The sequence below is a fragment of the Acinetobacter sp. 148 genome (genome assembly GCF_031196675.1).
Lineage (GTDB): Bacteria > Pseudomonadota > Gammaproteobacteria > Pseudomonadales > Moraxellaceae > Acinetobacter > Acinetobacter baumannii.
On sequence record NZ_JAVIMT010000065.1, the window covers coordinates 1 to 88637 of the forward strand.

Genomic DNA, 88637 nt, shown 5'->3' on the forward strand with positions numbered 1-88637 from the left:
TCAATCAATAGAGAATTATTTGAAGAATTATTAAAACTAAAATAATGGAATAAAGAATAATTTCATAATATTCCAATATTTGCTTAATCTATAAATAGTTCAAATTGAGTTTTCATCTATGCAGTTCAAAATTATCGCAGCCCAAGATCTAGATAGAAATCAACGTCATCAGATTGCTGAGTTATGTTTTTCTGCTTTTGATGAAGATCCTTGGACTCAATATGCTTTTATGCAAAAAGCTATTCATGTCGTCGGTATATTAAACAATCAAATTGTCTCACATGCCTTATGGACGGATAGAGCTTTTACCATAAATGGTAGTTCCGATGTGAAAACTGCTTATGTAGAGTATGTGACCACTGATTACACGATGAGAGGTAAGGGGATTGCATCACAATTATTAAAATATTTAGTAGAGACATTAACTCATCTGGAATATGAGCTTGCTGCATTACAACCAGAAGATGAAGCATTTTATGAAAAATTAGGATGGACTGTTTGGAAAGGAAATTTATCTATTAAACAAAACACTTGTAGTTATCTAACGGATGAGTATGAAATTATGCTATATCCTTTAAATATTCAGATGAAAGACCAGCTATCAAATAGTTCAGAAGAGGACACTATTTGTGCAGATTGGCGAGAAGGTGAACTTTGGTAGTAATTATGCCTGGGCTTTAATGCTGCAGCGAAAGTTTACTTTAGATTGGATACTATATATTTTTAAGTATTTGATTTTAATATTTTTATATCTTTTTATTTTTAATGTAAATTCCATTTTTTATTTTACTTCACTTTTTCTACTTTCCTGTTTAACTGACAAGCCTATAATGATTCAGAATCATTCCAAATCTAATAAGGATATAACATGTCTACTGATCCACAATTCCCAACACCCAATAATTTAGGTATCGCAGTTTATTCAAATAATGCAGAAGCTATTGGTAATACTCCTTTAGTACGTATTAATCGTTTGATTAAAACTGATGCAACTGTATTAGCCAAAGTAGAAAGTCGTAACCCAGCTTTTTCTGTGAAATGCCGTATTGGAGCGGCACTTATTGCAGATGCGGAAAAACGTGGTGTGCTAAAAGAAGGCATGCATATTGTTGAACCAACCAGTGGTAATACTGGTATTGCATTGGCGTTCGTAGCGGCGGCAAAAGGTTATTCCATTACTTTAACTATGCCTGCAAGTATGAGCCTTGAACGTAGAAAAGTGTTAAAAGCACTCGGTGCCAATTTAGTCCTAACAGAACCAGCGAAGGGAATGAAAGGTGCAGTTGATGAAGCTGTGCGATTAGCAACTGAACAGCCAGAAATTTATTTCTTGCCACAACAGTTTGAAAACCCAGCTAATCCACAAATTCATGTTGATACGACGGGACCAGAAATCTGGCAAGCAACAGGTGGGCAAGTTGATATCTTGGTAGCTGGTGTAGGTACAGGAGGTACGATTACGGGTATCTCTCGTTATTTTGAACAAGTTCAGAATAAGCCATTGTACTCAGTAGCAGTTGAACCAGCTGAGTCTCCAATTATTACTCAAACAAAAAATGGTGAGAACATTACACCCGCACCGCATAAAATTCAGGGAATTGGAGCAAACTTTATTCCAAAGAATCTTGATTTAGATCTGGTTGATGAAGTCATACCAGTGAGTAGTGAAGAAGCAATTCAATGGGCGAGAAATTGTGCCACCCAAGAAGGTATTTTAGTGGGTATTTCAAGTGGTGCTGCATTGGCAGCAGCGGCTAAAATTGCAGAACGTCCTGAAAATGCAGGTAAAACAATTGTTGTTATTCTTCCAGACAGTGGGGAACGCTATTTATCTTCTGTTTTATTTGAAGGTTTATTTGACGAATAAAATTAACCATATAAAAAAGCCCATGAATAAATGGGCTTTTTTATTTAATCTTAATTTATAAAGCACTTTTTAAAGTTTTCTGATGACGTTTCACAGATCGAGCATATTTTTTTGCTTTGTGACGTGTCCAGAAACTTCGTTCATATCCTGTTGGACCAACATTATAATATGCTGTCGCTTTGAACCAACTATCTGCTGTCTGATAGTAATGATTTAAAATATAAGCACCACATTGGATGTTGGTAGATTCATCATACAAGTTACCAGCACAAGTTTGTTGCCAATAACTGGGAATAATTTGTGTTAACCCAATAGCCCCGGTGGGAGAGCGAGCATTACTATTATAGCTAGACTCTTGCCTGATCACGGCTGCCAATAAAAGCGGTGGAACATTATATCTATCAGCGCTTTGAATAATCATTGGAGATAGGCGATTTGCTGTACTTGGCGGAACGGAATAAGCTTTTTGTAAGCCAGACGAAAGCTTACTTGAGCGCCAAGAAAATGAACCGCTATTAGGGCCTAAACTTGTACATCCCGTCATTATTGTCATCAACGCAATAATAAAAAATTTGAGACTAAGGCGCTGTAATTGTGATGGTGCAAAATGATCTTGAGCTAAAGATGAGATAAGCAAAATACAAAACCAATAATCAAATTTCAAATGAAATGATGGTATTCAGCCGTATTTATCGGATCAATATAAGTTCTGTTGCTCAGCCCAACCAGAAAGTAAGATTTTTGTATTATTGAAATGAAAAAACCCCGAAATCCTGTCGAGGTTTCTTCGTATTCAGCTTTATGTAGCTAACTCCTGTCAACTACCGCTTCCTGCGTTCTTATTCTTCTTCAATGAGACTTCCTGTCTCTCTATGATTTATATGTTATGAAAAAATACTCAAGTTGAATATCCGTTAATGACCCCAAATTTTGTACGTTTTAACTTACAGACGTTCTTTTTCAACTATGGAGTTAAGTCCCTTGATAAGCATTTAAGGTCAATGCAAAATTTTCACCAAATTGTTGAGCAGTTTTAATATCTCCTTCATCAAAACCATCTGCATTACTAGCATGTTTAGCCTGAGCCATTAAACCTGACCATGAACCGAGTCGGTTAGCTGCTTGTGTATAGGCAACACCTTGATGCTGTTCTGGTAGAATTGGGTTACCTACCCATAACATGCCGTGTTGCATGCAAAAAGTAAAAATTGAAATTAGTGTGGATTGTTTATCACCAGCAGGAAGAGATGAAACGGTAAACCCAGCTGCTAATTTCCCTTTAAAACTTTGTTTTTTCCATAATGGTCCAGTTGCATCCATGAGCTGTTTTAACTTGGAAGATACACCACCTAAATAAGTAGGAGATCCCCAAATTAATCCATCATATTGGATAAGAATTTCTGGACGCTCGATAAGATCCTCGGCATTGAGTAAATCTGCTTTAATATTGTGATGGCTCAAGACGCCAATTTGAATTTGCTGAGCAATAAATTGGGTGTGGCCTTGGCGACTATGGTAAATAATGGCAACAGTTTTCATGGAAATTTCCCTTTATTTAAATTTGAAATAGTTTTGCAGTGAGATATAAACCACAGCCAAAAACACTATGGTTCAGCAAACTTTTCAGACAGTTCAAAAAAGGGTGAGGTGTTTTTGATGAGGCAAAACCACTACCCATAGCTGGTTGCATAATAAAAAAAGGAATGAGAACGGTGACCAAACCAAACAGTAGTGCTGAGTAAAACTGAGGGTGGTCGAGCCAAGTCGAACCTACGATTAAAAGAAAGTTCAATGCAAAGATAATTCCGACACTATAGTGAGCAATCCAGCCTAATAAATATTCCCCCTTCATTGGAGGACTTTTAGCAATAGAATGATGGACAAGTTTTCCTTGAAATATCCAGCCCACCCAACGTCCAAGAAAGGCAAAGTTTAAAGTCGGGATCTTAAATATTTTTAGTATTAACAGCCATATATCCATAACGATGGTTGCACCAATACCAAGACATAAAGCTTGAAAGAACAGAGTGGATGTATTCATTTTTACACCTTGCTTTTATACATATGAAACGTGATAAATTTATTGTGCAAGTTAAAGTTCACTTGAAGTCAAGAGGGTATTATGGATATTGGTGAAGTCGCTAAGAAGGCAAAAGTCACAACGGCTACCCTACGTTTTTATGAAGAGAAAGGGCTAATTAAATCGATAGGGCGGCAAGGCTTACGTCGACAATATGGCAAACAAGTAATTGATCAACTGGCATTAATTGCTTTAGGTCGTGCTGCAGGATTTTCTTTAAATGAAATTGCCACAATGTTTAGGCAAGATGGTAAGCCTGATCTTGACCGTCAAAAACTAAAAGATAAAGCTGAACAATTAGAGCAAATGGCAAAGCGATTGCATTTTATCAGCCAAGGATTAGAACACGCTGCTGTATGTCCTGCTGAAAATCATATGGAATGTCCAACTTTCCAAAAATTTTTAAAAGCAGCAATTGCTGGAGAATATCAGCCAACAAAACTTTAATTAGCTTTACTAACAAGTTCAGTTTTCTATTGGGTGCTAAACAATAGGCTTGTCATATTTTCGCCATAAAGATTTCATATTTTTGAAGCAAAAACTTCATACAAGCTTGATTAAATTTGCTTAATTTTTTACCAACTGTATAAAATCATGAGCAAAAAAACTTTAATCGCATTATTATGCTGTGCCAGTTTAGGATTGACGGCATGTAACGATGATAACGATCAAGATCAAACTTCACCTACTGAAAACGTTACCGAACCAACTCTAATTTCTTTTGCTAAGTTACCTGTAGAAACTTATGCTGCTGGACCAGACTCAGGGGCATATGTGAAAGGTGCAAATGGAATTTATCCTCCGTTTAAAGGTCAACCTGTACAGGGATTTTCTGCTGCATTAAAAAATGAAGATGGCAGTTATATGGCAATGGCCGATAACGGTTTTGGGACTAAAGATAATTCATCAGACTTTTTACTTCGTATTTATAAAATAAAGCCTGATTTCAAAACTAAAACTAAAGGCACCGGTCAAGTTACTGTACAAAGTTTTATCCAACTGCGTGATCCGAATAAATTAATTCCATTTAATATCATCAATGGTAATACGCCTGAGCGTTTATTAACGGGTGCTGATTTTGACCCAGAGTCGATGCAGCGTACTAGTGATGGGACTTACTGGATTGGAGATGAATTTGGTCCATATTTACTCCATTTCTCAGCAGATGGTGTACTTTTAGACGCTCCGATTCCTTTACCAAATCCATTAAATCCAACTCAAGAATTACGTTCACCACAAAATCAATTTAATAAAGCGCAAATTAATTTTGTGGAACCTCTTGTTCAACAAAGTGGCGGTTTTGAAGGAATGGCGATTTCACCAGATGGACAATATCTCTATCCGCTTATAGAAAAGCCAATTAAATTAATTCGGGAAACAGAAAGACAACTGTTGATTTCCCAATTCGATATTAAGAAAAAAGCGTATACAGGAAAATATTATTGGTTCCAGTTAGACAGTAAAGCTACCAATATTGGTGATTTCCAACTCTTTAATGATAAAGAAGGGATCATTATTGAACGTGATGCCACGCAGAATAATTTAGGCGGCTATAAAAAATTAATCCGTATTAAATTAAATGAGTCAGGCCAGTTGGTCAGCCGCGAAGACTTAGTCGATTTAATTAAAATTGCTAACCCGAATATGTTGTATGGCACAGCTAGAGCAGGGGATATTGGTACGGGACAGGTTTTTGCCTTCCCATTTGAAACCATTGAAGATGTAATTATTGAAAATGGTACAACACTGACGGTTTTCAATGATAATAACTTCCCTGGGTCGACAGGACGTAATGCAAAGTTGGCCGATGATAACGAGATTATTCAGATTCGTTTACCAAAAGCTCTCTTCTAATTCATATAAATAAATGAGTTCGATCTGCGGCGGATTTTATTCCGCCGTATTTAATCTAAGAATAAAATATTGAGTAAACTTTAATCAAATTAATTTCTATATTGTTGTTTTCGCGTGTTTTATAAACAAGGAAAATGAATGAAATTCATGTTAAAATGATCGGCTTTCATCTTTAGATGTCTCTCCTCCATCTGCTAGCCGAGATTCGCAAGCCATGTCTACCGCTTATACTATGCAAACTGCGCCAAAAGCGTTGTTTGATTACGACAAATATTGGGCGTCGTGTTTTGAACCAGCGCCATTTTTGCCGATGTCACGAGAAGAAATGGACCAACTCGGCTGGGATGCGTGTGACTTTATTTTAGTCTGTGGCGATGCTTATATTGATCATCCATCATTTGTATCGGGTGTGATTGGACGGGTATTGGAAGCGCAAGGTTTCCGTGTCGGTATTATTGCACAGCCAGACTGGACCAATGTTGAAAGTTTCCGTGTATTGGGTAAGCCAACGATTGCTTGGGGAGTGACTGCGGGCAATATGGATTCGATGATCAACCGCTATACGGCAGATCGTAAAATCCGTTCGGATGATGCATATTCTCCTAATAACGAACCAAATAAACGTCCTGACCGTGCGGCAACGGTTTATTGCCAACGTTGTCGTGAAGCATTCCCAGATGTACCTGTACTATTAGGTGGTATTGAGGGTAGTTTACGTCGTATTGCGCACTATGATTATTGGTCAGACAAAGTCCGTCGTTCAATTTTGATGGATTCAAAAGCCGATATGCTTATGTATGGTAATGGTGAACGTGCCATTATTGATGTGATGCACCGTTTGGCAAAAGGTGAAAAAATCCACGAAATTACAGATGTTCGTGGTACAGCATTTATTATTAATAAACATAACAAAGCGGCTAAAGCAAAATTTGTTGAAATTGCCAGTAATGATGTAGATACGATTGGGCGTGTTGACCCAATTATTAACCCATATGTCATGACTGAAGATATTGATGGTTGTGAAATTGAGAAAGATAAAGGCAACACACTAGCTCAGTATCAAGGTTTTCAAAAAGAAATTGTTGCAAATCCGATTGTACGTGAAGGCGACCAACTTGATGAAAATACTCAGATTGTTCAGCTAAAGCCTGCTCAGTCAAAAGCAATTAAACACAAGTTACCTCCGCGAGAATTGGCTGTAATTCGTTTACCTTCTTTTGAAGAAGTGGCAAATGATCAAGTGCTTTATGCACATGCAAACCGTATTTTGCACCTTGAAACCAACCCGGGTAATGCACGTGCTTTGGTTCAACGTCATGGTGAGCGTGATGTCTGGATCAATCCACCTCCAATTCCTCTAACTACAGAGGAAATGGATTATGTATTTGATTTGCCATATGCACGTTTGCCGCATCCTGCATATGGAGATGCGCGTTTCCCTGCATTTGATATGATCAAATTCTCGGTCAATATTATGCGTGGCTGTTTTGGTGGTTGTACATTCTGTTCGATTACAGAACATGAAGGCCGTATTATCCAAAACCGTTCGGAAGATTCGATCTTACGTGAGATCGAGAAAATTCGTGATACAGCGCCGAACTTCACCGGTATTATTTCAGACTTAGGTGGTCCAACAGCAAACATGTACCGTTTGCATTGTAAAGACCCTGAAATTGAGAAGAACTGTCGTAAACCTTCTTGTGTATATCCGGGTGTTTGTCAAAACTTGCATACCGATCATGCACCTTTAGTACAGCTTTATCGTAAAGCACGTGCGATTAAAGGGGTGAAGAAGATTCTGATTGGATCGGGATTACGTTATGACCTTGCAGTATTGAACCCTGAATATGTCAAAGAGCTAGTACAACATCACGTTGGCGGTTATTTAAAAATTGCACCAGAGCATACTGAACAAGGCCCGTTATCTAAGATGATGAAACCGGGTATTGGTACGTATGACCGTTTCAAACAAATGTTTGATCGCTTTAGTAAAGAAGCAGGAAAAGAGCAATATTTAATTCCTTACTTTATTGCTGCACACCCAGGTACTTCTGATTATGACATGATGCATCTTGCGATCTGGCTGAAGAAGAATGGTTTCCGTGCCGATCAGGTACAGACGTTCTACCCATCACCGATGGCAACTGCGACAACCATGTATTATTCAGGGAAAAACCCACTCGCAAAAGTGGCGCGTTACACTGAAAATGTAGACATTGTAAAAGGTGAAAAACGCCGTCGTCTGCACAAAGCATTCTTACGTTACCATGATCCAAATAACTGGCCATTACTTCGTGAAGCGCTTAAAGAAATGGGCCGTGCTGATTTAATTGGTAATTCAAAGCAACATTTAATTCCAACTTATCAACCGAAAGGGGCGGAAGGAGAATATAAATCTGCACGTAAGAAGAACTCGTCTGTTGCGGGCGATTCAGTGAAGCGTTCAGGTCAAACAGTTCAAAATAAAAATCAGCATAAACGACCGCAAAAAGGGCAGGTACTGACTCAACATACGGGTCTACCACCTCGTGAGACAGGTGAAAAGAGACCATTTGGTGGTAAAAGTAAACCAAAATCAAAAGCTCGTGGATAACGATAAAAAAGGCTCTGTTTAAGAGCCTTTTTTATTTTTAAAGTGAGTAGATAAATCATATGGTGAGATTTCTGAACATTTTTTATGTAAAAAGTGTAATGAAAAATGATAAATCCTAAAAATCTGACGAGCTGCACTTGATTGTTGCTGAGTCTGTGTTTATAAATAATGTGAGGGTGGCTAAATTTAAGCCAAGCTTGATAACTACAAGTGAAATTACTAAGTGAACCTTTTAAAGAACGGCTGTGTCGTTATCAATTAAAACAAAGCGTGATCTAGCAAAATCATTATAAAAAACTTAAAGGATGGACCCATGTACTATTTAATTACAATCTTATTACTATTTTTGACCGTTGTTATGGCGGCGAAAAGCCTCTCAAGAAAGCATCAACAAGACAGTGCTTTAAAGCGCCGTGCCGTGTTAAGTAGTCATGAACAAATGACATTAACTCGTTTACAGACAGTATTGCCTAAATTTACTGTGTTAGCTCATGTTTCATTTGATGCATTATTAACAACGAAATATGCTCACACTCGTCGCAAATATCAAAATATGACAGCTGACTTTGTTGTGCTTGATCAAAATTATCAGGTTGTTGTAGTGGTTATGCTTGAAGAAAGTGGTTTACGCCGAGCACATCAACAATATGAGCGCCGTTTATTACAGCTTGCGGGCTATCGTGTATTAAGTTACAGCACTGTGCCAGATTATCATGAGTTAAGAAGAGACTTATTGACCCCTGAATCAGAGATGGCAACTTTACATGTAACGCCTCAGCTAGAAAGAATTTCAAATGCTTTTGTAAAGTCTTAAAAATTAGGTCTTACAGTGATTTAATTTTAAGCCTCATTAAATAAGATTTTAAAAAATGCTGATATTATCAACTTTAAAAGTATAAAAAATGAGCAATATCGATCATGATCTTGCTCAGTTTTTTTATTAATTAAAATTAATAAGAATTAAGGAAGTACCGCAACAACGGTCATTTCTACAAGTACATCAGGTGCATAAAGTTTAGATTCAACACAAGTACGAGCAGGTGGATGCTCTTTGCTAATCCATGCATCCCATACTGTATTCATGGCTGCATAGTCCTTATCAATATCCTTTAGAAAAATCATGACAGACAGGATATGACTTTTGTCAGTTCCGGCTTCAGCAAGTAAGCGATCAATATTGTCCAAAGTTTGTTGAGTTTGCGCCGTAATATCCACGCTGGTGTCATCAGCGAGCTGCCCTGCTAAATGGACTAAATTACCCGAAATCGCCACTTCACAATATCTTGAAGTCACGTGTAAGCGTTTTACCGTCATAAAAATGCTCTAAAGTGTCTTTATTGAATAGTTCGATTTTATGAAGAGTTCGTAGGCAGGTGCAAGCAAGTGCAAAAGAATTTCAGTAGATTATTGTTGTGATTTATAAGAACGGGCAAGCTCCATGTACTTTAAGTGCCCTGTAATATTCGGATTTGGTCGTCACGCCAATCACAGGACGATATGCCGAAAGTAAAGGTTGCTTTGGCATGTTGCAAATACATGGGTAATGAATATGCGCTGATTAGATTACTTCAAACTTTAAGCAAAAGGGAACTGTTTTTGTTTAAAACTTGTTCTTTTGTATAAAAAAACAACACTTACCATAAGGACAACTGAAAGTCGTCAGCTTTAGTTTGTAATTGATAAACTCCAATACCAATGAGCCGAAATTGGAAGTTTTCGGGAATATGCATCTCATTTAAAAGTAAGAATAATACTTGAATCAGGTCTTGTTGAGAATGAATTGGGTTTTTAAAACTTTTACTGTGTTGCAAAGTCTGGAAATTCTTAAGTTTGAGCTTAATATTTACGCCTCGGGCATTCAGTTGCTTTTTCTCTAAACTTTGCCAGACTTTTTCGGCTAGACCATGCCAGTAGGGTTGGCACTGAGCTAAAGTAAAGTCACTATCAAATGTGGTTTCTTTTGAAATTTGCTGTCGGGCACGTTCAGCTTGAACGGGCCGGTTGTCGATACCTTGAGCGTATAAATAAAGCTGTTGGCCATATTTACCAAAGTGGTGAACTAAAACAGCTTCTTCAATTTTTTGTAAGTCACCTAGCGTATGCAACTCAAGCTGTTGGAGCTTTTCTTGGGTAACTTTGCCTACTCCTGGAATTTTTTTTAAGGGTAAGTCCTGAATAAAACTGGCTACTTGAGAAGGTTTTATAACAAACAGGCCATTCGGTTTATTCCAGTCGGACGCAACTTTTGCCAAGAATTTATTAGGTGCTACACCAGCCGAGGCTGTCAGTCCGGTTTGCCTGAAAATATCTTCCCGAATATGCATGGCCACTTCGGTCGCACTCGCGATTTGTTTTAAATTTTCAGTGACATCAAGATAGGCTTCATCTAAAGATAAAGGCTCAATAAGAGTAGTGTATTGTTGAAAAATACTATGAATTTGAGCCGAGATGGCACGATATTTTTCGAAATTCGGCTCAATAATAACAACTTGAGGGCATAGTTTTCTTGCTTGGCTCATGGACATGGCAGAGCGTAAACCAAACTCACGAGCAGGATAAGAAGCAGCTGCAATTACGGCGCGTGGGTGATGCGATGAAATAACTACTGGGAGATGCCTTAGATCAGGACGCTCTCGCAATTCGACCGATGCATAAAAGGCATCCATATCGATATGAATGATTTTGCGCATATTATTGTGCTTTCACGATGCCTTGCTGCTGTAAAAATTGATGCCATTCTTTGACTGAACCCTCGTAAACATTTAAGTCTACTGGCTTTGTCATGCCTTCAATTTTACCTTGATTACTATGCTGCCAAAAGAGCCATTTTCTTTTGTCTTTCAGCTCAGGTTTCCCTTCGTAATCTCTGACCCAAAGTGGTGTATTAGGGAAACTACCTATTAATACAATGTGGTAAAAAGTTTTGGAAATATAAAAGATAGGCTGTTTACCATAATGATGCTTTAAGCTGTCATGCATGATGCCTATTTCTTTAAGTAATTGTTCTTTGGTATGGGAATTAATACAGTTGTTGTCATATTCCAGATCAATAACGGGAGGAAGGGCATCAGCTTTGTTAGGTACAGTTGCAATAAAATTTTCAGCTTGTGTTTTACCATCACGACATAAACGATAAAAATGATAAGCCCCGACATGAAAGCCATGTTCGCGTGCTTTTAACCAGTTTTCTTGAAATTTTGGATCTTTATAATCACCGCCTTCAGTCGCTTTTAAATAGACGAACTGGAATTTTTGGGGTGATATTTTTTTCCAGTTGATATTTTCTTGATGGTGAGAGACATCAAAGCCTTGAACTGGGTAATCTTGAGCAATAGCTTTTTGTTGGTAGAACAGACCGAAGTAAGTGAGAACCCCCATAACACAAGCTAAAACAATCCCAATGAGGGTATTGTAGCGTGGTGCAGAAAAGGTTTTTGCCAGCTTGGTCATGCAAAACTCAGTATTAATATGAAGTTCACATCATAGCGTGATTCGCGAGCGAGAAACCACGCTAAAAATGCAACTGCTTACACAGGCGTATTTTTGGGAATTTGCCAAAAGATCAGTGCGGTAATGATATTAATACAACCTAAACAAATCAGGGTGACATGGAAGGCAGTTGTCACATGTGCTGTACCATAGTAATCGGTAAATATATTAATGAGTGTACCTGCCAGTGCAACACCAATACTCATTGAAAGCATCATAATCATTGATAAGAAACTATTACCGCTACTTGCATCTTGTTGAGGCAAATCTTTTAAGGTGAGCGTATTCATTCCCACAAATTGTAATGAGTTTAATGTGCCAAATAAGAAGAAGTGTACGGCTCTAAACCAAGTTGGAGTGTCGACTGTCATGATTGCAAAAGAGGCAATACATAGCCCAACTAAAGTTGTGTTAATTAACAGAAAGCGGCGATAACCCATTTTCTGAATAATCGGTCTAACAATCGGTTTGGAGAAAAGCGACCCTAACACTAGCGGAATCATCATTAATCCCGCAATGAATGGCTCAAAGCCAAAAGCGACCTGTAGCATGAGCGGTAAAACAAAAGGTAAGGCATTACCACCAAAGCGGGCAAAGAAATTACCTAAAATACCAATCGCGTAAATCTTGTTTCTAAAGAGTCGGCTGCGGAACAATGCATTTTGATGGGTATGTGAATGGTAGGCATACCAAAGGGTTGCGACTACCCCGACCACTAATAAAGAAATACTAAACCATTTGGAATATTCAGGTGAGGCAAGATGTTCAATACCCAAAGACCAGCCAATCATTGCGACGACTAAGAGCACAAACCCAATAAGGTCAAATGTTTTAACGGTAGGCTCTTTTACATTTGGCATGACCTTTAATGTCATTAATATGCCCAATACTCCCATTGGAATATTAATAAGAAAGATCCAATGCCACGTTGCAACTTCAACGAGCCAACCACCGAGTGTTGGACCTGCCAAAGGACCAAGTAAACCTGCCAGACTCATAAGGCTCATGGCAGCTAAAAACTGAGTTCGGGGAATAATTTTTAAAAGTGATAAACGACCAACAGGGAGTAATAACGCCCCCCCAATACCCTGAATGACACGGAAAAATAAAAGCTGATTTAGGCTTTGAGAAAGGCCACAGCCTAAGGAAGCAAGTGTGAAAATAATGATTGCTGATAAAAACGTATTTCTAACACCAAAGCGGTCGGCCAACCATCCACTTAAAGGAATACAGGCCGCTACAGATAAAACATAAGCCACCACTACGCTATGCATACGTAATGGATCTTCATTTAAATGATGTGCCATTGCAGGAATGGCAGTATTTACAATTGTTGTATCTAATGCCTGCATAAAAAAGCCAATGGAAACCAAAAGAACCAATAGGCGATATTCGGGTTGCAAGGCTTGATGGGTTGGCGTGGCATTCATAACATTTGAAAATTAACGTTTTCGCCTAGTGTAAAACAAATTGAATTTAAAAAAAGTAAGTCAATGTTGAATAAACGCTTTGTAAGTTTAACTTCTATTATTTAGAGCAACTATATAACCGGACTTTCAAGTGAATGATTATAAAATGAGTATAGATAGATAAAATGAAAAAAAGCGGAAGAATCCGCCTTTTTTTTTGAAGTAGAGAGCTTAAACAACAAATCTCTTTGGCATTTTTAAGTTTTTAATGACGTTATAAATTTGGTCGATTTCTTCACATACAATTAATTTAGCTCGATGCTGAAGAGGAAGGAAGCCTTCTTGTACAGCATGGTCTAATTGAGCAATTAATGCATTATAAAAACCATTTACGTTATATAAAATCATAGGTTTTTGATGCTGATTGAGTTGACCCCAAGTCGCAATTTCCAAAATTTCTTCGAATGTACCTAAACCGCCAGGTAGCGCAATAAAAGCACTCGCGCGCTCTGCCATCATGGCTTTACGCTCATGCATGGTTTCTACTACATGCAACTCGGTCAGTCCTGCATGCGCCACTTCATAATCAAGCATAAATTCAGGAATGACCCCTACAGCTTCTCCACCATGTGCAAGTACACTTTCTGCGACTTGTCCCATTAAACCAATACTGGCACCGCCGTAGACCAAACCAAAACCTTGTTCAGCAATTCCGCTGGCTAACTCAATTGCCTTTTCGCGATAAATCGGGTTATTTCCTGCTCGTGAGCCACAATATAATGCAATAAGAGGTTGTGTTGTTTTTACAGATGTTATTGGTGAATCATTTACTGCCATTGTTAATACGCTATTCATTGCTTTATTTTCACCTTATCACGTTCATATTTCTTGTCTACACTAAGCAAAAAATATGACAACTTTATAAGCAGTTTTATAGGAAAGATTCATGTTTTGTATGGGTTTGGTGAATACATATAATGATCAAATAAAAATGATGAATTTATGTTAAATCTTGCCTATACTGAAAATTCGTTTAACAACATATGAACAAATATGGGTAGTGGTTGTAGTCGCTCCGTTTTTATTTCTTGTCCTAAAAAAACATTATTCCCCCTTTGTCTAGGCATGCCTTTTGCGTTGCCCAATAAAGATAAAATCCACCCAGCACAGGAGCAGGATCAATGATCTTTGAATGGATGTCTGATCCGTCTGCTTGGGTAGGCCTAGCGACATTAATTGTTCTTGAAATCGTACTAGGGATCGATAACCTCGTCTTTATTGCCATTTTGGCTGAAAAGTTGCCACCAGAACAACGTACTAAGGCACGTATAGTGGGTTTAATACTCGCTTTGGGAATGCGTCTTATCCTCTTAGCTTCAATTGCTTGGGTCGTGACACTCACCCAACCACTTTTCCATATTTTTAGCCATCCATTCTCTGGCCGCGATTTGATTTTATTGTTCGGTGGTGTGTTCTTGCTCTTTAAAGGCACTATGGAATTGCATGAGCGGATGGAAGGTAAACAACTTCATAAAGAAGATAATCCTGTTCATGCTGCGTTCTGGATGGTCATCGTTCAGATTGTTGTGCTTGATGCCGTATTCTCATTAGACAGCGTAATTACTGCTGTAGGTATGGTGAAAGAGCTGTCAGTCATGATGGTTGCTGTTGTGATTGCTGTGGGTATTATGCTGTGGGCTTCAAGACCCCTCATGGACTTTGTCAATAAACACCCAACAGTGGTTATTCTATGTCTTGGCTTCTTGATGATGATTGGTTTCTCTTTGGTGGTGGAAGGTTTTGGTTTCCATATTCCGAAGGGTTATTTATATGCTGCGATTGGTTTCTCGATTTTAGTCGAAATGATCAACCAAACCATGCGTCGCAACCAAGAGAAGCTAGTGACTACTACAGATTTACGTTATCGCACAGCTTCTGCGGTTTTACGTATGTTAGGCAGTAAAAATAGCGGTTCTACTTCAGACGCTCAAACGGCTGATAAAGAAGATGTATTGGCAACTCAAGCTTTTGCTGATGAAGTCTTTGATGAAGAAAATGGCGCTTACCATAGTGTGCTTGTACAAGGTGTACTTGGTTTATCTGAACGTCCAGTAAAGTCAGTGATGACACCAAGACCTGAGCTTGAATGGATTGATTTAGACGAAGAACCAGAAGTTTTAAAAGAACGTTTAATGTCGATGACACATTCACGTTTAATTGTTGCTCGTGGTGAACTTGATAATATTGAAGGTATTGCGCTTACACATAAAGTTTTAAATGGCTTTATTGAAACAGGCGTTATTGATTTTCAAAAGCACTTACGTGAGCCAGTTATTGTGCATGAAAATGCTCAAGTGCTTATGGTGATGGAGCAATTACGTCAGGCTCCTTTACAAATGGCGATTGTTCTAAATGAATATGGTTCAATTGAAGGTATTGCCACACCAATTGATATTTTAGAAGCAATTGCGGGTGAGTTCCCTGATGAAGACGAACTAGATGCAGCAGCAGAAAGTTTAGAAGACGGTTCGTTAATACTTGAGGGTTCAACCGATATTCGCCATGTATCGCTTTTACTTGGTCGTGACTTAGTTGATGAAAGTGAACAATATTCTACTTTATCGGGTTATTTGTTATTCCATTTAGGCCGTTTACCTGAAAATGGTGAAACTGTTGAAGCGGATGGTTATCGTTTTGAAGTTGTAACCATGGAAGGCCATAAAATCGAGAAAGTTCATATTGTTTCTATCGAACAGGATGAATCGAAAGATTAAATTGCGTGTCAGATTTAGAAACATCATAAAATAGCTCAACTTTGAGCTATTTTTTATTTGAGAAGTACCAAATGACCCAACAAACTTGTCCATGCGGAAAAGGCAGCTATGCAGAATGTTGTGAACCTTTACATTTAGGCACAGCAAAAGCACTCACGGCAGAGCAGCTTATGCGTTCACGTTATAGTGCATTTGCATTGCAGCAAATTGATTATATTGTGCAAACGACGGCTTTAGGACAGCAAACTGCTCTTGATAAAGAGGCTATTGCGGAATGGAGCAAACAAAATCAATGGTTGGGTTTAGAGGTGGTTAACGCCAACGAAAAATTAGATAAAACCCATGCACAGGTGGAGTTCAAGGCCCATTATCATGATGGTAAAAGCGCTCAAATTCATCATGAAGTTTCACATTTTGTATTTCATCAGCAACAATGGTTTTTCCTTGATCCGACGGTCGATATGCAGGTCACCATGAAACAGCCTTGTATATGTGGTTCAGGAAAAAAATTTAAGCAATGCTGTGCACAATTCCTATAACTTTATCTTAAAATACGCCCACCGTTTGGCCTGAGGGAAAGGGCAATGTTACTCACCGTTATTTATATTATTGCGATTACTGCCGAAGCCATGACTGGTGCATTGTCTGCTGGGCGACGGAGTATGGACTGGTTCGGTGTTGTACTAATTGCCTGTGTGACGGCCTTGGGGGGTGGCTCTGTACGTGATGTACTACTTGGACACTATCCTTTAACGTGGGTAAAACATCCTGAATATTTAGTTTTAACGTGTTGTGCTGCATTTGTTACCATCGTTATTGCTAAATGGATGCGTCATTTACATAACATCTTTTTGGTGCTCGATGCTTTAGGCCTAATTGGGTTTACGATCATTGGTTGTCAGATTGCCTTACAGATGGGACATGGCTTTGTTGTGTCGGCGGTAGCAGGCGTTTTAACAGGAGTTTCGGGTGGTATTTTACGTGACATCTTATGTAACGACGTCCCGTTTGTCTTCCGCCGTGAGCTATATGCGAGTATTTCTTTTGTTGCAGTCATTTGCTATTGGGTCTGTCTAGACTTAGGTTTGAGTTTAGAACTTACCGTTATTTCAACCTTAGTATTCGGTTTTACGCTTCGTTTAATTGCCATTTATTTTGGTTTGGAAATGCCTAAATTTATTTATAAAGATGATGATGCGGAGTCGGCTTCTTCAACCGACGAACATTAATCATGCAGAATTTCATGTGGGCATGATATAACAATTCTATATATGGTCTTGTCCACTTATTCTTTCCAGTAGAGTTAATCCTATGGATCTGGTTTCACGTATACAAAATCTTCCAATTGGCAAATTTCACTACACGCTTTTATGGGTAGTGGGTTTAGGCTGGATGTTTGATGCGATGGATACCGGCATTATCGCTTTTATTATGACAACCCTTGTTAAAGATTGGTCATTAACACCTGCTGAAAGTGGTTGGATTGTCAGTATTGGCTTTGTAGGCATGGCTATAGGTGCAGTTTGTTCTGGTGCCTTGGCAGATCGTTTTGGCCGTAAAACTGTATTTGCGATGACAATGGCAATTTATAGTATTGCGACTGCGTTATGTGCTTTTGCCCCTGATCTAAAGTGGCTATTAATTTTTCGGTTTATTGTTGGGTTGGGGCTAGGTGGTCAATTACCTGTAGCAGTCACGCTGGTCAGTGAATATGTGCCTGCTCATGTTCGTGGAAGATTTATCGTTCTACTTGAAAGTTTTTGGGGATTAGGCTGGCTAGTTGCTGCGCTCATTTCTTATTTTATTATTCCTAAATTTGGTTGGCATATTGCCTTTCTTATAGGCGGTCTTCCACTTATTTATATTTTAGTGATTTGGAAAAAAGTTCCTGAGTCGATACCGTATTTGATTAACCGTGGTCGTATTGAAGAAGCGCATGCACTGGTACAAAAACTAGAAGCCGAAGCATGTGTGCAAATTGTTCACCATATTGAAGTCGTGCCTGTGGCGATGCGACAAAAAGTTTCATTTAAACAGCTCTGGAGTGGTCAATTTGCTCGTAGAAGTTTAATGCTCTGGCTAATCTGGTTTGGCATTGTGTATTCCTATTACGGCATCTTTACGTGGTTGCCGAGTTTATTGGTGAAACAAGGCTATGACATTGTCAAATCATTTGAATATGTATTGCTTATGATTTTGGCGCAGTTACCGGGCTACTTGGCGGCTGCTTGGTTTGTCGAGCGTTTAGGTCGAAAAATTACACTTGCCGCATTTATCGGTTTTTGTGCTTTGTCGGCATATTTCTTTGGACAAGCCGACAGTGTAAATAGCATTATGTTCTGGGGCTGTCTCATGTCATTCTTTAATTTGGGTGCATGGGGAGTGTTATATACCTATACACCAGAACAATATCCGGCCAATATTCGGGCTTTCGGGTCAGGCTGGGCATCGGCAATGGGGCGTATCGGTGGAATTGTCGCGCCAATGGTCGTGACACATATGATGGTTGCTAAAAACGGCTTTAATCACGTTTTTATGATGTTTACTGTGGTTTTACTTGCCGTAGCTTTAGTGATTTTGATATTAGGTGAAGAGACTCAAGGTAAAAGACTAGAGTCGATTGGGCTATAGTTTTTGCCTAACTTTATAGCAAGTAACTAAAAATATAGAGAGATAAGACACAATTTGACGCTCAGGTGACAGAGTCCCCCTTGTGTCTGTAACATAGCCCACTTAGCATAATACACACTTAAAATAACGACTGATTTGGAAGATAAGCTGACTATGACCAGCCTTGCGCATCATGCGACAGAAAACCGCTCTGTAGCCGAATTTACTGAACAGGCTTACTTGAATTATGCCATGTACGTCATTATGGACCGTGCATTGCCGCATATCAGTGATGGCTTAAAGCCCGTACAGCGCCGTATTGTCTATGCTATGAGCGAGCTAGGCTTAAAAAGCAGTGGCAAGCCAAAAAAATCAGCGCGTACAGTGGGTGATGTACTTGGTAAATACCACCCACATGGTGACTCGGCATGTTATGAAGCCATGGTACTCATGGCTCAGCCATTTAGTTACCGCTATCCTTTAATCGAAGGTCAGGGGAACTGGGGTTCACCAGATGACCCTAAATCTTTTGCTGCGATGCGTTATACCGAAGCCAAACTCTCGGCTTATAGTGAATTATTGCTGAGCGAATTAGGTCAGGGCACTAGCGAATGGCAAGATAACTTTGATGGTTCTTTAAAAGAACCGATCACTTTACCTGCACGTGTACCTAATATTCTTCTTAATGGTACGACAGGTATTGCTGTCGGGATGGCAACTGATATCCCGCCACATAATTTGCGTGAAGTTGTAAAAGGCACAATTGCTTTAATCCGTAATCCGCAAACCTCGGACGAAAAATTAGCTGAATATATTCCAGCTCCGGATTTACCAACCAAAGCTGAAATTATTACCCCGCCTGAAGAATTACTCAAAATCCAGACCACTGGTCGTGGTAGTTACCGTATGCGAGCGGTATATACCATTGAGAAAAATGAAATCGTAATTACTGAGCTGCCATATCAAGTCTCTGGTTCTAAGGTAATTACTCAAATTGCTGACCAGATGCAGGCTAAAAAGCTACCATTAGTTGTCGACGTGCGTGATGAATCGGATCATGAAAACCCGACACGACTCGTGATTGTACTGCGCTCTAACCGTATTGATGCGGAAGCAGTGATGAGCCACTTATTTGCGACCACTGATTTAGAATCAAGCTATCGTGTCAATTTAAACATGATTGGCGAAGATGGCCGTCCTCAGGTGAAATCAATTCGTCGTATTTTGCTTGAATGGATCGAGATCCGTAAAAAAACGGTAACTCGTCGTTTACAGTACCATTTAAACCGTATTGAAAAGCGCCTGCATATTTTGGCAGGTCTTTTAATTGCTTATCTCGATATTGATACAGTCATTCGTATTATTCGTGAAGAAGACCAGCCTAAGCCAGTCTTGATGGAACACTTCAATATTGATGAGATACAGGCCGAAGCGATTTTAGAGCTTAAATTACGTCATTTGGCCAAGCTTGAAGAGATGGAAATTCGTCATGAACAAGATGAGCTTTCCGCGAAAGCTGCCATTATTCGTGAACAACTCGAAAATCCTGAATCTTTAAAAAATTTGATTATTGGCGAATTAAAAGAAGACGCGAAGAAGTTCGGTGATGAGCGCCGGTCTCCAATTGTTGCACGTGCTGAAGCGGTTCAAATTAAAGAACAGGATTTAATGCCTGCTGAAACGGTAACAGTCGTTTTGTCTGAAGCAGGCTGGGTTCGTGCGGCAAAAGGTGCGGATGTGGATGCTGAAAATCTGAACTACCGTGCTGGGGACCAATATTTAAGTCATGCTGTCGGGAAAACCAATCAGCGAGTTTACTTCCTTGATGAAACAGGGCGCAGCTATGCCTTGCCAATTAGTAACTTACCTTCAGCGAGAGGCTTGGGGGATCCATTAAGTTCTAAATTATCACCAGCAAGTGGCGTATCGTTTATTCAGGTTTATTTAGATGATGATGAGTCTGAATTGATTGCTGCAAGTTCGGCAGGTTATGGTTTTAAAACGCAAACCAAGCAATTAGATACCAATGCGAAAGCCGGTAAGACATTCTTAACGGTTCCGGATAAGGCAAAGGCTTTACCACTCATTTCTGCCCAAAACATGACGCATTTGGCTGTACTGAGCTCAGCAGGGCGTTTGTTAATTTTAGATTTGGCAGAACTACCAAATTTAAATAAAGGTAAAGGTAATAAGTTGATACAACTTGAAGGCAAAGAGCAAATTTTATCCATGACAACCCTGAACTTAGATGAAATAATTCAGGTGGTTGCAGGTCAACAACATCTCAAATTAAAAGGTGATGATCTACAAAAATACATGGGTAAACGTGCTTCGAAAGGTCAGCTCTTACCACGTGGATATCAAAAAGCAAATAAACTGTTGATTCAGAGATAAAGCTAGCGTCTGGCAACATAAATACGCTATATATGGCAACATGTTCAAGCAATGAACTGAACTTGTTGGTATTGAATAATGATTAAAAGGGCAGCAATTTGGAGTACGTAATTTGTACTCCATGCAAAAAATTTGGCAGGCTTAAATTGTCAAAACTTCTGTCTCATAATCTTGTTCGAAAGTGTCATGAATGTGCCAATAAGTTTTAAATATGTTCTGGCACCAAGAAGCTAAAGAATAGCTGGGGCATTGAATAACAGTTATTACTAAGGATTACGAATCGGAGATAATGGCATTATGGAAAAGATTTGGTTTGCAGAATACCAAAAGACAGGGATTCCAGAAACAGTAGCATTGCCTGCAGAAAATACCTCACTTGTTGATATTTTTGAGCGTAATTTCCAAAAATTTGGTTCTCGTGATGCCTTTATCTTTATGGATAAAGCCATGTCATTTAACGAGTTGGAGCTTGCAAGCCGTAAGTTCGCGACCTATTTGCAAAATTTGGGGTTAGCAAAAGGTACGCGTGTGGCAGTAATGATGCCAAACGTGCTGCAGTATCCTGTAGTGGCATTGGCAGTCTTACGTGCAGGCTTGGTTTTAGTGAATGTTAACCCACTATATACTGCGCGTGAACTTGAGCATCAGTTGAATGACTCAGGTGCAGAAGTGCTCGTTATTATCGAGAACTTTGCAAGTGTTTACCAAAGCATTTTGGGTAAAACTCCAGTGAAGCATGTAGTTGTTGCTTCTGTCGGAGATATGCTAGGTACACTGAAAGGTACTTTGGTGAACTTTGTTTTACGTAAAGTCCGTAAACAAATTCCAGCTTGGAATATTCCTGGGCATGTTAAATTTAACAGTGCATTAAATAAAGAAAATCCAAGCAATTATAAACGTCCGACTTTAACTTTAAGTGATACTGCCGTGCTTCAATATACCGGTGGTACAACGGGTGTTTCAAAAGGTGCTGAGCTGACTCACCGCAATTTGGTTGCCAACCTTTTACAGTGTGATGGTATTTTCCAAAGCAAATTCGGTGCAAATGATGGTGCTAAAGGTGATCGTATTGTTTGTGCATTACCGCTTTACCATATTTTTGCGTTCATGGTTTGTGCGATGTACGGTATGTACAAAGGACAGGCAAATATCTTAATTCCGAACCCGCGTGACTTACCGGCTGTGATTAAGGAATTACGTAAATATCAACCTTCTTTCTTCCCTGCAGTAAATACATTATTTAATGCCTTGGTGAATAATGAAGAGTTCAAGCAACTTGACCATAGCAACTTAAAAATGGCGATGGGCGGTGGTATGGCAGTTCTGCCATCTACAGCAGAAGCTTGGAAGAAAATTACTGGTACAACCATTATTGAAGGTTATGGCTTATCAGAAACTTCACCAGTTGCAACTGCGAATCCACCTGCATCTACTGAATTTAGTGGCACCATTGGTATTCCATTACCGTTAACTGAGGTTGCAATTTTAGATGATGACGGAAAAGAAGTACCTTTGGGTGAACAAGGGGAAATCTCAATTCGTGGTCCTCAAGTAATGAAAGGCTATTGGAATCGTCCAGATGAGACTGCTAAAGTCATGACAGCAGATGGTTTCTTCCGTACCGGTGATATTGGTGTAATGGACAGCCGTGGATACGTCAAAATTGTAGACCGTAAAAAAGATATGATTTTGGTTTCTGGCTTTAACGTTTACCCAAGTGAAATTGAAGAAGTGATTGCTAAACATCCAAAAGTATTAGAAGTTGCTGCAATTGGTGTTCCAGATGAAAAATCAGGTGAAGTGCCAAAACTCTTTATTGTGAAGAAAGATCCAAGCTTAACCACAGAAGAGGTTTTGAACTTTGCTAAAGAAAACTTAACAGGCTATAAACGCCCTCGTTATGTTGAGTTTATGGATGAATTACCAAAATCAAATGTAGGCAAAATTTTACGTAAAGATTTACGTAAGCCTGCGTAATGATGAATAAAAAAGCGCCGTAAGGCGCTTTTTTTATTTTAATGGTTTTTCATAAACCAACGATCTACATAAGGGCGACCAATTCCGACCATACCGACAAAAACTAACATGGTACCGAGTTGTAGACGTAAGTGAGTTACATCAAGTTGACCATAACTGAGGTAATTATCTACAAGACAATATATGGTAATCACAATGAGCCAGTGCCACAAAGGAAGTCTTTTTACACCCACAGCAATAAAGGTCACTGTTAAGATCACGAAGGTACCTAGTGTAGATTGCCAATTAAAATTCGCACAAATTACACTCAATAAAAAAGCGACGATCGGTAATACAATTTTGAATATACGATCTACCTGAAGCTGGTTCTTCTTTTGCTTTTCTAAGACCTCGAACAATTCTTTTTGATCAGGTTGTTGCATACATAGCCCTATAAATCAGTGATGACATGCGGTTGCATAAAATTTCAGGTAAAAACGATGAGTTATGATAGCATGATCAACAGTATTTTCAGTGATGGATGGCACTATGCACGGCATCAGCAGCATTATCTATATTATTTTAGTGGCATGTTTGCTGCCATACGCATTTACCGTGATTGCAAAATTTACCGGTGGTTTTCAGCCCGTCGATAATCAGAACCCAAGAGACTTTCTTGCTAATACAAAGGGTATCGCTGCTCGGGCAAATGCAGTACAACAAAACAGTTTTGAAAGTTTACCTTTATTTTTAACAGCTATTTTGATGGCTGAATATATGGTGGTTCCTGAATACTTTATTTTAAGATTGGGCTGGGCCTATATTATTTTACGCGTGATTTATGGCATTTGTTACTTAAGTAATTGGGCTACTTTACGCTCTATCGTCTGGTTTTTATCATTGTTATGCCCAATATTCTTGTTGATCGTAACAATTAAGTTGACTTGAGTGTCATTCTGTCGCCATTCATATCAACTTTCGCGTGTGCGCATTGTATAATCGGCATCATTTTGATGATATCCACGTTATAATCGAGTGGATTTTACATCTGACTTCATAACGAAAGAGTATTGATATGAGTTACAGCAATATCCCAGCAGGTAAAGATGCACCAAATGACATCTATGTCATCATTGAAATTCCTGCAAATGCAGCGCCAATTAAATATGAAATTGACAAAGATTCTGATGCATTGTTTGTAGACCGTTTTATGGGTACAGCAATGTTCTATCCAGCAAACTACGGTTATGTACCAAATACTTTGTCTGAAGACGGTGACCCATTAGACGTACTTGTTGTAACTCCACATCCTGTTGCTGCCGGTTCTGTAATTCGTTGCCGCCCAGTTGGTAAATTAAACATGGAAGATGACGGTGGTATCGACGCGAAATTAATCGCTGTTCCACACGAAAAATTATCTCCGCTTTACAAAGACGTTCAGGAATATACAGATCTTCCTCCATTGTTGATTAGCCAAGTTGAGCATTTCTTCAGCCACTACAAAGATTTAGAACCTGGAAAATGGGTTAAAATCAGTGGTTGGGAAGGTGCTGATGTTGCTAAAGCGGAAGTATTGAAAGCAATCGAAGCTGCTAAAAAATAATATTTGATGATATGAGCCTAGAGTGTCGCAATTGATATTCTGGGCTTAATAAAAAACCTACATGTGTGACCAGAGGTAGGTTTTTTATACTTGATAGATTTGTGAATTAGAATAATTTCACAGGAATATCTAAGAAAATACGCCATTCATTGGTATCACCGATGTAGGCATTCGTTTGATAAGCATTGCTTGCACGGTAGTATGAGTTACGAATACGAAGGCTTGCATCTTTAGCGAAACCACTTTGAACTGTGTATTTCACTTGGTTAAAGAATTCGCGTTCTTCAGCATCATCAGTTAAACCTTTAACTTTGATGTCCCAACCGTATACAAATGCAGTTGTCCAGTTTAAGCCAGGTAATACGCCTAACTTACCAAAATCGAGGCTATATTGGATTTGTGCTGATTTTTCATCATTACCGATGAAATCAGACAAATAAGAATTTGGCAGATAAATACTTTGACCGCCGTCAGCATTTTCACCATAGTCATAACCGACATTACCACTGTTTTGTTGGTAAGCCACCATGATGTTATGTGGACCAGTATTATAGGCTGTAGAAATTGCCCAAATATTGTTTTTACGGTTAGATAGGTCATCAGTAGTTTGTGAATAAGTAGAAGCACCTTCATCAAACTTAGTGTGATAACCACTGAAATCGTAAGTTAATGAGCTGTCATTCGCCAATGGTTGTTTATAGTTTACATTGAGGTAATGACGTTTAAGTTTATCTTTACTATCTAAACCATAGTAAGATGCATTTAAATTATCATCAAACTTGTATTTAGCACCCCACACAATTGCACGGTCAAGATGACGGCCATCGGTGTTCACTTGGTCAGAATATTGATCTTTAGTGAATTTACCCGCAATCACTTCTAAATCTTTAATTTCATGGCTGGTTAATAAAGTACCCGTGAAATATTCAGGCACTAAACGTGCTGTATTACTTGCAAGAACTGGTAAGTCGAGTACTTGAGTACCGTAACGTACAGTCGTATTCGAGAAACGTGCTTTTACGCTACCGCCACCACGAGCCCAGTGATCATAAGCATCACCAGAGTTTTCTTTACCGTTTAATGTTTCACGTGGAATCATGTTATTGCCAGCGTTTTTATTTGCGCCGATTTTAAATGAACCGTCACCAACAACACCCACACCGAAACCGACAATACCAGGGGTAAAGCCAGATTCAATATTTACGATTGCTGTTTGAGCAAATGAACTGGTGTCATCTACGCCATTTTTTTTGTCACGGCTGATGTAACCTGTACGGAAGAGAATAGAACCGTTCGCATCTTCAACAAATCCTTTTGCCTCACTTTGCTCGCTTGCCTGAGCTGAGGAAATTATTGCCGCAGAAATGAGAACTGCTAATGTAAGTTTTTGTGCTTTTAGCATATTTAAAGAACCTCATAAAAACGATAAATCCTGTGCCTTGTTATTGTTCAGGGCCTAGGATTTCCATCAATTGTATAAGTAATCTATAAAAAAGATATATTTTTGTTCATTTTATTTTATATATGCTATGCAGGATTTGATTAATGTGGTAGGGGATTTTAACTGAATTTATTTTTAAATTTTTATAGTTAATTTATTGTTTAAAATGAAAAAAGTAATTTATTTTTTAGTTGAATTTTACCATTTTTTCTTATGTGAAAATTTTAAAAATACTTGATTTTTGTGTTCAATTTTTACTCTTTTTTGTTTGATATGTTTACTTTTTAATCTCTTCTTAAGCAATTTTCTTGAGCAATTTTTAGTAATCTCACTCTATATTGATACTTTATAACATTTTTGTATCAAAAAATTGTTTAAAACAGAGAAGAAAGCAACGCCAGAAAACCCTTAGACTCTATCGATCAAATTTAGTGCGATAATTTGCATGAAATTTGTGCAATTTATTTTTCATTTATATTTTCGTGCGGAAAAAGCCCAAAATGGTTCATAAATAAAAATAAGGGTTAAATAAAGAGGCTCTGTACTAATAAATTTATGGAGTTTTTATCTCTTTATATAGAAATGAAATAGAGACTTTACGCCCTACCATTCAATACTACCGGTCTCGGCTTGTTTATTTCCGATAAGGTGTTTTCTCATGTTTTCTTTATATTTTACGCAAACAAAATGTTCATACTTTATTGTTATATATAAAAATAATTATTTAGAAGATTTTTATTTTTCGCGTTGTATAAGTTTTTTAGTCTCTAAATTAATGAAGTGTAGCGATACCAAATATGAACTTGGCACAGCAATTGCTAAAGCTTAAGTAACAAAATTTGTTTAAGTCATATAAATCGTGCGTTCATTGTGGGGGAGATCAAAATGATGAAGTTTGCACTTAAAGCAGTAACATTCGGCGTACTCACGGCAGGTTCAACCATGGTTATGGCTGAAGATGCTCCATCTTTTTACGGAATCACCGCAACTGGTAGTGTGGCTGCTACTACAGATTATCGCTTCCGTGGTATTACGCAGTCTTCAAATAATCCAGCTATTCAAGGTGGCTTCACTTTCTCTCATAAGTCAGGTGCTTATGTTGCGCTTTGGGGGTCAAGCGTAGACTTTAATACACCTGGTGTTTCAACTGAAACTGATATCTCGTTAGGTTATACCAACACCTTAAAACTGTCAGACACACTTGCATCGACTTATGATGTTGGTGTGATCCGTTATGGTTATATTGGCTCTGATTCAAAATTCACTAATCCATACAATGGTGACACTGGTTTTGACTTTACCGAGTTTTACGGAAAATTAACGTTTGCAGATTCTTTATTTAAAGGTGATGCCCTTAGTGTCGGCGTGAATTATTCTAACGATTACTGGGGCCACTCTGACGAGTTCTGGTATTTTAACGTGGGTTATTCGGCACCAATTGCAGACACCGGATTTACTGGACTTGCTTCAGTTGGTTATAACAAGCTTAAAAACAAAGATTCTTTACTGGTAGTTGCAGGTGGACCAGGTGAAGATGATAGCTATATTGATTATAAAGTCGGCGTAAACTATAACATCTTGGGTATTGTTGCTGAGCTAGATGTTGTCGGTACAGATATTAGTACTTCTGGCATGACTGATGCTCAGAAAAAACCTTATGACACAGGTTTAGTGTTTAGTTTAACTAAAACATTCTAAGTTGTGGTTTTAAAAAAGCGGGTCAATAAACCCGCTTTTTTATTAGTTTTCTATTTCAGAAAGTAGTTGTTTTAACTGGTTAAGCTCAATATCCGTGGCTTTGGTCAACGGCTTGCGTGGTGCACCCGCAGCGACACCTTTTAGTTGTAAACCAGCTTTAATCGTTTTAGGCAGACCACCATTTACAATAAAGCGTAGTAGAGGAAGTTGCTGATAAAATGACTTCTGGGCCTGTTCCAGTTCACCATTTTTTACATGTTCAATGAGCTGTTGAGGTCCTTGACCTAACAGATTGGGTGCTGCTGTACACCAACCGCTTGCTCCTGCGCATAAAGCTTCTAAAGCTAGAGGGTTACAGCCGTTATAAAACGGAAGTTCACCTTTTGATAGCTCATAAATTTTATGCATGCGCTGAATATCGCCGCTGCTTTCTTTTACCATCATAATATTTGCAATGTTATTAAACATGCGCACGATTAATTCAGGAGACATATCAACACCACTGGTTGCAGGGTTGTTATACACCATAATAGGTAGAGTAGTTTCTTGGGCAATTGCTTGATAATATTCAAAAATCTCTTGGTCTGTTAGCTTCCAATAAGATACAGGGATCACCATAAGTGCATCTGCACCATAGCTTTGCGCGACTTGGGCTTTTTTGATGGCTTGATTAGTCGTGAGTTCTGAAATCCCAATAATGACAGGTACGCGCTTATTAATGCTTTCAATTGAAGTTTTCGCGACTAAGCACCATTCATCCCATTCAAGATAAGCGCTTTCACCTGTACTGCCTAAAGGTGCAATCGCGTCGCAGCCATTTTCAATAAGCAAATCCAGCATTTGTTTTAGAACAGGAAGATTGATGTTATTGTCATCAGAAAAGGGAGTAACAGGGTAGCCAATAATGCCGTTTAATTTCATGGTCGAGGTCTCTTTTTAAATACAGTCAGAATGTTTTTTCAAAGCTTTACGTGCGTAGTAAGCAAAGTTCACTTTGTTGCGTTTATCAGTAGACACCCAATCATGGGCTTCTGCTGCCAAAGCGTGGGGGATAGGCTGGATTTGTCCAGCAGACATGGCTAAAAGTTGCAGTTGAGCTGCGCGTTCAATTAAAAGAGCCAAGTTACAGGCTTCTTCGATAGTTTTTCCTGTGACCAGTTGACCGTGGTGAGACAACAAAACAGCGCGGTTTTTACCCAGAGCAGAAGAAATCAAAATACCTTCTTCGTTGCCTACAGGAACACCCGGCCAATGGCCTACAAATGAGCAATCTTCGTAAAGTGCGCAGACGTCCATTTGGGAAATCATAAGTGGAATCTGTAGCATCGACAGGGCCGCTACATAGGTAGGATGCGTATGGATAATACAGTTCACCTCTGGGTGTTCTTTATAAATCCATGTGTGGAAACGGTTGGCTGGGTTTGCCATGCCTTCTTGATTGATGGGTTCTAAGTCCTGATTCACCTCAAGCAAGTTTGAAGCAGTAATTTCATCAAAACCTAAACCGAAACGTTGAGTAATAAAGGTTTCTTTATTTTCACTACGGCATGTAATTTGACCCGCTAAACCAGCGTCATGCCCATGATCAAATAAAATACGGCAACTCAGTGCAAGCTTTTGACGGTCTGTTAAATCTAAGTCGCTAATCCACTTTTGCATGTCTTGCTGTGCGTGTTGCATCAAGTCGTGTTTGTTTACAGAAGCAGTCTTCATCTCTTCTCCAGTCCAGTTGACCAAATTAAGTAGGTGAAGGCAGAATAAAAAACAACTGGATGGATCAATACATCCAGTTTTTATAAGTTATATGGTCCAGATGGGGCGAATATGCTAAGACCTTGGCAAATACATTTCCGCATTGATGAAAGAGAAGAAAAAACGGTTTTTCTAAAACTAACTAACTTGATTAGTCAGGAAATTTTGAGTGGCCGTTTAGTACAGGGCACTATGCTGCCGGGGTCTCGCAGCCTGTCAAAAGAATTGGGAATTAATCGAAAAACGGTACAAGCAGTTTATGAAGAATTGGAGGCACAAGGTTGGCTTGTGACTCGGCCTCGAAAAGGCACATTTGTGGCAGATGTTTTACCGGAAAAAAAGCCTCATATAGAGCCAAGAGCTGATCGAAAAGTTAGTAATAAACCAATAATTCAACAAGTTGCTCAGCGGCCCCATAACGATGGTGTGCCAGATCCGAGGCTTATTCCCTATGAATTGTTTTCGAGGGCCTATCGGCACGCACTCATTAAAATTACTCAAAACCAGTATATGGGATATGGTGACCCACGCGGTATGGCTGAACTAAGGCAGGCTTTAAAACAAATGTTATCGATGGAACGTTTCATGAATGTTGCCGAAGATGAGATTTGTATTGTACGTGGTAGCCAGATGGGAATTTTTCTTGCCTCTCGAGCATTACCCAATCGGCAGGGTGTCATCGTCGTTGAGGAATTATATTACCCATCTGCTTTTAAAGCATTCCAGTCAAATGGCTTTCAAGTGGTTTCTGTCAAATTAGATGATCAAGGTATTGTTATTGAAGATCTCGAACGGATTTTAAAAGAACACTCGGTTGCAGCAATTTATACAACCCCACATCATCAGTACCCTACAACCGTTACCATGACAATGAGCCGCCGTCTTCAACTCTTAGAACTTTCAAAAAAATGGGGGTTTTACATTATTGAAGATGACTATGACCACGAATTCCACTATGACAGCCGGCCTATGCCACCCTTAGCAAGTTTGCCTCATTCTGAGTTGGTTATTCATGTAGGTTCATTGTCTAAAGTTTTTGCACCCGGTATTCGGTTAGGTTACATCGTGGCAGCTCCAACTATCATTCAAACCATTACTGAAGATATTTTATTGATTGATCGGCAGGGCAATAATATTACGGAACTCGCTTTAGCCGATTTAATGCAACGAGGGGAAATCAAGCGACACATCCGTAAAATGAAAAAGATTTATCAGTTACGTCGAGACCATGCGTTAGCTGAGTTTCAAAGAGTTTTTGCTGAGAGTATTCAGATACAACCGCCCGCGGGTGGAATGGCTTTGTGGGTAAAATTTCAGAAATCATTTACTCAAAATCAGCTCATAAAGCTAAAAGAACTCAACATTGATACAGAGCAGAAGTTTAAACAGAAAGAATATCCTAATTGTAGTATCCGCTTTGGTTTTGCAGCTTTATCAGAGAAAGAAATCACCTCTCTAATTGAGACCTTAAATGAAGCTCTTAATAAAAGAACAGCGGACTTATAATCCGCTGTTTTATTTTAAGAGTGATTACCTCGATAAGAGAGTGCTTCTGTAAGATGAGGACTTTGAATGACCTCACTTTGGGCCAAATCGGCAATAGTACGAGCAACCCGTAAAACACGATGATAAGCACGAGCAGATAAATTTAAACGTTGCTGAGCCATTTCAATCATTCGCTGTGAAGTACTATCGAGAACGGCATGTTGTTCCAGTTGTTTTGGTGAGAGCGCCTGATTCAAACAATCCTGTCTTTGCATTTGTTGTTCATAAGCATAAATCACACGTTGTCGTACAGTGGTAGAATCTTCTGCAGGTGTTGGGTCTTGCAGTTCTTGAGCTTTTAATGGCGGTACATCAATATGTAAATCGATACGATCGAGTAACGGTCCCGATATACGGTTTTGATAGCGCTTAATGCTTTCTGGAGAACACTGACAACGGCTATCTTGATTAAATGCATACCCACATGGACAAGGATTCATTGCTGCAATGAGCTGAAAGTTCGCAGGATAAGTAATTTGCCGAGCCGCACGTGAAATAATGATTTCTTTTGACTCAAGCGGTTGGCGTAAGACTTCTAGAACCTTTCTGTCAAACTCGGGAAGTTCATCTAAAAATAGAACACCTAAATGAGATAAAGTAATTTCACCTGGTTTAGGGTGTGAACCGCCCCCAACCAGTGCAATTGCTGATGCTGTATGGTGGGGCGCGCGAAATGGACGCTGCCCAAAAGTATGTGGTGTATTTGAAATAGAATAAATACTTGCAACTTCAAGAGTTTCTTGAGTAGAAAGTGGCGGTAAAATGGAAGGCAGGCGTGAGGCCAATAAAGTTTTACCTGTGCCTGGTGGTCCTTTAAAGAGCAGGGAATGTCCCCCAGCGGCAGCAATTTCTAGTGCACGCCGTGGGCGTAGCTGACCTTTAACATCTGCAAGATCAAATTTATAGGGCATTTCATTTGAATGGGCACTTGGCTGTGCGTGAGCTAGCTTTTGTGTGCCTAAAAAGTGCTCGCACACCTCTTTTAAATGATTAACCGGATAACACTCAAGATTAGGTAAATGGCTAATATCTTGGCTATTATCGACTGGTAAAACGATTTTATGCTGAGCTTGCTGGCATGCCATTGCTAAAGTTAAGGCGCCTGACACAGGTCTTACATGACCGTCTAGAGCCAACTCTCCAATAAATTCAAAGTCTTCTGTGCAGTTTTCCGGAAGTTGACCAGAGGCAATTAAGATGCCTAAAGCAATTGGTAAATCTAGCCGTGAACCATCTTTGGGCAAATCTGCAGGAGCAAGGTTAATGGTCAGCCGCTTAGTTGGAAATTGAAATCCACTGTTAATAATAGCTGAGCGAACCCTATCCTTACTTTCCCTAACCGCTGCTTCCGCTAAGCCTACAATAGTTAGAGAGGGTAATCCTTGACTCACATGCACCTCAACCTCAATGAGAGGAGCATGTAATCCTAAAAGTCCCCGAGTATAAATTTTAGAAAAAGACATCTTATTGTTCCATTATGGTGCTTCATTTTTAATCGTTGTAAAGTATAAGTGCGCTACGTTGGTGCTTATTTTTTATTCTTTAAAGCTTCTTCTAATAGACTGACTTGTTTTTGTAGCGCTTCTAAACGTTGATTGGCTAAATGAAGGGCTGTTTTTTGTCTTTCGATTTCTTGTTTAGAGACAAGATCTAATTTCTCGACAGTTTCATTTAATAATGCACGTAAGTTTTTTTCTAAATCTTTTTTAGGCTCGTTAATTTGTTCCAAGATGGCCTGTAATAGAGTTTCTAGCATGAGATATCCAAACTGTTGTATTACCTTATGCTCGCCAGTTTAACACTGCTTGAATCTAGGATATAGGCTTCTTGGCTTTTAGCCATGTCATAACGATAAATTGAAATAAAAACAGGACTGAAAATTCATTTTATTTTTAGTTGCTCATCTACATCTTGATAACTAAATAGGTTATAAAGAAAGCTCATGCAAAAGATTCATATCCTCCAACCTTTGAAATATTGGCATGAAAATTGAACATAAAACCTTACTGGTGAAAAGAAGCCGAAGGAAACAAACATGAAGCTTGTAACTGCAATTGTAAAACCGTTTAAATTGGATGATGTGCGTGAAGCACTCTCTGACATTGGTGTACAAGGGATTACCGTAACTGAAGTTAAAGGTTTTGGTCGTCAAAAAGGACATACAGAACTTTACCGCGGCGCTGAGTATGTGGTTGATTTCTTACCTAAAGTAAAAATCGAAATTGCGATTAGTGATGAAATGGTCGACGCGGTAATTGAGTCAATTACACGTGTGGCAAGCACTGGAAAAATCGGCGACGGTAAGATTTTTGTGACTAATCTGGAACAAGTCATCCGTATCCGTACAGGTGAAACAGGACCAGATGCTGTCTAAATTGGCACAAAGCTTGCTGAGCAATAAATAGCTCGCAAATGAGGTTGGGGGACACGAATGAAAAAAATGCTTATGGCGCTGAGTTTAACCGGCGCACTTTTGGGTGGTACTGCCGCTTGGGCAGAAGAGACTGTAACAACACCAACATCTGAGGTTACAGCAACATCAACGTCTGAAGCTCCTGCAACAATTGCAGCGGCACCAGCAGCTGAGGAAACTCCGGCCGCTCCGACACCGACTGCAAAACTCGATACCGGTGATACATCTTGGATTTTAATTTCAACAGCTTTGGTTCTGTTGATGACAATTCCAGGCTTGGCGTTATTTTACGGTGGTATGGTCCGTAAGAAAAATGTCTTAAGCACTATGATGTTTAGCCTTTCTGCTGCAATTTTAGTAAGTTTGCTCTGGGTGATTGCAGGTTATTCAATCGCGTTCTCTGGCACAGGTGCATACTTTGGTGATTTGTCTAAAGCAATGCTCAATGGTGTCGCTTTTGATGCACTAAGTGGAACAATTCCTGAAAGCCTCTTTGTTATTTTCCAAATGACTTTCGCCATCATTACTGTCGCAATTTTGAGTGGCTCGATTGCTGACCGTATGAAATATTCAGCTTTCATGGCATTCATTGCAATTTGGGTACTTGTGGTTTATGCGCCAATTACTCACTGGGTGTGGGCGGCAGATGGCTGGTTATTTAAAGCAGGTGCATTAGATTTCGCTGGCGGTACGGTTGTACATATTAACTCCGGTGTTGCAGGCCTAGTTGCTGCTTATATGCTTGGTAAACGTATTGGTCTTGGCCGTGAATCTATGGCGCCACATAACTTAACTTTAACTGTAATCGGTGCAAGTTTACTTTGGGTGGGTTGGTTCGGCTTTAACGGTGGTAGTGCTTTAGGTGCTGGTGCCCGTGCAAGTATGGCAATTTTAGTGACTCAAGTTGCTGCCGCTGCTGCTGCGTTCTCTTGGTTGGTAGTAGAACGTATGATCCGTGGTAAAGCTTCTGTATTGGGCGGTGCGTCTGGAGCTGTTGCTGGTTTAGTTGTGATTACACCTGCAGCTGGTTTTGTTGGTGTAGGCGGAGCTTTAGTAATGGGCCTTATTGGTGGCGTAGTCTGCTTCTGGGGTATTACGGCACTTAAACGTTTACTTAAAGCCGATGATGCTTTGGATGCATTTGGCTTACACGCTGTAGGTGGTATTGTCGGTGCGATTTTAACTGGCGTATTTTATAGTGATGAAATCATTAAGGCAGCCAACGTAGCATTAGCACCAACATTCGCTGGTCAGTTGTGGGTACAAGTCGAAGGTGTGCTTGCGACAATGGTTTACAGTGGTATCGCAACTTTCATTATTCTTAAAGTGATTGACCTTATCATTGGACTTCGTGTTAATTCCGATGATGAACGTATGGGTCTGGATTTAAGCCAACATGGCGAACGTATTGAATAATCACTAATAATTCTTATATCAAAAACAGTCTTGTGCTGTGATCAAAGCGATGCTTTGATCTCGGACAGGACTGTTTTTTTGTCTCATAGAATGTTGGTTCTGTAAGTGTAGAAATTTTGCTACACTAGGTCAAAGTAATTGACCCTATTAAGTCCGCTATGCATTGTCCATTTTGCAACGCCGCAGATAGTAAAGTCATCGATTCGCGTCTAGCCGCAGAAGGCTGTCAGATTCGTCGACGTCGTGAGTGTGTAAGTTGCGGTGAACGTTTTACCACTTTTGAAAGCTATGAAGTGGTGATGCCCCGTGTGATCAAATCGAATGGAAAAAATGAACCGTTCGATGAGGCGAAGCTACGTCGTTCGCTTATGCATGCCTTACAAAAACGTCCAGTGACACAAGAGCAGATCGAGACGGTTCTAAGCGATATTCAGTTGCAAATTCGCCGTTTGGGTGAGCGTGATGTGAAATCCAGAACGATTGGTGAGATTGTCATGCAATCTTTATTTGCACTTGACCACGTTGCCTATGTTCGTTTTGCTTCGGTTTATCAAGACTTTCAGGATGTTGAAGCGTTTCGCCGCCAAATTGAGCAAATGCAACAACGTGAACACTAATCATTTGAGATTTTTATGTCTGAGTTAAAACAAGATCAATACTGGATGCAGCAAGCCATTGAACTTGCCAAACGAGGACTCTATTCGACAAAACCTAATCCGAATGTGGGTTGTGTGATTGTCAAAGATGATCAGGTGATTGGTGAAGGTTTTCACCCTAAAGCTGGTCAGCCCCATGCGGAAGTTTTTGCATTACGTCAGGCAGGCGAACAGGCACAAGGCGCAACTGCTTATGTGACGCTTGAGCCGTGTGCTCATTATGGACGAACCCCTCCGTGTGCTGAGGCGCTGGTTAAGGCGCAAGTTAAAAAAGTGGTAGTGGCATGTCCCGACCCAAACCCGCTTGTTGCGGGGAAGGGTGTTCAGATTTTGGAAAATGCCGGTATTGAAGTAGAAATCGGTATTTGTGAAGATTTGGCAGCTCAACTTAATCAAGGCTTTTTAAAAGCGATGTCTACCGGCATGCCATATGTACGATTAAAAGTTGCTTCTAGTCTTGATGGACGTACTGCGATGGCATCTGGTGAGTCGAAGTGGATTACAGGTTCTGCGGCCCGTCAAGACGTACAACATTGGCGTGCGATTTCAGGCGCTGTGATTACAGGTATTGAAACTGTAATTGCCGATGACTGCCAACTTAATGTACGTTCACTTCATAATATTGATATCGAAACGGTTGCTCAGCCAAAACGAGTAATTCTAGATCGGAGAGGACGTTTACCGCTCACCGCTAAAATATTAGAAAATCCTGAAACTGTCATGGTGATGGGGCCATATCGTCAGGAACTCGCTGACTTAGGCGTGATACAATTAGAAATTCAGCCTTTAAAAACGTTATTACAGACCTTATCTAAGCAATACCAAATTTATGATGTGCTGATCGAGGCTGGCGCGACATTATCAAGTGCCTTTTTGCAAGAAGGCTTGATTGATGAAATGATCAGTTATGTGGCTCCAACTTTATTGGGGCAAAGTGCTAGAGCCATGTTCAATGCAGATTTTGAATATATGGCACAGCAACTTCGTTTTAAACTTCTTGATGTAACACAACTTGATCAAGATATACGCTTAAGGTTAATCCCTACGCAAGAGAAAGTATGAATTCAGAGCCTTCGGTATACCACAAACGTCGTCATGCAGCCCGCACGACAGACGAATATCTTTTCCATCAGCTTGTCCCGTATTTGGGCAACAAGCGCCGATTGCTCCACTTGATTTTAGAAGCTCTGGAAATCACAGGGACGCTGAATAGCAAGAAAAAGAACCCCCCGATTTTTGCTGACTTTTTTGCAGGCAGTGGAGTGGTTTCTCGTTTAGCACGTCAAAATGGTTACCGTGTGATTGCAAATGACTGGGAACCTTATAGTCATGCTTTAAATCATGCAATTTTAGCGTGTGTCGATGCACCTGCTTTTAAAGAGTTGGGTGGCTATCAGAAAGCGATTGATTATTTAAACCGCTTACCCGAGGTTAAAGGCTGGGTAACACATAACCTTTGCCCTCGTAATGATGATGTCTATGATCCATCTCGTGATCGTTTATTCTTTAAACGTCGCAATGGTATGCGTATCGATGCGATTCGCCAGCAAATTGCAACATGGCAAGCGCAGGGTGCAATTAATGATGTAGAAATGAGTGCTTTGCTTGCGCCATTACTCTATTCAGCAAGTTTTGTGAGTAATACCAGTGGTGTATTTAAAAGCTTCCACCAAGGGTGGGGCGGACGTACACAAACAGCATTAGAGCGTATCGAATCACTACTTTGGTTAACTCCTAGCCGTTTCTGTGAGATTGGCGACCGTAAACGCCCCGCTGCTGAAATGTGGTGTGTAGATGCTCAGCATCTAGCAAATCAGATGAGCGGTTTTGAAGTAGATGTAGCCTATCTTGACCCACCTTATAATCAGCATGCTTACAGTAGTAACTATCACGTTTTAAATGCGTTGACGTTATGGGATCAAGTCGATTTACCACCGCCAGATACGAAAGGCTATAAGAGTGGTATTGACCGTGCATGGCGTAAAGAACGTCCAAGCCCATACAACTCTTCTAAACATGCAAAAGATGCGTATGAAAAATTACTTTCAACTATCAACGCACGTTATATTCTGACCAGTTATTCGACCGATGGTAACATTGAGCCGAAAGATTTACTGATGGCCAATCTGGAACGTGGAAAAGTGACTTTACTTACTCAAGATGTTCCACGTTATCGCGTAAGTAAACAACGTCAGTCAGAGCGTGCACGTGTGCTTGAGTTTATTGTAATTACCGATACTCATGCCAAACCAGGGCCACCGTTACGTCAATTGTTAGGCCAGCTTTACCACTTTGCCGAGCTAGGTGGTGTAGATACATCAGGCAATAGTACACAGCTCGCACTTTGGTAAGCGCTGCAATTTAAGCAGTGTAAAAGATTTGGAGATTGAGCCATGTTTACAGGCATTATTGAAAGTTTAGGTAAAGTAGAAAGCCTGCAAAGTGTAGGTGGGGATGTGCGTTTACGTATTCAAACCGATTTGGATATGTCTGACGTACATTTGGGTGACTCAATTGCAACTAACGGGATTTGCCTCACTGTGATTGAGTGGGGTGATAACTGGTATGCGGCTGATGTATCTCGTGAAAGTTTAAACCGTACGACTTTGGGTAACTGGAAAGTTGGTCAACGTGTCAATGTGGAAAAGGCAATGTTACCGACCACACGCTTTGGTGGGCACATTGTAAGTGGTCACGTTGATGGTGTAGGTGAAATTACCCTAGTACGTGAAGATGCTCGCTCAATTTATTTTGAAGTGACTGCGCCTGTAGAACTTGCTAAATATCTGGCAGAGAAGGGTTCAGTAACTGTAGATGGTATTAGCTTAACGATTAATCATTTACGCGGTAATATTTTAAGTTTAAACCTAATCCCACACACAGCAGAGCGTACTAATATTGGAACGTGGCAAGTGGGTAGCAAGGTCAACCTTGAAGTTGATGTTTTAGCACGTTATATCGAACGCTTATTACTAGGTGATAAAGCTGCTGAACAGAAAACCGAATCAAATATTAGTATGGCTTTCTTAGCTGAAAATGGTTTTTTAAAATAAACTTTTAAATTGCCAAAATGAAAAACCGGACATACGTTCCGGTTTTTTTTATTTTAAAAATTAATGCTTGGTGAGAGTAACTGAGTGTGTGCCGACCCAAGGTTTATTATGCTGAGTGCGAGTAATTGAAAATTCGCCTTTTTCCGATGCTCGTGTGAGTAAGATTGAAAGCGAATTAAAGTCGTTATGACTCATATAAAGTTCTTGTGCTGAGAAGGTCCATTGCTCGCCTTGATTAAGTTGCTCAATTTGCGTTGAAATCTGATGCGGAATGTCCATTTCTTACCCTCATTAATTTTCATAAATAATCATGACTTATTCTTATAATTGCTTGAACCATAAGAATATTATGCATGACCATTTTGTGACAATTAAATGTCATTTTTATGACAGGAAGAATATTAAAACTTTACTTTTCTATTTTTTCATCAGAAAAGTTAGAATTCTTTAAAATATATTCAATTTCTTCTTGAGCCGCAGCATGCAGTTTGGCGCGGAAAACTGTTACTGCCTGTTCAATTAAGCTTTCAGCTTCAAGTTCTAGGCGAACGCGTACACTTTCAAGCTCAGATAAGATCTGATCGTCAGTAATGCTAAGTTTTGCACCAGAAGAATAATCAATCGCTGGCGTTTCAGGGTTTTTCTGATAACGTGCAGTATGTTCAGCAACTTCTTGTTCTAAATGACTGCGTAAAGCCTGCAAAGCTTCCGTTTGTTCACTAAATTTACGAACTTCATCAGCTTGTAATTCAGCAGCATAAGCTGCTTCCTTTGCGCGCTTATCTGCAAGAGCTTTTTCTAAAGCAAGTTGGCGACGAATTCGCGCTTGCTCGATTAACTCTGCCTTTAAGTCAGCATATGCCTTTTCAATATTTTGTTGTGATTCTAATTGCGCTTTTTCGTCATTTAAAACCCACAGTTGAATAGGGGTCTGAGGCTCTAATAAATCACAAATACGAGCCAAATCCTGTTGATAAGCATGACGGACAGCTTCAGGCGCATTTAACCATCTTTTTTTAAAATCTTGCCCGACATTTAATGCCACCACAGTTCTCCTTTGCTCAACAGTATTTACATTTTAGCGCGTTATAATTTAAAGGTTCGAGGTTCTATACCTAAACGACGATACATTTTAAATTTTTCTCGGCCAATTTGCTTGGCTGCTTCATTATTTTCAACAATTTCTATAATGTGGCTAAAATGATTCACTTGTTCAAGTGCATGATTGTTAAAATTAAATACCAGCCAACCTTGTTCAGAAGGTTGTTTAGCCGAAATACATACTGCTGCATCTACCTGATCAACGCCATGGGCAATAAAGCTGGTCGGATCAAAGCTCCACAATTTTTCATCAAGTGTTTGTTGTAACTGCACATCTGGGCAATACCACCAGATTTGTGAATGCTTCAGTAAAATTTTTCGACATAAACGGCAAGCACTATCGACTTGCCGTTCTTCACTGGTCTCAAACAGATAAAAGCTAACTTTAGCCATTCGTACTTACACGGTTAGCCAAGAATTGCATAAGTAGCGGTACTGGACGACCAGTTGCGCCTTTTGCTGAGCCTGATAACCATGCTGTTCCGGCAACATCCAAATGAGCCCAGCGATAGTCACGAGTAAAACGCCCAAGGAAGCAGGCTGCTGTAATTGCGCCGCCATGTGGTCCACCAATGTTAGCGATGTCTGCAAAAGGAGAGTCCAATAGTTCTTGATAATCATCAATCACTGGCATGCGCCATACACGGTCAAATGACTGCTCACCAGCTTGTTGGAGTTCAGCTGCCAAAGTATCGTCCGGAGAGAATAAACCACTCAGTACTTTACCTAACGCAACTACGCAAGCACCAGTTAATGTTGCGATATCAATCACAACTGCCGGATTGAAACGTTTGATATACGTTAAGGTGTCGCAAAGGACCAAACGGCCTTCAGCGTCAGTGTTTAAAATTTCAACGGTCTGCCCACTCATGGTTGTTACAATGTCGCCTGGGCGAGTTGCTTTACCTGAAGGCATATTTTCCGCAGCTGCAATCGCACCCACAACATGGATTGGAAGACGTGCCTCACATAAAGCACGGATTGTGCCGAGTACAGAAGCTGCACCACACATATCAAACTTCATTTCATCCATGCCAAGCCCTGGTTTTAAAGAAATACCGCCTGTATCAAAAGTTACGCCTTTACCGACAAGTACGACAGGAGCTTGTTCAAGCTGTGCTTGGTATTCAAGAGTCACAATACGGCCCGGACGCTCAGACCCTTTGCTGACTGCAAGAAATGCATACATGCCTAAATCAGCCATTTGTTGCTCATTTAAGACAGTGACTTTAAGTAAGTCTGGGAATTCTGCAGCTAAAGCTAACGCCTGTTCTGCCAGATATTCAGGGAAACAGATATTACCTGGTCGGTTTCCTAAGTCACGAGCATAAGACTGACCAGATTGTACGGCATGTACTAAAGCGAGTTGATTTTCATCAAGGCTGGTTTGTGAGCTAATTAAATCAACTTGTTGTAACACAAATTCATTTTTTTTCGATTTAAACTCATCATAACCATAAGCTGCTTGAGTTAAGCTTAATGCAAATAAATAATGGTATTCGACAGGTAACGCAGCAATATCAATTGCGATATGCTTAAATTTATTTTGTGCTGACTTGATAATGGTTTGCGCCAATTTTGCTAACTTAGCTGCTTGAAGTTCAGCTGCTTTTCCTAAACCAAGTAATTGGCTATGGGGCTGAGTGCTAAGTTGACCAAATAATGGCAACGTTTCATTGAAGTTGGCTTTAAATTGAGTTGCTGTAAGAATACTTTCTAGATTATTGATTTGATATGTATTGAGATTGCTTTGTAGCTGTTCTGAATCAACTAAAATCCACAAAGATTCATTAGATGTTTGTTCAGGAAAAGTTGTATAAGTTGTAAATTTCATGGCTGCCGTGATTGCCTATAGAAAGTTATGTTGGATTAAAACATTGAAACACTTTCAAGCATAGCGTTGCAATGTGCGGTTTTATATTTTTAACATTCGGGTAAACTAGCGTTCGTCCCGATTAGCCTTTTGGAAGTATTAATTTGATTATTCGGCGTTATCTCGTCAAGCAAGTTGTCTCTACCTCATTGGTGGTCATTGCATTATTGACCTTAATCATGATGGGTGGTCGTCTGATCAAATACTTTGGTGTGGCGGCACAGGGGCGGCTAGATGCCAGTATCTTGTTTAGCATCATTGGATATCGTTTACCTGAATTTCTAACCCTCATTTTACCACTTGGGTTTTTTATTGGTTTAATGTTGGTGTTTGGTCGTTTATATGTTGACCATGAAATGGCCGTATTGAATGGTAGTGGGGTAAGTCGTCATCAGTTAGCGCGCTTACTTATTCCAATGACACTGGTTTACATGGTGTGTCAGTCCGTACTTATGCTTTGGATGACGCCATGGGGACTTCGTGAATTCGAAAAATTAACTACAACCCAAGCAGTGCGTACAGGGTTTGACTTGGTGCGACCAAGAGAGTTTATTTCTTCTGGACCTTATACGATTTATGCAGGTTCATTGTCAGAAGACCGAAAGAATTTGAAGGATATTTTCTTTTATCAGCGCGCTGCTAAAGAAGATAAGCCAGATGTTATGATTTTGGCAAAAGAAGCGACTCGTGTAGAAGTTGCAAATGACACCGCCAATGTCGTTGATCTAGTACAAGGTCGTCGCTATGAAATCTTCCCGGGACAACCAAAATATACACAAGCAGAGTTTCAGTCTTATCGTCTACGTTTAGAAAATGACAAAGATGTTAAGTTTGAGAGTGGCGATGTAGAAGCACTATCAACAACAAAACTATTTTCTAAAGCAAATGATCCGGTCGTAAGAAGTGAGTTGGGCTGGCGCTTATTTGGTCCGTTTACCATTATTATTGCCTTGATGCTATCTGTGGCATTGTCGGAAGTAAGCCCACGACAAGGTCGTTATTATCGTCTTATTCCATCTATCTTTATTTTCGCGAGTTTGATCGTACTCATGATTGCAATTAAAACTCGTATAAGTAAAGGAGAACTGGATATTTGGGCTTATCCAGTGGCTTTATTGGTTTATGCAATCGCAGCTGCCTTATTTTCACGTAAGCAGAAATTAGGGCCGAAAATCAAGAAACAGATTAAGCGAGTGAAATTATAATGTTAGCACGTCGAATAGTCGCCAAATATGTGACGAAAACCACTGCGCTCGCAATGTTTGGTACCACCATTGTTTTGTCTGTTTTGCAAATCCTGTTTACTTATCTGGGTGAATTAGGTGAGCTAAAACCTGACTATAATGCATGGCAAGCTTTTATCTATGTGTTATGGGGTGCCCCTCGCTATCTATATGAAATTTTACCTATCTCGGCCTTAATTGGCGCTGTGATTGGGTTAGGCGCTTTAGCATCCAATAGTGAGCTGATCGTGATGCGTTCGGTCGGGATTAGCTTATGGCGTATTGTAGGTTGGGTTATGCGCTCAGCTTTGCTACTTATTGTTTTGTCTTTTGCTCTAAGTGAGTGGGTTGTTCCCTATACAAATGAGAAAGCCCAAAGTGTTAAAAGCCATCGATCAGTTGCTGCTTTAGGTGAAGTGAAAGGCTATTGGTCACGAGAAGGGCAACGTTTTATTTATATTGATTATGCGAACTCACAAGGAAATTTAAGAGATATTCAGGTCGTAGACTTTAACAAAGACTACCATTTACAGTCTTTAATTAATGCAGAGCAAGGAAAGTTTATCCAGGATGGTCAATGGACTTTACAAAAAGCCAGCCAGATGGACATTCTTACAGATGGTAATTCGATACTAAATAATCATGATCAGCAGTCTTTAGGTTTGGCTCTACAGCCTAAATATGTACACATGGTGACTTTAGACCCTGAGGACTTGTCTCCAAGTCAGCTGATTAGTTTTATGCGCTATATGGACGAATATAGCCAAGTACCGAAAACTTACCAATTAGCTTTTTGGCAAAAAGTCGCTTCTCCATTTTCACTCATTACTCTTGTATTAGTGGCTTGTTCTTTTATTTTTGGTCCACTACGTCAACAGTCGATGGGTTTCCGTTTGGTGATCGCACTCTTCATTGGTTTAGGCTTTTATTATTTACAAGACTTCTTGGGCTACGCAAGTTTGGTATACGCGCCTTCACCAGCTTGGTTTGTACTCATGCCTATTATTTTAATGTTTGGTGCCGGAAGTTATTTGCTTTATCGGGCCCGTTAAATTGAAAGTATATGAATGGCTTTCTCAATGAGGAGCATTGGGGAAAGCCATAGGAAAAAATAGAGTCTTCACCGAAAATTCGGTAAGATATTGCGATGAAATTGTAGACAAAAGAGAAATTGATTATGACGGATGCAACTGCTGGCAAGATCCCTCACGTTCTGGTCATTATGGATGGTGTTGGACACCGTGAAGCGATTGAAGATAATGCTTTTCTTGCAGCAAAAACCCCGAATTTAACTGCAATGAAAGCAAAGCATCCAAATAGTCTCATTTCTGGTTCTGGTGAAGATGTTGGTTTACCTGATGGACAAATGGGTAACTCTGAAGTTGGTCACATGAACCTTGGCGCTGGCCGAGTGTTATACCAAGACTTCACACGTATTACTAAAGATATTCGTACTGGTGCTTTTTTTGAGCACGAAGTATTGGTTGATGCCGTAGAAAAAGCAAAAGCAGCGGGTGGCTCAGTTCATATTATGGGCCTACTCTCTGAAGGCGGTGTTCACTCACATGAAGATCATATTGTGGCGATGTGTGAACTTGCCTTAAAAGGCGGTGCGAAAGTTTACTTACATGCATTCCTTGATGGTCGTGATACTCCTCCACGTAGTGCTCAATCTTCATTAGAAAAATTAGACGCCTTATTCGCTCAATATGAAGGCAAGGGCCGTATTGCAACCATGATTGGTCGCTATTTTGCAATGGATCGTGATAACCGTTGGGATCGTGTTGAGCAGGCTTACCGTTTATTAACGGAAGGTGAAGCTGTTCGTACTGCAACTACTGCGGTTGAAGGCTTAGAGCTTGCATATGCTGCAAATGAAAATGATGAGTTTGTAAAAGCAACCCGTATTGGTGAGATCGCTAAAGTTCAAGATGGCGATAGCGTTGTATTTATGAATTTCCGTGCTGACCGTGCCCGTGAAATTACGCGTGCGTTTGTTGAAAAAGATTTTGCAGGTTTTGAGCGTAAAGTTGTACCGAACCTTTCTAAATTTGTCATGTTGACGCGTTATCAGGCAAGTATTGATGCACCTGTGGCATATATGCCTGAAGAGTTAAAGAACTCGCTTGGTGAATATTTATCTTCTTTAGGTAAAACGCAATTACGTATTGCTGAAACTGAGAAATATGCCCATGTGACTTTCTTCTTTAGTGGTGGTCGTGAAGACGAATATCCAGGTGAAAAGCGTATTTTAATTCCATCACCAAACGTTGCGACATATGACTTAAAGCCTGAAATGAGTGCTTATGAAGTAACTGATGAGCTAGTCAAAGCAATTAACTCGGGTGAGTACGACTTACTTGTTGTGAACTATGCCAATGGTGATATGGTCGGTCATACAGGCGTATTTGATGCTGCAGTTAAAGCCGTTGAAGCAGTTGATACATGTTTAGGTCGTGTATACGAAGCTGTAATGGCGAAAAAAGGCCATATGCTTATTACGGCTGACCACGGTAATGTTGAACAAATGCAAGATTATGAAAGTGGTCAGGTTCATACTCAGCATACAACAGAGCTTGTGCCTTTTATTTATGTGGGGCCAACCCAAGCAACGATTGCAGAAGGTGGCGTGCTTGCTGATGTTGCACCGACCATTCTGAACTTAATGCAGATTCCTGTGCCTGCTGAAATGCAAGGCCGTAATCTCATTACATTGTCTGCTTAAGCGATAGGTGACTAAATGCTGCAACACAATATATATAAAGCTTTTTTTGTTAGCGTATTGATGTGTTGCAGCCAGCTTGCTCTTGCAGCCCCTGTTGTAAAAGAAAAATTATCGCCTCTGCATGCTGATGCCCCAGAGTCAGAAGAAAGTTATGCAGAAGTACCTATTGAGTCTATTCAACAGTTTGTACAAATATATGGAATCGTCCGTGATAACTATGTCGATGAAAAATCGGACGATGCTTTATTTTTACAGGCAATTAAAGGTTTAGTCAGTGGTCTAGACCGTTACTCCCGCTATTTGTCAGCTGAAGAATACCGTCAACTCATTCAATATACTGAAGGGGATCTTGCTTCAGTTGATTTTGTACTAAGCCCCGAATCACATGTTCATAAATGGATGATTCGTGACCTTAAGACGGGTTCTGACTCATATAAACTAGGCTTAAGAAATGGCCAAACTATTTTAAAGATTGATAATCAGGAACTTAAAAATCTGACACATGATCAGGTGCTAGGTTTGCTTTATGGATCGATAGGCTCGACGCTTCAAGTACAAACAGAAGAGTCAAATAGTCCAATTAGTTTAGTCCGTAATAAAAAGATTGAAACCGATATTGAGCCTGTGATGTTGCACAATCAGGTGTTGGTATTAAAAATTAGAGTATTTCAACAAGATACCGCCAATGAGATTAAGCGTTTAATTGAAGAAAATAGTTCTTCGCGTTTAAAAGCGGTGTTAATTGATTTAAGAAATAACCCAGGCGGCTTGTTATCTGCTGCTGTTGAGTCAGCCGATTTATTTTTAAATCATGGCATTATTGTCTCTACAAAAAGTCGTTCAGAAGGCAACCAGCAATTTCAGGCTTTACCGGGTAACGATTTCCAAAATATAAAAGTTGGTATTTTAATTAATCACCGATCTGCCTCGGCAGCAGAAGTTTTTACTGCTGCAATGAAAGAGCATCAGCGTGCTTGGGTCATGGGTGAAAAAAGTTATGGAAAGGGTGTTGTGCAAAAGCTTTTCCCTCTACCAAGTGGGGCAGCGCTACAAATGACAGTCTCACATTACTACACACCAAATGGTAATATGATTGAGGGGCAAGGTATTCAGCCTAACCAGACTTATCCCTTACCCCCAGAAATGAAAGAAGAAGTTTATCTAGATCGTGTTGCCGATCTCCTTTTAAAAAGAAAGTAAATTTTATACTTCCTGTTCTGTCTCCGTATCTAAGCCAAATTTTTTCAGACGATAGCGTAAAGAGCGGAAAGTCATTCCTAATTTTTTAGCTGCTAAGGTACGATTCCAATGAGTCATATTGAGTGCATTGAGTAAAATATCTTTTTCAATATTTTCTAAATAACGTTCTAAGCCTTCACTTGGTAATTTTTTTACGACTTGAGGAGCTGCCACAGTGGTTTGTATGCTTTGAGCAGCCGAAGCAAAAGGATTAGAAATATTTGCTCTTAGTGGAGCAGGATGTAAATGAGATACATCTATAGTGGTATCTTCACTTAAGGTAATTGCGCGCTCAATCATATTTCTTAATTCACGAACATTACCCGGAAAGTGTTGCTGTAGCAGATAAGTTTTGGCCGCTTCTGTTAATTGTTTAGGTGGTGTTTCCCACTCTATACAAATTTTCTGAATAAAGTGATTGGCCAGTAAAAGGACATCTTCGCCACGTTCACGTAGAGGTGGCAATATGAGGTCCATAACGTGAATACGGAAGAATAAATCTTGACGGAATTTACCTTGTCTAACCAATAAATCTAAGTCTTGATGACTTGCACTAATCACACGGAAATCAACATCGATTTCCTGATCTGAACCGACGGGTCGGATCTTTTTTTCCTGTACTGCACGGAGCAGTTTGACCTGCATACTTAAAGGTAATTCGGCAATTTCATCTAAAAATAAACTGCCACCGTGTGCCGATAAAATGAGACCTTGCTTATCTTGAGTTGCTCCGGTAAAGCTCCCTTTTTTATGCCCAAACAACTCACTTTCCATCAGTTCGGTTGGAATAGCACCGCAATTAATCGCAATAAAAGGGCCTTCACTACGGTTACTCAGCCGATGAACCAGATTGGCAACTACTTCTTTACCTGTTCCAGACTCACCGGTAACAAATACCGGTGCTTGTGAGCGCGCAATTTTTTTAATTGCAATACGTAGCTGCTGGATGGGTAGAGAACGGCCGATTAATAATTTATTTTCTAACGCATTCTCGGCAGCATCATGCTCTACTTTTTGCCGATTCAAGGCTTTTTGTAATAATTGATCTAGATGTACTTGGTTGACCGGTTTGCTTACAAAATCAAAAGCGCCTGCTTTTAATGCTGCAATTGCAATATCCATATTGCCGTAGGCAGTTAAAACGGCAATGGGAGTATTAGTATAATTTTGAGAGACATGTTTAACTAAATCTATCCCGCTCCCATCGGGTAGGTTTAAGTCGGTTAAACATGCGTCGTAATGAAACTGAGTGAAGAGTTGTTTGGCCTGTTCAACCCGATAAGCAAGATGTGTTTTAATCCCCATTCGTGCAAGTGTCATTTGCATTAAAAGGCACAAATCTTCTTCATCGTCTACAAGCAAAACCAGTGGTTGCTGTTCTGCCATTTCCCCAAAAACCTAATAAAAAAATCAATATATTATTGGGCATTCTATTCTGAAGCATGCCCCTTGTTTTTGCTCTACATAGGTGAGCTTTGCATGGTTCGCCTCACAAAAACTATGAGACAAATATAATCCTAAACCAGTTCCATTAATTTCGGTACTAAAAAATGGTTTAAATAATTGAGATATATCACGTTTTGAAACACCTTCACCGTAATCGATCACATCAATATAAATTTTATTTGTCTGTGAATGGATGTTGACCGTAATGTACGGTGAGTCGGGGGCATTATGCCGTAAAGCATTTCTCACCAGATTAATCATGACTTGTCTTAATTGTTTTTCATCAAATAAAAATTTTAAAGAACTATCCGAAATTTTAAGTTGAATTGAATGTTTAACGTCAAATAAATCTTCTTCGAGCAATGTATCTATGAAGTGTTTTACATCGATCTGGATAGGATGTGTTCTTTCGCTACGAGCAAGCCCTAAAGTATCTTGAACAATACTATCAATGCGTTTGGTTTGTTTGCCAATCATATGACGCAAAGTATTTTGTTGTTCTGGATCGCTATCTTTCAGTAACTCATTTGCTTGTACGATTGCAGCGAGAGGATTGCGGATCTCATGTGCAATACTTGCTGAGAGTTGCCCTAGCGCAGCAAGCTTAAGCTGTTGTGCTTGCTGATTAATTTGTTGGGCATCTTGTAAAATGAGCAGGGTTAGCGTTTGTTGTGGGACCAAAAGGTGTTGCACTTTAATATTGATGGAGTACGCCGATAGCCGAGACTCAAAAATGAATCGGTCACCTTCTTTTAAGTCGCCAAACTTTAAAATTTCAAATAAATCGGTATGCCACTTTGCTAAAGGATATTTTTCATTGGCAAATTGAGGGGGAATACCCAAGAGTGAACAGGCCGCAGGATTACTGACAACGATGTCGTAATTCTCATCCAAAACTAAATAGCCTTCTTCAATTTGTTCTAAGATATAACGGTTAATATTTTGGAGTTGATAAAGTTCAATTGACTGATGAAAGGTGAGTGCTTCAAGTAATTTAAAGCGCTGCACAGCAATTTGGCCAATACCATGAACCACAAAAAATAAAAAAGCTAAGAGAGCGCTATTACCAATAGTATTTAGATTGTTATAGTCAAATAGACTACCTACAAATCGTTGGTAAATAACAGCGATAACCGCAAGCAATGTAATCAGCAAAGACATTCTTGCGCTGAGTAAAATCGCCGAGGTAAAGATGGCAATTACATAGAGTAAGCTGAGTTGTAAATTTGGTTCACCCACAGAAAAAGTCAGTAAACTCAAACAAATAATATCAACAATAAAAAATAAAATAAGCTGTCGCGTGGCTTGAGTGGCAATAAATTTAAAGCATAACAGCTGAACAAGACTTAAGAGGGAATACCCGAGTAGTGTGTAGGAATATAAGGCAGGTTGCTGCAAACTGTTATCAGTTTGCGCATCGGTTAAAACCAAAATAATATTCAGGCTAACCGCAATAATAAGACGGTATAAGCCATACCAAGTGCCCAAACGAAAAATCGTATGGGACAAGGATGAATTTAAGGGAAATTGCATGTAAGTTTGGTTATGGCTTGATCAAACCGTAACGAATCGCAAGATGTGTTAGTTTTACATCGCTATCAATTCCTAACTTTTCAAAAATACGATAACGGTAAGTATTTACAGTTTTCACACTTACAAAAAGTTTATCGGCAATTTCTTGGGCGCTAATACAGTTGACGACCATCATTGCAACTTGCATTTCCCGTTCCGATAACGAATCAAAAGGGGATTGTTGAGTGTCGGATAAATATGAGCTCGCGAGTTGTTCGGCAATATCTGCACTAAAATATTTACCGCCTTGCATGACCTTATTAATTGCACGAACCATTTCGGCAATTGGCGCGCCTTTAGTGATATAGCCTTTTGCACCGGCTTTTAATAATAAAGATGGGTAAGGCTCTTCGGCGAGGCCGCTTACAGCAATGACTTTTGTCTCTGGAGCCGTCTGTAATAAACGACGGGTTGTTTCTACGCCACCGATGCCCGGCATGTTGACATCCAGCAGTACGACTTGCGGATGTTGTTGGCGAACGATAGCAATTGCTTCTTCGCCCGATTCGGCTTGTCCAATTACCTCAACATCGGCATGATCTTCTAACATACGGCAAATACCCGTACGTACCAGTTCATGGTCATCGACAACTAAAACTGTAATCAAGAAGACCTCCTTTCTTTCAAAAAACAAGTTTTTTGTTACATAAAGCAAAATAAGCTTGCAATGGAATGACAAAATTAGCAATCCTATTCTTCTATAGTGAGCGAATAGTTGTGCACAATTGTGTCGGTAAAAGCTTTATACCTTATATCTCAAATGTAAGGCATAATGATAGTAAGCGCAAATGTGTGTCACCCTGAGTCGAGTATTGTGCCGTGAAAAATTCTAAAAAGTCTTTAATGCATGTGCTAAGCATGTCTATTTTGCTTAGTTTGAGTTCAACAAGCTTTGCAGAACTCGTCAATAACCCGTCTTCAGGGAGTACTGGTACTGCAAGTTTAAATTGGTCTGCAGCGGATGCTAGTCAACTTTTAAATGATGAAGATGATGAACCGACTCCGCAAGGTTCAACTTCTGTAACCACAACTTTGCGTGGCAGTAATGCGCCAAGAGTTATTACTTCTGCCCCTAAAGTTGCTCCAATCCGTGATACTGTGGGTTATAACGCCCAGCCAAGTGTCAGTGCACGTGCTGCACTTGTAATGGATGCACAAACAGGTGAGGTACTTTATAGTAAAAATACCAACGCATCAGTGCCGATCGCTTCTATTACCAAATTGATGACAGCAGTTGTAACGGCAGATGCCCGTTTAAACATGTCTGAAGAAATTACACTTGAGCAAATTGATTTTGCTGGGGCTGGCGGGAAAAACTCAAGCTCAACACTTCGTGTTGGCGATAAAATGAACCGCGCAGAAGTTCTTCTGTTTGCTCTGATGAAGTCAGAAAATCCGGCAGCAGCAGCTCTAGCGCGTACTTATCCGGGTGGCCGTGCTGCATTCGTGGCGGCAATGAATGCTAAAGCGCGTGCTTTAGGTATGAATGCAACTCATTATTATGAGTCAACTGGTTTAGATCCGCGTAATGTATCTTCTGCACGTGACTTGGGAATTTTGGCGAGTACAGCATCTCAATATGGTTTGATTCGTCAGTTCTCAACCACACCGACCTATGACTTTAATTTAGGTTATCGTGTTCTTAAATCAAATAATACAAATGCTTTAGTCCGTAATGGTGGTTGGAATATCAACTTATCTAAGACTGGTTATATTAATGAAGCAGGCCGTTGTGTAGTTATGCATACTACTGTGAACTCACGTCCAGCAGTGATTGTATTATTGGGTGAGCCAAGTACTCAGGCACGTAATAACGATGCAACTAACTTGCTCGGTTGGTTAAGTAATTTGCCAAAACGTATTTAATTTAATTATTTTTAAAAACGCTTCTTTAGAAGCGTTTTTTATGCCATTTAAAAAGCATAAAAAAACGGCTGTATTAAACAGCCGCTTTTTATAAAAACTCAGATTTTACATATTAGATAAAATCGAATCTTTTACTTGGTCCATTGTTGCATCAATTGACAACATCACTGCATCAGCACATTGTTTGATTGCTGTATCAGGGTCTTTCAAGCCATTACCCGTTACAGTACATACAATGACAGAACCTTCAGCAATTTTACCCGCTTTAATATCACGGATTGCACCGCCAATAGAAGCAGCAGATGCTGGCTCAACAAATACACCTTCATACATAGAAAGTAAGCGTTGAGCTTCTAAAATTTCGCTGTCTTGAAGTTCATCGAACCAACCTTTAGAGTCACGTACTACAGCTTTTGCATGGTTCCAGCTTTGTGGGTTACCAATACGAATCGCAGTTGCAACTGTTTCCGGTTTTTCTACTGGAGCACCACGTAAGAAAGGAGCTGCGCCAGAAGCTTGATAACCTACCATTGTTGGTAAGCCTTCTGGTTTTGGACCGGTGAATTGATCAGTCGCAGCGTCATAAACAACTTGTTCAAATTGGTCAGCAGGCTGGTTAGCTACTGCTTCGGTATAACCCATCCAGTGAGCTGTAATGTTACCTGCGTTACCAACTGGTAAGCAGTGGTAATCAGGTGCACGGCCTAAAGCTTCAACGATTTCATAAGCAATAGTTTTTTGACCTTGCAAACGGTAAGGGTTGATTGAGTTTACAATCGTTACAGGTGCTTGATCAGCCACTTCTTTTACAAGACGCATACCATCATCGAAGTTACCACGGATTTGCATAGTGATCGCACCATACATCATGGCTTGCGCCATTTTACCCATCGCAATTTTGCCTTCTGGAATCAAAACAAACGCTTTGATACCTGCACGTGCAGCATAGGCAGCAGCAGCAGCAGAAGTGTTACCTGTAGATGCACAGATAATTGCTTTAGAGCCTTCTTCAACTGCTTTGGTTACAGCCATGGTCATACCACGGTCTTTAAATGAACCAGTCGGGTTTAAGCCCTCGTATTTCACATAAATTTCAACGTCTTTGCCAATAATACGTGGAATATTCTCAAGTTTAATGAGAGGGGTGTTGCCTTCACCCAAAGAGATAGCACGAGTAGTTGCCGAAACTGGCAAACGGTCACGATAACGATCTACAAGACCAGTATAACGATTGGCATTAGACATGATGGTGTTCCAATTATGAGGTGAAGCGGGAGAGGGAATCTTTCCCTCAACCTGATTAACTATCGAGCGATTCTAAACGAATTCTTACGATTTCGCCACGAATTGCAGGTAATGCTTGAATTTGCGCAAGAGCGTCATCCATTTTGGATTCAACGATTGGATCGGTCAAAATCACAATTGGAATGAGGTCTTTTAAGCGAGATTGTTGCATGATGGCATCAATACTGATTCCGGCACGGCTTAAGATGGTCGTCACATCTGCAAGTACACCAGTCTGATCTTCAGCATTTAAGCGGATGTAATAACCTGTGGTCATTTCTTCACGGCTTAAAATTGGCATATTTGTTAATGCTTCAAAAGCCAGTTGAGGAATTGTGCCTGCGCCATCTTCTGTATAAGAAATATCACGAACGATATCAATTACATCGGCAACAACCGCAGAAGCTGTTGGGCCTGCACCAGCACCAGCACCGTAATAAAGCGTTGGGCCTACTGCGTTGGCTTGAACTAAAACAGCATTTTTAACGCCGTTTACGTTCGCAATAAGCTGCTCATCTGGAATAAGTGTTGGGTGAACACGTAGCTCAATACCCTTTTCAGCACGGCGGGCAATGCCTAGATGTTTAATACGGAAACCCAGCTCCTCAGCATACTTCACATCTTGTGCAGTAATTTTGCTGATACCTTCGGTATAGACTTTATCGAACTGCAAAGGAATACCAAACGCACAAGACGCTAAAATTGTAAGCTTGTGTGCAGCGTCAATACCTTCAACGTCAAAAGTTGGGTCCGCTTCTGCATAACCGAGTTCTTGAGCTTCTTTTAATACATCATCAAATGCGCGGCCTTTTTCACGCATTTCAGTCAAAATAAAGTTACCTGTGCCATTAATAATGCCTGCAAGCCATTCGATATGGTTTGCCGCAAGGCCTTCACGAATCACTTTAATAATTGGAATACCGCCAGCAACAGCTGCTTCATAAGCAATTTGTACAGCATTATCTTCTGCTGCTTTAAATAGTTCATTACCATGTTCAGCGAGTAATGCTTTGTTTGCAGTCACGACTTGTTTGCCGTGCTTGATCGCTTCCATAATGATTTCGTAAGCAGGATGAATACCACCCATAACTTCTACAACCACATCCACATCGGGTTGACGAACGATATCAAGTAAGTCTGCGCTTTGTTTAATCCCTTCCAATTCGAGATCTGGACGAGGACGACGTGTTCCAACGTGGGTAATTTGAATTTCTCGACCGGTGCGACGTTTAATTTCAGCGGCATTTTCTTGTAGTAGTTTAAGGGCTCCTCCACCTACGGTACCTAGACCGAGTATTGCCAGGCGAACTGGTTTCACGTCACACTCCATATCATCATTGAATCATTTAATTGAAGCTAGATCATAGCTAAAAAAAACGCCAGACTCTAGCGCTTTTAGCGCCTGTTCAGTGATTTAGAGTGCGATGTTTGGAAAAGAAGAGTAGATCACTCTTTAAACACTGGTATGAAAAGAAGTATTTATTGAAAAAACAAAGCGCTGCAATAAGATCAGCGCTTTATTTGTAAGATGGATGATGAATTGTTCATCAACTTGGAGAGGGTTATTTATCCAATCGTTTAATCAATTCATCTGGTGTTAAGTAGCCACCCAAGTACTCACCATCAACATTATAAATAGCTGGTGTACCATTTACGCCCATGTTTAGACCAAGTTGGTATTGTTCGCGAACAGGGTTTTTACATTGAGCAGGTGGAATACTAATGCCCTGTACAGCTTGGTCAAATGCAGCTTTACGGTCTGCACTACACCAAACCGCTTCCATAGTTGGCATAAACTGTTCGCCGCGTGGCCATGCAATGTAACGAACTTCAATACCTTTCTCATTAATCTCAGCTAAATGCTCATGTAATTTATGGCAGTAAGGACAGCTTGCATCGGTAAACACATAAATCACATGTTTAGCTTTACCGCCTTTAGCTGGATAAACAATTAAGTCTTCATTTTTTAAAGCAGCAAGATGCTTTTTGTTTTCTGAGGCTTGAAGGCTATCGCCGATATTATGAAGTTCTTTACCGCCTAAACGGATGACATCGCCTTGAATCAGGTATTTACCATCACTTGTTGTATAAACCGACGTCATTCCTTCAAGGTTAACCCAATATAAATTAGGAACTTCGGTAGGCTTAATATCTAAAATTTTGACGTTGATGTTTGCATTCTTAAATTGTTTTTGCAAAGTTTCAATTAAACGCTGTTTAGCATTGCGTTCAATAATGGTTGAAGCTTCCCCTGTAGCAGGTGCGGTCGCTGTGAGCGCATCTTCTTTTTGTGGTTTGTTTTCTTTAGAACAAGCACTGAACAACAGGCTAGAAGCCAAAGCACAGGCAAGAAAAATTTGAGATCGGGTAAAGGACATAGATAACCCTTATTTCATCAGTATTTATAGTCAGAAGCTGCTAAGCATAACAAAAAATCTAGTGTGTATTGTTAAAACTTTCTTAACCTTTGTGAACGAAATCAAGTGATTGTTTGGTATATTTCAAAATATTCTTTTAAAAAATTTTAACCCCTAGGGTGATGTTTTTCATGCAATTGTTGCATTCTGACTTGTGCTACATGCGTATAGATTTGCGTGGTTGATAAATCACTATGACCCAGTAACATTTGTACTACGCGTAAGTCCGCCCCGTGATTAAGTAGATGCGTGGCAAAAGCATGACGTAAGGTATGAGGTGAAAGTTCAGCCTGAATATTGGCCTGTAGCGCATAACGCTTAATGGCATACCAAAAGTTCTGACGGCTCATAATTCCACCGTGCTGGGTTAAAAATAAATAGTCAGTTGAACTTTTATAAAGTTGTGGACGTGCCTCGTTTAAATAGCGTTCCACCCAATCGCAGGCATATTGGCCTAAAGGCACTAAACGTTCTTTGTTACCTTTACCCGTAATACGCAGGTAACCTTGTTTTAAATTAATAAGTTCGAGGCGTAAATTCAGTAATTCAGAGACACGTAAACCACAAGCGTAAAGGACTTCAAACATTGCTCGGTCACGTAAGCCCAACGCCGTTGTAATGTCTGGCGCCTGAATGAGCGCTTCTACATCTTCTTCAGACAAGTCTTTAGGTAAGGCTCGGCCAATTTTTGGTGAATGGTGAGTAGCTACAGGATTATCACTTCGTAATTTCTGTTCACGTAGAAATTTATAAAACTGACGTAGAGCAGATAAGCAACGGGCAATTGAGCGTGGGCTTTTCCCTACTTTGGTAAGTTCAATGAGGACATCAGAAATGTCATCGCTCGTCCAATCTGGCAATCTATTTTTTTTATGAAGTTCACTACATTGAATCAGGTCAGATAAATAGGCATTGCGCGTATGCGGACTGACTGTTTGTGCAACCAGATAGTCGCGAAAACCTTGTAAAAAGCTTAAATGTTCAGGAATTTGAACAGGGCTCGGAATACGCGGTTTTTTATTTATCATAAACAACTTCCTCTAAACCACTGTACTGTAAAAGAAACTTTAAGGTTTGTCGATTAAACTCCATAAGAATTGAAATCTAACCTTATTTGGTAATTATTCTCATTTATATGTATACTAGTAAAAAAGGTTTAGGATCGGATGCGGTGCGTTTATCAGCGTTGAAAGTGAAGCAAGCGGCGACCATCACCAAAGTGAATCGGATAGAAGTAGAGTCCGAGCAGCAAGATTTGGTCGCAATTCGTTTGGAAAGTCTGGGTTTTGTACCAGGCACGCGAGTGGAAGTGATTACCAAGGGTGTTTTTGGTGGTGATCCGATCTTAATCCAAATTGGCTTTACTCGTTTCGCTTTACGTAAAGCAGAAGCGGAAAAAATCGAAATTCAAGTAGAAGAAGGAGTACCCGCATGAGTGATGCGTTACGTATTGCCCTTGTGGGAAACCCTAACTGTGGTAAAACCTCTCTTTTTAACCATTTAACTGGAACTCGACAAAAAGTCGCCAACTATGCTGGTGTAACGGTCGAGCGTAAAGTTGGTCATTTTCAGTTACCTTCAGGCCGTTCGGTTCGAGTGCTCGATTTGCCGGGTACATACAGTCTTAATGCGACCAGTCCGGATGAAGCAATTACTCGTGATGTCTGTTTAGGAAAAATAGCGGAAGAGGGGCAACAAGACGCTTTTTTATGTGTGGTTGATGCGACCAACTTAAAATTGCATTTAGGCCTTGTACTCGAAATGATCGAGTTAGGTCGTCCGATTTTACTAGTACTGAATATGATGGATGAAGCGCGTCGTCGTGGCATCCAGATTAATACTCAAAAGTTATCTCAACGTTTGGGTGTACCAGTCGTTGAAACAGTAGCTGTCCGTAATGCGGGTATTGAAAATTTATTACATGCCCTTGATCAAGAAAAATACAGTGTGCCACAAACTGAACTGAGTGGCTTAACTGGGACTCATCATCAAAAAATCGATATGATTTTTAAAGATGTTGTTCATTATGTTGATCAGGAAGACAAGCGTACTGATTTTCTCGATCGAATTTTCTTACATCCAGTCTTAGGTCTACTTAGTCTTGCCATCATGATGTTTATTGTGTTCCAAGCAGTTTTTGCATGGGCAGCACCTTTTATGGATGGTATTGAAGGCTTCTTCGGCTGGCTGGGTGAAGTAGTCGGTTCTGTGATTACACAGCCACTACTGCATAGTCTGGTGGTTGACGGAATTATCGCGGGTGCAGGTGGCGTAGTTGTTTTCTTGCCACAAATTCTAATTTTGTTCTTCTTCATTTTAGTATTAGAAGAATCGGGCTATTTACCGCGTGCAGCATTTTTACTTGATAAATTAATGTTTCAAGCCGGTTTAAGTGGTCGTGCTTTCATTCCGTTACTTTCAAGCTTTGCTTGTGCAGTACCGGGAATTATGGCAACGCGTAGTATTAGTGACCCTCGTGACCGTTTTACAACGATTATGGTTGCGCCACTAATGACTTGTTCGGCACGTTTACCCGTATATGCCTTGCTAATTGCTGCATTTATTCCAGAGAAAATGCTCTGGGGTATTTTCAACCTACAAGGACTGGTACTGTTCGGTCTGTATATGGCTGGGATTGTGAGTGCACTGTGTGTTTCATTCTTAATGAAATTTTTCCAAAAAGATAAGTCTCAACACGCTTTACTGCTAGAGCTGCCGAGTTATCGTTTCCCTGATTTAAAAAGTGTGGGAATCGGTTTGTTAGATCGTGCGAAGATCTTTTTGAAGCGTGTCGGCGGCATTATTTTTGCGCTTTCTATTTTGCTCTGGTTCTTGTGTACTTTCCCACAACCACCAGAAGGGGCGACATTGCCTGCTATAGATTACAGCTTCGCAGGTATGCTTGGACACCTTATCCAGCCTTTATTCGCTCCAGTTGGTTTTAACTGGCAAATCTGTATTGCCTTAATCCCGGCTATGGCAGCTCGTGAAGTTGTGGTCGCTGCATTAGGTACCGTATATGCCTTGTCAGCAACCGATGAAGATGCGGTAGCACAAGGTTTGTCTCATTTAATTAGTGCAGATGGTACAGGGTGGTCGTTGGCAACAGGTTTATCGCTTTTAGTGTGGTTCATTTATGCGCCGCATTGTTTGGCAACATTGGCAACAGTACGTCGTGAAACAGGTTCATGGAAACATGTTGCAGCTATGACTGCATATCTGTTTGGTTTAGCTTATTTTGCATCGTTTGTTACCTATCAAATTGCTTCCCACTATTGGGGTTAAAGCAATAAAGGAGGTTGTAATGCTTCAATATCTGATTATCGCGGTTTTAGTGATTTGGAGTGCTGTTGTTGTTTTTAAGAAAGTATTTCCAAAAACAGCAAACTCGGCCTTTTCAGCACTATCCGTTTTTTGTGAAAAGCATGGTTGGGCAACTTTAGCAAAATGGCTGAAACCAAAAATGACTTTTGGTTGTGCAGGTGGCTGTGGCTGCTCAAGTGAAGATAAACCAACTAATACAGTTCAAGAAATTAAACCAGTTAAATGGCAATAAATTCAGCCATTCCTGTTTCGTATAAAAAGCCATCATATTGATGGCTTTTTTACGCACTGACACAAAAAAAGATGAATAAAGTTCAAACTGAAAAAGCATTCAAAACAGCAAAGTGCTAACATTTTTGCCATTCTGTCGATTGATAAATTGTGGGGCAAAAATGTTAATACAACGTGGTGGATTAAAAGTTGTAGCAGGCTTGGGAATATCAGGTGTTTCTGCTGTAAATTTCCTGCATGAACAAGGCTACCAAGTTGCTGTAACGGATTCCCGCCCCACACCTCCCGGACACGATCAGATTCCGGCTGGCGTTAAAACCAGTTTTGGTCAGCTTGATCAAGAATTATTATTACAAGCAGAAGAGATTATTTTAAGCCCAGGCCTTGCACCACAATTACCGGAAATTCAGGCAGCTATTGCTAAAGGTATTTCTGTGGTGGGCGATATCCAGTTATTGCGCCGTGCCACTGATGTGCCGATTGTGGCGATTACAGGTTCCAATGCAAAAAGTACTGTAACCACTTTAATTGGCTTAATGGCTAAGGATGCAGGTAAGAAAGTTGCAGTAGGCGGCAACCTTGGTCGACCAGCGTTAGATTTACTTAAAGATCAACCAGAGTTACTGGTCCTTGAGTTATCAAGCTTTCAGTTAGAAACCACCTCTCACTTAAACGCTGAGGTAGCAGTGGTTCTCAATATGAGTGAAGACCATTTAGACCGTCATGGAAATATGCTGGGGTATCACCAAGCAAAACATCGTATTTTCCAAGGCGCTAAAAAAGTTGTATTTAACCGAGATGATGCGTTAAGCCGCCCACTTGTTCCTGATATGACACCAATGCAAAGCTTTGGTTTAAACGCACCGGATTTAAATCAATATGGCGTTTTAAGAGATGCCGACGGTACGCTTTGGCTTGCTCGTGGTTTACAGCGTTTAATTAAAAGCTCAGATTTATATATTCAAGGTATGCACAACGTAGCCAATGCTTTAGCGTGTTTAGCATTGGGGGAGGCAATTGGTTTACCTATGGAGTCAATGCTTGAAACTTTAAAACAATTTAAAGGATTAGAGCACCGCTGTGAGTACGTTAAAACTGTGCATGATGTCCGTTATTATAATGACTCTAAAGGTACCAATGTTGGTGCTACACTTGCAGCAATTGATGGCTTAGGTGCTGCCATTGAAGTGAAAAAAGGCAAGGTTGCACTTATTTTAGGTGGACAGGGCAAAGGGCAAGATTTTTCTCCTTTACGTTCTTCTATCGAAAAATATGCCAAAGTTGTGGTATTGATTGGTGAAGATGCGCCTGTCATCGAACAAGCCATTCAAGGCGCAACTAAAATTTTACATGCAGCAACGCTTAAAGAAGCTGTCGAGCTGTGTCAACGTGAAACACAAGCTGAAGATGTGGTACTGCTATCACCAGCATGTGCAAGTTTTGATATGTTTAAAAGTTATAATGACCGTGGTCAGCAGTTTGTTGCCTGCGTCAATTCGTTGGTTTAAAGAAAATATGATTAGGAATGTAGTATGGCAGGCTTAGCTCAGACCACAATCCAGAAAATCAATCATTGGTATGAACGGATATTGCCGAAATGGCCAGCGGAAGTGACGCCACGTAATGTCTTGATTTTCTGTGTGGTTGCATTGTTATGTATCGGTTCAGTGATGGTCGCATCTGCTTCCATGCCTTATGCTGAATATATGCATGAAAACCCATTTCACTATGTGATTCGTCATGGGATCTCAATCGTTGCTGCTGGGGTGGTGGCTTATTTAACCTATCGAATATCACTCAATACATGGTTTAAAAATACCTTTCCATTGTGGTTATTAACCATGGTTCTGTTACTTGCGGCTTTGGCTGTAGGTTCGGAAGTTAACGGTTCCACACGTTGGATTAAAATTGGTGGTTTTACCTTGCAGCCAACAGAGGTTGCCAAGGTCATGATGGCCATCTTTACCGCAGATTACGTAGTACGCCGTGCTAAAGAAGTTCGTACCCACTGGAAAGGCTTACTTCGTTTAAGTGGCGTTATGGCAATTACGGTAGGTTTAATTATTGCCGAGCCTGACTTGGGTGCGACGGTGGTTATTGTCATGATGATGGTCGGGGTGTTCTTTTTAGCGGGTGCGCCTCCAACACAATTCTTAATCATGCTTGGTGCAATTGTCACGGGTATTGTGTTTTTGATTTTATTTGAACCTTACCGTTTCCAACGTTTGATTTCGTTTACTGACCCTTGGGCAGACCCATTAGGCGTGGGTTATCAGTTATCAAATGCATTAATGGCTTTTGGTCGTGGTGAGTGGTTTGGTACAGGCTTGGGGCATAGTGTTCAAAAGCTTTCTTATTTACCAGAAGCGCATACTGACTTTATGTTGGCTGTGTTAGGTGAAGAATTTGGTTTCTTTGGTATTTCAATTGTCATTGGCTTATCTTTCTTGATGCTGGCATGTTGTATCAAAATCGGCCACCGTGCTTTGAAACATCATTACCTTCGTGCGGGTTATTTGGCTTACGGTATTAGTATTATTTTCTTACTCCAGATTTTGGTAAATGCGGGTATGAACATGGGCTTAATGCCAACCAAAGGTTTAACTCTGCCATTTATTAGTTATGGTGGTACGTCTTTAATGATGTGTGCAGCTATGATTAGCTTGATCTTAAAGATTGATGCTTCAACTCAAGAAGTGAACCCTGAGAGGGAAGAATCAAACTTCTAAACCATGAAGCGTTATAAAAAGCCCGATATCAAATCGGGCTTTTTTATTCTTTATAGATATGTTCCGCAAAGCTGTTGCCCATGAGGAATCAAATCTACATTCCACTGGGCTACCGCTTGCTTGAGCATCGCTTCGGGGCGATCTAAATCAACATTTGGTTGACCTAAGGCTTGTATGGCTTGTTGTAGTAATTCAGGAGCTTTAGTTAGATCAAGTGCATGGGCAAGGTTTTGCTTTGAAAGTTTTTGCCCTTGGTCGTTCATGGCGAGCGGAAGATGCATGTAACTCAGCTTAGGGTAGCCGAGGAGCTGACCAAGCCAGATTTGACGCTCAGTGTTATCTAAGAGGTCTGCGCCTCGCACAACGTGAGTAATGCCTTGTAGGTAATCATCTACGACGACAGCAAGCTGGTAGTTAATAATTCCATCACGGCGTTTAAGGACAAAATCACCAAGGTCATGCTCTAGATTAGAACAATGAAGCCCTTGTAGGCGGTCATCGAAACAGATTGGCTGATCTTGAACTTTTACCCGAATGGCTTGATGTTGGAAGTCGAGCTGCAAATCTCGGCATGTGCCTGCATAGATAGCGTTTGAACCGAGCATTTTACGGGTACATTGACAGGCGTAAATCAGACCCTCTTTTTTAAGTTGGTCTAATACACTTTCGTAAATATCTAGGCGGTCTTTTTGAAAAATGATCTCGGCATCCGGATCGAACTGAAAAGCTTCAATTGATGCGAGTATATGGTCTTCACTACCGGGGTAGATGCGGGGAATATCGGTGTCTTCAACACGAACTAACCATCGACCTCGATGGGCTCTGGCATCGCAGTAACTGGCAACAGCAGTAATGAGTGATCCGAAATGTAAAGGGCCGGTTGGCGAGGGCGCAAACCGACCTGAGTAGCGAATCAGTGGAACATCGTTTCGCTGATTCACAAGAGCCGAACTAAGCTCGGCTGGAGAATTCTTAACCGTCACAATTAACCGTTATTTTGCTTCTCTTTAATTTCTGCCAAAGTTTTGCAGTCAATACATAACGTTGCAGTTGGACGTGCTTCTAAACGACGTAAGCCGATTTCGATACCACAAGTTTCACAGAAACCGTAGTCTTCGTTTTTAATCGCTTCAAGAGATTGTTCGATTTTACGAATTAATTTACGTTCACGGTCACGTGTACGTAATTCAATTGCAAATTCTTCTTCTTGGGTAGCACGGTCATTTACGTCTGGCAATGCAGTTGATTCATCTTGCATCGTATTTAAAGTACGATCAACTTCAGACATTAATTCAGCTTTCCATGCTTGCAGAATTTGTCGGAAATGCTCGAGCTGTCCTTCAGACATGTACTCTTCATTTTTCTTAGGTTGATAAGGTGCAATACCAAATAAACTTGCAGTTGAGCCTACGTCAGAAGTTTTAGGTTTCACTTTACGTGCACGTTTTGCAGAAGCTTTATCACCTTCTACTACAACTTCTGTATGTTCATCCAAAACTTGGTTGTGGTTGTCATTCGCCATAATAGGGCATTCCTCATCATACACGTATTATCTATACGCAAAAAATATGGTGATATGCAAGTGTTTTTATAGAAAACCATCGATGGATTTTTCCATCGGGTCGTCATCATATAGATTTTTCTTGCAAGATGATAGTCATTCTGTCCCGTAAATATTTTCAAAACGTGTTTACCCTAGTCATAATTCTTTGGGGTTATATAGACTTTCAGGCTAATAACCTGAAATATCAGTATTTATACGGGTTTTGAAATTTTCAAGGCGAAACACTTTTGTTTCAAAACTACCATCGTTATTCAGACGAATGTAACGATAACCCGGTGCATTTTGGTCGAGTGCAAAATCATTACTAAACGGCTTAAACTGTACACTTGTGGAAGGCGTAGAAAAAAACTCGATACCTTGCCAGATATTAAGGGAATCTTGATGAACATGTCCGCAGACTAGGGCCTTCACGTTTTGAAATGGACTTAAAGTAACTAAAAGTGCATTTGAGTTTTGAAGCTTATGGTGGTCAATCCATTTTGATTTCATGGCAAATGGATGGTGATGACAAGCCAGCAAAACAGGATGATCTGCAAATTGTTCAAGTAAATTCGCTAAATTTTCTAATTGTTCCGAAGACAGATGACCATCTACTTTTCCCTTTACCGCGCTATTTAGCATAATCACACGCCAGTTTCCTAAACCGACAACTACAGGTTGTTGATGGTTTTCGTTATGCAATGGAAAGTGGTCGACATTGTCATGATTACCGAGGGTCTGGAAAAAAGGCAGACCCAAGGTTTGCATAAAATTGATATAACGTTTGTAGGTAATAGGTGTTGGGGCTTGTGCGAGGTCACCGGTATGAATAATCGCATCAGCTTCGGGATGTTGTTTTAGTATCTGTTGAATAATGGCGTGGAAACTTTCTTCAGGATTCATCCCCACAAATTCTAGCTGTGGATACTCCAATAAATGTGTATCGGTAATTTGTATGATGACATGATTTTTTTGTGAAAGTGTTGAGACTTGAAAAGTCACCGTCCTACCTCTTCGGATTTATTATCGTTTTGCTGTGTTGAGCCAGCCATTGTAATGCCATAATAACAGGGGCATTTCTTAAACGTCCGCTGTCGAGTAGTGTTTGAATTTCACTATAACTAAACAAATGTAGTTGAATATTTTCACCCTCATTATCTACCCCAAAAACACCGCCTACAGCAGGTAAATTGGTTTCGGCAACATAGAGATGGAATAACTCTGAACAGGCGCCAGCTGATGGGTAAAAACTAAATAGATGTTCTAAATCCTGAACTTCGCAACCTGATTCTTCAAGGCTTTCGCGTCGAATGCAACTTTCTGGTGATTCATTGCCATCTAATACACCTGCGATAATTTCGAGTTGCCATGGCGAATGGGAGTCATCTAAAGCACCAACACGAAACTGTTCAATCAGGGCAAACTGTTGTTTTTGATCATTGTAGAGTAGAACGCCAGCCGCTTCAGGCCGATGCACAAGTTCGCGCTGCAATACAGGAGTATATTCAGATTGATTAAATAGACGATGTCGAAGGCTGACTTTTTCAACTTGAATAAAACCACTGAACAGAGGTTCACGTGATGTTACTTCGACATCTTTAGATGTATAACTTGGACGCTCGACAATACTCATGATTCGATCAGGACGAAATCTATTTATTTCATCCTAACCGAGAATCATGGCTAGGCAAGTGTTTTTTTTGAATATTTACACTTTATGATACAGTTTTTGTCCTTGCTCTTGATAAACCTCTTTCATCGCTTTGAGGCCTTCTTCAACCTCTGAATCGCTATTGGTGAGATTGTTGGCATAGTCACGAACATTCTGGGTGATTTTCATCGAACAGAATTTTGGACCACACATTGAGCAAAAGTGAGCAGATTTATGCGCTTCTTTTGGTAAAGTCTCGTCATGCATGCTGCGTGCTGTATCTGGGTCTAGGCTTAGGTTGAACTGATCGTCCCAACGGAATTCGAAACGTGCTTTAGACAAGGCATTATCACGAACCTGTGCACCCGGATGACCTTTGGCAAGATCGGCTGCGTGTGCTGCAATCTTGTAGGTAATAATTCCGTCTTTTACATCTTTCTTGTTTGGCAAACCTAAATGTTCTTTAGGTGTCACATAGCAAAGCATTGCTGTGCCATACCAGCCAATCATGGCTGCACCAATAGCAGAAGTAATGTGGTCATAACCCGGAGCGATATCTGTGGTTAAAGGTCCAAGTGTATAGAATGGAGCTTCTTTACACACTTCTAACTGTAAGTCCATGTTCTCTTTAATCATATGCATTGGTACGTGACCCGGACCTTCGATCATGACCTGAACATCATGTTCCCATGCACGGTGAGTCAACTCACCCAGTGTTTTAAGTTCGCTGAACTGCGCTTCGTCATTTGCATCTTGAATACAACCCGGACGTAAGCCATCGCCTAAGCTAAATGACACATCATAGGCTTTCATGATTTCACAGATTTCATCGAAGTGTGTGTATAAGAAGTTCTCTTCATGATGAGCGAGACACCACTGCGCCATGATTGAACCACCACGAGATACAATACCTGTTAAACGGTTTGCTGTAAGTGGCACATAGCGAAGCAATACACCTGCGTGAATGGTGAAGTAGTCAACACCTTGTTCAGCTTGTTCAATAAGCGTGTCTTTAAAGATTTCCCAAGTCAGGTTCTCGGCAACACCATCAACTTTTTCAAGTGCTTGATAAATGGGTACGGTACCGATTGGAACTGGTGAGTTACGAATAATCCATTCACGTGTTTCATGAATGTTCTTACCTGTAGACAAGTCCATAATGGTGTCAGCGCCCCAACGGGTTGCCCATGTCATTTTCGCAACTTCTTCATCAATTGAAGAACCAAGCGCCGAGTTACCAATATTGGCATTAATCTTAACCAAGAAATTACGGCCAATAATCATTGGTTCAAGTTCTGGGTGGTTAATGTTGGCAGGAATAATAGCGCGGCCTTCGGCAACTTCTTGGCGAACAAACTCAGGTGTAATTTCTTTTAAGTTTTTCGCACCAAAGTTTTGACCTGGGTGCTGGCGCATATCTACAGCTTCGCGTTGACGCTGATTTTCACGAATTGCAATATATTCCATTTCAGGCGTGATAATACCTTGCTTGGCATAGTGCATTTGAGTGACATTTTTGCCTGCTTTAGCGCGGCGTGGGTTTTGAATATGTGCAAAGCGAATATCAGCAGTACGAATATCTTTTAAACGCTCCTGTCCAAACTTTGAAGTTAGGCCAGAAAGAACGTCAGTATCGTTACGCTCTTCAATCCATTTTTGACGAACTGAAGGTAAACCTTTGTTTAAATCAATTTGAACATTCGGGTCAGTATAAACACCTGAAGTGTCATATACCATAATAGGTGGGTTGTGCTCACCACCAAGGCCAGTTGGGGTATCGGTTAAAGAAATTTCTCGCATTGGAACCAGAATATCAGGGCGAGAGCCTTCAATATAAACTTTTTTAGAAGCGGGTAAGATGCGGGTTAAGTCTTTTGCATCTTGTTCATGTTGTGCTGAAATTTCAGCAGAAGAGAGATTCGTTAATTGGTTCATCACATGATCCTTATGAATAACATCAACGAATCAAGCACGACCAAAAACGATGGCGGATTTATCTTGAACTAGATAAATTGAGGGCTTAGGTTTTCAGATGGCTTGATTCCTACGCAGGTCTTAACCTGATCAGGTTCAACGGTACTTGTGATCAAACTGGTGTTGCGATAACACGAAATTTACACAATCTCAGCGAGCTATTACTCGCGCTCCGTCAAGCGATTTAAAGACTAACATGTTTTAGGTTGGCTGGCATTGTCAATTTGTATCTATACAAACCGCATCCATATGGCAGTCTCGGTAGCTTTGAGTATTCCATGGCGAATCAAATTTTAATAGCTGCTCAAGTTGTTCATGCACAATCTGATAGGTAGATTTCTTTTGCCCATTTTCATCAGTTAAATCTATTTTAAATTGCTTATTGCGCTCATCGACAGGGGTGGCAATAAACTTCAGAAATTGTTGGGCAGGTTTTGCTAAGCTGGATTGGCTCTGAGTTGATAAAAAGCGGATTTGCTGAAGTGCATCAGGGTCAAACCATGTGTTCGGGGCATATTCATTCGACACAGGTGTGTTATCTAGACCAAAGAAAATGAAGTATCGATATTCATTAAAGAGTAATTTGGCATCATTAATAAAATAACTCTTTGGATATTTTTGAATAAACTTTTCCCAAAATAAAGCACGTTCAGTAAGCTCTTTCCATGAAACAGCCAAAGCACCATCGTTATAGAAAATGTCTTGATTGTCTTTTGCCATGCGAGATAAAAATTCTTTCTGGTCAGCGGGTAAAGCCTTAGAAAAAACATCAACTAAGTAGTTTGGCTGGCGGCGATAAGTAAACATACCTTCACCTTGATAGAGCAGGTCAATATAGGCTTGGTCTTCATGTTGAAGTAAATATTGATCACGCGGGCTCAGTTGGGCGAAGAGCTTTTTCTGACTTTGCATGACCTTTTTAAGGTCTTGTTTCTGTTCTAAAACAGCATAGCCAAATGCTTCAAAAGCTCTAGCTGTTTTATCAGTGTAGTCTTGTTTTAGAAAACGTTGATACATGGCTGTTGAAGCTTCAATTAGCTTAAGCTGTTCCTCATTTTTTAACGAAGGAACACAGGTTTTAAGCTTTTCATTAATTTGATTTAAGTCTTCTATTTTACTGTTCTGATTAATCGTGTGCATGGCTACCATAATTTGTAAGCAGCTACTGTCTCGCTGTTCGGTGGCCTTTTGCGCAGTTGATTTTTGCTCTTTAGATACAGTTTGATCTTGCTGTGAGGTTTTATTGCAGCCAGCTAAAAGTAGTGCACTGCACATACTCATCATTAGAATTTTTTTCATCTTTATATTTTTATCGAAATTGATATTGCTCAAATTATAACGCTTAAAAAGATTGCATCACTGTTAGAAATCTTTATTATTAGGTAGGTCGGTCTACTTAGGTAAAAGCTATGAATGATAAAACAGCAAGACAGAAAATTCTCGATGCAGCGGCAACACTGTTTTATAACGATGGCATTACTGCAACAGGAATTAATACGGTTACGGCTAAAGCAGATGTAGCCAAGATGTCGCTTTACAATAATTTTTCTTCAAAAGGTGAACTTGTTGATGCCTATATTGCTGCACGACATCAAGAGTGGTTAGACCTTTATCAAAAGCGTTTAGAAAAAACAAAAACAGCTAAAGAAGCTATTTTGGCCGTATTTGATGCCTATCAAGATCATGCCGAGTTTGCTTATGAAAAGGGTTTTAGAGGATGTGGGCTATTAAATGCTGCCGCAGAGTTCCCAGCAAATAGTTCAGGACGAAATGCTGTAAGACAGCATAAAGAACAAGTTGAGGCAATTGTTGCCGAGCATTTAAATCGCTTATTAAAAGATTCACAGCGTGTTAGCTATATTGCCTCACAACTTTCTTTTTTATTAGAAGGGTCGATGGCAAGAGCTGGTTTAGAGGGTAGTAGCCGTCAACTTCAATTAGCGAGACAAATGGCAGAAGATATTTTAGATCGAGAATGCCAACATGATTAGCCTTATTAAAAATAGTAGTTATGGTGGCACTATTGCAATTTTAGTGGCCTCTTTCTTATGGGGAACCACGGGCACAGCCGCAGCATTTGCCCCAACACTCGGACCACTTGCAATTGGCGCGGTTGCTATGGGGGGAGGTGGGCTTTTACAGGCATTGATTGCATCTCAGGCCATTCGGGAGCACCGACAATTTATTGGACGAAATATTTCTATTATTCTTTTAGGTGTTGTGGCAGTTGGGATATATCCACTAGCTTTTTATTCTTCCATGCATTATGCCGGAATTACGATTGGTACGGTGGTTTCAATTGGTTCGGCTCCACTCATTGCAGCAGTTTTAGAGCGATTCTTTGACCGTAAAGTTTTATCTAAAAAGTGGTTCCTAAGTTTTGTGTTGGGTGTTGTGGGGGTAAGTTTATTATCTATGGGCGAAAGCCACGCAGCACAAGAGAGTACAAATGAATGGAATAAAATTTTTGGTATTTTTCTTGGGCTGGTAGCGGGTGCAACCTATTCACTTTATTCATGGGCTGCAAAAAGATTAATAGATCGGGGTATTGCTGCTAAAGCTGCAATGGGCATGATTATGGGAGGTGGGGCAGTCATCTTGCTTCCAACTTTATTAATTACAGGTGGTGGGCTACTGCAAAGTTCAACAAATTTACTTGTTGCTGGCTATATGATGCTTATCCCTATGTTTTTGGGTTATTTGCTTTTTGGTTTCGGGTTAAAAACTGTAAATGCCAGTAAAGCCACCACTTTAACTTTATTTGAACCTCTTGTTGCAGCGATTTTTGCCATTGTTTTGGTTGGCGAAAGTGTCTCATGGATTGGGTGGGTAGGCATGTTTTTGATTTTCATTTGTATTTTGATGTTATCAAAGCCTGAAAATACATAAAAAATGAAAACTTTTACTGGCTTGAGTTTAAATTAAATTTTTCTTAGTCTTAAAGCCAAGTTTTATCGTTGATTTAAACAATGAAAATAAAATTAATGCTTGTTGCGGGTTTATTGAGTTTTACATCGTCGAGTTTTGCTCTAGATTTAGTTGAAACTTATGAGCGCGCAAAACTAAATGATCCGACGTGGCAAGCGAATCAACAACAGTTTGAAGCAGATCAGCTTAATTTAGGTTTGGCAACAGGCGCTTTACTACCAACAGTTACATTATCTGGAAATATTACCCGTAATCGACAAACGGTAAAGCGTTCAAATTTTCCCGGTGTTGATCAGGAAGGACTTTCCGATGCTTTGGTAAGTAATACATCGACTACCAAACAGGCTACTTTATCTGCCCGTCAGCCTCTTTTCCGTATGGATGCATGGGAAGGTTATAAACAGGTTAAAACTTCGGTTGCTCTTAGTGAAATTACTTTAAAACTGCAAAAACAAGATCATGTTTTAAATGTAGCTGAAGCCTATTTTAATGTACTGCGTCAACAGGCACTTACCGCTGCATATTTACAAGAAGAAAAAGCTTTGCTTGAACAGCTCAATATGATGAACGCCAAGCTTAAAGAAGGGTTGGTAGCACGTAGTGATGTGAGTGAAGCAAATGCCCAGTATCAAAATGCCAGAGCCAACCGTATTGCTACCAATGTGCAGCTTCTATTGGCTCAAGAGCAACTATCTGAATATATTGGTCCGTATCAAGATAGGCTTGCTGTATTGAGAAGTGATTTTATCTTTCAAAAACCTTATCCGGCACAGCTCGATGAGTGGTTAGGATTAGCCCAACAACAAAATTTAAAGATTCAGCAAGCACGTTTACAAAAGCGATATGCTGAAGATCAACGTCGTGTGGAAAAAGCTGCACTTTATCCACAGATAGATGCAGTGGCGAGTTATGGTTATACCAAACAAACGCCCGAAACGCTGATTTCGACTGATGGGAAGTTTGATCAGGTCGGGGTAGAGATGAACTGGAACTTATTTAATGGAGGCCGGACTCGAACTTCTATTAAAAAAGCCAGTGTGGAGTTAAATAAAGCGCAAGCCCAACTTGATGCGGCCATTCGCCGTGCCAATGTCGATGTGAAAAGTGCTTTTATGCAGGTAGATACTGACCGAGCAAAACTTGAAGCAAGAAAGGCAGCAATGGATTCTTCAGCACTTGTTTCTCAAGCTTCAAAAGCAAGTTATAACGAAGGCTTAAAAAGTATGGTCGATGTTTTATTGGCGCAGCGTAATGCTTTTTCAGCAAAACAGGATTATCTTAATGCTCAGTATGACTATTTATTAAATGTATTACGTTTAAAAGCGGCTGTAGGTCAGCTAGGGGAAAAAGATCTAGTTGAATTAAACAGCTGGTTAACGTATCAGTAATAAAAAATGCTTTTATCTGAAATTTAATTTTGTCATAAAAATTTAATGATTGATGTGTTTTAATGCTCAATCATTTTATCCCTGCGCCATCATGTTGGAGGCTTCCCTTGAGTCCGAGTAATCCGGTGTTAAGCCATCATATTTCTTCTCAATTTAATGAAGATTTGCAAGATGTGAACACAAAGTTTATGACCATGGGTGGCTTGGTCGAACAACAGGTTGCCAATGCAATTCATTCTTTACTTGATACAGATGCGAACTTAGCAATTGATGTTCAATTTAAAGATAATGCAGTCAATCAATATGAACGTGATATTGATGAAGGGCTGACGCTGATTTTGGCACGCCGTCATCCGGCAGCAATTGACTTGCGTATGGTAATTGCCATGAGTAAAGCCAATACTGACCTAGAGCGTATTGGGGATGAAGCTGCAAAAATTGCCCGTATTGCGCAAAATCTATGTGAAGAGGGGGGTTCTCCTCGTGGCTACATGGAAACACGTCATATTGGTAACCAAGTACGAGTCATGATTCATGACGCACTTGATGCTTTTGCACGTTTAGATGCAGATCAGGCATTACGTGTACTTTTAGCCGATGCTGATATCGACCGTGAATATCAGTCGGCAACGCGTACTTTAATGACTTATATGATTGAAGACCCGCGTCATATTGCTCGTGTGATTAATGTCATGTGGGTTTTACGTTCTTTAGAGCGTATTGGTGACCACGCTCGTAATATTGCTGAACAAGTCATTTACATGGCAAAAGGCTTTGATGCACGCCATACCAAAATTGAAGAAATTGAAGCAAAAGTACACGAAAAGTAATATGTGAGCTGAGATATTTAAAGGCCTTGTTTCAGACAAGGCTTTTTCATTTTTTTAAAATAATAGATAAAAAAATGTCCCGAACTTTGGGGGGAAGTTCAGGACAGAAAATCAAGTGCATTAAGAGAAAACACGACAGGGATCGTGTCTTACTTGCTATGAATTGATATTAAAGTTTCAGCCATTTCATGTCATGTAGAGTCCTGTGCGCTCTATGTAAGGCTTTATATGTTTGTGTAAGTTTCACGTAAAAAAAGGCAGGTCTATGTATATAAACCTGCCTTTTAAAAAATGATGGGCTTGGAATAAACCTGTTATTCTGGTTTCCAGCCTTCCGCTTTTTCAACGCTCTCATCATTATTGAAGAACTTCTCACGTTGCTCTTCAAGGAATTTTTTCGCTTCTGGTTCAAACACGTTTAAACGCTTTTCATTAATTAGCGTAGTTTGGTGCTGTAACCATTCTTGCCATGCTTGCTTAGAAACATTTTCAAAAAATTCTTGGCCTTTGGCACCTGGAAACGGAGCAAAGTCCAATCCTTCCATTTCCTTTTGGTATTTACGGCAAAATACTTGTCGACTCATTTTGTATCCTTAAGCGTATAACTGTTCTAGACGTTTATGGGCACGTGCAATCGCAGCTTCAACCTGTTTTGGTGAAGTTCCGCCAATATGATCACGTGCATTTACCGAAGCTTCTAGTGTCAAAGCTTTATCAAATACATCTGCTGTAATTAGGTCAGAGAATTGTTGTAATTGCTCAAGTGTTAATTCAGATAAATCTTTTTCTTCAGCAACACCTAATGCAACAGCTTTACCTACAATTTCATGCGCATCACGGAACGCAACGCCTTTTTTCACTAAGTAGTCAGCAAGGTCAGTTGCTGTAGAGAATCCGCGAAGAGCAGCTTCACGCATGATTTCAACATTTGGAACCAATGCAGGGATCATGTCAGCAAACGCCATGAGTGAACCACGAACGGTATCAATGGCATCAAATAAAGGTTCTTTATCTTCTTGGTTGTCTTTGTTGTAGGCCAGTGGTTGACCTTTCATAAGCGTAAGTAAGCTAATTAAGTCACCAAATACGCGGCCAGATTTACCACGGATGAGTTCTGGAACATCAGGGTTTTTCTTCTGCGGCATGATTGAAGAACCAGTACAGAAGCGATCAGGAATATTTACGAATTTAAACTGTGCAGAAGTCCAAAGAATAAGTTCCTCAGACATACGCGATAAATGCATCATGATTAAAGATGCTGCTGCATTAAATTCGATAGCAAAATCACGATCAGATACAGCATCAAGAGAGTTTTCAGATACAGCTTCAAAGCCTAGTAACTCTGCTGTATAAGCACGATCAATCGGGTAAGTTGTACCAGCGAGAGCCGCAGAACCAAGTGGCATACGGTTAACACGCTTACGGCAGTCTTGAAGACGTTCAGTATCACGAACTAACATTTCAAACCATGCCAACAAGTGATGGCCGAAAGTTACCGGTTGAGCTGTTTGTAAGTGTGTAAAGCCAGGCATAATAGTATTTACATTTTTGGCAGCCAAGCCCAACAAACCTTTTTGTAAACGCTCTAATAAGCCTAAAATGTCGTCAATTTCGTCGCGGAGATAAAGACGGATATCAGTTGCAACTTGGTCGTTACGGCTACGGCCAGTGTGAAGTTTTTTACCTGTAATACCGATACGTTGAGTCAAACGTGATTCAATGTTCATGTGAACATCTTCAAGATCGATACGCCATTCAAAAGTTCCAGCTTCAATTTCTGCACGAATGGTGCTTAAACCTTCAATAATGTCGTCTCGTTCTGCTTCTGTCAGTACGCCAACTTTCGCAAGCATGGTAGCATGCGCAATAGAACCAGCGATGTCTTGCTTATAAAAACGCTGGTCAAATTGAACAGAGGCGGTAAATTCGGCTACAAAAGCATCCGTCGCTTCAGAAAAACGACCGCCCCACATACCTGAGGTTTGGTTTGGGGCTGCTGAATTAGGGGGATTTGAAGATGTGGTCATGGTGGCTCAGTAAAATAAAAAAGAGTATATCACTTGCCGAAGCTCAACAAACAAAGTTGTTTTCTACAGCATATCGAAATCAAAATTCCTCCTATTTTTTTACGAAAATTGATCGTTGGCAACATTTATTAGAATTAATTATCGCAAGTAATGTTTTAGCTCTGGTTTTAGCTTTGGCTGAAGCACAGTCTTGGCATGCATTAAACGGCTCACGTCTTTTACAATACATCATTTTTATTAACTGGGTGATTTTGTCTTTTTTTGCATTGGTTGAACATTTTCAGGATTTTTTTAGTCAGCTACAGCAAAAATATGCTTTGGTAATTGGCTTTGTTATGCTGCAAGCGATAGTTGTGGTAACCACGATAATAAGCAATTTTTTTCAGTTCGGAGTTTTGAAAAAAACATCTGTTATAGCGCAGGACTGGAGCATTTATTTTACCAATGTCCCTTTATATTTAAGTTATGGAATATTATTAGGGGCCTTTTGTCTGCGTTATTTATATGTTCGAGAACAATGGTTACACCAACAATATGCAGAATTAAATGCCCGTATTCAGGCAATGCAGGCTCGCATTCATCCTCATTTTTTATTTAATAGTCTAAATAATGTGGTGAGTTTAATAACGATAGATCCAGATAAAGCAGAAAGTATGTTAATTAGCCTGTCACGACTGTTTCGGGCGAGTTTTCAAGAATTAAAATTAGTGAGCTTGCATGAAGAAATTGAGCTTAGTAAACAATATTTAATGATTGAGCAAATACGTTTGGGCGAGCGTTTAAAAGTCGAATGGAAAGTGGAAATTGAACCTTTGCAATTAAAACAGGTCACTATTCCTTTATTGACATTACAACCTTTATTAGAGAATAGTATTTTTCATGGGGTAGAGCCAATGATGGGTAAAGCAACCATTGGGGTATTGGTTGAAATATTGCAAAATCAGGTCAGTATAGTCATTACCAACCCTTATACACACGATACAATAAATTCACGGAAAGGGCATGGAATCGCTCTTGAAAATGTTAAACAGCGCTTAAAAGCGTATTATGGGAATTCAGTGAGATTCCAGGTATATAAGGGTGAGGCTTTATATACCACTATTATGAGCTATCAATACCAATCAAAATAATAAGTCAGTCAGAGTTAACCATAAAAAAATGGACCAAGTTAACGGTGACAAGGAGGATGAATGAAGGTGCTAATTTGTGATGACGAACCACTTGCAGTGGAACGATTGTCACGTTTAGTTTCAAAGATGGGACATGAGGTTGTTGCAACAGCTCATCATGGCCAAGATGCCTTGGAACAGGCACGGCTTCATCACCCAGATGTGATTTTACTTGATATCCAGATGCCGGGTATGAATGGTCTCGTCTGTGCGGAGCAATTAAGCCAACTTAATCCTCGACCTGCCATAGTGTTTTGCACAGCTTATGATCAGCATGCATTGGAGGCATTTAAGTCACAAGCACAAGCTTATCTTCTTAAGCCCATTGATCCTCAAGAGCTGGAGCAGACATTTAAGCAATTAACCCAGCTAACGCAAGCACAGCTCAGCGCTTTGCCTAAACCTGAGCTTTTACAGGATTTAAAAACACAACGTCATCAAATTGCTGCTAAAACCTATCGTGGGGTTGAGCTAATTCCTGTTGAAAATATCTATTACTTTTTAGCAGATCAGAAATATGTCACGGTACGTCATAAAAATGGCAGTGTATTGATTGACGAAACACTTAAAGAACTTGAAACTGAGTTCGCAGATCAGTTCATCCGTATTCACCGTAATGCATTGGTCTCGATTGCTTATTTAGATGGTTTAGAGCTAGTAAGTTCGGGCCAATATCAGGTTCGCTTACGTGGCTTAGATGAAAGACTTTCCGTAAGCCGCCGTCATTTATCTACCCTTAGAGAACGGATACACCAACTTTAACCTGTATTCATCTTATTTTTGCTTGTGAGATTTTACTTGCAATTTTAAGGGATCAAGTTAAGTTTAGGGTGTATTGTTTGACCAGCCCATGCTTGAATTTATGAAAACCTTGAAAATTGCTACACGACAAAGCCCACTTGCTCTTTGGCAGGCAGAACATATTCGTGCCCGTTTACAGGAGCTTCACCCAGATTTAACGGTGGAGTTGGTTAAGTTTGTCACGCAGGGCGATAAAATTTTAGATACACCTTTAGCAAAAATTGGTGGCAAAGGGTTGTTCGTTAAAGAATTGGAAGCAGCACTTTTAGATGGTCGTGCGGACATTGCTGTACATTCAATGAAAGATGTTCCGATGGCATTACCAGAAGGTTTAACTTTGGCCGTAATTTGCGAACGTGAAGATCCGTTAGATGCTTTTGTTTCGAATCAATTTGAAAAATTTGCTGATTTGCCGCAAGGAGCAAAAGTTGGCACCTCAAGTTTACGTCGTAAATCACAAATTTTAAAACAACGTCCAGATCTACAAATTATTGATTTACGTGGTAATGTCGGTACCCGCTTAGCGAAGCTAGACGATGGTCAATATGATGCCATTATCTTGGCGAGTGCTGGTTTAAAACGTTTAGGATTGGCAGAACGCATTCGCCACTGTATCGAGCCAAGTGTAAGTTTGCCTGCGGTTGGTCAGGGCGCTCTTGGTTTGGAATGCCGTGCAGATGACCAAGAAGTGTTGGCTTTAATTCAGCCACTTCTACACCCAGAGACGGATGTATGTGTACGTGCTGAGCGAGCATTCAATGCATATCTTGAAGGTGGTTGTCAGGTGCCGATTGCAGGTTATGCAACATTACAAGATGGAAAAATTCATATTGAAGGCCGTGTAGGTAGTGTTGATGGGCAAACATTATTACGGGCTGAGCTTACAGATGAAGCGAATAATGCTCAGCAATTAGGTGAAAACCTTGCTCGGAACTTACTTGATCAAGGCGCTGGTGATTTATTAAAGGCCCTCTACTAACGCTATGTTGTTTATTAATACCCGACCTGACTCGCGTGCGGCTGAATTAACTCATGCTTTGCAGAAGAAGGGGTTTCAGGTCGAGTCTTTACCTCTTTTAGAACTGGTTGCTCAACCTTTTTCAGAATCACTCTCTCAACTCTATCAGCAGTTAACTGGTGCACAAGCGATTGTAGTGGTTAGTCCTACTGCTGTTGATGTGGGGATGCAGTATTTAGCACAAAGTGGTTTAAAAATAGATGAGCTAAAACATATTCAATGGATTGCGGTGGGACAGGCGACGGCTAATCGTCTTCACGACTATGGGATTGAAGCGCATGTTCCTGAGGTTGAAACTTCCGAGGGAATGCTTAACTTACCTCTCCTTCATTGTATGCAAAAATCAGGTAGCGTGGCTTTTTGGAGAGGTGAAGGCGGCCGTCAATTTATGATGGAAACTTTGCAACAGCAAGGAATTCAGATTTTAAATTTTGTTCTATATCGCCGGCAGTGTCCGCAAGCTTCATATTCGACACTCAAACATCTGACACAGAATTCAAATTATAATTTAGATAAATGGCTCGTCTTAATTACCAGTGAGGCGAGCTGGAAATACTGGTTAGAGCTTTGTTTAAAAAATAAGGTACAACCTGATTGCGTATATTTAGTTTTAGGACCACGCCTTTTTCAACTTGTTAAAGACTATCGCGATCAGCAACAAGCTCATTTTCACATTATTCAACTTGAAAATTTATCGCCTTCGGGGATGATTCATCACATTCAGGCATTATAAGGATTCGTATGAGAAAACTTGTTTCTATCATCATTTTGCTGGGCATCGCTTGGGTGGCTAAGCTCAGCTACGATATGTGGCAAATTTCTCGTACCGTTCCTGAACTTCAGCAAAGCTTGCTACAATCTGAACAGCAATATGCCAATTTGAATGATCAATTGGTTGCTTTGCAAAGACAAATTCAAAATCAACCAAGTCATAATTCTAAAACAACGCCTTTAGCAACGACTGAAGTTGTTCAAACCGGAATTGCACCGACCGTATTAATTAAACAAAAATTAGAGTTAATCCAGTTTGCAATTGACCAACAGCAATTTATTTATGCTGTAGATCATCTAACCCAACTACAGCAGACCCTACCACAATATGGAATTGCTCCCGCATTACAACACAGCTTAAATCAGGCTCTTGAGCAAGATAAGCAGGCCATTCAACAATTTGTACTTGCTCAAAATCAGCGACATCAACTCATTGATGATTTACTTCAGAATATTGATAAAAATATTCAGCAAGCCTTAAAACAGCCTAAATTTGAGATGGATCAATCCGAGGCTGTGTCATGGTGGAAAAAATGGTTCCGTATTGAGAAAGTAGAAACGCCGTCTATTAATTTAATGAACCGAAGTGTAGTGCTTAAAGAAGTGCAATTAAGGCTATTAATTGCTGAGCAAGCTTTAAACCAAGGAAAAATGGCTGAATATCAAAATGAGTTGCAGACAGTAATGCAAAAACTAAATGAATTACCCGATGCGACTAGCCAACAACTCAAAACCCGTATTGCTAAAGTGGCACATTTATCTGTAGTGCCTGTTCCTAAATTATCGACACTTGGTCTAATCGGCTCATAAGGAGGACACATGAAGCATCTCCTGTGGGTTTACTTTTTAATTAGCTTAGTCCTTTTCGCAGCCTTGGCTTTATTCAGTTATGGCTATGGTATGGGATATGTTTATATTTACTGGCGGCAATTGCAATTGCAAACAAATGTATGGGGATTAGTCTTTACGTTTGTTGTGATGAGCTTTATTGCTCAGGTGATATGGCTCTGGATTAAGCGTTATTCTTCTCGGGAACAAAGAAAGAGAGAGAATATTTTTCAGTTTAAAAACCTTCATCCGTATGAACAATTAGGTATTGTCTGGTTATTAGAGGCTGCTGAAGATCAACGGGTATTTATCGAACGTGTTTTTACTCAATCAGGCCTTCTAAAAAATATTATTGATGCCAAATTTCTAGTTTTAAGTGGAGATTACCAAAAAGCTTTAGAGGCCTTGGATCAATCCCCACCAATGGCTTTTGAGTTAGCAGAATTACAGCGTATTGAAATATTCTTGGCACAAAACGAAGCTGAACGTGCCTTAACCCATCTTGAGTTTTTATATCAGCATCAGTTATCGCCATGGCTTGAAGAGATTGAGACAGCATATCAACAACGTTTAACGGCGCTTTGGGGGCAGCTTGCTTTACAACAACCATGGGTATACTTGCGTTCTATGAAATATGGTTTGTTGGACGCTGAACATCGTGATTTATGGCTACAACAACTTCTTCAACAGTTTGATCAAGCTTCAATTGATGATTTACAAGCATTGCAACAGCGCTATCTAGATTTAGAGTCAGAAATTCAAACCAGACCTTATAGCAGTAAATTGTTATGGTTAAAACTTTTGGCCCGTATGCCAGAAATGAGTATTCAGCATGAAGCATTAACCTTGCATTTACTCAAAGAGCAATTCGATCCGGACGTATTTTACTTATGGTTTCAGCAACAATTGCTTAAGCAGGTTCCTGACTATGCCGATGTTGAAGAAAAGATTAATCAATTTGAATCTCAATATATGAATTTGCCAGTTTTAACATTTGCAAAATGGCATGTTTACATGGCAACAGGTCGTCAAGCTGAAGCAGAAATATTATTAAGTTTATACCCTGATAATATTTTAATGAGCTATTTACGTATTAAATCAACCTTAAAAGAAGATGATGAGTTAATCAAACAGTTAAACCTAATCTTTGAAAATGATGCGAATTTTTTAAAATTTAAAATCTGAGGTAAAAATGAAAGAACTGTCTGTCTACCCTGTAATATACGACCAGAAAGTAGCATGGGGAGATATGGATGCTTTTGGCCATGTCAATAATGTGCAATATTATAGATATATTGAAAGCTCACGTATTTTATATATGGAAAATGTAAATATATTAACTCCAAATATATATACTGTTGTTGCTTCAAGTCAGTGCAAATATTTAAAACCTGTGTTTTATCCAGATGTATTGAAAGTAGGGGTTCGTGTAGAAGAGCTACGTAAGAGCGCGTTCCGTATGGCTTATATATTATGGAGTGAATCGCAGCAGCAAATTGTTGCTACAGGTGAAGCAGTTATGGTTTGTGTGAATAAAATGACAGGATTAAAATGTGAAATACCAAGTGAAGTAAAAAGTAAAATTATTGAATTAGAAAAATCAGTTGGGCATGATTTAATACATTTAGCTTAAATAAATATTAAGAAAATATATTACAATTATAATTGCTAATGTAATTAAAAAGTAAATTTATAGCGTTATTCTGATGAACTTGACTTTCAAACTATTGCTTATTGAATAGAATATAAATATGATTGGTTATGATTTAATGTTTTTAAATTTTGTCTGTATTATTTGAATTGTCAGTAAGACTGGAGTATTTATTAATGAAACCGGATATTAGTGAATTATCTGTTGAAGAGTTAAAACGCTTACAAGAAGAAGCAGAAGCTTTAATTGCAAGCAAAAAAGATCAAGCAATCGAAGATGCTTATAATCAAATTATCGAAATTGCTGAAAATGTAGGTTTTAGTGTTGAACAGCTTCTAGAATTTGGCGCTCAAAAACGTAAGAAAACAACACGTAAATCTGTAGAACCACGTTACCGTAACAAAAACAATGCTGAAGAGACTTGGACTGGTCGCGGTAAACAACCACGTTGGTTAGTTGCTGAAATTGAAAAAGGTGCAAAACTTGAAGATTTCTTAATCTAATTGTATTGCCTCTTAAAAAGCCAAGCGATTCTGCTTGGCTTTTTTATTTTTAAAAAGAATTAAAAAAATTTTATTTTAAATATGAATATTCAATAAGGTGCTTGAGTTGCTAATTAAGAGCATTGTTGAGACTAAATTTTCATTTAGCAAGATCAATCGTAAATTTCATGATTTTGTCATACGTTCAACTTATAGTCTTTAGCGAGACGCCAAGCCCGATTGCTTGGTTTTTTTATATGAAGTGAATTGGCGATGTTGAAAAAGTATGCATAATGTCAGACTAGAGAGGAACTCTCATATAAGGATGATAATTTGCATGTTGGTAAGGCTGAATGAAGAAAAAGTCTAAGCAATGGAAGTGGTGGTTTTTTGCCCTCATTGCATTTTTAATTTTTATTATTTTACAGATTCCGGCGACTTGGCTTATCTCTAAATTTTCAAAGAATAATCAAACTGTCCATAATGTAAGTGGCAACATCTGGCAGGGGCAGGCAGACTGGCACCGTGGAACGTTACGAGGCACTATCCACTGGAAAACGAGACCGCTAGACTTACTTTTATTACGCTTTGCTGCAAATGTTGATATTCATAGTGGTAATACGCAATTAACGGGGATTATGGCGTATGGTTTTGGAAAAAAAGTTATTGTAAGGGATATGAATGGCCAGATTGCTCCAGAAACACTGAAGCAAATTGTAAATTGGCAATGGCCTGTAAACAGTATTCAACTTAAAGATATCCAATTTAATTATAAAAAAGAGCAAGGCTTTGCGGCAGTTGATGGGCAATTGCATTGGGGTGGTGGGGCGCTCATTTATAATATTGGTGATCGTCAAGATCGTATGAATATGCCTTCTTTAAGTGGGCAGTTGACTGACCAGAACGGACAACTACAAGTGGACATCCGTGATCAGCGTAATCAAAAAATGGCCAATCTTTTACTAGATGCCAATATGATGCTGGATGTTCAGCTCACACAGCGTTTATTACTCAATGTTCCATCATATGACGGTAAAGCCGGTTTGGATACTTTTGTCATTAGTTCTCGCCAACCATTATTACAAGGTGGCAACTAATGAAAGTATGGATTGATAAATTACAGCAATTGCAATGGCAAAAATTAGATCGACTGAGTGTAGTGGTCCTTGCCATTTTAATTTTGTGGTTATGTTGGAAACTCGCTTCATTTTTTTGGTTGGTGATTGCGCCTCCTCAACTGATGCAATTTGATCGGGTAGAACTCGGTTCTCAACAACCACAAATACCAAATATTAGTACTTTTTCACTTTTTAACGAACCTTCTGCCAATGCGGCTCAAGAAAGCGTGAATTTAGAATTGCAGGGTGTAATGGTCGGCTATCCAAACCGGTTTTCCTCTGCTGTTATTAAAATTGATAATACTGCTGAGCGTTATCGAGTTGGTGAAACCATTGGTTCAACTTCTTACCAATTGGCAGAGGTGTATTGGGATCATGTTGTGTTGAGTCAAGGAAATGGCAGTACCCGTGAACTTCAGTTCAAAGGTTTGCCAAATGGTTTATATCAACCGATGACTCCGGATGCTTCACAACAAAGTGCTACACCGTCTCAACCTACAGAGCCTATGAATACGGCCCAACAGGCATTGGGACAAGCGATCCAGCAGATGCAAGGTAACCGAGAGCAATACCTCCGAGATATGGGGGTAAGTGGTAACTCAGGTGAAGGCTATGAAGTTACAGAACGTACACCGACTGCACTTAGAAATAAGTTAGGTTTAAGACCTGGCGATCGAATTGTCTCTTTGAATGGTCAAGCGGTTGGGCAAGGGCAAACGGATGTGCAATTACTTGAGCAGGCTCGTCGAGCAGGGCAAGTAAAAATAGAAATAAAACGTGGTGATCAAGTGATGACCATACAACAAAATTTTTAGTGATAACACGTCACCATAAGAGTTAGGAAATATCGCGAGTTATGGCTTTATTGAATCATCAACGTCCACTTTGGGCATTACTTGCAGCAGCCCCATTGATTGCGACAGTAAGTAGCAGTGCCTATGCCCAAACATGGAAGATCAATTTACGTGATGCTGACTTAACTGCCTTTATTAATGAAGTTGCAGACATTACAGGAAAGAACTTCGCTGTAGATCCGAGAGTACGTGGTAATGTCACGGTTATTTCTAATAAGCCATTAAATAAAGATGAAGTTTATGACCTATTTCTTGGGGTCTTAAATGTAAACGGGGTGGTTGCAATTCCGTCTGGTAATACCATTAAGCTTGTACCGGATAGTAATGTTAAAAACTCGGGAATTCCTTATGATTCTAGAAATAGGGTTCGTGGTGATCAAATCGTTACACGTGTGATTTGGCTGGAAAATACTAATCCAAATGACTTAATTCCAGCACTTCGTCCCTTAATGCCGCAATTTGCACATATGGCGGCAATTGCAGGAACCAATGCACTTATTGTTTCTGATAGAGCGGCGAATATTTATCAACTTGAAAATATTATTCGTAACTTGGATGGAACTGGGCAAAATGATATTGAAGCGATCACGCTTCAGTCGAGCCAAGCAGAAGAAATTATTACCCAGCTTGAAGCGATGAGCGCAACAGGCGCATCTAAAGATTTTAGTGGTGCCCGTATTCGTATTATTGCTGATAATCGGACAAACCGTATTTTAATAAAAGGTGATCCGCAAACACGTAAACGTATTCGTCATATGATTGAGATGCTGGATGTACCTTCGGCAGATCGTTTAGGTGGCTTAAAAGTTTTCCGTTTGAAATATGCCAGTGCTAAAAACTTGTCTGAAATTTTGCAAGGCTTAGTCACAGGACAGGCAGTATCTTCATCGAATAATAGTAATAATTCATCTAACTCATCGAATCCGATTAATAGTTTAATTGGTAATAACCAGAATTCTGGTTCAAATACATCGGGTTCAAATGGTGCCTCAATTTCAACTCCTGCAATTAACCTAAACGGTAATTCGAACAGTAGTAATCAGAACAATATCACCAGCTTTAATCAAAACGGTGTGAGTATTATTGCAGATAATGCTCAGAACTCATTGGTAGTTAAAGCTGATCCCCAATTAATGCGTGAAATTGAGTCTGCAATTCAGCAACTTGACGTTCGCCGTCAACAAGTACTCATCGAAGCTGCAATTATTGAAGTCTCTGGAGATGATGCAGATCAACTTGGAATTCAATGGGCACTCGGTGATTTATCTAGTGGGATTGGTTTACTTAGCTTTAGTAATGTAGGGGCGAGTTTATCTTCTATCGCTGCTGGTTATTTATCGGGTGGTTCGGCTGGAGCTGCATCTGCTATCGCTAATGGAGCTAATAAAGGTAATGGTGCGACTTTAGGATTGGGCAATTTTGATAATTCTCGTAAGGCATATGGTGCACTAATTCAGGCTCTCAAAACCAATACTAAATCAAACTTACTTTCGACACCGTCCATTGTGACGATGGATAATGAAGAAGCTTATATTGTTGTAGGTCAGAACGTTCCATTTGTCACAGGGTCGGTCACTACCAATAGTACAGGTATCAATCCCTATACAACTGTTGAGCGTAAAGATGTCGGTGTGACCTTGAAAGTTGTTCCACATATCGGTGAAGGGGGTACTGTTCGTTTAGAAGTAGAGCAAGAAGTTTCTGCTGTTCAAGATAGCCGTGGGCAAGCAGCTGACTTGGTGACAAGTAAACGCGCTATTAAAACAGCTGTTTTAGCTGAGCATGGGCAGACTGTGGTGCTAGGTGGATTGGTGTCGGATGACACTTCGCTTTCAAGACAAGGTATACCTGGTTTAAGTAGTATTCCTTATGTTGGGCGATTGTTCCGATCAGATAACAGAAGCAATGTAAAACGTAACCTTCTCGTTTTTATTCACCCAACAATTGTGGGCGATGCAAATGATGTACGCCGTTTATCTCAGCAGCGCTATAATCAACTTTATAGCTTGCAATTGGCTATGGATAAAAATGGCAACTTTGCAAAATTACCTGAGCAAGTTGATGATATTTATAACCAAAAAATGACCCCGCCGAGTATTGCCTCTAAGCCAAAAAATTATCAACAGGTTCCATCAGGTGGTAAAAGTTCGACCATAACTACGCCGGTAGCTGTAGAACCTACCGTCCAAAAGCAAACACTACAGTTGCCTGATCCCGAAATTAATCGTACTAAAAATACAGTAACAACAACGACACTGCGTCCAAGCACAGCGCCGTAGTAGCATGTTATGATTAATAAAAAATGAATAGGACATAGGCATGACTTGGAAATTACAAGCAATTACTGGTGAATTTACTGGCCAAGAAATTAAAGTTGATCGTGATATGTTGGTGGGACGTCATCAAGATGCCGATTTATTACTACAGGCTGCTGAAATTTCACGACGCCATGCAGCATTGCTGTTAAAAGATCAAGCGCTATGGGTGCAAGACCTTAATTCATCGAATGGTACGTTTGTAAACGATATTCGTATTGAGCAAGAAAAACAGTTGCATGATGGTGATATTGTTCAATTCGCAAGTTTAAAATTTTCAGTTTTCGCCCCTGCACAAGAAAGTACTGATTTAGCTGAAATTGAGGTAGAGCCAGTACAAACTGCACCAACACAAGATTTAAGCGATCAAGGTATGCCAAGTATTGCGGAGCGTGCAGCAGAAACTGAAGTGAGTCGTGATGGAATGCCTCAGCGAGTTTCTGTACCAAAACCAGCACCGATTCCTGAAGGGGTGGATATTCATCCTCAGCCAGAACAAACTCCTGTTGCTATTGAGGAGCCAGTTTTTCGAGTTGCTGAAGAGAAAGAGCAGCAGAAGAATGCATCTATTGGTCTAGTGACCATTATTATTTTAGTGATTTTAGCTGTATTGGCGTGGTTATTCTTTAAATAATTCGTTGGTGCTTTTACAATCAAGGCATGCTAAACGCATGCCTTTTTAATTTTGAGTAGAAGAAAATGTCTGTTGCACAACTAAGTAAGCGCGATTTAATTTTATTTGATCTAGATGGAACGTTGGTTGACTCCGCTGCCGATTTATATCGGTCTATGAACTTAAGTTTGCAATCACTCAGTTGGCCATTGGTAACAGAAGCACAAATACGGGAATGGGTAGGTAAAGGGGCTTCAAAACTTTGCGAAAGTGTTCTGCTTCATATATTTGGAAAATTAGATGTTGAACAACATAAAGTTTTATTACAGAAATTTGTAGAGGTATATGGTGCGGAGCTGTGTGTGAATACTCAAATTTACCCAGGCGTACCTGAGTTTTTAAAACATTGCCAAACTTTGAATATCAAAATGGCATGTGTGACTAATAAGCCTGTCAAACTTGCTCAAGGGTTACTGGATGCGCTAGAGCTTTCTTCTTATTTTCAAGTTGTACTTGGAGGAGATAGCTTACCTGAAAGAAAGCCGCACCCACTACCATTATTGCATTGCATGGAAAGCCTAAAAATATCTGCTTCACAATCATTAATGATTGGCGACTCAAGTAATGATATTGAAGCTGCACGCCGTGCTGGAATTGATTGTATTGTGGTTAGCTATGGCTATAATCATGGAGAGAATATCTATGATTGCCAACCTCAGCAAGTTGTTGATAGTCTTGCTGAGTTAATTGTCTAATGAAGAAAATGGAGATAAGAATGAATAAGCGTATGGTTTTTCGATGGCGTGTCTAAACCGAATCTAGAAAAACACACTTTTAAATCGAAACCATATTAGAGAAGATTCATGACAACATTAGCGCAATTCGAGCAACTTAAGGCTGCTGGTTACAATACTATTCCTGTTTATCGTCAGCGTTTAGCGGATACAGAAACCCCATTATCTGTTTTTGCTCGTTTTAAGGATCAAACACAGGCTTACTTATTTGAGTCTGTTGAAGGGGGGGAAAACTGGGCGCGCTACTCTATGATTGGTTTAGGCGAATCAACAGTTTTTTCCTGTAACGCTGGTGTTTTATCTATACAACATGCTGACGGATCAGTAACACAGCAAAATTGTCTAGACCCATTCCAATATATCCGTGAATTCCAAAAACAATTTAAAGTTCCTACGGCTAAACTCTTACCAGACTTACCAAGCTTTACGGGCGGCTTGGTGGGTTATTTGGGCTACGATGCTGTCCGCTACATCGAGCCACGTTTAAAGAATGTACCTACGGCTGATCCGATTACGCTACCAGATTTATGGTTGATGCTCTCAAAGACAGTCATTGTTTTTGACAATCTTAAAGATACGCTATTTTTAATTGTGCATGCGGATACAGAGCAGAGTAATGCTTATGAAGACGCTCAGCAAAAATTAGATCAATTAGAACAGTTGTTGGCGACTCCAGTTAGTTTGCAAGCGCAACCACATACGCCTCCGCATTTTGAATCAATTACTGGTAAAGCAAAATTCTTAGAGACGGTAGAGAAGGTTAAAGAGTATATCCGTGCAGGCGATGTGATGCAGGTTGTACCTGGGCAGCGTATGGTTTCTGATTTTGATGGAGAAGCTTTACAGGTTTACCGTGCATTACGTCATTTAAATCCATCACCTTATCTATTCTTGGTTCAAGGGCAAACGATTACTGATAAAAAACCATTTCATATTGTTGGCTCATCACCGGAAATTTTATCTCGTTTAGAAAATGGTATTGCTACAGTTCGACCTTTGGCAGGAACTAGACCGCGCGGTAAAACTAAAGAAGAAGATATAGCATTAGAAAAAGATTTGCTGTCTGATGAAAAGGAGATTGCTGAACATTTAATGCTGATTGATCTTGGGCGAAACGATGTAGGGCGCGTATCGAAAATAGGTAAAGTCCAAGTCACGGATCAAATGGTGATTGAGCGCTATTCACATGTCATGCATATTGTTTCAAATGTACAAGGTGAAGTGCGTGATGATATCGATGCACTTGATGTATTTAAAGCCACCTTTCCGGCAGGAACGTTATCAGGTGCCCCAAAAATTCGTGCAATGGAAATTATTGATGAAGTAGAGCCTGTGAAAAGGGGAGTTTTTGGCGGGGCTGTTGGTTATTTGGGATGGCATGGTGAAATGGATATGTCAATTGCAATCCGTACTTGTGTTATCCGTGACAAAAAGGTGTATGTACAGGCTGGTGCAGGGCTAGTTGCTGACTCAAATCCAGAATCTGAGTGGAATGAAACCCAAATAAAAGCTCGCGCAGTGATCAAAGCGGTTGAATTATCGTCAAACGGATTGATTTTATGAGTTTTTAGCGGTTTTTTTTAAAAAACCGCTTGCATCGTTTGGAAGTTTTGCTAAACTGCACACCGTTCCGATACGAAACGTACGAAACACTAAGAAACGCCGGCATAGCTCAGTTGGTAGAGCAACTGACTTGTAATCAGTAGGTCCACAGTTCGAATCCGTGTGCCGGCACCATTTTAAAGTGTTAAGTTAATTGAGTAAAGAACGGCACTGTAGATAAGTGCGATATTGGTGAGATTCCCGAGCGGCCAAAGGGGGCAGACTGTAACTCTGTTGCGAAAGCTTCGAAGGTTCGAATCCTTCTCTCACCACCATCTCTAAACTTCGAGTGAAGTGGTTATTACCAACGTTGCGGGAGTAGCTCAGTTGGTAGAGCGGCAGCCTTCCAAGCTGCATGTCGCGAGTTCGATCCTCGTCTCCCGCTCCATCGAAGGATAGTCGCTCTTATAGCTCAGTGGTAGAGCACTCCCTTGGTAAGGGAGAGGTCTCGAGTTCAAATCTCGATAAGAGCTCCAGATATTAAAGTTTAATGTGGATTTCCACAAAGTTTTCAAAAAGCAGGCTATATAGTCTGCTTTTCAAGTATTAGGTGTCTAGTTTTTTTAGGCGATATGTCGATAAACTGAGTTAGCTCAGCGCCATTTGTAGGTGGTTCGACGTAAACGAGGAAGATCATCATGGCTAAA

Annotated in this window: 84 protein-coding genes, 4 tRNA genes, 1 pseudogene and 1 riboswitch; of the genes and pseudogenes, 56 read left to right on the top strand and 33 right to left on the bottom strand. The window is 40.0% G+C overall.

What is annotated here, in order from left to right; all coding sequences use genetic code 11:
- Positions 1–118: 118 nt before the first annotated feature.
- Both RFX69_RS11310 and cysK read left to right on the top strand, forming a co-directional pair.
- A complete protein-coding gene (locus RFX69_RS11310) occupies positions 119–661 on the top strand; it encodes a GNAT family N-acetyltransferase (protein WP_261490745.1) in 543 nt (180 codons plus the stop codon).
- 207 nt (positions 662–868) lie between these two features.
- Positions 869–1867 (top strand): cysteine synthase A, encoded by a 999-nt coding sequence (cysK, locus tag RFX69_RS11315; protein WP_000102359.1) that lies wholly within the window; start codon positions 869–871, stop codon positions 1865–1867.
- Positions 1868–1922: 55 nt separating this feature from the next.
- On the opposite strand, the gene RFX69_RS11320 is transcribed toward cysK, so the two are convergent.
- The 3 genes from RFX69_RS11320 to RFX69_RS11330 all read right to left on the bottom strand — a co-directional run bounded on the left by RFX69_RS11320 (position 1923) and on the right by RFX69_RS11330 (position 3908).
- A complete protein-coding gene (locus RFX69_RS11320; RefSeq protein ID WP_100228821.1) occupies positions 1923–2531 on the bottom strand; it encodes a lytic transglycosylase domain-containing protein in 609 nt (202 codons plus the stop codon).
- Positions 2532–2839: 308 nt separating this feature from the next.
- Positions 2840–3406, bottom strand: coding sequence for a flavodoxin family protein (locus tag RFX69_RS11325; protein ID WP_289332851.1), 567 nt, complete (start codon positions 3404–3406; stop codon positions 2840–2842).
- Between the two features lie 16 nt (positions 3407–3422).
- Positions 3423–3908 (bottom strand): DUF2938 domain-containing protein, encoded by a 486-nt coding sequence (locus RFX69_RS11330; RefSeq protein WP_271056309.1) that lies wholly within the window; start codon positions 3906–3908, stop codon positions 3423–3425.
- A gap of 81 nt (positions 3909–3989) precedes the next feature.
- On the opposite strand from RFX69_RS11330, the gene RFX69_RS11335 reads away from it, so the two are divergent.
- The 4 genes from RFX69_RS11335 (at position 3990) to RFX69_RS11350 (ending at position 9208) form a co-directional block, all read left to right on the top strand.
- Positions 3990–4394 (top strand): helix-turn-helix domain-containing protein, encoded by a 405-nt coding sequence (locus RFX69_RS11335; protein ID WP_000350996.1) that lies wholly within the window; start codon positions 3990–3992, stop codon positions 4392–4394.
- A 147-nt stretch (positions 4395–4541) separates the two neighbouring features.
- A complete protein-coding gene (locus RFX69_RS11340; RefSeq protein ID WP_289332852.1) occupies positions 4542–5801 on the top strand; it encodes an esterase-like activity of phytase family protein in 1260 nt (419 codons plus the stop codon).
- 214 nt (positions 5802–6015) lie between these two features.
- Positions 6016–8394 carry a YgiQ family radical SAM protein gene (locus RFX69_RS11345; protein WP_271056307.1) on the top strand — a complete coding sequence of 793 codons (2379 nt, stop codon included), beginning with the start codon at positions 6016–6018 and terminating at the stop codon, positions 8392–8394.
- Between the two features lie 313 nt (positions 8395–8707).
- The gene (locus RFX69_RS11350) at positions 8708–9208 is read left to right on the top strand and encodes a DUF2726 domain-containing protein (RefSeq protein WP_000291529.1); all 501 of its coding nucleotides are present in this window, start codon (positions 8708–8710) and stop codon (positions 9206–9208) included.
- Between the two features lie 146 nt (positions 9209–9354).
- Here the strand turns inward: RFX69_RS11350 and RFX69_RS11355 are convergent, their stop codons facing one another.
- A complete protein-coding gene (locus tag RFX69_RS11355; protein ID WP_000216805.1) occupies positions 9355–9708 on the bottom strand; it encodes a RidA family protein in 354 nt (117 codons plus the stop codon).
- 199 nt (positions 9709–9907) lie between these two features.
- On the opposite strand from RFX69_RS11355, the pseudogene RFX69_RS11360 reads away from it, so the two are divergent.
- A pseudogene (locus RFX69_RS11360) lies at positions 9908–9970 on the top strand (hypothetical protein); the annotation flags it as partial.
- Positions 9971–10028: 58 nt separating this feature from the next.
- On the opposite strand, the gene dinB reads toward RFX69_RS11360, so the two are convergent.
- The 4 genes from dinB to RFX69_RS11380 all read right to left on the bottom strand — a co-directional run bounded on the left by dinB (position 10029) and on the right by RFX69_RS11380 (position 14147).
- On the bottom strand, positions 10029–11084 hold the full coding sequence (gene dinB, locus RFX69_RS11365; RefSeq protein ID WP_001226142.1) for a DNA polymerase IV: 1056 nt from the start codon (positions 11082–11084) through the stop codon (positions 10029–10031).
- Between the two features lies 1 nt (position 11085).
- Positions 11086–11844 (bottom strand): GH25 family lysozyme, encoded by a 759-nt coding sequence (locus RFX69_RS11370; RefSeq protein ID WP_000163502.1) that lies wholly within the window; start codon positions 11842–11844, stop codon positions 11086–11088.
- Between the two features lie 77 nt (positions 11845–11921).
- On the bottom strand, positions 11922–13313 hold the full coding sequence (mdtD, locus tag RFX69_RS11375; protein ID WP_032027027.1) for a multidrug transporter subunit MdtD: 1392 nt from the start codon (positions 13311–13313) through the stop codon (positions 11922–11924).
- 210 nt (positions 13314–13523) lie between these two features.
- The gene (locus tag RFX69_RS11380) at positions 13524–14147 is read right to left on the bottom strand and encodes a TIGR00730 family Rossman fold protein (protein WP_001089658.1); all 624 of its coding nucleotides are present in this window, start codon (positions 14145–14147) and stop codon (positions 13524–13526) included.
- A gap of 326 nt (positions 14148–14473) precedes the next feature.
- Here RFX69_RS11380 and RFX69_RS11385 point away from each other — a divergent pair, with 326 nt between their 5' ends.
- The 6 genes from RFX69_RS11385 (at position 14474) to RFX69_RS11410 (ending at position 23047) form a co-directional block, all read left to right on the top strand.
- A complete protein-coding gene (locus RFX69_RS11385) occupies positions 14474–16066 on the top strand; it encodes a TerC family protein (RefSeq protein WP_000575778.1) in 1593 nt (530 codons plus the stop codon).
- Positions 16067–16137: 71 nt separating this feature from the next.
- A complete protein-coding gene (locus RFX69_RS11390; RefSeq protein ID WP_000193996.1) occupies positions 16138–16605 on the top strand; it encodes a YchJ family protein in 468 nt (155 codons plus the stop codon).
- 45 nt (positions 16606–16650) lie between these two features.
- Positions 16651–17295, top strand: a complete 645-nt coding sequence (locus RFX69_RS11395; RefSeq protein ID WP_000927792.1) for a trimeric intracellular cation channel family protein — start codon at positions 16651–16653, stop codon at positions 17293–17295.
- Positions 17296–17377: 82 nt separating this feature from the next.
- On the top strand, positions 17378–18697 hold the full coding sequence (locus RFX69_RS11400) for an MFS transporter (protein ID WP_000366681.1): 1320 nt from the start codon (positions 17378–17380) through the stop codon (positions 18695–18697).
- Positions 18698–18850: 153 nt separating this feature from the next.
- The gene (gene parC / locus RFX69_RS11405; RefSeq protein ID WP_000202259.1) at positions 18851–21070 is read left to right on the top strand and encodes a DNA topoisomerase IV subunit A; all 2220 of its coding nucleotides are present in this window, start codon (positions 18851–18853) and stop codon (positions 21068–21070) included.
- Between the two features lie 297 nt (positions 21071–21367).
- On the top strand, positions 21368–23047 hold the full coding sequence (locus RFX69_RS11410; protein WP_000411991.1) for a long-chain-fatty-acid--CoA ligase: 1680 nt from the start codon (positions 21368–21370) through the stop codon (positions 23045–23047).
- Between the two features lie 38 nt (positions 23048–23085).
- Here the strand turns inward: RFX69_RS11410 and RFX69_RS11415 are convergent, their stop codons facing one another.
- Positions 23086–23469: a hypothetical protein gene (locus RFX69_RS11415; protein ID WP_001187001.1), complete on the bottom strand. Its 384-nt coding sequence runs from the start codon at positions 23467–23469 to the stop codon at positions 23086–23088.
- Positions 23470–23575: 106 nt separating this feature from the next.
- On the opposite strand from RFX69_RS11415, the gene RFX69_RS11420 reads away from it, so the two are divergent.
- Positions 23576–23974 (top strand): MAPEG family protein, encoded by a 399-nt coding sequence (locus tag RFX69_RS11420; RefSeq protein ID WP_000546045.1) that lies wholly within the window; start codon positions 23576–23578, stop codon positions 23972–23974.
- A gap of 127 nt (positions 23975–24101) precedes the next feature.
- The gene (gene ppa, locus RFX69_RS11425; RefSeq protein WP_000122443.1) at positions 24102–24629 is read left to right on the top strand and encodes an inorganic diphosphatase; all 528 of its coding nucleotides are present in this window, start codon (positions 24102–24104) and stop codon (positions 24627–24629) included.
- Positions 24630–24735: 106 nt separating this feature from the next.
- Here the strand turns inward: ppa and RFX69_RS11430 are convergent, their stop codons facing one another.
- The gene (locus RFX69_RS11430; RefSeq protein WP_000910003.1) at positions 24736–26031 is read right to left on the bottom strand and encodes an OprD family outer membrane porin; all 1296 of its coding nucleotides are present in this window, start codon (positions 26029–26031) and stop codon (positions 24736–24738) included.
- 697 nt (positions 26032–26728) lie between these two features.
- On the opposite strand from RFX69_RS11430, the gene RFX69_RS11435 reads away from it, so the two are divergent.
- Together RFX69_RS11435 and RFX69_RS11440 are read left to right on the top strand one after the other, a co-directional pair.
- Positions 26729–26899: a hypothetical protein gene (locus RFX69_RS11435; protein ID WP_000492276.1), complete on the top strand. Its 171-nt coding sequence runs from the start codon at positions 26729–26731 to the stop codon at positions 26897–26899.
- A 56-nt stretch (positions 26900–26955) separates the two neighbouring features.
- Positions 26956–27768 (top strand): TorF family putative porin, encoded by an 813-nt coding sequence (locus RFX69_RS11440; RefSeq protein ID WP_289332650.1) that lies wholly within the window; start codon positions 26956–26958, stop codon positions 27766–27768.
- Positions 27769–27810: 42 nt separating this feature from the next.
- Here the strand turns inward: RFX69_RS11440 and RFX69_RS11445 are convergent, their stop codons facing one another.
- Positions 27811–28689, bottom strand: a complete 879-nt coding sequence (locus RFX69_RS11445; RefSeq protein ID WP_289332651.1) for a dihydrodipicolinate synthase family protein — start codon at positions 28687–28689, stop codon at positions 27811–27813.
- 15 nt (positions 28690–28704) lie between these two features.
- On the bottom strand, positions 28705–29481 hold the full coding sequence (locus RFX69_RS11450; protein ID WP_000845023.1) for an aldolase: 777 nt from the start codon (positions 29479–29481) through the stop codon (positions 28705–28707).
- 111 nt (positions 29482–29592) lie between these two features.
- Between RFX69_RS11450 and RFX69_RS11455 the strand changes: the two genes are divergently transcribed.
- On the top strand, positions 29593–31026 hold the full coding sequence (locus RFX69_RS11455; RefSeq protein ID WP_289332652.1) for a PLP-dependent aminotransferase family protein: 1434 nt from the start codon (positions 29593–29595) through the stop codon (positions 31024–31026).
- A gap of 14 nt (positions 31027–31040) precedes the next feature.
- Here RFX69_RS11455 and RFX69_RS11460 read toward each other — a convergent pair whose 3' ends face one another.
- Both RFX69_RS11460 and RFX69_RS11465 read right to left on the bottom strand, forming a co-directional pair.
- Complete coding sequence (locus RFX69_RS11460) at positions 31041–32528, bottom strand: YifB family Mg chelatase-like AAA ATPase (protein ID WP_000010455.1); 1488 nt, start codon at positions 32526–32528, stop codon at positions 31041–31043.
- Positions 32529–32593: 65 nt separating this feature from the next.
- On the bottom strand, positions 32594–32821 hold the full coding sequence (locus RFX69_RS11465; protein ID WP_004842764.1) for an accessory factor UbiK family protein: 228 nt from the start codon (positions 32819–32821) through the stop codon (positions 32594–32596).
- Positions 32822–33100: 279 nt separating this feature from the next.
- Between RFX69_RS11465 and glnK the strand changes: the two genes are divergently transcribed.
- The 6 genes from glnK to RFX69_RS11495 all read left to right on the top strand — a co-directional run bounded on the left by glnK (position 33101) and on the right by RFX69_RS11495 (position 38603).
- Complete coding sequence (gene glnK, locus RFX69_RS11470; protein WP_000780326.1) at positions 33101–33439, top strand: P-II family nitrogen regulator; 339 nt, start codon at positions 33101–33103, stop codon at positions 33437–33439.
- 57 nt (positions 33440–33496) lie between these two features.
- Positions 33497–34894 carry an ammonium transporter gene (locus tag RFX69_RS11475; protein WP_000738520.1) on the top strand — a complete coding sequence of 466 codons (1398 nt, stop codon included), beginning with the start codon at positions 33497–33499 and terminating at the stop codon, positions 34892–34894.
- A gap of 158 nt (positions 34895–35052) precedes the next feature.
- The gene (gene nrdR / locus RFX69_RS11480; protein ID WP_000543541.1) at positions 35053–35511 is read left to right on the top strand and encodes a transcriptional regulator NrdR; all 459 of its coding nucleotides are present in this window, start codon (positions 35053–35055) and stop codon (positions 35509–35511) included.
- 15 nt (positions 35512–35526) lie between these two features.
- A complete protein-coding gene (gene ribD / locus RFX69_RS11485) occupies positions 35527–36612 on the top strand; it encodes a bifunctional diaminohydroxyphosphoribosylaminopyrimidine deaminase/5-amino-6-(5-phosphoribosylamino)uracil reductase RibD (RefSeq protein WP_016685789.1) in 1086 nt (361 codons plus the stop codon).
- Positions 36609–37901 carry a DNA adenine methylase gene (locus RFX69_RS11490; RefSeq protein ID WP_001083669.1) on the top strand — a complete coding sequence of 431 codons (1293 nt, stop codon included), beginning with the start codon at positions 36609–36611 and terminating at the stop codon, positions 37899–37901. Before ribD ends, RFX69_RS11490 begins: the two co-directional genes overlap by 4 nt.
- Positions 37902–37943: 42 nt before the next feature.
- A complete protein-coding gene (locus tag RFX69_RS11495; protein WP_000493866.1) occupies positions 37944–38603 on the top strand; it encodes a riboflavin synthase in 660 nt (219 codons plus the stop codon).
- Between the two features lie 60 nt (positions 38604–38663).
- On the opposite strand, the gene RFX69_RS11500 is transcribed toward RFX69_RS11495, so the two are convergent.
- The 4 genes from RFX69_RS11500 to RFX69_RS11515 form a co-directional block, all read right to left on the bottom strand.
- Complete coding sequence (locus tag RFX69_RS11500; RefSeq protein ID WP_000354154.1) at positions 38664–38882, bottom strand: hypothetical protein; 219 nt, start codon at positions 38880–38882, stop codon at positions 38664–38666.
- Between the two features lie 130 nt (positions 38883–39012).
- A complete protein-coding gene (locus RFX69_RS11505; protein WP_001988710.1) occupies positions 39013–39651 on the bottom strand; it encodes a hypothetical protein in 639 nt (212 codons plus the stop codon).
- Positions 39652–39689: 38 nt separating this feature from the next.
- Positions 39690–40097 carry a DNA polymerase III subunit chi gene (locus RFX69_RS11510; RefSeq protein WP_001151592.1) on the bottom strand — a complete coding sequence of 136 codons (408 nt, stop codon included), beginning with the start codon at positions 40095–40097 and terminating at the stop codon, positions 39690–39692.
- Positions 40090–41538 (bottom strand): leucyl aminopeptidase, encoded by a 1449-nt coding sequence (locus RFX69_RS11515; RefSeq protein ID WP_289332653.1) that lies wholly within the window; start codon positions 41536–41538, stop codon positions 40090–40092. Before RFX69_RS11515 ends, RFX69_RS11510 begins: the two co-directional genes overlap by 8 nt.
- 143 nt (positions 41539–41681) lie before the next feature.
- Between RFX69_RS11515 and lptF the strand changes: the two genes are divergently transcribed.
- The 4 genes from lptF to RFX69_RS11535 all read left to right on the top strand — a co-directional run bounded on the left by lptF (position 41682) and on the right by RFX69_RS11535 (position 46725).
- On the top strand, positions 41682–42782 hold the full coding sequence (gene lptF, locus RFX69_RS11520; RefSeq protein ID WP_289332654.1) for an LPS export ABC transporter permease LptF: 1101 nt from the start codon (positions 41682–41684) through the stop codon (positions 42780–42782).
- On the top strand, positions 42782–43852 hold the full coding sequence (lptG, locus tag RFX69_RS11525; RefSeq protein ID WP_000881094.1) for an LPS export ABC transporter permease LptG: 1071 nt from the start codon (positions 42782–42784) through the stop codon (positions 43850–43852). The genes lptF and lptG overlap by 1 nt, the downstream gene beginning before the upstream one ends.
- A 125-nt stretch (positions 43853–43977) precedes the next feature.
- Positions 43978–45525, top strand: a complete 1548-nt coding sequence (gene gpmI / locus RFX69_RS11530; protein ID WP_289332655.1) for a 2,3-bisphosphoglycerate-independent phosphoglycerate mutase — start codon at positions 43978–43980, stop codon at positions 45523–45525.
- A 15-nt stretch (positions 45526–45540) separates the two neighbouring features.
- Positions 45541–46725 carry a S41 family peptidase gene (locus tag RFX69_RS11535; protein ID WP_000939107.1) on the top strand — a complete coding sequence of 395 codons (1185 nt, stop codon included), beginning with the start codon at positions 45541–45543 and terminating at the stop codon, positions 46723–46725.
- Between the two features lie 3 nt (positions 46726–46728).
- Here RFX69_RS11535 and RFX69_RS11540 read toward each other — a convergent pair whose 3' ends face one another.
- The 3 genes from RFX69_RS11540 to RFX69_RS11550 are packed head-to-tail and all read right to left on the bottom strand — an operon-like array spanning position 46729 to position 50389.
- Complete coding sequence (locus tag RFX69_RS11540; RefSeq protein WP_289332656.1) at positions 46729–48150, bottom strand: sigma-54 dependent transcriptional regulator; 1422 nt, start codon at positions 48148–48150, stop codon at positions 46729–46731.
- A 24-nt stretch (positions 48151–48174) separates the two neighbouring features.
- Positions 48175–49743: a PAS domain-containing sensor histidine kinase gene (locus RFX69_RS11545; RefSeq protein WP_032014308.1), complete on the bottom strand. Its 1569-nt coding sequence runs from the start codon at positions 49741–49743 to the stop codon at positions 48175–48177.
- Between the two features lie 10 nt (positions 49744–49753).
- Complete coding sequence (locus tag RFX69_RS11550; protein WP_000633799.1) at positions 49754–50389, bottom strand: response regulator; 636 nt, start codon at positions 50387–50389, stop codon at positions 49754–49756.
- Positions 50390–50601: 212 nt separating this feature from the next.
- Here RFX69_RS11550 and pbpG point away from each other — a divergent pair, with 212 nt between their 5' ends.
- Positions 50602–51648 (top strand): D-alanyl-D-alanine endopeptidase PBP7/8, encoded by a 1047-nt coding sequence (pbpG, locus tag RFX69_RS11555; RefSeq protein ID WP_001984577.1) that lies wholly within the window; start codon positions 50602–50604, stop codon positions 51646–51648.
- A gap of 105 nt (positions 51649–51753) precedes the next feature.
- On the opposite strand, the gene thrC is transcribed toward pbpG, so the two are convergent.
- The 4 genes from thrC to xerD all read right to left on the bottom strand — a co-directional run bounded on the left by thrC (position 51754) and on the right by xerD (position 56377).
- Positions 51754–52893, bottom strand: a complete 1140-nt coding sequence (gene thrC / locus RFX69_RS11560; RefSeq protein ID WP_000063593.1) for a threonine synthase — start codon at positions 52891–52893, stop codon at positions 51754–51756.
- 55 nt (positions 52894–52948) lie between these two features.
- Positions 52949–54250 carry a homoserine dehydrogenase gene (locus RFX69_RS11565; protein ID WP_000805827.1) on the bottom strand — a complete coding sequence of 434 codons (1302 nt, stop codon included), beginning with the start codon at positions 54248–54250 and terminating at the stop codon, positions 52949–52951.
- A gap of 244 nt (positions 54251–54494) precedes the next feature.
- Positions 54495–55310 carry a DsbC family protein gene (locus RFX69_RS11570; protein WP_000011163.1) on the bottom strand — a complete coding sequence of 272 codons (816 nt, stop codon included), beginning with the start codon at positions 55308–55310 and terminating at the stop codon, positions 54495–54497.
- 146 nt (positions 55311–55456) lie between these two features.
- Complete coding sequence (gene xerD, locus RFX69_RS11575) at positions 55457–56377, bottom strand: site-specific tyrosine recombinase XerD (protein WP_000608735.1); 921 nt, start codon at positions 56375–56377, stop codon at positions 55457–55459.
- 143 nt (positions 56378–56520) lie between these two features.
- Between xerD and RFX69_RS11580 the strand changes: the two genes are divergently transcribed.
- From RFX69_RS11580 to ftsW, 5 genes are all read left to right on the top strand, one after another.
- The gene (locus RFX69_RS11580; protein ID WP_001991212.1) at positions 56521–56784 is read left to right on the top strand and encodes a FeoA family protein; all 264 of its coding nucleotides are present in this window, start codon (positions 56521–56523) and stop codon (positions 56782–56784) included.
- Positions 56781–58634, top strand: a complete 1854-nt coding sequence (locus RFX69_RS11585; protein WP_289332658.1) for a ferrous iron transporter B — start codon at positions 56781–56783, stop codon at positions 58632–58634. The genes RFX69_RS11580 and RFX69_RS11585 overlap by 4 nt, the downstream gene beginning before the upstream one ends.
- A 19-nt stretch (positions 58635–58653) precedes the next feature.
- Positions 58654–58905, top strand: coding sequence for a DUF6587 family protein (locus tag RFX69_RS11590; RefSeq protein WP_289332659.1), 252 nt, complete (start codon positions 58654–58656; stop codon positions 58903–58905).
- 160 nt (positions 58906–59065) lie between these two features.
- Positions 59066–60412: a UDP-N-acetylmuramoyl-L-alanine--D-glutamate ligase gene (gene murD, locus RFX69_RS11595; RefSeq protein ID WP_289332660.1), complete on the top strand. Its 1347-nt coding sequence runs from the start codon at positions 59066–59068 to the stop codon at positions 60410–60412.
- Between the two features lie 24 nt (positions 60413–60436).
- The gene (ftsW, locus tag RFX69_RS11600; protein ID WP_000907680.1) at positions 60437–61633 is read left to right on the top strand and encodes a putative lipid II flippase FtsW; all 1197 of its coding nucleotides are present in this window, start codon (positions 60437–60439) and stop codon (positions 61631–61633) included.
- A 50-nt stretch (positions 61634–61683) separates the two neighbouring features.
- Here the strand turns inward: ftsW and gluQRS are convergent, their stop codons facing one another.
- The 6 genes from gluQRS to RFX69_RS11630 all read right to left on the bottom strand — a co-directional run bounded on the left by gluQRS (position 61684) and on the right by RFX69_RS11630 (position 68100).
- Entirely contained in the window at positions 61684–62616 is a 933-nt protein-coding gene (gene gluQRS / locus RFX69_RS11605) for a tRNA glutamyl-Q(34) synthetase GluQRS (protein WP_289332661.1), read from the bottom strand.
- Between the two features lie 2 nt (positions 62617–62618).
- Complete coding sequence (gene dksA / locus RFX69_RS11610) at positions 62619–63155, bottom strand: RNA polymerase-binding protein DksA (RefSeq protein ID WP_001262524.1); 537 nt, start codon at positions 63153–63155, stop codon at positions 62619–62621.
- Positions 63156–63365: 210 nt separating this feature from the next.
- Positions 63366–64178 (bottom strand): 3',5'-cyclic-AMP phosphodiesterase, encoded by an 813-nt coding sequence (gene cpdA, locus RFX69_RS11615; RefSeq protein ID WP_289332662.1) that lies wholly within the window; start codon positions 64176–64178, stop codon positions 63366–63368.
- A 4-nt stretch (positions 64179–64182) separates the two neighbouring features.
- Positions 64183–64809 (bottom strand): NUDIX domain-containing protein, encoded by a 627-nt coding sequence (locus RFX69_RS11620; protein WP_000029221.1) that lies wholly within the window; start codon positions 64807–64809, stop codon positions 64183–64185.
- Between the two features lie 75 nt (positions 64810–64884).
- Positions 64885–66762 carry a phosphomethylpyrimidine synthase ThiC gene (gene thiC / locus RFX69_RS11625; protein WP_289332663.1) on the bottom strand — a complete coding sequence of 626 codons (1878 nt, stop codon included), beginning with the start codon at positions 66760–66762 and terminating at the stop codon, positions 64885–64887.
- 89 nt (positions 66763–66851) lie between these two features.
- Positions 66852–66986, bottom strand: a riboswitch (TPP riboswitch).
- Positions 66987–67020: 34 nt separating this feature from the next.
- Positions 67021–68100, bottom strand: a complete 1080-nt coding sequence (locus tag RFX69_RS11630) for a hypothetical protein (RefSeq protein ID WP_289332664.1) — start codon at positions 68098–68100, stop codon at positions 67021–67023.
- 110 nt (positions 68101–68210) lie between these two features.
- On the opposite strand from RFX69_RS11630, the gene RFX69_RS11635 reads away from it, so the two are divergent.
- The 4 genes from RFX69_RS11635 to phoU all read left to right on the top strand — a co-directional run bounded on the left by RFX69_RS11635 (position 68211) and on the right by phoU (position 71947).
- On the top strand, positions 68211–68792 hold the full coding sequence (locus RFX69_RS11635) for a TetR/AcrR family transcriptional regulator (RefSeq protein WP_000998524.1): 582 nt from the start codon (positions 68211–68213) through the stop codon (positions 68790–68792).
- Positions 68785–69690 carry a DMT family transporter gene (locus tag RFX69_RS11640; RefSeq protein ID WP_000624462.1) on the top strand — a complete coding sequence of 302 codons (906 nt, stop codon included), beginning with the start codon at positions 68785–68787 and terminating at the stop codon, positions 69688–69690. Before RFX69_RS11635 ends, RFX69_RS11640 begins: the two co-directional genes overlap by 8 nt.
- Before the next feature lie 95 nt (positions 69691–69785).
- On the top strand, positions 69786–71117 hold the full coding sequence (locus RFX69_RS11645; RefSeq protein ID WP_096641165.1) for a TolC family outer membrane protein: 1332 nt from the start codon (positions 69786–69788) through the stop codon (positions 71115–71117).
- Between the two features lie 107 nt (positions 71118–71224).
- Entirely contained in the window at positions 71225–71947 is a 723-nt protein-coding gene (phoU, locus tag RFX69_RS11650) for a phosphate signaling complex protein PhoU (protein WP_000075183.1), read from the top strand.
- Positions 71948–72261: 314 nt separating this feature from the next.
- Here the strand turns inward: phoU and RFX69_RS11655 are convergent, their stop codons facing one another.
- Positions 72262–72531 (bottom strand): oxidative damage protection protein, encoded by a 270-nt coding sequence (locus RFX69_RS11655; RefSeq protein ID WP_000089996.1) that lies wholly within the window; start codon positions 72529–72531, stop codon positions 72262–72264.
- A 9-nt stretch (positions 72532–72540) separates the two neighbouring features.
- Positions 72541–73974 carry an argininosuccinate lyase gene (argH, locus tag RFX69_RS11660; RefSeq protein WP_000213740.1) on the bottom strand — a complete coding sequence of 478 codons (1434 nt, stop codon included), beginning with the start codon at positions 73972–73974 and terminating at the stop codon, positions 72541–72543.
- On the opposite strand from argH, the gene RFX69_RS11665 reads away from it, so the two are divergent.
- The 18 genes from RFX69_RS11665 (at position 73965) to RFX69_RS11750 (ending at position 88466) form a co-directional block, all read left to right on the top strand.
- A complete protein-coding gene (locus tag RFX69_RS11665; RefSeq protein WP_002062409.1) occupies positions 73965–75104 on the top strand; it encodes a sensor histidine kinase in 1140 nt (379 codons plus the stop codon). The two genes, argH and RFX69_RS11665, sit on opposite strands and share 10 nt — an antisense overlap.
- Positions 75105–75164: 60 nt before the next feature.
- Positions 75165–75905 (top strand): LytTR family DNA-binding domain-containing protein, encoded by a 741-nt coding sequence (locus tag RFX69_RS11670; protein WP_000865993.1) that lies wholly within the window; start codon positions 75165–75167, stop codon positions 75903–75905.
- A gap of 100 nt (positions 75906–76005) precedes the next feature.
- Positions 76006–76923: a hydroxymethylbilane synthase gene (hemC, locus tag RFX69_RS11675; protein WP_032010053.1), complete on the top strand. Its 918-nt coding sequence runs from the start codon at positions 76006–76008 to the stop codon at positions 76921–76923.
- 4 nt (positions 76924–76927) lie between these two features.
- On the top strand, positions 76928–77695 hold the full coding sequence (locus tag RFX69_RS11680; protein WP_289332665.1) for a uroporphyrinogen-III synthase: 768 nt from the start codon (positions 76928–76930) through the stop codon (positions 77693–77695).
- 8 nt (positions 77696–77703) lie between these two features.
- Positions 77704–78543 carry a hypothetical protein gene (locus tag RFX69_RS11685; protein ID WP_001230202.1) on the top strand — a complete coding sequence of 280 codons (840 nt, stop codon included), beginning with the start codon at positions 77704–77706 and terminating at the stop codon, positions 78541–78543.
- A 9-nt stretch (positions 78544–78552) separates the two neighbouring features.
- Positions 78553–79746: a hypothetical protein gene (locus RFX69_RS11690; RefSeq protein WP_000681777.1), complete on the top strand. Its 1194-nt coding sequence runs from the start codon at positions 78553–78555 to the stop codon at positions 79744–79746.
- A 7-nt stretch (positions 79747–79753) separates the two neighbouring features.
- Positions 79754–80194 carry a thioesterase family protein gene (locus RFX69_RS11695; RefSeq protein WP_000661569.1) on the top strand — a complete coding sequence of 147 codons (441 nt, stop codon included), beginning with the start codon at positions 79754–79756 and terminating at the stop codon, positions 80192–80194.
- A gap of 194 nt (positions 80195–80388) precedes the next feature.
- Positions 80389–80715, top strand: coding sequence for an H-NS family nucleoid-associated regulatory protein (locus RFX69_RS11700; RefSeq protein WP_000801427.1), 327 nt, complete (start codon positions 80389–80391; stop codon positions 80713–80715).
- A gap of 332 nt (positions 80716–81047) precedes the next feature.
- The gene (gene gspN / locus RFX69_RS11705; protein ID WP_005129860.1) at positions 81048–81791 is read left to right on the top strand and encodes a type II secretion system protein N; all 744 of its coding nucleotides are present in this window, start codon (positions 81048–81050) and stop codon (positions 81789–81791) included.
- Complete coding sequence (locus RFX69_RS11710) at positions 81791–82627, top strand: type II secretion system protein N (protein ID WP_000870029.1); 837 nt, start codon at positions 81791–81793, stop codon at positions 82625–82627. Before gspN ends, RFX69_RS11710 begins: the two co-directional genes overlap by 1 nt.
- A 41-nt stretch (positions 82628–82668) precedes the next feature.
- A complete protein-coding gene (gene gspD / locus RFX69_RS11715) occupies positions 82669–84945 on the top strand; it encodes a type II secretion system secretin GspD (RefSeq protein ID WP_001196426.1) in 2277 nt (758 codons plus the stop codon).
- A 40-nt stretch (positions 84946–84985) separates the two neighbouring features.
- Positions 84986–85615, top strand: a complete 630-nt coding sequence (locus tag RFX69_RS11720; RefSeq protein ID WP_289332666.1) for an FHA domain-containing protein — start codon at positions 84986–84988, stop codon at positions 85613–85615.
- Positions 85616–85680: 65 nt separating this feature from the next.
- Complete coding sequence (locus RFX69_RS11725; RefSeq protein WP_000109463.1) at positions 85681–86349, top strand: phosphoglycolate phosphatase; 669 nt, start codon at positions 85681–85683, stop codon at positions 86347–86349.
- Between the two features lie 108 nt (positions 86350–86457).
- Positions 86458–87951, top strand: coding sequence for an anthranilate synthase component I (trpE, locus tag RFX69_RS11730; RefSeq protein ID WP_000209087.1), 1494 nt, complete (start codon positions 86458–86460; stop codon positions 87949–87951).
- Between the two features lie 98 nt (positions 87952–88049).
- A tRNA-Thr gene (locus RFX69_RS11735) sits at positions 88050–88125 on the top strand.
- A 56-nt stretch (positions 88126–88181) separates the two neighbouring features.
- Positions 88182–88265 (top strand) — tRNA-Tyr (locus tag RFX69_RS11740).
- 37 nt (positions 88266–88302) lie between these two features.
- Positions 88303–88378, top strand: a tRNA-Gly gene (locus tag RFX69_RS11745).
- Positions 88379–88391: 13 nt separating this feature from the next.
- Positions 88392–88466: transfer RNA gene (locus tag RFX69_RS11750), tRNA-Thr, on the top strand.
- Positions 88467–88637: the final 171 nt, after the last annotated feature.

Excerpts from the sequence above, each read along its gene's own strand:
- nrdR (WP_000543541.1), top strand. The coding sequence starts at position 35,053 with ATGCATTGTCCATTTTGCAACGCCGCAGATAGTAAAGTCATCGATTCG.
- RFX69_RS11535 (WP_000939107.1), top strand. The coding sequence starts at position 45,541 with ATGCTGCAACACAATATATATAAAGCTTTTTTTGTTAGCGTATTGATG.
- ribD (WP_016685789.1), top strand. The coding sequence starts at position 35,527 with ATGTCTGAGTTAAAACAAGATCAATACTGGATGCAGCAAGCCATTGAA.
- ppa (WP_000122443.1), top strand. The coding sequence starts at position 24,102 with ATGAGTTACAGCAATATCCCAGCAGGTAAAGATGCACCAAATGACATC.
- RFX69_RS11490 (WP_001083669.1), top strand. The coding sequence starts at position 36,609 with ATGAATTCAGAGCCTTCGGTATACCACAAACGTCGTCATGCAGCCCGC.
- RFX69_RS11495 (WP_000493866.1), top strand. The coding sequence starts at position 37,944 with ATGTTTACAGGCATTATTGAAAGTTTAGGTAAAGTAGAAAGCCTGCAA.
- RFX69_RS11700 (WP_000801427.1), top strand. The coding sequence starts at position 80,389 with ATGAAACCGGATATTAGTGAATTATCTGTTGAAGAGTTAAAACGCTTA.
- RFX69_RS11440 (WP_289332650.1), top strand. The coding sequence starts at position 26,956 with ATGATGAAGTTTGCACTTAAAGCAGTAACATTCGGCGTACTCACGGCA.
- RFX69_RS11355 (WP_000216805.1), bottom strand. The coding sequence starts at position 9,708 with ATGACGGTAAAACGCTTACACGTGACTTCAAGATATTGTGAAGTGGCG.
- RFX69_RS11515 (WP_289332653.1), bottom strand. The coding sequence starts at position 41,538 with ATGAAATTTACAACTTATACAACTTTTCCTGAACAAACATCTAATGAA.
- RFX69_RS11450 (WP_000845023.1), bottom strand. The coding sequence starts at position 29,481 with ATGAAGACTGCTTCTGTAAACAAACACGACTTGATGCAACACGCACAG.
- RFX69_RS11415 (WP_001187001.1), bottom strand. The coding sequence starts at position 23,469 with ATGCAACAACCTGATCAAAAAGAATTGTTCGAGGTCTTAGAAAAGCAA.
- parC (WP_000202259.1), top strand. The coding sequence starts at position 18,851 with ATGACCAGCCTTGCGCATCATGCGACAGAAAACCGCTCTGTAGCCGAA.
- RFX69_RS11670 (WP_000865993.1), top strand. The coding sequence starts at position 75,165 with ATGAAGGTGCTAATTTGTGATGACGAACCACTTGCAGTGGAACGATTG.
- RFX69_RS11420 (WP_000546045.1), top strand. The coding sequence starts at position 23,576 with ATGCACGGCATCAGCAGCATTATCTATATTATTTTAGTGGCATGTTTG.
- RFX69_RS11465 (WP_004842764.1), bottom strand. The coding sequence starts at position 32,821 with ATGCTAGAAACTCTATTACAGGCCATCTTGGAACAAATTAACGAGCCT.
- RFX69_RS11630 (WP_289332664.1), bottom strand. The coding sequence starts at position 68,100 with ATGAAAAAAATTCTAATGATGAGTATGTGCAGTGCACTACTTTTAGCT.
- gspD (WP_001196426.1), top strand. The coding sequence starts at position 82,669 with ATGGCTTTATTGAATCATCAACGTCCACTTTGGGCATTACTTGCAGCA.
- RFX69_RS11655 (WP_000089996.1), bottom strand. The coding sequence starts at position 72,531 with ATGAGTCGACAAGTATTTTGCCGTAAATACCAAAAGGAAATGGAAGGA.
- RFX69_RS11310 (WP_261490745.1), top strand. The coding sequence starts at position 119 with ATGCAGTTCAAAATTATCGCAGCCCAAGATCTAGATAGAAATCAACGT.
- RFX69_RS11695 (WP_000661569.1), top strand. The coding sequence starts at position 79,754 with ATGAAAGAACTGTCTGTCTACCCTGTAATATACGACCAGAAAGTAGCA.
- trpE (WP_000209087.1), top strand. The coding sequence starts at position 86,458 with ATGACAACATTAGCGCAATTCGAGCAACTTAAGGCTGCTGGTTACAAT.
- thiC (WP_289332663.1), bottom strand. The coding sequence starts at position 66,762 with ATGAACCAATTAACGAATCTCTCTTCTGCTGAAATTTCAGCACAACAT.
- RFX69_RS11445 (WP_289332651.1), bottom strand. The coding sequence starts at position 28,689 with ATGAAATTAAACGGCATTATTGGCTACCCTGTTACTCCCTTTTCTGAT.
- RFX69_RS11400 (WP_000366681.1), top strand. The coding sequence starts at position 17,378 with ATGGATCTGGTTTCACGTATACAAAATCTTCCAATTGGCAAATTTCAC.
- RFX69_RS11325 (WP_289332851.1), bottom strand. The coding sequence starts at position 3,406 with ATGAAAACTGTTGCCATTATTTACCATAGTCGCCAAGGCCACACCCAA.
- argH (WP_000213740.1), bottom strand. The coding sequence starts at position 73,974 with ATGACCACATCTTCAAATCCCCCTAATTCAGCAGCCCCAAACCAAACC.
- RFX69_RS11395 (WP_000927792.1), top strand. The coding sequence starts at position 16,651 with ATGTTACTCACCGTTATTTATATTATTGCGATTACTGCCGAAGCCATG.
- RFX69_RS11570 (WP_000011163.1), bottom strand. The coding sequence starts at position 55,310 with ATGTCCTTTACCCGATCTCAAATTTTTCTTGCCTGTGCTTTGGCTTCT.
- RFX69_RS11720 (WP_289332666.1), top strand. The coding sequence starts at position 84,986 with ATGACTTGGAAATTACAAGCAATTACTGGTGAATTTACTGGCCAAGAA.
- RFX69_RS11645 (WP_096641165.1), top strand. The coding sequence starts at position 69,786 with ATGCTTGTTGCGGGTTTATTGAGTTTTACATCGTCGAGTTTTGCTCTA.
- RFX69_RS11385 (WP_000575778.1), top strand. The coding sequence starts at position 14,474 with ATGATCTTTGAATGGATGTCTGATCCGTCTGCTTGGGTAGGCCTAGCG.
- RFX69_RS11410 (WP_000411991.1), top strand. The coding sequence starts at position 21,368 with ATGGAAAAGATTTGGTTTGCAGAATACCAAAAGACAGGGATTCCAGAA.
- RFX69_RS11345 (WP_271056307.1), top strand. The coding sequence starts at position 6,016 with ATGTCTACCGCTTATACTATGCAAACTGCGCCAAAAGCGTTGTTTGAT.
- thrC (WP_000063593.1), bottom strand. The coding sequence starts at position 52,893 with ATGTCTAATGCCAATCGTTATACTGGTCTTGTAGATCGTTATCGTGAC.
- murD (WP_289332660.1), top strand. The coding sequence starts at position 59,066 with ATGTTAATACAACGTGGTGGATTAAAAGTTGTAGCAGGCTTGGGAATA.
- RFX69_RS11430 (WP_000910003.1), bottom strand. The coding sequence starts at position 26,031 with ATGCTAAAAGCACAAAAACTTACATTAGCAGTTCTCATTTCTGCGGCA.
- RFX69_RS11460 (WP_000010455.1), bottom strand. The coding sequence starts at position 32,528 with ATGTCTTTTTCTAAAATTTATACTCGGGGACTTTTAGGATTACATGCT.
- RFX69_RS11620 (WP_000029221.1), bottom strand. The coding sequence starts at position 64,809 with ATGAGTATTGTCGAGCGTCCAAGTTATACATCTAAAGATGTCGAAGTA.
- RFX69_RS11350 (WP_000291529.1), top strand. The coding sequence starts at position 8,708 with ATGTACTATTTAATTACAATCTTATTACTATTTTTGACCGTTGTTATG.
- RFX69_RS11680 (WP_289332665.1), top strand. The coding sequence starts at position 76,928 with ATGTTGTTTATTAATACCCGACCTGACTCGCGTGCGGCTGAATTAACT.
- RFX69_RS11500 (WP_000354154.1), bottom strand. The coding sequence starts at position 38,882 with ATGGACATTCCGCATCAGATTTCAACGCAAATTGAGCAACTTAATCAA.
- RFX69_RS11380 (WP_001089658.1), bottom strand. The coding sequence starts at position 14,147 with ATGAATAGCGTATTAACAATGGCAGTAAATGATTCACCAATAACATCT.
- RFX69_RS11640 (WP_000624462.1), top strand. The coding sequence starts at position 68,785 with ATGATTAGCCTTATTAAAAATAGTAGTTATGGTGGCACTATTGCAATT.
- RFX69_RS11510 (WP_001151592.1), bottom strand. The coding sequence starts at position 40,097 with ATGGCTAAAGTTAGCTTTTATCTGTTTGAGACCAGTGAAGAACGGCAA.
- RFX69_RS11370 (WP_000163502.1), bottom strand. The coding sequence starts at position 11,844 with ATGACCAAGCTGGCAAAAACCTTTTCTGCACCACGCTACAATACCCTC.
- RFX69_RS11540 (WP_289332656.1), bottom strand. The coding sequence starts at position 48,150 with ATGGCAGAACAGCAACCACTGGTTTTGCTTGTAGACGATGAAGAAGAT.
- RFX69_RS11590 (WP_289332659.1), top strand. The coding sequence starts at position 58,654 with ATGCTTCAATATCTGATTATCGCGGTTTTAGTGATTTGGAGTGCTGTT.
- RFX69_RS11665 (WP_002062409.1), top strand. The coding sequence starts at position 73,965 with ATGTGGTCATGGTGGCTCAGTAAAATAAAAAAGAGTATATCACTTGCC.
- mdtD (WP_032027027.1), bottom strand. The coding sequence starts at position 13,313 with ATGAATGCCACGCCAACCCATCAAGCCTTGCAACCCGAATATCGCCTA.
- RFX69_RS11725 (WP_000109463.1), top strand. The coding sequence starts at position 85,681 with ATGTCTGTTGCACAACTAAGTAAGCGCGATTTAATTTTATTTGATCTA.
- RFX69_RS11545 (WP_032014308.1), bottom strand. The coding sequence starts at position 49,743 with ATGCAATTTCCCTTAAATTCATCCTTGTCCCATACGATTTTTCGTTTG.
- RFX69_RS11455 (WP_289332652.1), top strand. The coding sequence starts at position 29,593 with ATGCTAAGACCTTGGCAAATACATTTCCGCATTGATGAAAGAGAAGAA.
- RFX69_RS11475 (WP_000738520.1), top strand. The coding sequence starts at position 33,497 with ATGAAAAAAATGCTTATGGCGCTGAGTTTAACCGGCGCACTTTTGGGT.
- RFX69_RS11690 (WP_000681777.1), top strand. The coding sequence starts at position 78,553 with ATGAAGCATCTCCTGTGGGTTTACTTTTTAATTAGCTTAGTCCTTTTC.
- hemC (WP_032010053.1), top strand. The coding sequence starts at position 76,006 with ATGAAAACCTTGAAAATTGCTACACGACAAAGCCCACTTGCTCTTTGG.
- xerD (WP_000608735.1), bottom strand. The coding sequence starts at position 56,377 with ATGATAAATAAAAAACCGCGTATTCCGAGCCCTGTTCAAATTCCTGAA.
- glnK (WP_000780326.1), top strand. The coding sequence starts at position 33,101 with ATGAAGCTTGTAACTGCAATTGTAAAACCGTTTAAATTGGATGATGTG.
- RFX69_RS11335 (WP_000350996.1), top strand. The coding sequence starts at position 3,990 with ATGGATATTGGTGAAGTCGCTAAGAAGGCAAAAGTCACAACGGCTACC.
- gpmI (WP_289332655.1), top strand. The coding sequence starts at position 43,978 with ATGACGGATGCAACTGCTGGCAAGATCCCTCACGTTCTGGTCATTATG.
- RFX69_RS11340 (WP_289332852.1), top strand. The coding sequence starts at position 4,542 with ATGAGCAAAAAAACTTTAATCGCATTATTATGCTGTGCCAGTTTAGGA.
- ftsW (WP_000907680.1), top strand. The coding sequence starts at position 60,437 with ATGGCAGGCTTAGCTCAGACCACAATCCAGAAAATCAATCATTGGTAT.
- RFX69_RS11585 (WP_289332658.1), top strand. The coding sequence starts at position 56,781 with ATGAGTGATGCGTTACGTATTGCCCTTGTGGGAAACCCTAACTGTGGT.
- RFX69_RS11435 (WP_000492276.1), top strand. The coding sequence starts at position 26,729 with ATGTTTTCTTTATATTTTACGCAAACAAAATGTTCATACTTTATTGTT.
- RFX69_RS11710 (WP_000870029.1), top strand. The coding sequence starts at position 81,791 with ATGAAAGTATGGATTGATAAATTACAGCAATTGCAATGGCAAAAATTA.
- RFX69_RS11330 (WP_271056309.1), bottom strand. The coding sequence starts at position 3,908 with ATGAATACATCCACTCTGTTCTTTCAAGCTTTATGTCTTGGTATTGGT.
- lptG (WP_000881094.1), top strand. The coding sequence starts at position 42,782 with ATGTTAGCACGTCGAATAGTCGCCAAATATGTGACGAAAACCACTGCG.
- cysK (WP_000102359.1), top strand. The coding sequence starts at position 869 with ATGTCTACTGATCCACAATTCCCAACACCCAATAATTTAGGTATCGCA.
- gspN (WP_005129860.1), top strand. The coding sequence starts at position 81,048 with ATGAAGAAAAAGTCTAAGCAATGGAAGTGGTGGTTTTTTGCCCTCATT.
- RFX69_RS11685 (WP_001230202.1), top strand. The coding sequence starts at position 77,704 with ATGAGAAAACTTGTTTCTATCATCATTTTGCTGGGCATCGCTTGGGTG.
- dksA (WP_001262524.1), bottom strand. The coding sequence starts at position 63,155 with ATGGCGAATGACAACCACAACCAAGTTTTGGATGAACATACAGAAGTT.
- RFX69_RS11390 (WP_000193996.1), top strand. The coding sequence starts at position 16,138 with ATGACCCAACAAACTTGTCCATGCGGAAAAGGCAGCTATGCAGAATGT.
- dinB (WP_001226142.1), bottom strand. The coding sequence starts at position 11,084 with ATGCGCAAAATCATTCATATCGATATGGATGCCTTTTATGCATCGGTC.
- RFX69_RS11635 (WP_000998524.1), top strand. The coding sequence starts at position 68,211 with ATGAATGATAAAACAGCAAGACAGAAAATTCTCGATGCAGCGGCAACA.